The 111,170-nt window shown below is 65.3% G+C and carries 106 protein-coding genes, 1 tRNA gene and 1 pseudogene (1 of these 108 running past the window's edge); 46 read left to right on the forward strand and 62 right to left on the reverse strand.

Translation table 11 applies throughout. The features are described 5' to 3' along the window. Together ACJRPG_RS19740 and ACJRPG_RS19745 are read left to right on the forward strand one after the other, a co-directional pair. On the forward strand, positions 1-3,084 hold a 3,084-nt coding region (locus ACJRPG_RS19740), incomplete at its 5' end, for a response regulator (RefSeq protein WP_408001824.1). Beyond that, complete coding sequence (locus ACJRPG_RS19745; RefSeq protein ID WP_408001825.1) at positions 3,084-3,950, forward strand: CheR family methyltransferase; 867 nt, start codon at positions 3,084-3,086, stop codon at positions 3,948-3,950. The genes ACJRPG_RS19740 and ACJRPG_RS19745, both read left to right, overlap by 1 nt. A gap of 132 nt (positions 3,951-4,082) precedes the next feature. Here the strand turns inward: ACJRPG_RS19745 and ACJRPG_RS19750 are convergent, their stop codons facing one another. Beyond that, positions 4,083-4,706, reverse strand: a complete 624-nt coding sequence (locus ACJRPG_RS19750; protein WP_408001826.1) for a glutathione S-transferase family protein — start codon at positions 4,704-4,706, stop codon at positions 4,083-4,085. Positions 4,707-4,717: 11 nt separating this feature from the next. Next, positions 4,718-5,419 carry a glutathione S-transferase family protein gene (locus tag ACJRPG_RS19755; protein WP_408001827.1) on the reverse strand — a complete coding sequence of 234 codons (702 nt, stop codon included), beginning with the start codon at positions 5,417-5,419 and terminating at the stop codon, positions 4,718-4,720. 243 nt (positions 5,420-5,662) lie between these two features. Between ACJRPG_RS19755 and ACJRPG_RS19760 the strand changes: the two genes are divergently transcribed. Together ACJRPG_RS19760 and ACJRPG_RS19765 are read left to right on the forward strand one after the other, a co-directional pair. Then, positions 5,663-7,723 (forward strand): methyl-accepting chemotaxis protein, encoded by a 2,061-nt coding sequence (locus ACJRPG_RS19760; RefSeq protein ID WP_408001828.1) that lies wholly within the window; start codon positions 5,663-5,665, stop codon positions 7,721-7,723. An 84-nt stretch (positions 7,724-7,807) separates the two neighbouring features. Further along, positions 7,808-8,500 carry a YceI family protein gene (locus ACJRPG_RS19765; protein ID WP_408001829.1) on the forward strand — a complete coding sequence of 231 codons (693 nt, stop codon included), beginning with the start codon at positions 7,808-7,810 and terminating at the stop codon, positions 8,498-8,500. Here the strand turns inward: ACJRPG_RS19765 and ACJRPG_RS19770 are convergent. Then, entirely contained in the window at positions 8,497-9,126 is a 630-nt protein-coding gene (locus tag ACJRPG_RS19770; protein WP_408001830.1) for a LysE family translocator, read from the reverse strand. The genes ACJRPG_RS19765 and ACJRPG_RS19770 overlap by 4 nt on opposite strands. A gap of 131 nt (positions 9,127-9,257) precedes the next feature. Here ACJRPG_RS19770 and ACJRPG_RS19775 point away from each other — a divergent pair, with 131 nt between their 5' ends. The 6 genes from ACJRPG_RS19775 (at position 9,258) to ACJRPG_RS19800 (ending at position 14,009) form a co-directional block, all read left to right on the forward strand. Beyond that, positions 9,258-10,658: a hypothetical protein gene (locus ACJRPG_RS19775; RefSeq protein ID WP_408001831.1), complete on the forward strand. Its 1,401-nt coding sequence runs from the start codon at positions 9,258-9,260 to the stop codon at positions 10,656-10,658. A gap of 72 nt (positions 10,659-10,730) precedes the next feature. Beyond that, the gene (locus ACJRPG_RS19780) at positions 10,731-11,408 is read left to right on the forward strand and encodes a phosphohydrolase (protein ID WP_408001832.1); all 678 of its coding nucleotides are present in this window, start codon (positions 10,731-10,733) and stop codon (positions 11,406-11,408) included. 332 nt (positions 11,409-11,740) lie between these two features. Next, a complete protein-coding gene (locus tag ACJRPG_RS19785) occupies positions 11,741-12,319 on the forward strand; it encodes a response regulator (protein WP_408001833.1) in 579 nt (192 codons plus the stop codon). A 347-nt stretch (positions 12,320-12,666) separates the two neighbouring features. Further along, entirely contained in the window at positions 12,667-12,849 is a 183-nt protein-coding gene (locus ACJRPG_RS19790) for a hypothetical protein (protein ID WP_408001834.1), read from the forward strand. A 15-nt stretch (positions 12,850-12,864) separates the two neighbouring features. Next, on the forward strand, positions 12,865-13,434 hold the full coding sequence (locus tag ACJRPG_RS19795; RefSeq protein ID WP_408001835.1) for a chromate transporter: 570 nt from the start codon (positions 12,865-12,867) through the stop codon (positions 13,432-13,434). Next, positions 13,431-14,009 carry a chromate transporter gene (locus tag ACJRPG_RS19800; RefSeq protein ID WP_408001836.1) on the forward strand — a complete coding sequence of 193 codons (579 nt, stop codon included), beginning with the start codon at positions 13,431-13,433 and terminating at the stop codon, positions 14,007-14,009. Before ACJRPG_RS19795 ends, ACJRPG_RS19800 begins: the two co-directional genes overlap by 4 nt. Here ACJRPG_RS19800 and ACJRPG_RS19805 read toward each other — a convergent pair. From ACJRPG_RS19805 to ssuE, 8 genes are all read right to left on the reverse strand, one after another. Then, the gene (locus ACJRPG_RS19805) at positions 13,993-14,397 is read right to left on the reverse strand and encodes a DoxX family protein (RefSeq protein WP_408001837.1); all 405 of its coding nucleotides are present in this window, start codon (positions 14,395-14,397) and stop codon (positions 13,993-13,995) included. The two genes, ACJRPG_RS19800 and ACJRPG_RS19805, sit on opposite strands and share 17 nt — an antisense overlap. Then, the gene (locus tag ACJRPG_RS19810) at positions 14,394-16,154 is read right to left on the reverse strand and encodes an amidohydrolase (RefSeq protein WP_408001838.1); all 1,761 of its coding nucleotides are present in this window, start codon (positions 16,152-16,154) and stop codon (positions 14,394-14,396) included. The genes ACJRPG_RS19805 and ACJRPG_RS19810 overlap by 4 nt, the downstream gene beginning before the upstream one ends. A gap of 45 nt (positions 16,155-16,199) precedes the next feature. Further along, positions 16,200-16,766, reverse strand: a complete 567-nt coding sequence (locus ACJRPG_RS19815) for a YceI family protein (protein ID WP_408001839.1) — start codon at positions 16,764-16,766, stop codon at positions 16,200-16,202. A 311-nt stretch (positions 16,767-17,077) separates the two neighbouring features. Further along, positions 17,078-17,875 carry an ATP-binding cassette domain-containing protein gene (locus ACJRPG_RS19820; protein WP_408001840.1) on the reverse strand — a complete coding sequence of 266 codons (798 nt, stop codon included), beginning with the start codon at positions 17,873-17,875 and terminating at the stop codon, positions 17,078-17,080. Between the two features lie 9 nt (positions 17,876-17,884). Then, positions 17,885-18,652 carry an aliphatic sulfonate ABC transporter permease SsuC gene (ssuC, locus tag ACJRPG_RS19825; protein ID WP_408001841.1) on the reverse strand — a complete coding sequence of 256 codons (768 nt, stop codon included), beginning with the start codon at positions 18,650-18,652 and terminating at the stop codon, positions 17,885-17,887. A gap of 1 nt (position 18,653) precedes the next feature. Next, positions 18,654-19,805: an FMNH2-dependent alkanesulfonate monooxygenase gene (gene ssuD, locus ACJRPG_RS19830; protein WP_408001842.1), complete on the reverse strand. Its 1,152-nt coding sequence runs from the start codon at positions 19,803-19,805 to the stop codon at positions 18,654-18,656. 9 nt (positions 19,806-19,814) lie between these two features. Continuing rightward, positions 19,815-20,780 carry a sulfonate ABC transporter substrate-binding protein gene (locus ACJRPG_RS19835; RefSeq protein WP_408001843.1) on the reverse strand — a complete coding sequence of 322 codons (966 nt, stop codon included), beginning with the start codon at positions 20,778-20,780 and terminating at the stop codon, positions 19,815-19,817. Positions 20,781-20,790: 10 nt separating this feature from the next. Continuing rightward, on the reverse strand, positions 20,791-21,345 hold the full coding sequence (ssuE, locus tag ACJRPG_RS19840; RefSeq protein WP_408001844.1) for an NADPH-dependent FMN reductase: 555 nt from the start codon (positions 21,343-21,345) through the stop codon (positions 20,791-20,793). Between the two features lie 205 nt (positions 21,346-21,550). Here ssuE and ACJRPG_RS19845 point away from each other — a divergent pair, with 205 nt between their 5' ends. Next, positions 21,551-22,717: an ATP-binding protein gene (locus tag ACJRPG_RS19845; protein ID WP_408001845.1), complete on the forward strand. Its 1,167-nt coding sequence runs from the start codon at positions 21,551-21,553 to the stop codon at positions 22,715-22,717. Positions 22,718-22,860: 143 nt separating this feature from the next. Continuing rightward, the gene (locus ACJRPG_RS19850; RefSeq protein ID WP_408001846.1) at positions 22,861-23,985 is read left to right on the forward strand and encodes an extracellular catalytic domain type 1 short-chain-length polyhydroxyalkanoate depolymerase; all 1,125 of its coding nucleotides are present in this window, start codon (positions 22,861-22,863) and stop codon (positions 23,983-23,985) included. A gap of 3 nt (positions 23,986-23,988) precedes the next feature. Here ACJRPG_RS19850 and ACJRPG_RS19855 read toward each other — a convergent pair whose 3' ends face one another. Then, positions 23,989-24,474, reverse strand: coding sequence for a hypothetical protein (locus ACJRPG_RS19855; protein ID WP_408001847.1), 486 nt, complete (start codon positions 24,472-24,474; stop codon positions 23,989-23,991). Positions 24,475-24,617: 143 nt separating this feature from the next. On the opposite strand from ACJRPG_RS19855, the gene ACJRPG_RS19860 reads away from it, so the two are divergent. The 3 genes and pseudogenes from ACJRPG_RS19860 (at position 24,618) to ACJRPG_RS19870 (ending at position 27,614) form a co-directional block, all read left to right on the forward strand. Then, a complete protein-coding gene (locus tag ACJRPG_RS19860) occupies positions 24,618-25,898 on the forward strand; it encodes a cation:proton antiporter (RefSeq protein ID WP_408001848.1) in 1,281 nt (426 codons plus the stop codon). A gap of 225 nt (positions 25,899-26,123) precedes the next feature. Next, positions 26,124-26,883, forward strand: a pseudogene (locus tag ACJRPG_RS19865) (ABC transporter permease). Next, positions 26,880-27,614, forward strand: a complete 735-nt coding sequence (locus ACJRPG_RS19870; RefSeq protein ID WP_408001849.1) for an ABC transporter ATP-binding protein — start codon at positions 26,880-26,882, stop codon at positions 27,612-27,614. The pseudogene ACJRPG_RS19865 and the gene ACJRPG_RS19870 overlap by 4 nt, the downstream one beginning before the upstream one ends. 4 nt (positions 27,615-27,618) lie before the next feature. Here ACJRPG_RS19870 and epsC read toward each other — a convergent pair whose 3' ends face one another. Then, positions 27,619-28,542, reverse strand: coding sequence for a serine O-acetyltransferase EpsC (epsC, locus tag ACJRPG_RS19875; protein WP_408001850.1), 924 nt, complete (start codon positions 28,540-28,542; stop codon positions 27,619-27,621). Between the two features lie 138 nt (positions 28,543-28,680). Here epsC and ACJRPG_RS19880 point away from each other — a divergent pair, with 138 nt between their 5' ends. Beyond that, on the forward strand, positions 28,681-29,862 hold the full coding sequence (locus ACJRPG_RS19880) for a multidrug effflux MFS transporter (protein ID WP_408001851.1): 1,182 nt from the start codon (positions 28,681-28,683) through the stop codon (positions 29,860-29,862). On the opposite strand, the gene ACJRPG_RS19885 is transcribed toward ACJRPG_RS19880, so the two are convergent. The 13 genes from ACJRPG_RS19885 to ACJRPG_RS19945 form a co-directional block, all read right to left on the reverse strand. Then, the gene (locus ACJRPG_RS19885) at positions 29,863-30,120 is read right to left on the reverse strand and encodes a hypothetical protein (protein ID WP_408001852.1); all 258 of its coding nucleotides are present in this window, start codon (positions 30,118-30,120) and stop codon (positions 29,863-29,865) included. It lies immediately after the preceding gene. A gap of 22 nt (positions 30,121-30,142) precedes the next feature. After that, complete coding sequence (locus ACJRPG_RS19890; protein ID WP_408001853.1) at positions 30,143-30,781, reverse strand: helix-turn-helix transcriptional regulator; 639 nt, start codon at positions 30,779-30,781, stop codon at positions 30,143-30,145. Next, complete coding sequence (locus ACJRPG_RS19895; protein WP_408001854.1) at positions 30,778-32,001, reverse strand: MFS transporter; 1,224 nt, start codon at positions 31,999-32,001, stop codon at positions 30,778-30,780. Before ACJRPG_RS19895 ends, ACJRPG_RS19890 begins: the two co-directional genes overlap by 4 nt. Positions 32,002-32,049: 48 nt before the next feature. Next, entirely contained in the window at positions 32,050-32,487 is a 438-nt protein-coding gene (trxC, locus tag ACJRPG_RS19900) for a thioredoxin TrxC (protein ID WP_408001855.1), read from the reverse strand. After that, on the reverse strand, positions 32,484-32,732 hold the full coding sequence (locus ACJRPG_RS19905; RefSeq protein ID WP_408001856.1) for a hypothetical protein: 249 nt from the start codon (positions 32,730-32,732) through the stop codon (positions 32,484-32,486). Before ACJRPG_RS19905 ends, trxC begins: the two co-directional genes overlap by 4 nt. Positions 32,733-32,802: 70 nt before the next feature. Next, on the reverse strand, positions 32,803-33,396 hold the full coding sequence (locus ACJRPG_RS19910; RefSeq protein ID WP_408001857.1) for a phasin family protein: 594 nt from the start codon (positions 33,394-33,396) through the stop codon (positions 32,803-32,805). Between the two features lie 109 nt (positions 33,397-33,505). Beyond that, on the reverse strand, positions 33,506-34,306 hold the full coding sequence (locus ACJRPG_RS19915; protein WP_408001858.1) for an ABC transporter substrate-binding protein: 801 nt from the start codon (positions 34,304-34,306) through the stop codon (positions 33,506-33,508). Positions 34,307-34,320: 14 nt separating this feature from the next. Next, entirely contained in the window at positions 34,321-34,971 is a 651-nt protein-coding gene (locus ACJRPG_RS19920) for an ABC transporter ATP-binding protein (RefSeq protein ID WP_408001859.1), read from the reverse strand. Then, a complete protein-coding gene (locus tag ACJRPG_RS19925) occupies positions 34,968-35,675 on the reverse strand; it encodes an ABC transporter permease (protein ID WP_408001860.1) in 708 nt (235 codons plus the stop codon). Before ACJRPG_RS19925 ends, ACJRPG_RS19920 begins: the two co-directional genes overlap by 4 nt. A 178-nt stretch (positions 35,676-35,853) precedes the next feature. Beyond that, positions 35,854-38,643 (reverse strand): formate dehydrogenase subunit alpha, encoded by a 2,790-nt coding sequence (gene fdhF, locus ACJRPG_RS19930; protein WP_408001861.1) that lies wholly within the window; start codon positions 38,641-38,643, stop codon positions 35,854-35,856. After that, positions 38,640-40,322, reverse strand: coding sequence for an NAD(P)H-dependent oxidoreductase subunit E (locus ACJRPG_RS19935; protein WP_408001862.1), 1,683 nt, complete (start codon positions 40,320-40,322; stop codon positions 38,640-38,642). The genes fdhF and ACJRPG_RS19935 overlap by 4 nt, the downstream gene beginning before the upstream one ends. Before the next feature lie 39 nt (positions 40,323-40,361). Then, positions 40,362-42,920, reverse strand: a complete 2,559-nt coding sequence (gene uvrA / locus ACJRPG_RS19940; protein ID WP_408001863.1) for an excinuclease ABC subunit UvrA — start codon at positions 42,918-42,920, stop codon at positions 40,362-40,364. Between the two features lie 12 nt (positions 42,921-42,932). Then, a complete protein-coding gene (locus ACJRPG_RS19945) occupies positions 42,933-44,138 on the reverse strand; it encodes a dienelactone hydrolase family protein (RefSeq protein ID WP_408001864.1) in 1,206 nt (401 codons plus the stop codon). Between the two features lie 123 nt (positions 44,139-44,261). Between ACJRPG_RS19945 and ACJRPG_RS19950 the strand changes: the two genes are divergently transcribed. Then, positions 44,262-44,594 (forward strand): flagellar basal body protein, encoded by a 333-nt coding sequence (locus ACJRPG_RS19950; protein WP_408001865.1) that lies wholly within the window; start codon positions 44,262-44,264, stop codon positions 44,592-44,594. Here ACJRPG_RS19950 and ACJRPG_RS19955 read toward each other — a convergent pair. The 3 genes from ACJRPG_RS19955 to ACJRPG_RS19965 all read right to left on the reverse strand — a co-directional run bounded on the left by ACJRPG_RS19955 (position 44,584) and on the right by ACJRPG_RS19965 (position 46,602). Then, positions 44,584-45,399 carry a phytanoyl-CoA dioxygenase family protein gene (locus ACJRPG_RS19955; RefSeq protein ID WP_408001866.1) on the reverse strand — a complete coding sequence of 272 codons (816 nt, stop codon included), beginning with the start codon at positions 45,397-45,399 and terminating at the stop codon, positions 44,584-44,586. The genes ACJRPG_RS19950 and ACJRPG_RS19955 overlap by 11 nt on opposite strands. Positions 45,400-45,446: 47 nt before the next feature. Further along, positions 45,447-46,082 (reverse strand): PEP-CTERM sorting domain-containing protein, encoded by a 636-nt coding sequence (locus ACJRPG_RS19960; protein ID WP_408001867.1) that lies wholly within the window; start codon positions 46,080-46,082, stop codon positions 45,447-45,449. 97 nt (positions 46,083-46,179) lie between these two features. Next, on the reverse strand, positions 46,180-46,602 hold the full coding sequence (locus ACJRPG_RS19965; RefSeq protein ID WP_408001868.1) for a response regulator transcription factor: 423 nt from the start codon (positions 46,600-46,602) through the stop codon (positions 46,180-46,182). A gap of 117 nt (positions 46,603-46,719) precedes the next feature. Here ACJRPG_RS19965 and ACJRPG_RS19970 point away from each other — a divergent pair, with 117 nt between their 5' ends. Beyond that, entirely contained in the window at positions 46,720-47,355 is a 636-nt protein-coding gene (locus tag ACJRPG_RS19970; RefSeq protein WP_408001869.1) for a phosphoribosyltransferase, read from the forward strand. Here the strand turns inward: ACJRPG_RS19970 and ACJRPG_RS19975 are convergent. From ACJRPG_RS19975 to ACJRPG_RS19990, 4 genes are all read right to left on the reverse strand, one after another. After that, the gene (locus tag ACJRPG_RS19975; protein ID WP_408001870.1) at positions 47,352-48,236 is read right to left on the reverse strand and encodes a ZIP family metal transporter; all 885 of its coding nucleotides are present in this window, start codon (positions 48,234-48,236) and stop codon (positions 47,352-47,354) included. The two genes, ACJRPG_RS19970 and ACJRPG_RS19975, sit on opposite strands and share 4 nt — an antisense overlap. 3 nt (positions 48,237-48,239) lie before the next feature. Continuing rightward, positions 48,240-49,181, reverse strand: coding sequence for a manganese catalase family protein (locus tag ACJRPG_RS19980; protein WP_408001991.1), 942 nt, complete (start codon positions 49,179-49,181; stop codon positions 48,240-48,242). A gap of 120 nt (positions 49,182-49,301) precedes the next feature. Next, on the reverse strand, positions 49,302-49,550 hold the full coding sequence (locus ACJRPG_RS19985) for a hypothetical protein (protein WP_408001871.1): 249 nt from the start codon (positions 49,548-49,550) through the stop codon (positions 49,302-49,304). Between the two features lie 84 nt (positions 49,551-49,634). Further along, entirely contained in the window at positions 49,635-50,900 is a 1,266-nt protein-coding gene (locus tag ACJRPG_RS19990) for a hybrid sensor histidine kinase/response regulator (RefSeq protein ID WP_408001872.1), read from the reverse strand. Between the two features lie 93 nt (positions 50,901-50,993). On the opposite strand from ACJRPG_RS19990, the gene ACJRPG_RS19995 reads away from it, so the two are divergent. From ACJRPG_RS19995 to ACJRPG_RS20030, 8 genes are all read left to right on the forward strand, one after another. After that, a complete protein-coding gene (locus ACJRPG_RS19995) occupies positions 50,994-52,148 on the forward strand; it encodes an acyl-CoA dehydrogenase family protein (protein WP_408001873.1) in 1,155 nt (384 codons plus the stop codon). After that, entirely contained in the window at positions 52,148-53,704 is a 1,557-nt protein-coding gene (locus tag ACJRPG_RS20000) for a class I adenylate-forming enzyme family protein (protein ID WP_408001874.1), read from the forward strand. Before ACJRPG_RS19995 ends, ACJRPG_RS20000 begins: the two co-directional genes overlap by 1 nt. 15 nt (positions 53,705-53,719) lie before the next feature. After that, the gene (locus tag ACJRPG_RS20005; RefSeq protein ID WP_408001875.1) at positions 53,720-54,883 is read left to right on the forward strand and encodes an ABC transporter substrate-binding protein; all 1,164 of its coding nucleotides are present in this window, start codon (positions 53,720-53,722) and stop codon (positions 54,881-54,883) included. A gap of 15 nt (positions 54,884-54,898) precedes the next feature. Continuing rightward, positions 54,899-55,771, forward strand: coding sequence for a branched-chain amino acid ABC transporter permease (locus ACJRPG_RS20010; protein ID WP_408001876.1), 873 nt, complete (start codon positions 54,899-54,901; stop codon positions 55,769-55,771). After that, positions 55,768-56,697 (forward strand): branched-chain amino acid ABC transporter permease, encoded by a 930-nt coding sequence (locus ACJRPG_RS20015; protein WP_408001877.1) that lies wholly within the window; start codon positions 55,768-55,770, stop codon positions 56,695-56,697. Before ACJRPG_RS20010 ends, ACJRPG_RS20015 begins: the two co-directional genes overlap by 4 nt. Beyond that, positions 56,690-57,403, forward strand: coding sequence for an ABC transporter ATP-binding protein (locus ACJRPG_RS20020; protein ID WP_408001878.1), 714 nt, complete (start codon positions 56,690-56,692; stop codon positions 57,401-57,403). The genes ACJRPG_RS20015 and ACJRPG_RS20020 overlap by 8 nt, the downstream gene beginning before the upstream one ends. Beyond that, on the forward strand, positions 57,396-58,097 hold the full coding sequence (locus ACJRPG_RS20025; RefSeq protein ID WP_408001879.1) for an ABC transporter ATP-binding protein: 702 nt from the start codon (positions 57,396-57,398) through the stop codon (positions 58,095-58,097). Before ACJRPG_RS20020 ends, ACJRPG_RS20025 begins: the two co-directional genes overlap by 8 nt. Positions 58,098-58,327: 230 nt before the next feature. Next, positions 58,328-59,119, forward strand: a complete 792-nt coding sequence (locus ACJRPG_RS20030) for a hypothetical protein (protein WP_408001880.1) — start codon at positions 58,328-58,330, stop codon at positions 59,117-59,119. An 81-nt stretch (positions 59,120-59,200) separates the two neighbouring features. Here the strand turns inward: ACJRPG_RS20030 and ACJRPG_RS20035 are convergent, their stop codons facing one another. Further along, on the reverse strand, positions 59,201-60,025 hold the full coding sequence (locus ACJRPG_RS20035; protein ID WP_408001881.1) for a DUF6597 domain-containing transcriptional factor: 825 nt from the start codon (positions 60,023-60,025) through the stop codon (positions 59,201-59,203). 57 nt (positions 60,026-60,082) lie between these two features. Here ACJRPG_RS20035 and ACJRPG_RS20040 point away from each other — a divergent pair, with 57 nt between their 5' ends. After that, entirely contained in the window at positions 60,083-60,529 is a 447-nt protein-coding gene (locus tag ACJRPG_RS20040) for a DUF3224 domain-containing protein (RefSeq protein WP_408001882.1), read from the forward strand. Positions 60,530-60,603: 74 nt separating this feature from the next. Beyond that, positions 60,604-61,563, forward strand: a complete 960-nt coding sequence (locus ACJRPG_RS20045) for a gamma-glutamyl-gamma-aminobutyrate hydrolase family protein (protein WP_408001883.1) — start codon at positions 60,604-60,606, stop codon at positions 61,561-61,563. A 79-nt stretch (positions 61,564-61,642) separates the two neighbouring features. Here the strand turns inward: ACJRPG_RS20045 and ACJRPG_RS20050 are convergent, their stop codons facing one another. Both ACJRPG_RS20050 and ACJRPG_RS20055 read right to left on the reverse strand, forming a co-directional pair. Then, positions 61,643-62,761 (reverse strand): YbdK family carboxylate-amine ligase, encoded by a 1,119-nt coding sequence (locus ACJRPG_RS20050; RefSeq protein ID WP_408001884.1) that lies wholly within the window; start codon positions 62,759-62,761, stop codon positions 61,643-61,645. Then, entirely contained in the window at positions 62,761-63,945 is a 1,185-nt protein-coding gene (locus ACJRPG_RS20055; protein ID WP_408001885.1) for a cation:proton antiporter, read from the reverse strand. The genes ACJRPG_RS20050 and ACJRPG_RS20055 overlap by 1 nt, the downstream gene beginning before the upstream one ends. A 150-nt stretch (positions 63,946-64,095) precedes the next feature. Between ACJRPG_RS20055 and fghA the strand changes: the two genes are divergently transcribed. Further along, positions 64,096-64,941, forward strand: coding sequence for an S-formylglutathione hydrolase (gene fghA / locus ACJRPG_RS20060; protein ID WP_408001886.1), 846 nt, complete (start codon positions 64,096-64,098; stop codon positions 64,939-64,941). On the opposite strand, the gene ACJRPG_RS20065 is transcribed toward fghA, so the two are convergent. The 4 genes from ACJRPG_RS20065 to ACJRPG_RS20080 form a co-directional block, all read right to left on the reverse strand. Next, on the reverse strand, positions 64,942-65,898 hold the full coding sequence (locus ACJRPG_RS20065) for a chemotaxis protein (RefSeq protein ID WP_408001887.1): 957 nt from the start codon (positions 65,896-65,898) through the stop codon (positions 64,942-64,944). It abuts the gene before it with no gap. 117 nt (positions 65,899-66,015) lie between these two features. Further along, positions 66,016-66,606, reverse strand: a complete 591-nt coding sequence (locus ACJRPG_RS20070; RefSeq protein ID WP_408001888.1) for an FMN-dependent NADH-azoreductase — start codon at positions 66,604-66,606, stop codon at positions 66,016-66,018. Next, positions 66,603-67,031 (reverse strand): carboxymuconolactone decarboxylase family protein, encoded by a 429-nt coding sequence (locus ACJRPG_RS20075; RefSeq protein ID WP_408001889.1) that lies wholly within the window; start codon positions 67,029-67,031, stop codon positions 66,603-66,605. Before ACJRPG_RS20075 ends, ACJRPG_RS20070 begins: the two co-directional genes overlap by 4 nt. Before the next feature lie 22 nt (positions 67,032-67,053). Then, a complete protein-coding gene (locus ACJRPG_RS20080; RefSeq protein ID WP_408001890.1) occupies positions 67,054-67,482 on the reverse strand; it encodes a GNAT family N-acetyltransferase in 429 nt (142 codons plus the stop codon). A 91-nt stretch (positions 67,483-67,573) separates the two neighbouring features. Between ACJRPG_RS20080 and pdxR the strand changes: the two genes are divergently transcribed. Next, the gene (gene pdxR, locus ACJRPG_RS20085; protein ID WP_408001891.1) at positions 67,574-68,995 is read left to right on the forward strand and encodes a MocR-like pyridoxine biosynthesis transcription factor PdxR; all 1,422 of its coding nucleotides are present in this window, start codon (positions 67,574-67,576) and stop codon (positions 68,993-68,995) included. 31 nt (positions 68,996-69,026) lie between these two features. On the opposite strand, the gene ACJRPG_RS20090 is transcribed toward pdxR, so the two are convergent. Continuing rightward, positions 69,027-69,102: transfer RNA gene (locus ACJRPG_RS20090), tRNA-Gly, on the reverse strand. Positions 69,103-69,192: 90 nt separating this feature from the next. On the opposite strand from ACJRPG_RS20090, the gene ACJRPG_RS20095 reads away from it, so the two are divergent. From ACJRPG_RS20095 to ACJRPG_RS20110, 4 genes are all read left to right on the forward strand, one after another. Beyond that, positions 69,193-70,830, forward strand: a complete 1,638-nt coding sequence (locus ACJRPG_RS20095) for a Na+/H+ antiporter (protein WP_408001892.1) — start codon at positions 69,193-69,195, stop codon at positions 70,828-70,830. Further along, entirely contained in the window at positions 70,830-71,885 is a 1,056-nt protein-coding gene (locus ACJRPG_RS20100; protein ID WP_408001893.1) for a sensor histidine kinase, read from the forward strand. The genes ACJRPG_RS20095 and ACJRPG_RS20100 overlap by 1 nt, the downstream gene beginning before the upstream one ends. Then, entirely contained in the window at positions 71,873-72,583 is a 711-nt protein-coding gene (locus tag ACJRPG_RS20105) for a LytR/AlgR family response regulator transcription factor (protein WP_408001894.1), read from the forward strand. Before ACJRPG_RS20100 ends, ACJRPG_RS20105 begins: the two co-directional genes overlap by 13 nt. An 88-nt stretch (positions 72,584-72,671) precedes the next feature. Continuing rightward, positions 72,672-73,853 (forward strand): acyltransferase family protein, encoded by a 1,182-nt coding sequence (locus ACJRPG_RS20110; protein ID WP_408001895.1) that lies wholly within the window; start codon positions 72,672-72,674, stop codon positions 73,851-73,853. Here ACJRPG_RS20110 and ACJRPG_RS20115 read toward each other — a convergent pair. After that, complete coding sequence (locus ACJRPG_RS20115; protein ID WP_408001896.1) at positions 73,850-74,779, reverse strand: sensor domain-containing diguanylate cyclase; 930 nt, start codon at positions 74,777-74,779, stop codon at positions 73,850-73,852. The two genes, ACJRPG_RS20110 and ACJRPG_RS20115, sit on opposite strands and share 4 nt — an antisense overlap. A gap of 68 nt (positions 74,780-74,847) precedes the next feature. After that, entirely contained in the window at positions 74,848-77,223 is a 2,376-nt protein-coding gene (locus ACJRPG_RS20120) for a penicillin acylase family protein (RefSeq protein ID WP_408001897.1), read from the reverse strand. 88 nt (positions 77,224-77,311) lie between these two features. On the opposite strand from ACJRPG_RS20120, the gene ACJRPG_RS20125 reads away from it, so the two are divergent. Both ACJRPG_RS20125 and ACJRPG_RS20130 read left to right on the forward strand, forming a co-directional pair. Then, a complete protein-coding gene (locus ACJRPG_RS20125) occupies positions 77,312-77,815 on the forward strand; it encodes a GAF domain-containing protein (protein WP_408001898.1) in 504 nt (167 codons plus the stop codon). After that, entirely contained in the window at positions 77,808-78,227 is a 420-nt protein-coding gene (locus tag ACJRPG_RS20130; RefSeq protein WP_408001899.1) for a DNA-binding transcriptional response regulator, read from the forward strand. Before ACJRPG_RS20125 ends, ACJRPG_RS20130 begins: the two co-directional genes overlap by 8 nt. On the opposite strand, the gene ACJRPG_RS20135 is transcribed toward ACJRPG_RS20130, so the two are convergent. The 4 genes from ACJRPG_RS20135 to ACJRPG_RS20150 all read right to left on the reverse strand — a co-directional run bounded on the left by ACJRPG_RS20135 (position 78,224) and on the right by ACJRPG_RS20150 (position 82,079). Next, on the reverse strand, positions 78,224-79,084 hold the full coding sequence (locus ACJRPG_RS20135; RefSeq protein WP_408001900.1) for a pyridoxamine 5'-phosphate oxidase family protein: 861 nt from the start codon (positions 79,082-79,084) through the stop codon (positions 78,224-78,226). The two genes, ACJRPG_RS20130 and ACJRPG_RS20135, sit on opposite strands and share 4 nt — an antisense overlap. Before the next feature lie 2 nt (positions 79,085-79,086). Beyond that, positions 79,087-79,695 (reverse strand): glutathione S-transferase family protein, encoded by a 609-nt coding sequence (locus ACJRPG_RS20140; RefSeq protein WP_408001901.1) that lies wholly within the window; start codon positions 79,693-79,695, stop codon positions 79,087-79,089. A 102-nt stretch (positions 79,696-79,797) separates the two neighbouring features. Beyond that, on the reverse strand, positions 79,798-80,943 hold the full coding sequence (locus ACJRPG_RS20145) for an esterase-like activity of phytase family protein (RefSeq protein ID WP_408001902.1): 1,146 nt from the start codon (positions 80,941-80,943) through the stop codon (positions 79,798-79,800). Positions 80,944-81,017: 74 nt separating this feature from the next. Continuing rightward, the gene (locus tag ACJRPG_RS20150; protein WP_408001903.1) at positions 81,018-82,079 is read right to left on the reverse strand and encodes an aldose epimerase family protein; all 1,062 of its coding nucleotides are present in this window, start codon (positions 82,077-82,079) and stop codon (positions 81,018-81,020) included. A gap of 237 nt (positions 82,080-82,316) precedes the next feature. Here ACJRPG_RS20150 and ACJRPG_RS20155 point away from each other — a divergent pair, with 237 nt between their 5' ends. Further along, complete coding sequence (locus tag ACJRPG_RS20155) at positions 82,317-83,435, forward strand: tetratricopeptide repeat protein (RefSeq protein WP_408001904.1); 1,119 nt, start codon at positions 82,317-82,319, stop codon at positions 83,433-83,435. Positions 83,436-83,714: 279 nt separating this feature from the next. Here the strand turns inward: ACJRPG_RS20155 and ACJRPG_RS20160 are convergent, their stop codons facing one another. Continuing rightward, entirely contained in the window at positions 83,715-85,082 is a 1,368-nt protein-coding gene (locus ACJRPG_RS20160; RefSeq protein WP_408001905.1) for an ATP-binding protein, read from the reverse strand. A gap of 142 nt (positions 85,083-85,224) precedes the next feature. On the opposite strand from ACJRPG_RS20160, the gene ACJRPG_RS20165 reads away from it, so the two are divergent. The 4 genes from ACJRPG_RS20165 (at position 85,225) to ACJRPG_RS20180 (ending at position 91,560) form a co-directional block, all read left to right on the forward strand. Beyond that, positions 85,225-88,293, forward strand: coding sequence for a sensor histidine kinase (locus tag ACJRPG_RS20165; RefSeq protein WP_408001906.1), 3,069 nt, complete (start codon positions 85,225-85,227; stop codon positions 88,291-88,293). Beyond that, positions 88,290-88,931, forward strand: a complete 642-nt coding sequence (locus ACJRPG_RS20170; protein WP_408001907.1) for a response regulator — start codon at positions 88,290-88,292, stop codon at positions 88,929-88,931. Before ACJRPG_RS20165 ends, ACJRPG_RS20170 begins: the two co-directional genes overlap by 4 nt. 73 nt (positions 88,932-89,004) lie before the next feature. Beyond that, entirely contained in the window at positions 89,005-90,327 is a 1,323-nt protein-coding gene (locus ACJRPG_RS20175; protein WP_408001908.1) for a nuclear transport factor 2 family protein, read from the forward strand. 3 nt (positions 90,328-90,330) lie between these two features. After that, on the forward strand, positions 90,331-91,560 hold the full coding sequence (locus tag ACJRPG_RS20180) for a L,D-transpeptidase family protein (RefSeq protein WP_408001909.1): 1,230 nt from the start codon (positions 90,331-90,333) through the stop codon (positions 91,558-91,560). Positions 91,561-91,609: 49 nt separating this feature from the next. Here ACJRPG_RS20180 and ACJRPG_RS20185 read toward each other — a convergent pair whose 3' ends face one another. After that, positions 91,610-93,109 (reverse strand): AMP nucleosidase, encoded by a 1,500-nt coding sequence (locus ACJRPG_RS20185; protein WP_408001910.1) that lies wholly within the window; start codon positions 93,107-93,109, stop codon positions 91,610-91,612. A 124-nt stretch (positions 93,110-93,233) separates the two neighbouring features. On the opposite strand from ACJRPG_RS20185, the gene ACJRPG_RS20190 reads away from it, so the two are divergent. Beyond that, complete coding sequence (locus ACJRPG_RS20190) at positions 93,234-95,585, forward strand: sensor histidine kinase (protein ID WP_408001911.1); 2,352 nt, start codon at positions 93,234-93,236, stop codon at positions 95,583-95,585. A 10-nt stretch (positions 95,586-95,595) separates the two neighbouring features. Here ACJRPG_RS20190 and ACJRPG_RS20195 read toward each other — a convergent pair whose 3' ends face one another. Both ACJRPG_RS20195 and ACJRPG_RS20200 read right to left on the reverse strand, forming a co-directional pair. Continuing rightward, positions 95,596-96,954: an MATE family efflux transporter gene (locus ACJRPG_RS20195; RefSeq protein ID WP_408001912.1), complete on the reverse strand. Its 1,359-nt coding sequence runs from the start codon at positions 96,952-96,954 to the stop codon at positions 95,596-95,598. A gap of 2 nt (positions 96,955-96,956) precedes the next feature. After that, positions 96,957-97,445, reverse strand: a complete 489-nt coding sequence (locus tag ACJRPG_RS20200) for a YbaK/EbsC family protein (RefSeq protein ID WP_408001913.1) — start codon at positions 97,443-97,445, stop codon at positions 96,957-96,959. A 141-nt stretch (positions 97,446-97,586) separates the two neighbouring features. Between ACJRPG_RS20200 and ACJRPG_RS20205 the strand changes: the two genes are divergently transcribed. Next, complete coding sequence (locus ACJRPG_RS20205) at positions 97,587-98,540, forward strand: choice-of-anchor A family protein (RefSeq protein ID WP_408001914.1); 954 nt, start codon at positions 97,587-97,589, stop codon at positions 98,538-98,540. On the opposite strand, the gene ACJRPG_RS20210 is transcribed toward ACJRPG_RS20205, so the two are convergent. Then, positions 98,521-99,705: an MFS transporter gene (locus tag ACJRPG_RS20210; RefSeq protein ID WP_408001915.1), complete on the reverse strand. Its 1,185-nt coding sequence runs from the start codon at positions 99,703-99,705 to the stop codon at positions 98,521-98,523. The two genes, ACJRPG_RS20205 and ACJRPG_RS20210, sit on opposite strands and share 20 nt — an antisense overlap. A gap of 39 nt (positions 99,706-99,744) precedes the next feature. Between ACJRPG_RS20210 and ACJRPG_RS20215 the strand changes: the two genes are divergently transcribed. After that, entirely contained in the window at positions 99,745-101,073 is a 1,329-nt protein-coding gene (locus ACJRPG_RS20215) for an aminotransferase-like domain-containing protein (protein WP_408001916.1), read from the forward strand. Between the two features lie 158 nt (positions 101,074-101,231). Here the strand turns inward: ACJRPG_RS20215 and ACJRPG_RS20220 are convergent, their stop codons facing one another. The 5 genes from ACJRPG_RS20220 to ACJRPG_RS20240 form a co-directional block, all read right to left on the reverse strand. Then, positions 101,232-101,501 (reverse strand): DUF5985 family protein, encoded by a 270-nt coding sequence (locus ACJRPG_RS20220; protein ID WP_408001917.1) that lies wholly within the window; start codon positions 101,499-101,501, stop codon positions 101,232-101,234. Next, positions 101,501-101,758 carry a DUF5985 family protein gene (locus ACJRPG_RS20225; RefSeq protein ID WP_408001918.1) on the reverse strand — a complete coding sequence of 86 codons (258 nt, stop codon included), beginning with the start codon at positions 101,756-101,758 and terminating at the stop codon, positions 101,501-101,503. The genes ACJRPG_RS20220 and ACJRPG_RS20225 overlap by 1 nt, the downstream gene beginning before the upstream one ends. A gap of 4 nt (positions 101,759-101,762) precedes the next feature. Continuing rightward, positions 101,763-102,065, reverse strand: a complete 303-nt coding sequence (locus ACJRPG_RS20230) for a hypothetical protein (protein ID WP_408001919.1) — start codon at positions 102,063-102,065, stop codon at positions 101,763-101,765. 171 nt (positions 102,066-102,236) lie between these two features. Next, on the reverse strand, positions 102,237-102,596 hold the full coding sequence (locus ACJRPG_RS20235; protein WP_408001920.1) for a response regulator: 360 nt from the start codon (positions 102,594-102,596) through the stop codon (positions 102,237-102,239). Between the two features lie 88 nt (positions 102,597-102,684). Then, on the reverse strand, positions 102,685-102,903 hold the full coding sequence (locus ACJRPG_RS20240) for a hypothetical protein (protein WP_408001921.1): 219 nt from the start codon (positions 102,901-102,903) through the stop codon (positions 102,685-102,687). A gap of 174 nt (positions 102,904-103,077) precedes the next feature. Here ACJRPG_RS20240 and ACJRPG_RS20245 point away from each other — a divergent pair, with 174 nt between their 5' ends. Next, positions 103,078-103,662 carry a TetR/AcrR family transcriptional regulator gene (locus tag ACJRPG_RS20245; protein WP_408001922.1) on the forward strand — a complete coding sequence of 195 codons (585 nt, stop codon included), beginning with the start codon at positions 103,078-103,080 and terminating at the stop codon, positions 103,660-103,662. Here ACJRPG_RS20245 and ACJRPG_RS20250 read toward each other — a convergent pair. Next, positions 103,659-104,537, reverse strand: coding sequence for an NmrA family NAD(P)-binding protein (locus tag ACJRPG_RS20250; RefSeq protein WP_408001923.1), 879 nt, complete (start codon positions 104,535-104,537; stop codon positions 103,659-103,661). The two genes, ACJRPG_RS20245 and ACJRPG_RS20250, sit on opposite strands and share 4 nt — an antisense overlap. Before the next feature lie 115 nt (positions 104,538-104,652). Here ACJRPG_RS20250 and ACJRPG_RS20255 point away from each other — a divergent pair, with 115 nt between their 5' ends. Next, complete coding sequence (locus ACJRPG_RS20255; RefSeq protein WP_408001924.1) at positions 104,653-105,222, forward strand: TetR/AcrR family transcriptional regulator; 570 nt, start codon at positions 104,653-104,655, stop codon at positions 105,220-105,222. A gap of 5 nt (positions 105,223-105,227) precedes the next feature. Here ACJRPG_RS20255 and ACJRPG_RS20260 read toward each other — a convergent pair whose 3' ends face one another. From ACJRPG_RS20260 to ACJRPG_RS20275, 4 genes are all read right to left on the reverse strand, one after another. Next, positions 105,228-105,914 (reverse strand): glutathione S-transferase, encoded by a 687-nt coding sequence (locus ACJRPG_RS20260; protein WP_408001925.1) that lies wholly within the window; start codon positions 105,912-105,914, stop codon positions 105,228-105,230. 75 nt (positions 105,915-105,989) lie between these two features. Next, positions 105,990-106,601, reverse strand: coding sequence for a TetR/AcrR family transcriptional regulator (locus ACJRPG_RS20265; RefSeq protein WP_408001926.1), 612 nt, complete (start codon positions 106,599-106,601; stop codon positions 105,990-105,992). Positions 106,602-106,676: 75 nt separating this feature from the next. Beyond that, positions 106,677-108,089, reverse strand: a complete 1,413-nt coding sequence (locus ACJRPG_RS20270; protein WP_408001927.1) for an efflux transporter outer membrane subunit — start codon at positions 108,087-108,089, stop codon at positions 106,677-106,679. Beyond that, positions 108,089-111,170 carry the 3' portion of an efflux RND transporter permease subunit gene (locus tag ACJRPG_RS20275; protein WP_408001928.1) on the reverse strand. 53 nt of this gene lie beyond the right edge of the window, so the window shows 3,082 of its 3,135 coding nt (coding positions 54-3,135); its start codon lies off the right edge, out of view — the gene reads right to left on this strand; it ends in the stop codon at positions 108,089-108,091. The genes ACJRPG_RS20270 and ACJRPG_RS20275 overlap by 1 nt, the downstream gene beginning before the upstream one ends.

A 111,170-nucleotide genomic window follows, 5' to 3' on the forward strand; every position in this document is an offset into this window, starting at 1 on the left:
ACCATCAACGTGATGGTGGACCAGCTGTCCTCCTTCGCATCGGAAGTGACCCGTGTGGCGCGTGAGGTGGGTACCGAAGGTAAGCTGGGCGGCCAGGCAAACGTGCCGGGTGTTGCAGGTACGTGGAAAGACCTTACCGAGAACGTAAACCAGCTGGCAGCAAACCTGACCAACCAGATGCGGGCGATCGGCGAGGTGGCGACGGCGGTGACGCGCGGTGACTTGTCCCGTTCCATCCAGGTGGAGGCGCGCGGCGAGGTGTCCTACCTGAAGGACAACATCAACGAGATGATCCGAAACCTGAAGGAAACCACGCAGAAGAACGCGCAGCAGGACTGGCTGAAAACCAACCTGGCGCGCTTCACGCGCCTGCTGCAGGGCCAGCGCGACCTGCAGGCGGTGACGAAGCTGATCCTGTCCGAACTGGCGCCGCTGGTGTCCGCGCACCACGGCGTGTTCTACATGATGGACTCGCAGCTGGACGACGCGCGCCTGCGCATGATCGCCAGCTACGGCTACCGGTCCAGCCGCAAGCTGCCGACCTCCTTCCTGCCGGGTGAAGGACTGGTTGGCCAGTGCGCGCTGGAGAAAGTACGTATCTGGCTGACCGACGTGCCGCGCGACTACATCGTGGTGTCCTCCGGCCTGGGCGCGGCGCCGCCGACCAATATCGTGGTGCTGCCTATCCTGTTCGAACAGCAGGTGAAGGCGGTGATCGAGATTGCCTCGCTGGACCGCTTTACGGAAACCCACCTGTCCTTCCTCGACCAGCTGATGGAATCGATCGGCGTGGTGCTGAACACCATCGAGGCGAACAGCCGTACCGAATCGCTGCTGACCCAGTCGCAGTCGCTGGCGCAGGAACTGCAGCAGACCAACCAGGAATTGGCGGAGAAAGCGCGCCTGCTGTCCGAGCAGAACATCGAGGTGGAACGGAAGAACCGCGAGGTGGAACAGGCGAAACTGGCGCTGGAAGACAAGGCCACCCAGCTGGCCCTGTCCTCCAAGTACAAGTCCGAGTTCCTCGCGAACATGTCGCACGAGCTGCGTACCCCGCTGAACTCCCTGCTGATCCTTGCGCAGCAGCTGGGTGACAACCCCGAGGGCAACCTGTCCAACAAGCAGGTGGAGTTCGCGAAGACCATCCACGGCTCCGGCTCCGACCTGCTGACGCTGATTAACGACATTCTTGACCTGTCGAAGATCGAATCCGGTACCGTGACGCTGGACGTGTCCGAGTACCGCTTCGCCAACCTGCGCAACTACGTAGACCGCACCTTCCGCCACATGGCCGAAGCGAAGCACCTCGGCTTCTCCGTGGAGCTGGCGGACAACCTGCCGACCGCGCTGATGACCGACACCACGCGCCTGCAGCAGGTGCTGAAAAACCTGCTGTCGAACGCCTTCAAGTTCACCTCGCACGGCCAGGTGGCGCTGGACATCGGCATCGCCAAGGGCGGCTGGAGCACGGACAACCCGAATCTCGCCAACGCCGATGCGGTGCTGGCCTTCTCCGTCACCGACACCGGCGTGGGTATCGCCAGCGACAAGCTGCAGCTGATCTTCGAAGCCTTCCAGCAGGCCGACGGCTCCACCGCCCGTAAATACGGCGGCACGGGCCTGGGCCTGTCCATTTCGCGCGAACTGGCCCGCCTGCTGGGCGGCGAGATCCGCGTGGAATCGACGGTGGGCGCAGGCTCCACCTTCACCCTCTTCCTGCCGTACAACCGCGCAGGCTTCGTCAACTACGACCTGCCGCGCCCGCAAGGCCAGCGTCCGCAGGTGCAGCCGGCCAAGGTGCAGTACAACCCGCCGGCGCTGGAGCACGACCCGCACGTGCATGTGCAGGACATGGACAACGAGCCCGAAGTCTACGGCTCCACCATCGACGACCGCGGCCTCACTTCGCCGGGCGATCCTTCGGTGCTGATCATCGAGGACGATGAGCGCTTCGCCAAGATCGTGCTCGATTTCGCCCGCGAGAAGAACTTCAAGGGCATCGTCACGCACCAGGGCGACTCGGCGCTGAGCCTGTCGCGCGACTACCTGCCGTCCGCCATCCTGCTCGACCTGGATCTGCCGGACATCGACGGCTTCACTGTGCTGGACCGCCTGAAGCGCGACCCGAGCACACGCCATATTCCGGTGCATGTGATGTCGGCCTCGCGCGAACGCGAGCGCGCCCTGCGTTCGGGCGCCATCTCCTACCTGAACAAGCCGGTCAGCAAGGAATCGCTGACCGAGGAGTTCAGCCGCATCCAGAAATTCCTGATGGGCGGCAAACGCAGCCTGCTGGTGGTGGATGACGAGGAAGCGCAGCGCGACGCGATCAAGGCCCTGATCGGCGAGAGCGACGTGGATATCCAGGCCGTGGGCACCGGCGAGGAAGCGCTGGCCGCCCTGCGCGCGGCACACTTCGACTGCATGGTGCTGGACCTGACGCTGCCGGACATCAGCGGCTTCGACCTGCTGGACATTATCGGCAAGGACCTCAAGCTGCGCGACCTGCCGGTGGTGATCAACACGGCGAAAGAGCTGAACCGCAAGGAAGTGGCAAAGCTCAAGCGCTATGCGAAAACCATCGTCATCAAGGATGCGCGTTCGCCTGAACGCCTGCTGGACGAAACCGCCCTCTTCCTGCACCGCGCCCAGGCCAGCCTGCCGGAAGCGCAGCGCCGCATGCTGGAACAGGTGCACGCGGCCGATTCCGGCCTGGCGGGACGCAAGGTGCTGATCGTCGACGATGACCTGCGCAACATCTTCGCCCTGTCTTCGCTGCTGGAACGCCAGCAGATGCAGGTGTCCTTCGCGGAGAACGGGCGCGATGGCATCGAGGTGCTGGAACGCGACCCGAGCATCGAGATCGTGCTGATGGACATCATGATGCCGGAGATGGACGGTTACGACACGATGCGCGCCATCCGCCGCATTCCGAAGTTCCGTTCGCTGCCGATCATCACGCTGACGGCGAAGGCGATGAAGGGCGACCGCGACAAATGTATTGCGGCCGGTGCTTCCGACTACATTACCAAGCCGGTGGATGTGGCGCAGCTGCTGTCGCTGATGCGTGTGTGGCTGCATTGATGAAGCACGAGCAAAACCAGGTGGCGCAGATGGCCGATCTGCGGCGCGATTCGTCGCCGGAGGTGGAGGCGCTGGAGCTGGAGCTGCTGCTGGAAGCGGTGGTGCAGCGCTTCGGCTTCGACTTCCGTTCGCATGAGCGCATGATCCTGAAGCGCAAGCTGTTCGCCCTGATGCAGCGGCGCGGCCTGCGCACGCTGTCGCAGCTGCAGGACCGGGTGCTGCATGACCTGAACACCTGCAGCGCAATGCTGCGCGCGCTCAGCGTGCCGCCGGCCGCCATGTTCGACGACGCGCAGGAGGCGGCCCAGCTGCGGGCAGTGGCGGCGCAATGCCTGCCCGGCGCCCCGCTGCCCAAGGTATGGCTGCCCGATTGCGCAGGCGCCGAGCAGGCGTGGACGGTGGCCGTGCTGCTGGCAGAGCAGCAGCTGCTGTGGCGCACGGAGATCTACGCGACGGTGTCGAGCGACGACCTGCTGGAAGAGGCGGCGCAGGCTGCGATACCGGTGGAGAAGATGGCGCAGTACCAGCGCCAGTACGAAATGGCGGGCGGCATGGGCAAGCTGGCCGACTACTTCCAGGCCGACGGCCAGTTCCTGCAGCCGGTGCCGCAGCTGCGCAGCCGCATCACCTGGGCGCAGTACAACCTCGTTACCGACTCTTCCTTCAACGAGTTCCAGCTGATCGTCTGCCGCCGCGCCCTGCCCGACTTCGGCCCGCTGCTGCGCCAGCGCGTGCTGCACCTGTTCCACGACAGCCTGGCCGTGCTGGGCGTGCTGGGCGTGGACCGCCTGCTGGAAAGCAGCGAGCTGCCGGACGGCTACGTGCCCGCGATTCCCCAACACCCCTGGTACAAGCGCACAACGTGACCGTCACCCCCGCGCAGGCGGGGGCCCAGGAGTGCAGTGGCATGCTCCTGGATCCCCGCCTCCGCGGGGATGACGTGTTTGCGCTGGGATGACGTGCTTGCGCAGGGATGATGTGCCTGCGCGGTGATGACGTCAATTCCCCGCCTTGGCGCTAGGCCGCTCCGCAATGCGGTCACGCCATGCCTGCACATGCGCGAAGCCTTCCTGCCCTGGCCGGAAGCGTATCAGGCCCTTGGCAAACTCCAGCGCGCAGAAGGCCGTGATGTCGGCAATGGTGAAGCGCCCGCCCGCCACATAAGGCTGCCTGGCCAGCACCTCGTCCAGCCAGGCCACGGCTTCGCGCACGCGCGCCGACTGCACGGCGCCGAATTCGGCGATCTGCGGCGACTCCAGCACCGCCAGCGCCGGATGCGTATGGCGCGCCGCGTTGGCGACCGGCGCGAACAGATGCAGCTCCATGCGGCGGTCCGCCATTTCGATGAAGGCGCGCTCTTCGAAATCCGTCCCCATCAGGTTGGGTTCGGGCTGCAGGCCTTCCAGATAGGTGCAGATGGCGCGCGTTTCGCACAGCACGCGGCCGTCATCCAGCTCCAGCGCAGGCACGCGCGCCAGCGGGTTCTTGGCGCGGTAGCTGTCGCTGCGCTGCTCGCCGCTCATGATATCGATCATCTGTTCGGGAATCTGCAGGCCTTTTTCGGCGGCGAACATCGCCACGCGGCGCGGGTTCGGCGCCCGCGCGCTCATGTAAAGCTTCATGCGGGGTCTCCTTATTGTTTGGACTGCCCCGTCTCCAGCATCTTGCGCGCCTCGGCGGCGAATTGTTCTGCCTTGTCCTGGTCATCGGCGCGGTCCAACACATTAGACGGCGGCAACATGATACCGCGCTGCACCGCCGGGCGGGCGCGGATCTGCTCGATCCAGCGCTGCAGGTGTGGCAGCCCTTCGGTTGACACGCCCGACCACTTGTAGGTGCGCACCCAGGCCCAGTTGGCGATATCGGCGATGGAGTAGTCGCCGGCCAGGAATTCATTGTCCTTGAGCTGGCCGTCGAGCACCGTAAACAGGCGGCGGCTTTCACCTTGATAGCGGTCGATGGCGGGCTGCAGCTTCTCGGGGAAGTAGCGGTAGAACACATTGGCCTGCCCCATCATCGGGCCGATGCCGCCCATCTGGAACATCAGCCATTGCAGCACCTTCGAGCGCCCGTCGGCATCGGCGGGCATCAGGCGCCCCGTTTTCTCGGCCAGATAGATCAGGATGGCGCCGGACTCGAACACGGCAAAGTTATTGTGGGCACGGTCAACGATGGCCGGGATGCGGCCGTTGGGATTAATCGCCAGGAACCACGGCTCCTTTTGCTCATTGGCTGACAAGTCGAGCTGGTGCAAGGTATATTGCAGCCCAAGCTCTTCCAGGGCGATCGAAATCTTGTGGCCGTTTGGCGTCGCCGCCGTGTACAGATCAATCATCACATCCTCATTTCGCGAGAAACCAAAAGGCCATCATAGCGAAAAAAAAGGCCGGCTGCTTTTGGAGGAAAAGCACCGGCCAAAACGCTTATTGGAGAAAGCGCGGGGATGTTCAGCGATACAGAAATCGTGCCGGATTGAGGAATCCGGCAACCCGGCGCGCAATGTTTGCGCGCTACGGGTTACACTTTGCCAAAGATCGGCGCACGCAGGCTTAGGACTTCATTAAAAGAAGGAAAAACCATGCAACAACTCAAACAGCGGGTAAAAGGCCTGAGCGTCGGCGGGCGAATCACACTGTTCACTTTCGCGCTGGTAAGCGCAATTCTCGCAGCGCTGATCCTCACCATCAGCGCCAGCACCACCCGCCTGCTGGAGCAGCGTTCGGTGGCCAGCGTGCAGCAGGAGCTGGCCGGCGTGCGCGACCTGGTGGACGTCTTCAATACCACCGTGACCAGCGAAGCGAACAGCTTCGCGCGCGTGCTGGCGGCCAGCTTCGAGGCGCCGTTCACGCTCGATGCCTCCGCCGTGGTGCCGGTGGGCGGCAGGGATGCCCCCACGCTGAAGAACGGCGACAAGGTGCTGAACAACGACTTCACCATTCCGGACCGCTTCACGGCGCAAAGCGGCGGCTCCGCCACCATCTTCGCCGCCAGCGGCGAAGACTTTATCCGTATCAGCACCTCGGTCAAGAAGGAAGACGGCTCGCGCGCCGTGGGCACCACGCTGGACCGCGCCCACCCCGGCTACGCGCTGCTGCGCGCGGGACAGAGCTATACCGGCATCGTCACGCTGTTTGGCAAGCAGGTCATCACGCGCTACGACCCGATCCGCGATGCCGAGGGCAAGGTGATCGGCATCCTGTATGTGGGCGTGGACGTGACGGCCGACCTGGCCAAGGTGAAGGAACGCATCAAGGCCATCAAGGTCGGCGAGACTGGCTACTTCTACGTGCTGAACGCGGCGCCCGGCAAGGATCTGGGCAAGCTGCTGGTGCACCCCGCACGCGAAGGCGAGAACATACTCGGCTCCAAAGATTCCGACGGCCGCGAGTTCATCAGGGAGATGCTGGAGAAGAAGGAAGGCATCATCCGCTACCCGTGGCTGAACCCCGGCGAGTCGTCGCCGCGGGAAAAGGTGGTGGCCTACACCTGGTTCAAGGACTGGAACTGGGTCATCGCGGGCGGCGCCTATACCGACGAAATCACGCGGGAAGCGCGCGCCCTGCGCAACCGCTACGTGATGTTCGGCTTCGTGGCGCTGCTGGTGTTTGCCGCCCTGCTCTACCTGCTGGTGCGTTCGCAGGTGACGCGGCCACTGGCCCGCGTGGAAGACGCGGCCAGCCATATCGCAGGCGGCGACCTCACCGTCAAGCTGGACGTGCACGGCCAGGATGAAATCGCACGCATGACGGAAGCGATGAACGGCATCAGCCGCAACCTCGCCTCCGTAGTGGGCCAGGTGCGCGACGGCGCCGAGCATATTGCGGCGGCATCGAGCCAGATCGCCAGCGGCAACCAGGACCTGTGTTCGCGCACCGAGCAGCAGGCCGGCGAGCTGGAAAACACGGCCAGTTCGATGGAGGAGCTGACCGCCACCGTGCGCCAGAACGCAGACAACGCGCGGCAGGCCAACCAGCTGGCGCAAAGCGCCACCGATGTGGCGGCGCGCGGCGGCGCGGTCGTGGCGCAGGTGGTCGATACGATGGGCTCCATCAACGCCTCCTCGCGCAAGATTGCGGACATTACGAGCGTGATCGACGGCATCGCCTTCCAGACCAATATCCTCGCGCTGAATGCCGCTGTGGAAGCGGCACGCGCGGGCGAACAGGGCCGCGGCTTTGCCGTGGTGGCGGGCGAAGTGCGCACGCTGGCGCAGCGCTCGGCGGCGGCGGCAAAGGAGATCAAGGAGCTCATCGCCAACTCCGTGGCGCAGGTGGAAAACGGCAGCAAGCTGGTTGAACAGGCCGGCGCCACCATGGGCGAAGTGGTGGGCAGCGTGCGCCAGGTGGCGGACATCATGGGCGAGATCCGCGCCGCCAGCGAGGAGCAGTCGGCCGGCATCGAACAGGTGAACCAGGCCATTACGCATATGGACGAAGTCACCCAGCAGAACGCGGCGCTGGTGGAACAGGCAGCCGCCGCTGCTGCGGCGATGCAGGACCAGGCAGCCAGCCTGGCGCAGGTGGTGCGCATCTTCACGCTGGATGCGCAGCAGGCAAAAAAAACCCGCGCAAGCGCGGGCGAAGGGATTCAAATCGGGAGAGATTTGAAAGAGCAGAGACATCTTCTCACGTCAAAATGACGCGCCGATGACACCTCGAATACTTCCATCCGCCTGTAAGATAGTACAAACCAGGATGGAAGATACTCTCCAATAATCACAAGTATGAAAATTATTCCTGCACGCGGCGGCTGCGCGGCCGCTGCAGCGTTGATACTGGCGGCCTGTGGCACCGTGCCGCCCGCGCCGCCAGCCGTCCCTGCGGCCGTATCAGCGCCTGGCGCGGCCCTGCCGGCGCCGCCGCTGCTGCGCGATACGGCGCCGCACCAGGGTTTGCTGCGCATTGCAGCGGAACGCTCGCTGATCACCATCGTCGCCCGCCGCGCGGGACGGCTGGCGGGGCTGGGCCATGACCATTTGCTGGCCGCGCACGGCATCGAGGGCGATATCGCACCCGCCGAAGGCCGTGCCATGCTGCGTTTCCGCCTCGACGCGCTGGCCATCGACGAAGCGCCGCTGCGCGCGGCCGCAGGCCTGCAGCGCCAGCCGGGCGAAGCCGCGATCGCGGGCACGCGCACCAATATGCTCAAGGCGCTGGATGCTGAACACTACCCCTGGGTGGCGGTAACGGTGCAGGCCATGGAACGCGGCATCGCGCAAGCGGATATCACCCTGCACGGCCACACACGGCGCTACGCGGTGCCGGTGGCAAGCCGGCGCGAGGGCGGCACGCTGCACGCCCGTGGCAGCCTGCGCATCCGGCAAACGCATTTCGGCATCGCGCCCTATTCCGTGCTGAACGGCGCCCTGTCGGTGGATGACGAACTGGAACTCAGCTTCGAGCTGCTGGCCGGCTAGCGCGCCAGCAGCATGCGCAGGCCGAGGCCGACAAAGATGGCGCCGGCGATGCGGTCCAGCCATAGCCCGGCACGCGGCTTGCGGTTGATCCATGCCCCTACTGCGCCGGAGAAATAGCCCAGCAGGCCAAACAGCAGGCAGCCCTGCAGTGTGAACAGCAGGCCAAGCTGCGCGGTCTGCCACGCCACATCGCCGCGCGCCGCCACCACGAACTGCGGCAGGAAGGACAGGAAGAACAGGATCACTTTCGGGTTGATGGCATTCGCCAGCAGGCCTTTGCCGAACAGGCGCAGCAGCGATTCATCCGGCCCGGAGGCAGCGCCGACCTTTGCGCCGCCACGGCTGCGCAAGGCGCCGATGCCGAGCCAGATCAGGTACAAGCCGCCCGCTGCCTTGAGCAGGGTAAAGGCCAGCGGCGAGGCGGCGATCAGGGCGCCAACGCCCAGTGCGGCCAGCAGGGTGTGGCTCAGGCAGCCCAGCGCGCAGCCCAGGCCGAAGGCCATGCCCTGCTTGCGTCCGCGCGACATGCCCACGCTCAGCACCATCAGATTGTCGGGACCGGGCGAGGCCGTGACGGCCACGGCGACGGCGAGAAAACCGATACATTGTTCGGGTGAAATCAGCACAGCAAGCTCCTTAATTGTCTGGCAGCATGATAACCGAGGCGCGCACCCGGAAACTTTTAGGACATTTTCCGGACAATTCAGGACGCATCCTGCTCCTATACTTTTCTGAATAGCCATTTCCGGGATATTCCATGCATAAGCTGCGCACACTCGCCGCCATACTGACTTCCACCATTGTCCTGGGCGCCTGCGGCGGTGGCGGCGGCAGTGGCGGCAGTGGCGGCGGCATCCCCGGCGGCGGCAACGTCATGGGCGGCAATCACGAGCCGCAGCGGCTGAACGTGGCGGTCAAGGACAGTGCCGTGCTTAAGGCCCGCGTGTCCGGGGCCGGCTGGATCGCCCTGCTGGAAAAGCCGCACCGCATATTCGACGGCTACAACGCGCCCGAACGCAGCCTGCTGTTCAGCGGCGGCGCTCGCTACCTGCCGCCAGCCGGCTGGCACCTGATCGATTTCGATGTGCACCCCTCCGGCCAGGTATCGGCGGTGCTGGTCGGTGAACGGGACGTGCAGCTCGTGCGGCTTGATGCCGGAGGGACCGTGCTGCACAGCGCTCCGCTGGACGATCCGCAGCACCTGGCCGACGCCTACTACGGCTCGCCGGAGGGACTGGCCGATCCCGGCGCGATGCATCCCTTCCCCACGCTCGATACCGCGCGGCTGGCTGCCACCGGCGAGGAGATCGTGCTGCTGCTGCGCACCGGACGCAATGCGCTGGTGGCCTACCGCCTGGCGCAGGCAGCGGGCGCTGTGCAAATGCGCTGGCGCACGCTGGTCGAACCGGGCACCTCCATCGTCAACGTGTGGCTCACCGGCACCCACGACCCCTACGGCGACCTGCAGCACCAGTGGCGCGCGTATATGGATGTGGACGCCCAGGGACGGGTGGCCATTGCGGCGCCGGTCAACCTCACCTACCTGAACGCCGACCACGCACGGCATTTCAACGAGCCGCTGCTGGCAGGCCCATGGTATGGCAGCCTGCTGACCATCCTCGATGCCAATGGCGCGCGCCAGCGCAGCACCATCGTCAATACCCGCGCCGAATCGCAGCTGACCACCGTGCGCTGGACCGGCCCCGATGCGGTGGCCCTGGCCGGACGCATCCGCACCGCACGCGACAATCCGGCCGGCTGGGACGGGTATGTGGCGCGGGTCCAGCCGTCCTCCCGCACGGTGCAGAGCATGCAGGCGGTGGACTTCGAAGGCGGTGACGTGATCCTCGAGCTGGCGCCCTTGCCGGGCGGCCGGCTGCTGGCGGGCGGCGCCAGCAACTACACGCAGAACACTGCGGGCGCGAGCATCTCGGAAACGGCAGCGCCCTTGCTGGCCATTCTGGACCAGGACGGGAAGCTGGTGCGGCGCCTGCCCGTGGAAGGCGGGCCGCGGCAGAACCAGGTGCGCGCGCTGGCGCCGTTCGGCAAAGGCTGGCTGGCGGGCGGCATGCGCAACGGACCGGGCACCCACAGCGCCGATGGGGCCGAGAACCTGATCCTGGCCGATGGCTGGCTGCGCGAGGTAGCCGTAGACTGAGCTGCATGCCGCACCGCAAGGGGCATCGCCCCTGCCTGTCTCGCAGACAAGGTAGGATAGCGGCATGACTCAATGCAAAGAATTCCCCTGATGGGCGCCGATGTACGCGCCTGGGTCCGTATGCCCTCCGGCAAGCGGCTGGACCTGCTCGATCCCACACCCTTCGATTGGGAGGATGCCGACCTTGCGCTCGGCCTCGCCCGCACCTACCGCTGGGGCGGCCATTCGGCCTGGCCGCTGCCCCTGTCGGTGGCCCAGCATTCGATTACGGTGATGCAACTGCGCCGCATGTGGGCCACTGAGAAAGACGAGCGGCTCGATCCCCTGATCGAGCTGCGCGAGCTGCTGCACGACGCGGAGGAAGGCCTGCTCGGCTTCGACTGCATCAGCGTGCTGAAGCCTTTCCTGGGCGAGCGCTTCCGCGAGCTCAGCAGACGGCTGGAGCAGGCCGTGTTCCGCCGCTACGGGCTGCCGGACTGGACCACGCGCGAGCACAGCATCCACAAGCGCGCCGACCGGGTGGCGGCAGCCAGCGAAGCGGTGCACGTGGTGGGCTGGTCGCGTGAGGAAGTGCGCAGCACGCTGAAGATCCGGTACGAGCCGCTGCCTGACGATCCGCTGAAGCCTTTGTACGGCGGCGAGGCCTGGGAACCGTGGCCGCCGGGCCTCGCCTGCGAGCGCTTCCTGGCCGAACTGGAGCGGCTGGGCACGCTCGTGCAGCGCCCGGAAACCAGGCAAAGCGATTTCTGATGTTAACGCCGTAAACGGACGTTTACAAAGCCAATTTTTCACTTATCCACTTCTGCTGTGGATAAGGATGTGGAAAAGCGGGGCTTGACAGGCCGCAAAGCCTGTAACGGCGCGGCTTTTAACAAAATGCCCGTTCAGAAGGCAAAATTTATGTCTTTATAAATCAATGACTTGGCGAGCCCAACTGTGCGTTAGTTAACATAAGGACCACGCTTGTAAAATATTTTTCCGGGCCCAGATTAGAGTGGATAATCGGAACGGAAAGCTTTGACAAAAGTTCCGGTGAGGAATAGTGTCATCACAAAGCGCAGCATTTACCGATTGGAGCCCTGATGGACGTTAAAGTTCCTGACGAAGATTCCAGCGACAACTGGATGATTGACGACGATGCGACCGCTTCCGCTGAGCAACAGTCCGCCCAGAGCGGACCGCCGCCCTGGCGTGTCCTGATTGTCGACGACGACGTGGACGTCCACGTGGTCACAAAATTCTCCCTGAGCAACGCCTGCTTCATGGGCCGCCGCCTGAGCTTCCTGCACGCCTATAGCGGAGAGGAAGCGCTGAACATCCTGCGCACCGAAGACGATATCGCCCTGGTGTTGCTGGATGTGATCATGGAAACCACGGACGCCGGCCTCAAGGTGGCCACCCGCATCCGCGACGAGCTGCATAACAAGCTGGTGCGCATTGTGCTGCGTACCGGCCAGCCCGGCCAGGCGCTGGAGCACAGCATCATCCTCGATTACGACATCAACGACTTCTGGTGCAAGACCGACCTCACCACCCGCAAGCTGTTCACGACGGTAATCGCTTCCCTGCGCGGCTACCAGAGCCTGCTCGATTGCGACCAGAAACTGCACTTGCTGCAGCAGGAACTGGACGATGCGCGGGCGCGGCTCGCCGCAGCATAATACTGTATGCACGTACAGCATTTATCTCTGCACTAACTGCTGCCAATTCTCCCTTATCAAGCGCGCATCGTGTTAGTGCGCGCTCTGCTAGACTGCCTAAGTCGCGGATTTAAAACCCTTTTTTGCGATATCCACACAGCTTGTGGATATCTTTGTTGATAAGGGCTTCTTGACAACCCAAAAAGCCCGTAACGACGCCATTTCCTACAAAGTGCCCGTTCAGAAGGCAAAATAAAGACCCAATAAAATCAATCACTTACAATCTAACGCATTCTCACAAACGGGTATTTACAAAAATTCAGCGACAATTTCTTTTTCGCAATTTTTGTGCATAAGTATCGGGAGCAATGATGAATGAACAGCAGCCAAAAGCGCCCCTGAATCCGGGCGACGAAGCCCGTCCCGGCACGCCCGGCAGCGGTGAGGATGTGTGCCCTGTATGCGCGGGCAAAGGCAAGAACGCAGTCGCCCAGCCCTGTCCGAATTGCGGCGGCAGCGGCAAGATTATCGAGGGCATCGGCGGCGGCTGAGCCTATAATGGCGGCATGAATCTCCCGCCTGACCGCCCCCGCCCCAAGTCCCTGTCCGATCTTTTCGTTTCCTTCACCGTGCTGGCCCTGCAGGGCTTCGGCGGCGTGCTGCCCGTGGTGCAGCGCGAAGTGGTGGAACGCAAGCGCTGGATGACGCAGGAAGAATTCATCGAGGAGTGGGCGGTCGCGCAGACCATGCCGGGGCCCAATGTGGTGAACCTGGCGCTGGTAATCGGCAACCGCTACTTCGGCCTGCGCGGCGCGCTGGCCGCGCTGATGGGCATGCTGACCTTGCCGATGTTCGTAGTACTTACGCTGGCCTCGATTTACCACCAGTTCTCCGATATTCCGGCGGTGGCGGGCGCGCTGCGCGGCATGGCTGCGGTGGCGGCCGGCATGATCGCGGCCACCGGCATCAAGCTGGCGGTGACGCTGAACCGTCATCCCCTGCCCATGCCGCTCACCATCGGCATTTCGGTGCTGTCCGTCGTGTGCCTGATCGGCCTGCGCCTGCCGATGCTGACGGTGCTGGCCACGCTCGGCACACTCGGCTGCGTGCTGACCTGGCGGGCCCTCAAGCCATGAGCGCCGCCATCGTGCTCAGCTGGCAGGACTGGCTCGACCTGTTCGCCCATTTCATGCTGCTGTCCTTCATGTCCATCGGCGGCGCCATTTCCACCACGGCGGAAATCCACCGCTACCTGGTTGAGACGCATGGCTGGCTGACCCAGGCCCAGTTCAACGACTCCATCGCCATTGCGCAGGCGGCGCCGGGGCCGAATGTGCTCTTCGTTGCGCTGATGGGCTGGAATGTGGGCATGAACGCGGGCAGCTATGTGGCTGCCGTGGCGGGCGTGCTGGTGACGATGACCGGCATCATGCTGCCCAGCAGCGCGCTGGTGCTGATTACGACCAGCTGGGCCCACCGCAACCGCGAGCTGCGCGGCGTGCGCGCCTTCAAGCAGGGCATGGCGCCGCTGGTGATCGGCATGCTGGTATCGACCGGCATTATCCTCGGCAGCGCCAACCGCAATATCGCCACCGACTGGCCGCTGTGGACCCTGTCCATCGTGAGCTGCCTGCTGATCTGGCGCACCCGCATCCACCTGCTCTGGGTGCTGGCGGGCGGCGCGCTGCTGGGTGCTATCGGGCTGGTGTGAGTGTGCTGTCGATGGAATAGCGCCCCGCGCCGGACAGGGCGATGGTGCCGAACACAATCAGCAGCAGCCAGCCGAACTGCCCTTCCGCGATGCTCCATTCCGGATGCACCAGCAGCATCGACACCAGCAGCAGGAACAGCACCGGCAGCGTTGCCAGCCGCGTGAACAGCCCCACCGCCACCAGCAGCGGACACACGATCTCCGCGAACAGCGCGCAGGCCAGCGTCAGGCCGCGCCCCATGCCCAGCGGGTCGTCGATGTGGGCCAGTTCCTCCTGCCAGTGCAGCAGCTTGGGCAGGCCGTGCACCCACAGCAGCAGCGCCGCGCCCGCGATGCGGGCAAACAGCAGGCCCGCATCCGGCGTGAAAGGACCGATCAGCTTCCTCATTTGTTCTGGTAGCCGCCGTAGTATTTGACGGGGCTCCATTCAGGCTGCACCGGCGGCAACGGCTGGGCATACTGGCCGAAGTCGGCACCGGCGTACACCACCTTGCCGTTCACGATGGTCAGCGCGCTTTCCAGGTTGCGGATCTGCTCCACCGGCATTGAGAAGTAATCCTGCGGCAGGATCACGAGATCGGCGTATTGGCCTTTCGCGATCGTGCCTTTCAGCTTCTCTTCACCGCTCATCCAGGCGCTGCCCTGGGTCATCAGCTTGAGCGCCTCATAGCGGCTCAGCACATCCTTCTTCTGCCAGATCTGCAGGCCGCCCGCGGTCTTGCCGCTCACGGCCCAGTAGACCGATGGCCAGGGGCCATAGCTGCTGACGCGGGTGCCGTCGGTGCCCAGGCCGACCGGAATCTTCATGTCCAGCATCTTGCGGATCGGCGGCATCTGGCGCGTCTGTTCGCCGTAGCGCTTCCAGTAGGACTCGCCCTGGAAGTACATGCGGTTCTGCACCGCGATGCCGCCGCCCAGCTTCTTCACGCGCAGCAGCTGCGCGTCGCTGATGGTTTCCGCATGGTCGAAGAACCAGCGCAGGCCATTGAAAGGCAGCTCCTTGTTGACCTTTTCGATCACGGCCAGGTCGCGCTCGATCGACTCGCCGTAGGTGGCGTGGATGCGGAAAGGCCAACGGTTCTTCACCAGCAGGCGCAGCACGGCTTCCAGCTCGCCTTCCATTTCATGCGGCATGTCCGGGCGCGGCTCGAGGAAGTTCTCGAAGTCGGCCGCGCTCCACACCAGGTTTTCGCCGCCGCCTTCGGTGTTGTAGCCGTTGGCGTAGAACAGGTGGTCGTTCCTGTCCGGCTTCGTCATGGTCAGCCAGCGCTGGTAGTCTTCCAGCTCCTTGCCCGGCTTCTGCGCAAACAGGTAGTAGGAGGTGCGCACGGTCAGCTTGCCGTTCTTCGCCAGCTCCAGGCTCACCGCGTAGTCGTCGGCATAGGCCTGGCCGCCGCCGCCCGCGTCGATGGCGCTCGTCACGCCAAGACGGTTCAGCTCACGGTAGTAGTGTTCCGTCGAGTTGACCTGCTGCTCGCGGCTCAGGGCGCCGGTTTTCGCCAGCGTGGTGTAGAGGATCATCGCATTCGGTTTCGCTATCAGCAGGCCGGTAGGCTTGCCGTCGGCGCCCAGTTCCACCACGCCATCCTTGTATTTGGTGTTGCTGTCGTACTTCAGGACTTCGATGCCCTTCTTGTTCAGGAAACCCAGGCCATACAGGTAGAGCAGGAAGACCGGCTTGTCCGGCACCGCTTCATTGATCTCTTCCAGCGTCGGCAGGCGCTTTTCCTCGAACTGGTATTCGTTCCAGCCGCCGACTACCTTGATCCACTGGCCGTCCGGCGTGCGCGCCGCCTGCTCCTTCAGCATGGCCAGCGCCTTCTTCAACGAGGTCACGCCGTCCCAGCGCAGTTCTGCGTTGTAGTTCAGGCCCTCGCGGATCACGTGCAGATGGGAGTCGTTCAGGCCGGGAATCACGGTGCGGCCGCCGGCGTCGATCACCTGGGTGGCGGCAGTTTTCGATTTCAGCACCTGGGCGTTGCTGCCCACGGCAGTGATCTTGCCGTCCTTGATGGCGACGGCCTGCGCAAAGCTGCCCTCCTTCGTCATGGTGGCAACCTTGGCGTTGGTGACAATCAGGTCGGTTGCCTGCGCAGCCGAGAGTCCTGCCGCCAGCAGGGCGGCCGATAACATCAGTCGTTTCATGTTCATTCTCCTTTTGTTGATACCGGCGCCTGCTGGCAGCGCGGATTATTCTTTAACGGCTTCGATAGCGAAGGTCAGGGTCACTTCGTCGCCCACGTAAGGCGCGTATTTGCCCGCATTGAATTCGGTGCGCTTGATCTTGGCCACTGCATCGGCGCCGCAGGCTTCCTTCTTCAGCATAGGATGTTCCATGCACTGGAAGGAGGTCACTTCCAGCGTCACCGGCTTGGTCACGCCCTTGATGGTCAGGTTGCCTTCCACGGAAGCCAGCTTGTCGCCCTTGAAGTTGAACTTCGTGGACTTGTAGCTGATGGTCGGGTACTTGGCGGTGTCGAAGAAGTCTTCGGCCTGGATGTGGTTGTTGAAGACCGGGGCGCCGGTGTTGACCGATTTCGCGTCGATGGTCACGTCAACGGAGCCGGTCTTCGCGGCGCGGTCCAGCACGATCTTGCCGGTGGTGCTGTCGAAACGGCTGGACTGGGTGGAGTAGCCGAAGTGGCTGTACGAGAAGCGCGAGAAGGTGTGGGTGCTGTCGATGACGAAGGTGTCCGGCGCGGCGAATGCGGACAGGGAGAAGCCGGCGGCCAGGGCCAGTGCGATCAGTTTTTTCATGGTGTTTGCTCCAAAGGGTTGTCGATGGAGCGGATTATGCTTGGCAGCTGTCCAGATGAAAAACGGAAAATTTACCGGTTTATCATCGAAATTCTCGATAGTCCCTATGATACGGAGCTGCCGTACGGGGCGGAATCTGCCAAAAGATGTGACAACGGCCACCCCGCAAGGGGGCAGGCGCTGGTTTGATTCGAAAAGCTCGAAGGGTTGCCCCCGCCCAGGCGGGGGGCCAGCGGCGTCCCGTTACCTCCCCTGGATCCCCGCCTGCGCGGGGATGACTGGGCGTTCTGCCGGGGGGGGACGACCTGGAGTCAGGCGGCCTTGCGCTGGTTCAGGAGATGGTCCAGCAGCTGCTGTTCAAGGGCCGCAAATCCGGCGCTGCCGCGCTGGCGGGGACGCGGCAGGTCCACCGCCACATCGAGCGCGATGCCGCCGTCCTCGATCAGCAGCACGCGGTCGGCCAGGGCCAGCGCCTCCTGCACATCATGCGTCACCAGCACCGCCGTGAAGCCGCGCTGACGCCATAGCGACTCGATCAGCTGCTGCATCTCGATGCGGGTCAGCGCGTCGAGGGCGCCCAGCGGCTCGTCCAGCAGGAGCAGCTGCGGCTCGTGCACCAGCGCGCGCGCGAGCGCCACGCGCTGCCGCTGGCCACCGGAGAGCTCCGATGGCCAGTCGTCGGCCCGGCCGCCCAGGCCCACCGTGGCCAGCGCGGCTGCCGCCGCATTCAGGCCATGCGGCAGGCCGAGGGCCACGTTTTCAAGCACCGTCTTCCATGGCAGCAGGCGCGCATCCTGGAACATCAGGCGCATGTCCGCATCCACATGGCCGCTGCCGATGCGCGCCTCGCCCGCGTCGGCGGGCTCCAGGTGCGCAATGGCGCGCAGCAGTGTGCTCTTGCCGCAGCCGCTGCGGCCAACGACGGCCACGAATTCGCCGGCCCGCAGGTGCAGGCCCACGCCATCGAGCACGCGGCGGCCCGCATAGCCCTTGCTCAGGCCCTCCAACGTGACGCTCACGCCCTGGCGGCGCAGCACAGTTCCTTGTGCCGGCGGTTCGGGCGCGAAGGCAAACAGTTCGGTATCGACCGGAATCGAAGCGGGATACATGGTTTCTCCTTAGCGGTAGGCTGGATTCCAGCGCAGGAAATGGCGTTCGAGCCCGCGCGCGAACAGGTCGGCGAACTTGCCCAGCAAGGCGTACAGCAGAATGCCCACCAGCACCACATCCGTCTGCAGGAACTCGCGGGCATTCATCGTCATGTAACCGATGCCCGCCTGCGCCGAAATGGTTTCGGCAACGATCAGCAGCACCCACACGAGGCCCAGCGAGAAACGCACGCCGACGAGGATGGACGGCAGCGCGGCCGGCAGGATGACGTCGCGGTACAGCGGCCAGCCTTTCAGGCCATAGCTGCGCGCCATCTCGATCAGGCCCTGGTCGGCGGAGCGGATGCCGTGGAAGGTGTTCAGGTAGACCGGGAAGAACACGCCCACCGCCAGCAGGAACAGCTTGGCCGTTTCATCGATGCCGAACCACAGGATCACCAGCGGAATCAGGGCCAGCGCCGGAATATTGCGGATCATCTGCAAGGTGGTGTCGAGCAGCGTTTCGGCGCTGCGGAAGCTGCCCGTCAGCAGGCCGAGCGCCAGCCCTGCCCCGCCGCCGATGGCGAAGCCGCTCAGCGCGCGCCACAGGCTGGTGCGCAGGTGCGCCCACAGCTCGCCCGATTCAGTCAGCGTATAGAACGCCTGCGCCACAGCCCATGGCTCCGGCAGGATGCGGCTGGACAGCCAGCCGGTGCGCGCTGCGAGTTCCCACCCCAGCAGCAGCGCAGCCGGCAGCAGCCATGGCGCAAGCGATCTTTGCCAGCGTCGGGCCGCCATCTCAGGCAGCCTTCTTCTTCGGCACGATGTCGGACGCCATCATCTCGCCGAAAGGCCCGGTCAGCGACTGCTCGCCGGCCTGCGCGCCCTTGCCCAGCAGCGGGAAAACCAGCTCCGCAAAGCGGTAGGATTCCTCCAGGTGCGGGTAGCCGGAGAAGATGAAGGTCTCGATCCCCAGTTCCTGGTATTCGCGGATGCGGGCCGCTACCGTTTCCGGGTCGCCCACCAGCGCCGTGCCGGCGCCGCCACGCACCAGGCCCACGCCTGCCCACAGGTTGGGCGCCACTTCCAGCTTGTCGCGCCGTCCGCCGTGCAGGGCCGCCATACGGCGCTGGCCTTCGGAATCCATGCGCGCGAAAGCCGCCTGCGCTTTCGCGATCACCTCGTCGTCCAGATGGCTGATCAGCTCATCGGCCGCGCGCCATGCTTCTTCGTTCGTTTCGCGCACGATCACGTGCAGGCGGATGCCGAACTTCACCTTGCGGCCGCGCTTCGCCGCGCGTTCGCGGATATCGGCCAGTTTCTCCGCCACCGCAGCCGGCGGCTCGCCCCAGGTCAGGTACACGTCCATCTGCTCGGCGGCCAGTTCATGCGCCGCTTCGGAGGAGCCGCCGAAGTACAGCGGCGGATACGGCTTCTGCACCGGCGGGTACAGCGTCCTGGCGCCTTTCACGCGCACATGCTTGCCCTCGAAGTCGAAGCCGGCCTCGCCGCCCTCGCCCGACAGCGCAGCGCGCCACACGCGGATGAATTCATCCGAGACTTCATAGCGCTTGGCATGGTCGGCGAAAAAACCGTCCGCCTCGATCTCCTGCTGGTCGCCACCGGTGACCACATTGATCAGCAGGCGGCCGTTGGACAGGCGATCGAAGGTCGACGCCATGCGCACCGCCAGGCCGGGCGTGGAGAGGCCGGGACGCACCGCGACCAGGAACTTGAGCTTCTTCGTGACGTTGATCAGCGAGGAAGCGACCACCCACGCATCTTCGCAGGAACGGCCGGTGGGCAGCAGCACGCCGTCGTAGCCCAGCGTATCGGCGGCGACCGCCACCTGCTGCAGGTAGTTGGAATCGACAGGCCGCGCGCCTTTGGACGTGCCAAGGTAGCGGCTATCGCCGTGGGTCGGGATGAACCAGAACAGATTGAGTGACATGGCGCCTCCTCATTTCGACGCCAGCACGGCATCTTTCACCGAGATCGGCTTCGGAATCAGCTTCAGGCCGGAGAAGGCATCGGCAATCTTCTGCTGTTCGCGAATCACATCGGCGCTGACCGGCTGCACTCCGTAGGAGTAGCGGCTGGCGGCCAATTCCACGACGCCGGTATCGAGGCCGGTTTGCACCGACAGGATGGCCGCTACGTCCTTGAGGTTCTTGCTGCCCCAGTCATCCACTTTCGCCAGCTCTTCGATGACGATACGGACCAGTTCAGGATTTTTCTGCGCATAGCTGCGCGAGGCCACGTAGAACTGGTGGTTGGCTACGAGGCCTTTGCCGTCGGCCAGCACGCGCGCGCCCAGCTGCTTCTCGGCGGCGGCCAGGAACGGGTCCCAGATTGCCCATGCATCGACCGAACCCCGCTCGAAAGCGGCGCGCGCATCGGCCGGCGGCAGGAAGACCGGCTGGATATCCTTGTAGGCGACGCCCGCCTTCTTCAGTGCCTTGAGCAGCAGGAAGTGGACATTGGAGCCCTTGTTCAGTGCAACCTTCTTGCCCTTCAGCTCAGCCACGCTGCGCAGCGCCGAATCTTTCGGCACCACGATGGCTTCGCTGGCCGGCGATGGCGGCTCATGGCCAACATAGACCAGGTCTGCGCCAGCAGCCTGCGCGAAGATCGGCGGCGCTTCGCCCACCGTGCCGAAGTCGATGCTGCCCACGTTCAGGCCTTCCAGCAGCACCGGGCCGGCAGGGAATTCAATCCATTGCACACCAACGCCCTTTTCCGCCAGCCGCTTTTCCAGCGTGCCGCGGCCCTTGAGCAGGGTCAGTGTGCCGTATTTCTGGAAGCCGATGCGGATCGCCGGCTTGTTCTGCGCCTGCGCGGCGGCAGGCAAGGCACCGGCCACGGCGCCGGCAAAAAGAAGTCCCAGCGTGCGGCGGCGGGCCGCACGGTCGATAACTGATGTCATAGATATCCTCTTAAGCTGCTTTGTTGTTATATCGGTGATGGTCCTGCAGGGCTTCCGACAGGTGCGAAATGCCCGATGCGACACGGGAAGCGATCGGCGGCGCAAGCGTCAGGCCGTCGTCTTCATTCCAGTGCAGCTGGTGCGACGTTGCAAAGATGCTCGGCAATACCTGGCGTGCTTCCAGCGCATGCAGCACGGGACGCAAGGCGTAATCGAGCGCCAATAAATGGGATTGGCTGCCACCGGTGGCGATCGGAAGGACAACCTTCCCCGACAGGCCGTTTTGCGGCAAGAGGTCGAGGAATGTCTTGAGGGCGCCCGAATAGGCCGCCTTGTAGACCGGCGTTGCGATGACTACCGCACGCGCCGCCGCCACTGCTGCAATCGCTCGCTGGAGCTCCACGTCCTCAGCATCCGCCAGCAGCAAGGCCTGTGCAGGCAGCTCGCGCACCCGGAGATGGGAGGTGCGGTGGCCGTGCCCTGCAAGGCGGTCGCCGATATGCTGCAGCAGCCGGTCGGAACTGGAGGGGGATGCCGGGCTGCCGCTGATAAGGAGAATGCTCATGACGTGTTGTTCCTGATTTGGCTTGCAATGAACGCAGAGTAAAGCGCTCCGTTTGAAAGCAGAACGAATTGTTTCGCACAACCTTATGTGAATTTGTTCACATGAGTTTTCTGCATATGCATACGCGCCGCCGCGCCTGTCGCGCAGGTGCTATGATCGGTTCCCTCCACCGTGCATCCGCACCACGAGGCTATAGGTGACTCCCATGACACAAAGCCTGCTTGCCGATTTCATCCTCGAAAACATTGAGCCGATTCTCGTGGCGTGGGAAGAGTTCGCCCGTACCATCGAACCACCCGCGCTCACCATGGATGACGCGGAGCTGCGCGACCACGCCCACCAGATGCTGCTGGTCTTCGCAGCCGACATCAGGACCCTGCAATCGGAGCAGGAGCGCGCCGAAAAATCGAAGGGCCTGGGCAAGCGCGAACGCGGCGACACGGCGGCCGAAGTGCATGCGGCCGCGCGCCTGCAGTCGGGCTACACCGTGGTGCAACTGGTGTCGGAATACCGCGCGCTGCGCTCCAGCGTCCTGTCGCTGTGGGGCAAGCAGGCGATCGCTGATCCGGCGCGGCATATCGCCGATATCGCACGCTTCAATGAGGCGGTGGACCAGGCGCTGGCCGAATCGGTGGCCCGCTATGAGCGCCTGGTGAAGCAGTCGCAGAACATGTTCCTGGCGATCCTGGGCCATGACCTGCGCAATCCGCTCGGCACGGTGGTGGCCGGCGCGAGCTTCCTGATGCAGGCCGCGGATATCCCGGCCCGGTACGTACTCATCGCGGCCCGCATGTTCAGCAGCGGCAAGCGGATGAACAAGCTGGTCGGCGACCTGATCGACTTCACCCGCACGCACCTCGGGCCGGGCATTCCAATCCGCCGCATGTCCGGCGACCTGGTGACCGTGGCCGAACAGGTCGTCAACGAGTTGCGCACCTTCCATCCCGAGCGCCAGATTGAGCTCTGCACGCCGTCCAAGCTGAAGGCGACGTTTGACGAGGGACGGATTGCCCAGGTGCTGTCCAATCTCATCGGCAACGCCCTGCAATACGGCACGCCCGAACTGCCGGTCAGGGTCAAGCTGGAACACGGCGTGGAGGATGCCACCATTGTGGTGCAAAACCAGGGGCCGGAGATTCCCGCAGACAAGATCTCGGCCATTTTCGACCCGCTGGTGCGTATTGCCGCCACCCTGAACACCAGCCATGCCGAACGCACCAGCCTTGGCATCGGGCTGTTCATCGCGCGCGAAATCGTGCAGACGCACGGCGGCAATATCACCGTGACCTCGGACGCGCAAGGCACCAGCTTCACCTTTTCCATACCGCTGCGGCCGAAAGAATTGCGTTCCGCATGCGCAGCACAAAACTAAGGCGACACGCAATCCGCACCTGCTGTATATTGACTGCTGCACTGCACCATTCAGCAGTCATTGCTGGCATCCCTCCCGTCTTGCCGTATGGCAGTCCTGTCTGATTCCCGATGCTGACTCTTCAACGAACACAGGAAGCCCACATGAAATTTGATAAGGACACGGTCGCCGGCATACAGCTGGCGGCCAGGAAGATTATGGCCGAGGGACCGCTCGAGGCCACCAAAGCGATCCAGCGGGCCCTGGCCGGCGCGGTCGACGAAGCACCGGCGCCGCCGATGAAGGACCTCAACCCGCCCCCGCCGGGCTCAAGGAAAGTGCGCAAGCCTCCGTTCAGTATGCCCGGCGTCGAACTGCCGGGCGGGCTGATGCCCGAGCCGGCGCGGCGCAAGCCGCCGCGGACGCCTGCCGCGCCCTTGCCTGCCGGCGCGCGCTTCCTTGCCGCAGCCTATCGCGGCGCGGAAGGCAGCCGCAGCTACAAGCTCTACGTCCCGGCCAGCTATCAGGGCCAGGCCATGCCGCTGGTCGTCATGCTGCACGGCTGCACCCAGGACCCCGACGATTTCGCAGCCGGCACGCGCATGAACCAGCTGGCCGAGCGCGACGGCTTCCTCGTGCTCTATCCGGCTCAGTCGCGTAAAGCCAACCATTCGCTATGCTGGAACTGGTTCCAGCCGGACGCGCTGCAGACCGGCCGTGGCGAAGCCGCCATCATCGCCGGCATGGTCGCCAGCGTCATGGACGACTATGCGGTGCAGGCCGATCACATAAGCATTGCGGGCCTGTCGGCTGGCGGCGCGATGGCGCTCGCGGTGGCAACGCTGCATCCGGAAACCTTCCGCTGCGTCGGTGTCCACTCCGGCCTGCCCTTCGGCGCCGCGCACGACTTGCCGAGTGCGCTGCAGGCCATGCAGTCCGGCAGCGCCACCGGCACCAGGCCGCTTACCCTGCCCCGCCTGATTGTCTTCCATGGCGACAAGGACAAGACCGTGCACCCCGCCAACTCGGCGCATATCCTGGACAGCAGGACCGCCTCGGAACCGCACGCCAAAGCCGAGATCACGAAAGGCAAAGCGCAAGGCGGACGCCGCTACACCTGCACCACGCACCGCCGCCTGAACGGCGAGGTATTCGCCGAACAGTGGGAGATTCACGGCGCCGGCCACGCATGGGCGGGCGGCAATCCGCAAGGCAGCTTTACCGACGTGACCGGTCCGGATGCCAGCAGTGAAATGCTGCGCTTCTTCGGCATCGCTGCCGCCGGATAGCGCTCAGTCGGCGCTTGCGCTGTGCTGGCGGCGCCGCAGCTTCGGGTCATACAGGACCCGCATGATCGTCACCGTTTTCAGGTTATACATGCGGAGCAGGCTTTCGGCGTATTCGCGGCTGTCGGTGTGCATTCTCTGCAGCGCCCGTTCGCAGATGATGGCGGCGACCTGGTTGATACGCCGCCGGGGCGCGAAGCCGGCGCTGGCGTCCTGCGCCACCTGCAGGCTACGCTGCTCGGCCCCGGCGGAATTGGTGCCGGGTAGGGTGAAGGCTTTGTCGTCCGGCCTCGCATCGGCGTTTCGGCGCGGCCCGTGCGTGGACAACACGCGCAGTGCAATCTGGGCTGGAACGAGGCAGCGGCGCAGGTAGTGCCAGGCCTGGACACGGCCCTTGGCGTTACTGAGTCGCAGCGCGGAGGCCACAGTGCCGGCAATGCGGCGGTTACCGCGCCGGTCGGCGCGCAGGGTTTCCAACAAGGTTGAGGACATGGGGTGCTTCCAGGTGTCCCGCGCTGAAGGGCCAGGATTGAAAGTCTTCGCGCGGTTGCATGCACTATACGCGCCTGCCGTGCCTGCACGATTGCGGGAACAGGATAAGATGCCTTTTCAGCGCGCGCAGCGGGAGACAAGGTTTGAACAGCTATCAATGGTTCGTGCTGATCGGGGCCCTGATGGTGGCGCGCGGCCTGTGGGGGCAAACTGTGGCGCGCATGCCGCTCACCTCGGCGACGATTTACCTGGTCATTGGGCTGCTGCTCGGGCCCCTCGTGCTGAACGTGTTCAGCTTCGACCCGCTGGCCGAATCGGGCTTCCTGGAGCCCGTTGCCGAAGTCGCCGTACTGATCTCGCTGTTCTCGGCCGGTATCAAGATGCCCGTACCGTTCACGTTCGCCCGCTGGCTGCCCGCGCTGCGGCTGGCCTGGCTGGCGATGGCCGTGTCCGTCATGCTCATTGCCGCCGCCGGATGGCTGCTTGGCTTGCCCGCCGGCGCGGCGATCCTGCTGGGCGCCATCCTCGCGCCCACCGACCCGGTTCTGGCAACGGACGTACAACTGCGCCACGCCGGCGACCACGATCCGCTGCGCTTCACACTCACCTGCGAAGCGGGCCTGAATGACGGCAGCGCCTTTCCTTTCGTGATGCTGGGCCTCGGCCTGCTGGGTTTGCACGAACTGGGGCCGTATGGCACGTCGTGGCTCATGGTCGATGTGATCTGGGCCAGCACGGGCGGCCTGGCGATTGGCGTGGCCTGCGGCGCGCTGCTGGCCTGGGCCAGCGGCTCACTGCGCAAGCGCATCGCAAAACATGAAGTGCTGGACGACCTGCTCGGCCTTGGCCTGATCGGGCTCAGTTACGGCCTTGCAGTGTGGCTGCACACCTACGGCTTTCTGGCAGTGTTCGCGGCCGGTGTGGCGCTGCGGCAGACGGAACTGCGGCTGATTCATGCGCCGACCAACCGCCAGGGACTGTTGGAACCGGAAACCGACCGGGCGATGGCGCCTGCGGTGGTGCCGGCCGAACCTACCGTCAGCGGGGGCGCCCTGGTTTTCAAGGAGCACCTGGAACGGCTGTCCGAACTGACGCTGGTTTTGTTGCTGGGTGGCGCGGCAACACTCTACCTTGCGGACTGGCGGCCATGGGTGCTGGCTGCCTTCGTGCTCTTCGCCGCACGCCCGCTCAGCGTGCTGGTCAGCCTGGCCGGCTCCGGCATCGGCCGGCGGGCGACCGCCATCGCCGCCTGGTTCGGCGTACGCGGCATTGGCTCCATCTACTACCTGACCTATGCCATCAACCATGGGCTGCCCTTCAGCATGGCGCGCGACCTGCTCAACATCGCGCTCGCGGTGATCATTTCCTCGATCGTCCTGCACGGCATCAGCGTTTCGCCACTGCTCAACCGCTTCTGGCGCTGAGCTGCGCATCGCGCACAAGCTTATGCGAATTGCCGCAGGCCGACGTGGCCGGCGCCGCCTTTGCGGCGGCAGCGGCGGATCCCATCGGCTCGGGGATCGGCCTCGGTGCGGCGGGCGTTGCGGCGCAAGCCGCAGCACGAAGGCCGCTGCTTCGAAGCGCCGACGGCTGCACGGAAAACAGCACGAAGGCCGAAGTAGCACAAGGCACCGCCAGGCCCGGAGCTCGTGCGAGCCGCTGGTGGGCCTGCTGCTCCGCTGGCAGCACTGGCGGCAGCGGAACTGGCGGTACGCAGCGGTGCACTGCCGTCGAGCCAATTGCCGCCGCCAAGCGCTGTGGCGGAAACCCTCGCAGACCTGGCCGCAACGGCCTCGCGCAGCACATCGCCGCCAGCACCCTGCGTGTGCTCACCGGATTCGCTGCCGGCGCAGTGCTGGCCATCGCGCTGGGCGCGGCGGTCGGCCTGAGCCAGCGCCTGTCCGCCCTGCTCGACCCGGCCTTTCAGGCGCTGCGCGCGATACCGTCACTGGCCTGGGTGCCCCTGCTCCTGCTCTGGCTGGGCATCGACGAAGCGCCAAAGATCGTGCTGATCGCCATCGACGCCTTCTTCCCGGTCTATATGGGCGTGGCCTCCGGCATCCGCGACGTGGACCGCAAGCTGATCGAGGTGGGACGGCTGTACCGCCTGGACGGCGTCCAGCTCGCACGCCGCGTGCTGCTGCCGGCCGCGCTGCCGGCCATCCTCACCGGCCTGCGTAATGGCCTGAGCCTCGCATGGATGTTCATGGTGGCGGCCGAACTGATCGCCGCCAGCAAAGGCTTGGCTACCTGCTCAGTGACGGCCGCGAAACCAGCCGCGCCGACATCGTCATCGCCGCCATCGTGCTGCTGGCCATCCTCGGCAAAATCAGCGACGGCATCATGCACAGCGCCGAAACCCGTTTGCTGCACTGGCGCGACAACTTCGGCGCTGGAGCCGCGCGATGAGCAAGCTGCTGCAAATCCGGGTGGATGAAAAGCGCTACGGCGAGCGCGCCGTGCTGCGCGGCCTGGAACTGGAGCTGAACGAAGGCGAAATCGTATCCCTGATCGGCGCCAGCGGCTGTGGCAAGAGCAGCCTGCTGGCCATCCTCGCTGGCCTTGACCGGCACTGGCGCGGCGAGATCAAGCTGGATGGAAGCACGCTGCATGGCGTGAGCAGCCAGATCGGAATCATCTTCCAGGAGCCCCGCCTCTTCCCCTGGCTCAGCGTGGCGCGCAATATTGCCTTCGGCTGCCCGGAGGGCGGCGAGAACGCACTGCAAGTGGAGCTGCTGCTGGAGGAAGTGGGACTGGCTGGCCTGAGCAGCCGCCTGCCGAAACAACTGTCCGGCGGCCAGGCCCAGCGAGCGGCGATTGCACGCGGTCTCTTCACCCGCCCGCGCATCCTGTTGCTGGACGAGCCCTTCTCCGCCGTGGATGCCTTCACGCGCATGAAGCTGCAGGACCTGCTGTCCCGCATCGCCCGCCAGCACGGCCTGACGGTACTGCTGGTGACGCACGATATCGACGAAGCGCTCTACCTGAGCGACCGCATTCTCATGCTGGACAACAGCGCGGGCCCGCTACGCGCCGAATACCAGGTGCGTGCCGGCCATCCTCGCAGCCGCAGCGATGCGCGGCTGGCCGAACTGCGCGCCGATATCCTCGACGCGCTGCACGCCGCCCACGCCATCTGAAAACTCAGTCGTTGCGCATCTGGGCCTGCGACACGCTGCAGCCCGGCGGCACGCTCTGCGTGAGCCACACATTGCCGCCGACGGTAGACCCGGCGCCGATGGTGATGCGGCCCAGGATGGTGGCGCCCGCATAGATCACCACATCATCTTCCACGATCGGATGGCGCGGCGTGCCCTTGATCAGCGCGCCCGAAGCATCGGCCGGGAAGCGCTTGGCGCCCAGCGTGACATGCTGGTACAGGCGCACCCGCTCGCCGATGATGGCCGTTTCGCCGATCACCACGCCGGTGCCATGGTCGATGAAGAAGCTGCCGCCGATCTGCGCGGCCGGATGGATGTCGATGCCGGTCAGCGTATGGCTGATATCGCAGATCATGCGCGCGATGAAGGGCGAACCCAGTTTATGCAGCTGGTGCGCCAGGCGGTAATGCAGGATGGCGATGGTGCCCGGATAGCACAGCATGATCTCGGCAATCGAGGTAGCCGCCGGATCGCCCGCATACGCCGCCTGCACGTCCGACACGAGCAGCGCCCGCACGTCCGGCAGGCTGGCTGCGAAGTTGCGCGTGATGTCGTGCGCGCGCTGCGTCAGCGCGGCTTCATCGGGCACTTCGTCCGTATCCGCAAACTGCAGGCCGCGCCGCACCTGCTCCGTCAGGCGGTTCAGCGTGGTGGTCAGCGTATCGCCCACGAAGTAGTCGATGCTCTCGTCGGTGAGATTGGGCCGCCCGTAATGCGTGGGGAACAGCACGGCGGACAGGCCGTTGACGATGGTGGTCAGCGCTTCGCGCGACGGCAGCTCGCGAATGCGGCGCTGATGCCGGATGTTGTGGGTGGCCTCGCGCGAAATGCGCAGCTGGCGCACCACATTGTCCAGATCCCAGTGGGCGGGCTTCACGCTGGTGCCGTCAAAGGTGTCGATGGTCATGGTGTTAGTGGAAAAAGCAATTTTTCAGCTTACTGAAACGGTCCGTCAAAGCGAAGAACATTTTTCGCCGAAGCTTATGCGTTTTATGCATATGGAAAGCTTGGCGTACAATATCGGGCCCACAACGATAAACCATCCATGAATATTTTGCTGACCGTGCTCCTGGCCGGACTGACGATGGTCGGGCCGCTGGCCATCGACACCTACCTGCCGTCCTTCCCCGCCATCGCACAGACCTTCGACGCAACGCCGCTGGCCATCCAGCAGACGCTGAGCCTCTTCCTGTTCACCTTCGCCTTCATGATGCTGTTTTACGGCACGCTGTCCGATACTTTCGGCCGCCGCCCCGTCATCCTGTGGTCGCTGGTGCTGTATATCATTGCCTCGATCGGCGGCGCGCTGGCCGGTTCGCTCGGCATGCTGATCGTATGCCGCGTGCTGCAGGGCCTCGCATCGGGTGCGGGCTCGGTGGTGGGACGCGCTATCGTGCAGGACCGCTTCAGCGGCGCAGAAGCGCAGAAGATCCTGGCCCACATCATGATGGTGTTCGGCCTGGCGCCCGCGCTGGCGCCGATTCTCGGCGGCTGGCTGCAGGTGTCGCTGGGCTGGCGCTCGATCTTCTGGTTCCTCACCCTGTTCGCGGTGCTGATGTTCGTGGCGGTGTACCGCTGGCTGCCGGAAAGCCTGCCGGCCAAAGACCGCCATCCCTTCGAGTTCAGGACCATCGCGGCCAACTACCTGCGCGTGCTGCGCCACAAGCAGTTCCTGCTGCTGGCGGCGGCGCTCGGCATGGCCTTTGGCGGATTTGCGCTGTACATCGGTTCGGCGGCCTACTTCATCATGAATATCCTGCACCTGCCGGAGACCTCGTTCGCCTGGCTGTTCATTCCGCTGGTGTCGGGCATGGTGGTGGGCTCGGCGCTGTCGGGCAAGCTGGCGCACCGCTATTCGCAGGTCAAGCTGGTGTGGATCAGCTATGTGGGCATGGCGGTATCGGCGGCGGTGAACGTGGCCTATACCTGGTTCTTCGTGGCCGAGATCCCGTGGGCGGTGCTGCCGCTGTTCTTCTATTCGCTGTCGCTGGCGATTGCCATGCCGCCGCTGTCGCTGCTGGCGATGCGCCATTTCCCGAACCACAGCGGGCTGGCGGCCTCGCTGCAGTCCTTCATTCAGATGACGCTCTTCGCGTTGGTATCGGGACTGGTGGCGCCGCTGCTGTTCGACAGCGCCTTCAAGCTGGCCTGCGGCGTGGCGGGCTGCCTGGTGGCCAGCCTGCTGGCATGGGTGTTCGCCCAGTCGGGCGAACATCAGGCGGCGTAATCAGGGCCAGGGAGCGGGCGTTACGTCTTCGTACTGCGGGCCGCCCTGCTCCGGTTCCGGGGCGGGCTCCGGCTCCTGCCTGAGCTTTTGCGAAGGCGGCAGGCCGAGGCCGAGAATCTCCTTGCGGCCCTCGACGAAATCGGAAGTCGTCAGCGGATGTTCCTTGTCCGGCCAGTTGGCAATGGCCCAGTTCTGCACTTCTTCAAAGCGGCGCCATACCTCGGCGACGAACTGGCGGCGGTCCTCGTCGTTCTGCATACATCCTCCCTTGCTGTTTTTGCTACTTTACACCAGCCTTTTGCAGGGGGACGATCCGATAGGCACAGCGGCGCGCACCCGCCAGCAGGTGTTCGGTGCGCTCGACCGTGCATTCCGGCCCGAGCACGCGCTTGAACACATCCAGCTCCGAGCGGCAGAACTTCTGGCACTCGCGCGCGGCGGCGCAGATGGGGCAATGGTTTTCGACCAGCAGCAGGCTGCCGTCGTCCTGCGCTTCCACCTCCGCCATATAGCCTTCCACTTCGCGCGCCATGGCCAGCGACTGAACCCGCTCGCCGAGCGGCGCGGCCTGGCCAACGGTATTCCGGTAGAACTCCTCGCTGGCCTGCTCGCGCGCCACGATCAGCTTTTCCATGCCCTCCTCGCCGAACAGGCTGCGGATCTGCGTGATGAGCTGCAGCGTGAGGTCGGCGTGGCGGTCGGGGAAGCGGGCGTGGCCCGCATCGGTCAGCAGCCAGCGCCGCGATGGGCGGCCCACTTTCTCGGCCACGTCCTCGAAGCGCACCAGCCCTTTTTCTTCCGCCGCTTCCAGGTGGCGGCGCGCGCCCATGGACGTGAGGCCCAGCATGGCGGCCAGCTGCTGCGCCGTTTTGGCGCCGCGCGTTTTGAGAAGGAAAAGTATCTGGTCTGCTGTATTCAAGTTGTCGCTCCGTTTGCGGAAAGGCGTGCCGCGGCCAGCTCGCTGCGCCATGCCCCGATGCGCCACCCGGCCCAGGCGCACAGGGCGGCGCCCAGCCCCAGCACCAGCCGCGTATCCAGCAGCGACAGCAATGCACCCGCCAGCGCCGTCACAATGCTGGCGAGGCAGAAGGTGGTGGACAGCAGGCCCATGATGGCTCCCTGGCCGTGGGCGCTGAAACGCTCGGCAGCCCAGCCTTGCATCACGGTATTGTAAAACGCATTCGGAATGCCGAACAGGGAGATCGCCACCAGCCCGATCCACAGGTTGCCGAGGGCGACGCCGCCCACCGTGGCCGCCACACCCCAGGCATACCAGGCCGCCCGGCGCAGCGGCGGCACGGCGCTTTCCCGGCCGGCGAACAGCGAGGCCGCCGTCATGATGCCGCACATCACCATATTGGCCGTGGCAATGGCCGCCGTATCGTAATTGCCGACTTCCACCAGCCACAGCGGATAGTAGGAATAAAAGGCTGTCACACCGCAGGCCACCGCCAGCGAGATGCTGAACAGCGTGCGCAACTCGGGGAAGCGCAGCAGGTTCAGGGCGTGCCGTTCGCGCGCCACCTGCCAGATCGAGCTGGTGTCGGCCGATGGCGCCTCCCGCGGCAGTGCCGCCATCACGAGCAGCGAGGCCAGCACCAGCGCTGCCACCGCCACCATGAAGGGCACGGTAATGCCGAAGCCCAGTGTAGCGCCGGCCAGCAAGGGCCCCACCAGCCAGCCAGCATGGAAGGCGCCGTTCAGCCAGGACAGCGCACGCAGGCGCAGCGCCCCTTCCAGCCGTTCGGCCAGCAGCGCACGGGCCACCGAGCCGTTCCCTTCCGCCAGGCCGGTGACGAAACGGGCGATGATGAAGGCCGGATAGTTTTCCAGGACCAGGGCCAGGGCCGTGACCGCATGGCCGATGGCGCCGCCGAAGCCGGTCACCAGCAGCACCCGCCTGCGCCCGTAGCGGTCGGACAGCGACCCCATCAGCGTCGCGCCGAGCAGCAGGCCCAGCGGGTTGATCGTCAGCGCAATGCCGAACAGCAGCTTGGGCGGCAGGCCGAGGAAGTTGTTCAGGCTGTTTGGCGCGTCGGACGCGAACAGCGGCGGGAGGATGGGATATGGCAGCGAGGCGCCTACCGTGGACAGCAAGGCCATCAGGCAGGCGGCGGCAATCAGTAATGGCGTTTTCATACCGCCATCTTAAGCCTGCCTCGACAATAAGTAAACTTATTTGTTTATTTATTTAGAATGCTGCTGCACCCAGCCGAGGATGTTGTTGGTATCCATGGCGCCCGGCTGCCGTGCGACCTCGCGCCCGTTGCGGAACAGGGCCAGCGTGGGAATGCTGCGGATGTTGTAGCGCGCGCCGATGTCCTGCGCATCCTCGGTATTCACCTTTACCACGCGGTACTGCGGCTCCAGGCGCTGCGCCGCCTGTTCATAGAAAGGCGCCATGGTGCGGCAAGGCCCGCACCATGGCGCCCAGAAATCGACCAGCACGGGAATATCGCTGCGTTCGATATGTTTGAGGAAGCGCTGGCTCGACAGGTCCACGGGATGGCCGGTGAACAGCTGCTTCGTGCATTTGCCGCAGGTAGGTGCGTCGTCCAGCCGTGGCGCGGGAACGCGGTTCACGGCGTCGCAATGCGGGCAGACAATATGGAGGGAATCGCTCATGGGGTATCCGGCTGCTTGTTCTCGTTTTTGACGATGCCGCGAATATTCGTCGCGGCCAGACAGCAGTTTAATACGATCAGCGCCCAGGCGTCGTCCTGCCAGCCCCAGATGACCCACAGCACGTTACTGACAAGGAATACGACAAAGCCCGCGAGACGCCGGTGCGCGCTGCGCGAGCCCACCAGCCATGCCGCCAGCAGCGAGGCGGCCATGGCCGGCCATTGCAGCAAATCGATGAAATCCATGCTCTCCCCTTATATCGAGCGGCCAGTCTAGCAAGGCCAATCGTGCGGGAGCGCATGGCTAGCAGAGCGTTCAGCCGGGCTGGGCCTCCTTGCGCTGGGCCGGGCGCGCAACGCTTGCCGCGGCGGCCGCTGCGGCGCCGGGCTGGGCAGCCGCAAAGTCCAGCCCATCGCCCATTGCCGCGCGTGCATGGCGGGCGGCACTGTCCATGATGCCGTCCAGCGGGTTGGCCAGCTGGCGCATCGCGTCCTGCTGGTTGCGCAGGGTGCGTTCGGTTTCTTCGGAGGTAATGCGCGTGACCTCATCCGTAAATTCGCGCGCCGCACGGGTGGTTTCTTCCGCATGGTCGCCCGCTACCCGGATCAGGCTGGCCTGGCCATCCGCCGTGATGCGCGAGAGCTGCTGCTGGTAGGCGCGCAGGCGCATGGCGGCCGGCTCCGCACGGGCCGCCGCGAGGCTGAACAGCTCGGTGGGCTTGCCGATGCCGATGAAGGCCTGGCCCGTGGCCGCACCGTCTTCGATGACGGATTGCGTGAACTGCAATTGCAGCTCTCTGAATTGCTGCGCGCTTTGCATCAGCGAGCGCGACATATCGTTGAAGAACGCCACCTGTGCCTGGATATGATTCTGGGCGGCGGGGGTAACAGCCTGGGTAAATGGATACATGGATTGGCCTCTGCTAGGTTTGGACAGCCCGGCGCAGAATCGCGGCGGGACAGCCAAGACTAAAGATTCCTCAACATGCGGGCATGATCTAAATCAAACGTGCGGCGGTCTATTTTGCAGATGGGAAAAAAAGCTGCTGGCCGGCCGGCTTGAAGGCAGCGATCCTGGCCTGGCCCTCGGGCGAGGTGATCCATTCGATCAGCTGCTTTGCGCCCTGGTAGTTGATGCCGGGGTGTTTGGCCGGGTTCACTGCAATGATGCCGTAGGGGTTGAACATTTTCGGATCGCCTTGCACCAGCACCGCCAGCCCGGTCCTGGCCCGGTAGGCGCCGTAGGTAGCGCGGTCGGTCAGCGTGTAGCCTTCCAGCTCGGCCGCCATGTTCAGCACCTCTCCCATGCCCAAACCCGCCGAAATATATCGCGCCGGTGCCGGATTCGTCCCGGCCTGCTTCCAGTAGCCTTTCTCCATGATGTCGGTGCCCGAGTTATCGCCGCGCGAGACGAATTTCGCGCCAGTAGCCGCGATCTTGCGGAAGGACGCGACCACATCGCGGCTGCCCTTCAGGGCGGATGGATCGCTGGCCGGACCGACGACGATGAAGTCGTTGTACATCACATCGCGCCGGTCCACACCCCAGCCTTCGGCCACGAACTTGTCTTCAGCGGAGCGCGCGTGCACCAGGGTCACGTCCACGTCGCCGTTTTTCGCCAGCTCCAGCGCCTTGCCGGTACCGACCGAAATCACCTGCACCTTCGCATTCGCCTTCGCTTCGAACATCGGCAGCAGGTAGGCCAGCAGGCCCGAATTCTCGGTGCTGGTGGTGGTGGACAATTTGATGATCTGCTGTGCCGAAGCGAAACCGCACAGCGCCATCGCGGCAGCGGCAACGAGCAAGAGGCGGCGTTTCATGCGATCTCCTTTGTTCAGCGGTACTCGAGGCGCCCGTCGCGCAGCTTCATGCGCCGCACTCCGGGCAGGTTGATCAGGTCGCGGTCGTGGCAGGCAATGATAACGCTTGCCCCGGAGCGTATCAGGTCGGGGATCAGTGCTATCACCTGCTCGCGCGCTTCGCCATCGAGGCTGGCGGTGGGCTCGTCGAGCAGCATCAGGCGCGGCTTCAGCACGCGCGCGCGCGCCAGCGCCACACGCTGCTTCTCGCCGCCGGACAGGGTCAGCGGATTGCTGCCGCGCAGATGCGCCACACCGGCCCATTCCACGGCTTCCGCCACGGCGGCGCGGATCACCGCAGCGGGCGCGCGGCGGACTTTGAGGCCGTAGGCGATATTGTCCTCAACGCTGGTGGAAAACATGACCGGGTGCTGGTGCACGTAGACGATGGCATCGCGCATCGCTTGCGGATAGGGTTTCAGCTGCACCGCCTCGCCATCGAAGCGCACATCGCTCGCCTCGGCCGGCGCCAGGCCCGCCAGCGCGCGCAGCAAGGTGCTCTTGCCCGCGCCATTCACGCCGGTGAGGACGTAGGCGCTGGCGTTGTCGACCTGCAGGCCTTCGAGATCAAACAGGGTTTGTGCGCCGAAGCGCTTGTGCAGGCGGCCGAAGGAAAGCAATGTCATGCCCGGCCCCGCGCCGCATGTGCATCGCCCTGCAGCAGCATCATGGCGCCGTTCATCGCCAGCGCTATCGTCACCAGCACGATGCCGAGCGCAATGCCCTGCGCGAATTCGCCCTTGCTGGTTTCAAGCGCGATGGCCGTGGTGATGGTGCGCGTATAGCCTGCGATATTCCCGCCCACCATCATGGCGCAGCCCACTTCCGAGATCACGCGGCCAAAGCCGCTGATCACCGCCGCCATCACGCCGTAGCGCACCTCATAGAGCAGCGTGGCCATCACGCGCAAGGGCGAGGCGCCGTGGGCGATGGCGGTTTCGGCGTAACGCGGATCGGCCGCCTGCACGGCGGACAGCGTGAAGGCCAGCAGCACCGGCATGGCGATCAGCACCTGCCCGGCGATGATGCCGGACTGGCTGAACAGCCATTGCAGGCCGCCCAGCGCACCATGGCGCGACAGCAGCAGGTAAAGCAGAAGGCCGATCAGTACCGTCGGCAGCGACAGCGCGGCCTGGGCGAGCCAGATCACCAGCCGGCGGCCAGGGAACTGGTGCATGGCGATCGCGTAGCCGCCCGCCACGGCGAAAGGCGTGGCGATCAGCAGGCCGGCAATGCTGGTGCTGAGCGAGACCCAGACGATATTCCAGAGCACCGGATCACCCGTGAAAAGGAGGCGGAAGGCGGTCTGCACCGCATCCAGCAACGACATCAGCGCGCCTTCTGCGCGGTGCGCGCGCAGCCAGCCAGTCCGGACGCCATCAACTCTGTTTTCCCAGCCACCTTGCCTCCTCAACACTGACACCATGGGGTCAGGCACCGCCTGTCATGTGACACCATGGTGCCTGACCCCATGGTGTCATGTTGCGGACTCATCCGCTGGGGACATCTTACCCGGAATGGGCCGATGGCTCCAGCAACTGGCCGCCGCCGTAGCTGCCCTGCTGCGCTACCTCGCCGCCCGGCGTGACGCGGATGGCGCAGTATTTGAATTCGGGGATCTTGCCGAAGGGGTCCAGCGCAGGATTGGTCAGCTTGTTGACGGCCGCTTCGTAATAGCAGAACGGGACGAAGATGGCGCCCCGTGGCGAGCTGTCGTCGGCCCGCGCGTACAAGGCCACTTCGCCACGGCGCGAGGCAATGGTGATCGTGGCGCCCGGCTCCACGCCCATCTCCGCCAGGTCGAGCGGATGGACCAGCGCTACCGGATCGGGTTCGATGGCGTCCAGCACCGAGGCGCGGCGCGTCATGCTGCCGGTGTGCCAGTGCTCCAGCTGGCGGCCCGTAATCAGCACCATCGGGTAATCCGCATCCGGCCTTTCGTTGGCGGGAATGATATCGGCGGGCACAAAGCGCGCCTTGCCCGATTCGCGCGGGAACTGCTCGGTGAAGACGACCGGCGTGCCCGGATGGTCTTCGGCCGGACATGGATAGGTGACGGCGTGCTCGCGCTCCAGCCGCTGCCAGCTGATGCCGGCAATGCTCGGCATCACGCCGCGCATTTCCTCGAATACCTCGGAGACGCGGCCGTACTGCCAGTCCAGGCCCATTTCGCGGGCGATCTGCTGGATGATCCACAGGTCCTGTTTCGCCTGCCCCGGCGGATCGATGGCCTGGCGGCCGATCTGCACCGTGCGGTCGGTGTTCGTGAAGCTGCCGGTCTTTTCCGGGAAGGCGCTGGCGGGCAGGATCACATCGGCAAGATAGGCCGTTTCGGTAAGGAAGATGTCCTGTACCACCAGATGGTCCAGCGCCGCCAGCGCTTCGCGGGCGTGGTTTGCATCGGGATCGGACATCGCCGGATTCTCGCCCATGATGTACATGCCGCGCACCTTGCCTTCGAGGATGGCGTCCATCACTTCCACCACCGTGAGGCCAGGCTTGTCGTCCAGCGCTTCTGCCGGCACCTGCCAGGCGGCGGCGAAGCGCTCGCGCACACCGGGCTCGCTTACGCGCTGGTAGTCGGGGAACATCATCGGTATCAGGCCCGCATCGGAGGCGCCCTGCACATTGTTCTGGCCACGCAGCGGATGCAAGCCGGTGCCGGGACGGCCGATCTGGCCCGTCATCAGCGCCAGCGCAATCAGGCAGCGGGCATTGTCGGTGCCGTGCACGTGCTGCGAAACGCCCATGCCCCACAGGATCATGGAGCCCTTCGACTTTGCATAAAGGCGAGCCGTGTAGCGGATGGTTTCGGCATCGATGCCGCAGATCGGGGCCATCAGCTCGGGGCTGTAGCCTTCCACGTTACTGCGCAGCTCATCGTAGCCGATGGTGCGGCTGGCGATGAAACCTTCATCCACCAGCCCTTCATGCACGATCACGTGCATCATGGCGTTCAGCAGCGCGACGTCGGTGTCCGGCTTGAACTGCAGGAAGCGGTGCGCCTGGCGCGCCAGTTCCGAGCGGCGCGGATCGCAGACCACCAGCTTTGCGCCCTTGCGCACGGCGTTCTTGATCCAGGTCGCCGCTACCGGATGGTTCACGGTCGGATTCGCGCCGATCAGCACAATGACCTCGGACTGCATCACGTCCATCACCGGGTTCGAGACGGCGCCCGATCCTATCCCCTCCAGCAGCGCGGCCACCGAAGACGCATGGCACAGCCGCGTGCAGTGGTCGACGTTATTGCTGCCGAAGCCCGTGCGCACCAGCTTCTGGAACAGGTAGGCTTCCTCGTTGCTGCCTTTGGCCGAGCCGAATCCCGCCAGCGCTTTCGCGCCATGCGTATCACGCAGCTGGGCCAGTTTGCCGCCGGCCAGCGCCAGCGCTTCTTCCCAGCTGGCTTCGCGGAACACATCGAGCACATGGTCCGGGTCCATGGTGAAGTCGCCGCGCTTGGGCGCATCCTGGCGGCGGATCAGCGGTGTCGTCAGGCGCTGCGGATGGTGCGCGTAGTCGAAGCCATAGCGGCCCTTCACGCAGAGCCTTCCATGATTGGCCGGACCGTCGCGGCCTTCCACATACTGGATCCGGTTGCCGCTGACGTTGTAGGTCAGCTGGCAGCCGACGCCGCAATAAGGGCAAACCGACTCCACGCGCTTCTCCGGCACAGGCAGGGCCGCGCCGCGCGCGGGCATCAGCGCGCCGGTGGGACAGGCCTGCACGCACTCGCCGCAGGCCACGCAGGTGGAGGCGCCCATCGGGTCGGCCATGTCGAAAACGATGCCGGCATGGTCGCCACGGAAGGCGAGGCCGATCACGTCATTGGCCTGTTCATCGCGGCAGGCGCGTACGCAGCGGGTGCACTGGATGCAGGCGTCCAGGTTGACCGCAATGGCGGCATGCGACAGGTCGGCCTGCGGCTGCGCGCGCGGTGCGAAGCGCGGCTTGCCGACGCCCAGCCTGAGCGCCCATTGATCGACTTCGTTGTCGCGCGTGTAAGCTGTTTCCGGCATATCGGAGAGCAGCAGCTCCAGCACCATCTTCTGCGCGCTGAGCGCACGCGGGCTGGCGGTGGCGACCTTCATGCCCTCGGAGGGATAGCGGCAGCAGCTTGGTGCAAGCACACGCTCGCCATCGATCTCCACCACACATGCGCGGCAATTGCCTGCGGCCTCCATGCCATCCTTGTAGCACAGCGTGGGAATCCCGATGCCCGCGCGCCGCGCGGCCTGGAAGACCGTTTCGCCGGCAATCGCTTCAACGGCCCTGCCGTTCAGTTCAAACTTCACGCTCATGCGCCCACCTCATGCGGGAAATAGCGCAGCACACAGTCAACGGGATTCGGCGCCGCCTGCCCCAGTCCGCAGATTGAGGCATCGCGCATCACCTGCGACAGTTCGCCCAGCAGGCCCGCATCCCACACAGGCTGCGCGAGCAGGTCCACCGCCTTGGCGGTGCCCACGCGGCACGGCGTGCACTGGCCGCAGGATTCGTCGCGGAAGAAGGCCATCATATTGCGTGCGGCGGCAGCGGCGGTATCGTGATTCGACAGCACGATGATGGCGGCCGAGCCGACAAAGCAGCCGTAGGGCTGCAGCGTGTCGAAATCGAGCGGAATGTCGTCCATGCCGGCGGGGAGAATGCCGCCCGAAGCGCCGCCCGGCAGATAGGCATACAGCTCGTGGCCATCCAGCATGCCGCCGCAGTATTCGGCGATCAGTTCACGGATCGTGATGCCGGCAGGCGCCAGCTTCACGCCCGGCTCCTTCACGCGGCCGGATACGGAAAAGGAACGCAGCCCCTTGCGGCCGTTCCTGCCTTCCGACGCGAACCAGTCCGCGCCTTTTTCCAGGATATCGCGCACCCAGTACAGGGTTTCGAAATTATGTTCCAGCGTGGGCCTTCCGAACAGGCCGACCTGCGCCACATATGGCGGCCGCAGCCGCGGCATGCCGCGTTTGCCCTCGATGGATTCGATCATTGCCGATTCCTCGCCGCAGATATAGGCGCCCGCGCCGCGCCGCAGGTGGATCTTCGGCAGCTGGGGCACTGGCGGATCTGCTTGCAGCTTTTTCAGCTCGGCTGCGAGCAGCTGGCGGCAGTCGTGGTATTCGTCGCGCAGGTAGATGTAGATTTCGTCGATGCCCACGGCCCAGGCGGCGATCAGCATGCCTTCGATGAAGCGCTGCGGGTCACGTTCGAGATAGAAGCGGTCTTTAAAGGTGCCCGGTTCGCCCTCGTCGATATTCACCGCCATCAATCGCGGCCCCGGCTCATTGCGCACGATGCGCCATTTGCGCCCGGTCGGGAACCCCGCGCCGCCCAGGCCGCGCAGCCCGGAATGCTCCATCTCCGCAATCACGGCCTCCACCTCACGTTCGCCGCCATGACAAGCGCGCAGCACCCGATAGTCATGCACAGCCGAGCCCGTGTCCACCTCGGTGCCTGACCCCATGGTGGACACGGACTGGGCAATGGCGGCGGGGGTGGCGTGGGGGATGGCTTGCTGGGCGACCAGGGCGGCGGGGGCCTGGTCGCAGCGGCCGATGCAGGGCGCGGACAGGAGGCGGACCTCGCGGCCGAGCAGCGCGGGGAGCCGTGCAAGCAGCTCGCGGCTGCCGGCCAGCTCGCAGGACAGGCCGCCGCAGACGCGCACCGTCAGCGCCGCAGGCGCTTCCTCGCCTTCGCGCACGATGTCGAAGTGGTGGTAGAAGCTCGCCACTTCGAATACTTCAGCCTGCGAAAGCCGCATCTCGGCCGCCAGCGCCGCCAGGTGCGCGGTGGACAGGCAGCCGTAGCGGTCCTGGATCAGGTGCAGGTGCTCGATCAGCAGGTCGCGCCGCCGTTCGGATGCGCCCAGCAAAGCCTGCACTTCGGCCAGCGCCACAGGATCCACGCGGCGGCCTTTCGGCGCCTGCCGCTTGCGCTCGCGGCTGGCGCCCTGCACTGCTATCGGTATCACAGCTCGGTTCACTGTCTGCCCACTCTTCTGATGCACGAGAAAGCAGTATTATCACCGTATAGCAGCGTGCTGGCTACCTCCCTCCATGAATCGCTTCAGGTAGGGCGCGGTGCGGCTTTCATGGTGCTTCGCCACCACCGCCGGCGGCCCCGCAACGACCACCGTGCCGCCCTCTTCGCCCGCGCCGGGCCCGATATCGATCACCCAGTCGCTGGCCGCCACCACCCGCATGTCGTGCTCGACGAGGATCACCGTATTGCCCGCATCGACCAGCGTTTGCAGCTGCACGACCAGCTTTTCCACGTCCGCCGGATGCAGCCCGGTCGTGGGTTCATCGAGCACATACAGCATGCGTCCCCGCGCCGCGCGCTGCAGTTCGGTGGCGAGCTTGATGCGTTGCGCCTCGCCGCCGGACAGTTCGGTGGCAGGCTGGCCGAGCCGCAGATAGCCAAGGCCTACTTCGCGCAGCACATCGAGCGACCGATGCAGCGCCGGCTCGTCCGCGAAGAACGCCCAGGCCGCATCCACCGTCATGTCCAGCACCTGCGCCACATTGCGCTCGCGGTACGTCACTTCCAGCGTTTTTGCGTTGTAGCGCGCGCCCTGGCAAACCGGGCACGGCGCATACACGCTGGGCAGGAACAGCAGCTCCACCATCACCGATCCCTCGCCTTCGCAGTTCTCGCAGCGGCCCTTGGCCACATTGAAGGAGAAGCGGCCTGCATCGTATTTGCGCGAGCGGGCCAGTTTGGTGGCCGCGAACAGCTTGCGCACATGGTCGAACAGGCCAGTGTAGGTGGCAAGGTTGGAGCGCGGCGTGCGGCCGATCGGCTTCTGGTCCACGCGCACCAGGCGGCGCATGCCTTCCAGCCCGCCCGTAATGCGGCCTTCCAGCGTGGATGGCTCGCTTTGTTCGAGTTCTTCGCCCTCTTCCGCTTCGTCCGGCGCCTCGTGTCCCAGCGCCTGCGATACCAGTTCCACCAGCACTTGGCTGACGAGGCTCGACTTGCCGGAGCCGGACACGCCGGTCACGCTGGTCAGCACCCCCAGCGGGAAATCGGCGTCCAGCTTGCTGAGGTTATTGCGGGTGATGCCGCGCAGCGTCAGCCAGCCTTGCGGCGCACGCGGTTCGCGCGGCGCGGGCGGCGAGTCGGCGTACAGGTAGCGCCGCGTTACCGATGGCTTCACCGACTTCAGGCCCGCAGGCTCGCCGCTGTACAGCACCTGCCCGCCCATCTCGCCCGCCGCCGGGCCCACATCCACGATCCAGTCCGCATGCCGCACCACGTCCAGCGAATGCTCCACCACGAACAGGGAATTGCCCGATGCCTTGAGCCGGTCCATCGCCCGCAGCAGCGCCACCGTATCTGCCGGATGCAGGCCCGCCGACGGCTCATCCAGCACGTACACCACGCCGAACAGGTTGGAGCGCACCTGCGTCGCCAGCCGCAAACGCTGCAGCTCTCCGGGCGACAGCGTGGGCGTGCTGCGGTCCAGCGTCAGGTAGCCAAGCCCCAGGTCGAGCAGCACTTCCAGCCGCCCGCACACGTCCTGCGCGATGCGCTGGGTGACGATCAGCTTTTCCGGATGCGCCGCGGCCTCCTTCGCGTTGCGCTTCGCCGTGCCGGCCGCGAAGGGCTGCATCAGCTGCGCCAGCCGCTTGAGCGGCAGGCGCGACAGCTCGGTGATGTCCATGCCCGCAAAGCGCACCGACAGCGATTCCGCGCGCAGCCGCTTGCCGCGGCACACCGGGCATTCCGTGCTCACCATATATTTCGACACACGCTTCTTCATCGACGCGCTTTCGGTGGCCGAGAAAGTCTGCAGCACGTATTTGCGCGCGCCGGTGAAGGTGCCCTGGTAGCTCGGCGTTTCCTTGCGCTTCAGCGCGCGCCGCGTTTCCTCCGGCGTAAAGCCGGCATACACCGGCACCGTGGGCTGCTCGTCGGTGAACAGGATCCAGTCGCGGTCTTTCTTCGGCAGCTCGCGCCACGGCGTATCCACGTCGTAGCCCAGCGTGACGAGAATGTCGCGCAGGTTCTGGCCATGCCATGCGGTGGGCCAGGCGGCGACCGCGCGTTCGCGGATGGTCAGGCTGTCATCCGGCACCATCGAACGCTCAGTCACCTCATAGACGCGGCCCAGGCCGTGGCATTCGGTGCAGGCGCCTTCCGGCGTATTGGGCGAAAAGGATTCGGCATACAGCAGCTCCTGGCCGCGCGGATAATCGCCGGCCCGCGAATACAGCATGCGCAGGGAATTGGACAAGGTGGTGACGCTGCCGACCGAAGAACGCGTGGTGGGCGTGCCACGCTGCTGCTGCAGCGCCACGGCGGGCGGCAGGCCGTCGATTTCGTCCACCTGCGGCACCGGCATCTGGTGGAACAGGCGCCGCGCGTACGGCGACACCGATTCGAGATAGCGCCGCTGCGCCTCCGCATACAAGGTGCCGAAAGCCAGCGAGGATTTGCCGGAACCGGAAACGCCGGTGAAGACCACCAGCGCATCGCGCGGGATCTCCAGGTCCACGTTCTTGAGATTGTGTTCGCGCGCGCCCCGAACCCGGACCTTGCCGCTTGCCTGCCTGTCATGATCATGTCGTCCGCGCATGGGACGATGATATCAGCGGCCTCCCGTCGCGAGCGCACCGCTGTCCGGCCACACCACGTTGTTGTCCACCGTATAGAGCTTGCATGGCGCCTTGCTCGCCGCCTGGCAGGCCGCCAGCGCGCGCATATCGGGCGATTCGCCCTCTTCCGCCCAGCCCCAGGAGCCGCTGGCGGACACGGCGAAGGCGCGCGGCGTTTCGCGTTTCAGGAAGTCGCGGTACTGCTCGCGGCCCTGCTCCGGCAGATAAGGCACGGCCGCCACGTCATCCAGCCGCGCGTAGTTGCTCGGCGGCTGGGCTGGAGGATCGGCCAGCGCCACCGTTTCGCGGATGGGCATGCCGAGCTTGAACAGGAAGCGCTCCACTTCAGGCACCCATACCTGCTGGCCGTCGCGGCTGCCCAGCATGGTGTGCGCGTCGTTCTTGAACGGGCCGTAGGCCACCAGCTCGGCCTTGCCGCCGTTGGCGCTGAAGGCGCCGTACATGCGGCTCACCAGTTCGGGGCCGAAGTAGCTGTCGTTGGCGCCGTACATCCACAGGGTGGCGATCCTGTTCTTGCGGCCATATTCGCCGAAGGCTTCCACCAGCGCGGACTGCCAGTCGCAGCTGCCGCCGTGCATTTTCAGGCCGCCCGCAAAATTCATCACGCCGCGCACGCCCGGCAGCTCGCGCGTGCTCAATGCCATGCTGGCAAGGCCGCCGTAGGACTGGCCTGCGATCACGATGCGTTCGCCGTCGATCCACTTCTGCCGGCGCGCGAATTGCACCACGTCGGCGATGTCGCTGGCCTGGGTATAGCCGTTGGCCGTCATATTGCAGCCGTAATCGATGTACTTGCCGGAAGACTGGGCGAAACCGGTGCGCATCGGCACCAGCACCGCATAGCCGCGCCGAACGAACTGCGTGGCCATATAGACAAAACGGTCGCGCTGCTGCAGCTTGGGATTGCCTGGCGCCTTGCCGTGGTTAATGATGAGCAGCGGGAAGGGTCCGTCGCCATCCGGCTTGTACAGGGTGGTTTCCAGCGAAATGGTCTGGCTGGCGCCGGCGGGAATGGTGATGACCTGTTCGTTCAGCCGCGCGTCCAGCGGCAGCGCCTGCGCCTGGGCGGCGCAAGCCAGCGCTGCGGCAACGGCGAACTGGCGGAGTCGGCGGGAGAAGGTATTGATGATACACCTCGGAACTATTTGCGACAGGCAACGTTCCGATTCTGGTGTCAATCATCAAGTATTGCAATCCCAAAATATTAATGCTGATAAATATCTAACGGATGAGCTGTTGCGTCCGCGCACATCGCACAGGCAGCGCGTGCATGCCGGACGGCAACGCGCTACACTAGCCCCATGACTCTCTCTGCCCTTTCCAGCGGCCTGTCCGCATTGCAGTCCAACCAGCAGGCGCTGGGCGTGGAAGCGCATAATGTTGCCAACCTGAATACGCAGGGATTCTCGCCGCAGCAGGCGAACTTCCAGGAAGCCAGCCCGGCCGGTTCGGGAGTCACGCTGTCCGTGGAGGGCCGTGCCGCCGCAGCGGCCGACAGCAGCACGCCGTCCGGCACAGACCTGGCGTCGTCAACCACCAATGCGCTGGTCTACAAGGCAGGCTTCAATCTGGCGGCCGAAGTGGTGCAGGCGGCCGACGAACGCATCGGCACCCTGCTCGACATCAAGGCTTGACGCCCATCAGCAGGCCTTCGATGGCGTGGCCCTGCTCTACCGTTTCCAGTTTGTCCACGACGCGGCAGGCCAGATGCCGCCGCACTTCTTCGTCCAGCGCTTCGTAATAGGCCCGGCTCAGCTGCAGGTCGTGCTTATCCGCATTGGTGCCGTCCGGCGCGTCCACGCCCAGCACGAACACGGGCCGCGATTTCATCGACAGGTTCGCCGTGCCGCGGTGGATGGTGAGCGCCGAACGGGCCGAGATGTCGCCCATGCGTGCGAGCTTGCGCTGGCGCAGCCCTTCGTAGCGCGGGTGCAGCTCCGGCGGCGGGAACATGGGATGGGCGCCCTCCCAGGTATCCCACTGGGTGCCGGGCGCAATCTCGAACGGGCCCATGTCCTCGGTCACATCGACGGTGGTGATATTGAAGGCCAGCGAATTGAGGCGGCGGCCGGTCACGGTCTGCGGCGGCGCGGCGAAATCGCGGTGCCAGGGCTGCATCATGGCGCCCGGTCCGGGCACGTCAAAGCCTGCTTCCACGATCTTGTAGTCAGGGCCGAGAATCGCCGCACACACGGCGCATACCCAGGGATGGGTGATGATGTCGCGGAAGCCGCGCAGGCGTTCCGGATGAATTTCCACGTAGTATCGGTTCGGTCCCCGCTCCAGCGCACCGCCGGGCGTGCGCCGCGCTTCATCGAACAGCGTGCCGATGTCGGCGCCCAGCGCTTCCACCCACTCGCGCGAAAACGCTCCCTTGCAGGCGATGAAGCCATCGCCATACAGCCCGCCCATGATGGCGGCCGTATCGAACTGATCCATACTTCCTCCACGCCGGGCCGCAGAAAGGCGGCCCGGCGCTTACTCTATCAGGACTTCTTTTGGCGGCGCGCCGCGAAGCCCAGCATGCCGAGACCGGCCAGCAGCATGCCGTAGGTCTCGGGTTCCGGTACCGGCACGACATTCACGTCGCGGCCGAACACGGTGAGGTTGGAGAAGCCTGGATTGTTTCCGTTATTGCCTGTGAACCAGTCGATTTTCCAGGTGCCGTTCACGGTGGCGCCCGCGCCGATGATCTCGTCATCGAAGAGGAAGGCGCCGGCGCCGTTGCCCGCATGCACAGCGAACACGAGGTCCAGCTTCAGGCCTTGCGAACCGGTATTCGTCACCGACCACACGCCATCGGTGTCCGAACCGGCAGTACGCGCGAAGCTGAACTCCAGCCCGTTGCTGCCGGAGAAGCCGGAACCGTTGTCCAGCTTGCCGACCAGGGACCAGGCGCCGCTGCCGTAGGCATCGAAGGCGGTGCCGAAGCCATCGGTATTGCCTTGCGGCCCTGCGTGCGGATTCCAGGCCGATGCGAAGACGAAGGCATCGGAGTTCTCTCCATTCAGCGTCACGTCGTCAACGGAGGTGTTGCCGATATCGGTGCCGCCAGCTGCTTGCGCGCTTGCTGCCAGGATAAGGGTGGCTGCGGTCAATGCTGCTTTGTATGCGAACTTCACTGTGCATCTCCTTGAGAGTAGTAGTGGTTGTGGGAACTGCAGAGTCAATATATGACTACTGTCGAGTCCGTACGCGCACGCTACCTTCAGGAAATCTTCAGTGGAGGGCGGGACAGAGATGCAGGTTGGGACGGGGCCGCGTGACCGGGCTGCACGCGTATTGCTGGTAGCGCCGCAGCGGTTCGCGCAGCACGTAGTCGAAGCAGCGCTGGCGGTCCAGCAGCTCGACGCCCCAGGCCAGCAGGGCCATGGTCCGCGTACCGGTGCAGCCGGGAAGATGGCGCACCGAACGCGCGACCTGGAAGCCGTTCAGGTAGGCCAGGTCGAGGCTCACCACAATCACGGAAGGTTCGAAGCGGCGCGCCTTCTGCAAGGCCGTCAGGCCGTCGCCGGCGCATTCCACTTCGAAGCCCGATGCGCTGAACAGGCCCGCCAGATCGCTGCCCGTACGCGCATTGCTGCAGGCGACAAGGATGCGCTTGCCGGGGAAGACGAAGGTATTGTTCGGTGCATCATTCATCGCTGTTCTCCTGGGCGGTCATTTCATTCTTGCACGCGCCCGGCGGGACGTCGTAGGAGAAGCGCTTGTGCCGCAGTCGGAAAACCGCGTGGCGCGGACTTGCGCTATGCTCGTTCAATGAACGCGATCGAGCTTCCCTTCCACGACCGGCTGCAGGCTGCAGAGCTGCTGGCTGAACGACTGCTGCACCTGCGCGCCACGCACCCGCTGGTGCTGGCGATACCGCGCGGCGCCGTGCCGATGGCGGCGCTGATTGCCGAGCGCCTGCAAGGCGAACTCGACGTGGTTCTGGTGCGGAAAATTCCTTCGGCCATCGACCCCGAACTGGCGGTGGGCGCAGTGGACGAGCACGGCAACCGCGAGCTCGCATCCTACTTCCACCGCACGCGGACCAGCATGGAATGGGTGGAAGCGCAGACACGGGAACAGCTTGAACTGATGCGCCGCCGCCGCGCGGCATATGGCCGGCCGCAAGCCGCGCATGCCGCCGGACGCACCGTGATCGTGGTCGATGACGGGCTGGCGACCGGCTCCACCATGGCGGCGGCCCTGCGCATGCTGCGTGCCCAGCAGCCGCAGCGGCTGGTGGCCGCCGTGCCGGTGGCCTCGCATGATGCACTGGAGCTGATAGCGCCGCTGGCCGATGAGGTGCAGTGCCTCGCCACGCCGATGCATTTCGTATCGGTGAGCCGGCACTACGAGCAGTTCCCGCAGGTGGAAGAAAGCGAAGTGATTGCGCTGCTGGCGCGTTAGGCCAGCGCCGTATCGAGCACCATCATCACGATGAAGCCGGCCACCACGGCGCAGGAAGCGCTGGTGCAGTTGCCCTTGCGGTGCGCTTCCGGAATCACGTCGTGGCTGATGACGAACAGCATGGCCCCCGCTGCCAGTGCAAGGCCCCAGGGCAGCAGTTCCCGCACATATTCGATCAGCACGGCGCCCGCCACTGCGGCCACCGGCTCGATCAGGCCGGACGCCACGCCCAGCAGGCAGGCAAACACGCGGCCATAGCCCACGGTGCGCAGCGCCAGCGCCACCACCAGCCCCTCCGGCACGTCCTGCACGGAAATGCCGGTGGCCAGGCTGTGGGCCTTGGCCAGGTCCACGCCCGCATAGGCCACGCCGATGGCCAGCCCTTCCGGCAGGTTGTGGATGGCGACCGCGGCCACGAACAGCCAGGCGCGCTTGATGGAATCGCTGCGTTCGGAATCGATATTGGCCAGCACCGCCTCGTGCCGCGCCACGCGGTCGAGCAGCAGCACCAGTCCCATGCCGAGCAGAATGCCTGCCCCCACGGTAGCACTGGCTTCAAAGGGCCCCGCGCCCCCGCCCTTGCTGGCCGCGATGGCAGGCAAAACCAGGGAGAACGCAGTCGCCGCCAGCATCACGCCTGCCCCGAAGCCGAGGAAGGCGTCATAGGTGCGCTGCGAAAAATTCTGGGAAAGCAGCACGGGCAAGGTGCCCAGCGCCGTAGCGAGGGCGGCCGTTGCGCCGCCCAGCAAGGCCCCATGTACCCGTGCATCGAAGGCTGCCACGCCGCTCGCGACATCGTGCATCAGCGCCAGTGCGCCGCCGAGGCAGATGGCCGCGCCCAGTGCATAACGCCATGAAGGGAGCGAACGCAGCAACTGCATGCTTTAATGCACCGTACCTGGTTGTGGCGGCTGCTTGCCGGTGGCCGAAGCACCCGGCGTCATGGCCGCCGTTTCCGCCGACATACCCAGCTCGGCGCCAGTCATCGGATCGACGGATGGATCGGACATGGTGCGCGCCGCCATCGCGTTCAGCAGTTCAGCATCGTCGGCATCCAGCTGCACCGAGGCTTCGCCGCTGCCGCCATCCACGCCCATCTGCTGGTCGCGGTCGCTGACCGTCTGCCACTTGTCGCCGCTGTTCCAGGAACCGTTGAGCTCCGGACCGCCTTGCGACATATTGAAGTAGACGCTGGCGAATTCCGGACGGCCCGCCAGTTTGCCCGGAGGGAAGTTCGGCGCGATGGAATACAGCGCCTTCTCGAAGGACTTCTGGTGCGCGATTTCCCGCGTCATCAGGAAGCCCAGCGCTTCCTTCACGCCCGGATCGTCGGTCAGGTTGATCAGGCGTTCATAGACGATCTTGGCGCGCGCTTCGGCCGCGATGTTCGAGCGCAGGTCGGCAGTGGGTTCGCCTATGGTGTCGATATAGGCGGCGGTCCATGGCACACCGGCCGAGTTGGTCAGCGGCGAGCCCGCGCCATACAGCACCTGGGTGATATGGCTGTCGTTGCCGGCGCCGGTAATGGCGCGGTACATCTCGCCTTCCTGGTCCACGCCTTCCGCCAGGCGGCCCTTGGCGCCCTTGTTCAGCATGACGACGATATTGCCGATCACCTCCAGGTGGCTCAGCTCTTCCGTAGCGATATCGAACAGCATATCGCGGCGGCCTGGATCATCTTCGCTGACGGCCTGGGTAAAGTAGCGCATGGCGGCAGCCAATTCGCCTTGCGGCCCCCCGAACTGCTCCAGCATCAGGTTCGCCAGTCCCGGATTGGGCTCGCTGACGCGGACCGTGTATTGCAATCGCTTATTGTGTGCAAACATCATTCCCCTCCTTCACGTTTAATGAAAGTGAGCGTCCATGATGGCTCGTGCAGCAAGCTGCGCCTATAGGATGGACGGCGCGGCCCGTGTAGGAATTGGCCAGCACCGTTTGCAACACACTCAGAAGGCGCGCGCTTCGCGCAGGCGGTGGCAGAGCTCGCGGTGTTCGAGCATTACCGAATCCTCATAGTCAGGCTTCACGGCCAGCGCGATGGCGCCGTCGCCGCACAGGTAGGCTTTGTATTTTTCGAGGTCGAAGGGCCGGCCGGGCGGCGCGGCCTGCAGCTTCTGCACGTCCTCGTCCGAGAACGTGCCGTAGAACTCAGCGTCCACGTCGCAGCGCTTCATTGTCACCAGATAATTCAGCATGTCCGCCTCCCGATATTCGTGAAATATCAGTTTGGCGAAAAGTCACAATTCGAACTGTGAGCTGACGCACACAAACGGCAGCGATTACGCTTGGACCAGCCGCTTGATGCGCGCACACAGCACGTCGATGTCAATCGGTTTCACGATATAGTCGGAAAAACCGGCATCAAGCGCCAGGCGTATGTCCGTCTCACGCCCCAGGCCGCTCGCCGCGATCGCGGGAATACCGGCAAGCGCGGGATTGGCGCGCATGGCGCGCATGAATTCATAGCCATTCATCCGGGGCATGGATATATCCGAGATCACGATGTCCACGGGGCCCGAGGCGAGCATGGCGAGCGCCTCGTCCGCCCCTGCAGCCCACCTTACTATTGCACCTTCCAGTTCCAGCAAGGTGCGGAACATGTCAGCCGAATCCTCCATATCGTCTACCAGGAGAATGCGGCATCCGGACAAGGTAGCGCCGCCGATTGCTTCGAGCTTTTCTTTCCCGGCCTCATCGCATTGCACCAAAGGCAGCCAAAGGCTGAATCGGCTGCCCTGCCCGATGCCCTCCGAGAATGCCTCCACCCGGCCACCGTGCAAGGTGATGATATGCCGCGCCAGCGCGAGCCCTATTCCGAGCCCGCTCTTGCTGCGCACGGCGGTGGCGCCGCCCTGGCCGAACATGTCAAAGATCGTCGGCAGAAAACGCGGATCAATCCCGGCGCCGGTGTCGCAGACATCGAGCCGGGCCTGGCCGGCTTCCGCGCTGAGCGTTAGCGCAATCGTACCGCCGGCGGGTGTGAATTTCACCGCATTGCTGAGCAGATTCAGGAGAACCTGCTCGACGCGCTGTGCATCGGCGTTCACCATTACAGGAACGGCTGGTTGCACGAACTGCAGGCGCAGCGAATCGACCAGCGGGTCCGCTTTGAGCACATCAAGCAGTTGCGCCGCAATCGTTCCCAGGTCAACATCGGCGCGCACCAGGGTCAGTTTCCCCGTGCTGAGGCGCGACATGTCCAGCAGGTCCTCAATAATCTTGGCTTGGCACGCCACCGCGCGGGTGATGACCGATGCCGCGCGCCCGGCCGCCGGGGACTGCCGTACCTCAGGCAGGCGCGATAGCAAGCCGGCATTGATGGCGATCAGGTTCAGCGGGTGGCGAAGCTCATGCGACATGATGGCGAGGAATTCCTCCCTCATCACGCCCAACGGTTCCGGGTGGCCGCCCAGATCTTCCGCAGCTGCGTCCGATACTGCGTGGCTTGCGCTGTCGTGCTCGTTAGTCATGTCCGAAGCCCACAAGATCATCAAAGACAGTGTAGCTGTTTGCGGCGCGACCTCAATATTGTTTGGTGCGGCCATTCCACACAGCCATTGACAGGCGAATACCGCTGCAGCCACACTGAGCACCCGGCGCGTCAGATTCGCCCTTGGGCCAAGTTAAAAAGGACAACTATGATTCGGGACGAAGAAACCCTCACTCTGCTGCTGGACAGCATCCGCCGCTTTGTGCGCGAAGTGCTGGTGCCGCAGGAGGAGGTGGTGGCCGAGACCGACCAGATTCCACCCGCCGTGGTGGCGCAGATGCGGGAGCTGGGCCTGTTCGGCTTATCCATTCCGGAAGCGTATGGCGGCCTGGCGCTGACCATGGAGGAGGAAGTGCGGGTGGCGTTCGAGATCGCGCGCACCTCGCCGGCCTTCCGCTCGCTGATCGGCACCAATAACGGCATCGGTTCGCAAGGCATCGTTATCGACGGCACGGAGGAACAGAAACAGCGCTGGCTGCCGCGACTGGCGTCAGGCGAGATCATCGGATCCTTCGCGCTGACCGAGCCCGAATCCGGCTCGGACGCCGCCTCGCTGCGCACCACGGCCATGCGCGACGGCGGCCACTACCTCCTGAACGGTACCAAGCGCTTCATCACCAACGCCCCGGAGGCCAGCATCTTCACCGTGATGGCGCGCACCGATATGCAGGGCAAAGGCGCGGGTGCGATTTCCGCCTTCATCGTGGAGCGCGATGCGCCCGGCCTTTCGCTGGGCAAGATCGACAGGAAGATGGGCCAGCGCGGCGCACATACCTGCGACGTGATCTTCGAGAACTGCCGCGTGCCGGCCGAAAACCTGATCGGCGGCGTGGAAGGCGTGGGCTTCAAGACCGCCATGAAAGTGCTGGACAAAGGCCGCCTGCACATCGCGGCGGTGTGCGTGGGCGTGGCTGAACGCATGCTGGAAGACGCCTTGCGTTATGCAATGGACCGCCAGCAGTTCAGCCAGTCCATTGTCGACTTCCAGCTGATCCAGGCCATGCTGGCCGACAGCAAGACCGAAATCTATGCCGCGAAATGCATGGTGCTGGACGCCGCACGGCGCCGCGACAACGGCGAGGACGTGAGCACCGAAGCATCCTGCTGCAAACTGTTCGCCTCCGAAATGTGCGGCCGCGTGGCCGACCGCTCGGTGCAGATCCATGGCGGCGCGGGCTATGTGGCCGACTACCCCGCCGAACGCTTCTACCGCGACGTGCGCCTGTTCCGCATTTACGAAGGCACCAGCCAGATCCAGCAGCTGGTCATCGCGCGCAATATGATACGGGCGGCGCAGCAGTGATGGACGTGGCAGTCCTGCTGGGCGCCCTGCCCGCGCGCATCAGCGACATTCCGCGCCGCTGGGCGGATGCGGCGCCGCACGCACCGGCACTGTGCGAAGCAGGCCGCAGCTGGTCTTATGGCGAGCTGTGGACGGCGGTGCAGGCTGCTGCGGAGCGCCTGCGCGTGCTCGGCCTGCGGCCGGGCGACCGCCTGATGGTGGTCGGCGAAAACTGCGTGCTGCAGGCAGGCCTGATCTTTGCGGCCGCGCTGTGCGATGCCTGGATTGTGAACGTCAACGCACGGCTGTCGGCGCGCGAGATCGACCAGATCAGCAGCCATTCGGGCGCGCGCTTTACCGTCTACACCTGCGGCGTGTCGCCGGAGGCCTTCGGCCACGGCGGGCGGCATGCGGCAAAGCTGGAGGAATCGCCGTTCGGCGCCAGCTGGATGGTGGGCCCGCTGAACGAGGACTGCGCACCGGAACCGGTGCACGTGGACAGCGCGCAACAGCCCGCCGCCCTGATCTACACCACCGGCACCACCGGCCAGCCCAAGGGCGTGATGCTCTCGCACCGCAACCTGCTGTTCATTGCCGCCGTGTCGAGCCGCCTGCGCGGCCTTACGCCGGACGACCGCGCCTACGGCGTGCTGCCGATCTCGCATGTCTACGGACTGGCCTCCGTGATGCTGGGCACCCTGTATGCGGGCGCCGCGCTGCACCTCGTGCCGCGCTTCTCGGCCGAAGCGCTGCTTGCCGCGCTGCGCCATGACGGGCTGACGATCATGCAGGGCGTGCCGGCCATGTATGCGCGCCTTCTGGAACTGCTGGGCGGCCCGTCGCAGCCGCTGGCGACCCGGCTGCGTTTTATCTATGCGGGCGGCTCGCCGCTGTCACCCACGCTGAAGGCGGACGTGGAAAAGCTAATTGGCCTGCCGCTGCACAATGGCTACGGCATGACTGAAAGCTCGCCCACCATCAGCCAGACCCCGCTCGATGCGCCGCGCAGCGATACCTCGGTAGGCTTCGCGATTCCCGGCGTGGAAACCCGCATCGTGGACGAGGCGGGAGACGATGCCGCCACCGGCCAGCCGGGAGAACTGTGGGTGCGCGGACCGAACGTCATGCTGGGCTATTACCGCGAACCGGCACTGACGGCAGCGGCCATGCGGCCTGGCGGCTGGCTGAATACCGGCGATATGGCGCGGCAGGATGCGGACGGCGCCCTGTTCATCGTGGGCCGCACCAAGGAACTGATTATCCGTTCCGGCTTCAATGTCTATCCGCTGGAGGTGGAAACCGTGCTGAATGCGCACCCCGCCGTGACCCAGTCCGCCGTGATCGGCCGGCCGGCGGAGGACGGCAATGAAGACGTGATCGCCTTCGTGGAACTTGACCCGCGCCACACAGTGCGCGACGATGAGCTCCGTGCCTGGCTGGCGCGCTCGCTGTCGGCCTATAAATGCCCCAGCGAGATCGTGGTGCTGCCTGCCCTGCCCGCCGCGGCTACCGGAAAGATTTTGAAAGGCCAGCTGCGGCAGCTGGCGCAGACGATGCGGCGTTCGTCCCATAATTAGCAAGGAGACAAAGCAATGAAGAGCACTTTCCAGAAGCTTGCGCTGGCGGCAGCGCTGGCCGCCGGTCTTGCCGGTGCAACCCATGCGGAAGAATTCCTTGTGGGCGCAGAACTGCCGCTCACCGGCTCGCTGGCGCGCGTGGGCGCCGGCATGCAGGAAGGGATCATGGTAGCGGCGGAAGTCTTCAACCGCAACAGCAAGCACAAGATCAGGATCGCAACCGTGGATGACGAGTCGGCGCCCGCCAAGGCCATTGCCGCCGTCGAAAAGCTGGCCAGCCAGGGCGTGGTCGCGATCACGGGCGGCTACGGCTCGAACAATATCGCGCCCGCTTCCGATGCGGCGAACAAGCTGGGCCTCGTTTACATCACGTCCGGCGGCGTGGACGACAGCCTCGTTTCCAGCGGCCGCAAGCACTTCTTCCGCATCAATAACACGGCGGGCTACGAGAAGGCGGTGCTGGGCGTGTTCGGCGACATGGCCGTGAAAAAAGTCTCCATCGTCTATTCGACCAAGGACGCAACCTCCGACCTCGCGAAGTCGGTACAGAAGGCGCTTGCTGCGAAAGGCGTGGCGGCGGCTGAGCACTCCTTCGATCCGGCCATCACCGACTTTAAACCCATCATCAACAAGATCCGCCTGCAGGACAAGCCGGACGTGATCTTCATGGTCGGCTACGAGAACGACTATGTCGGCATCCTGCGCGCCGCGCGCGTGCTGAAGCCTCAGGTCAAGGCCATGGTCGGCGTGTGGTCGCTGGCCACACCGAAGATGGCGAACGAATTCCCCGATCTGATGCCGAATGTGTACGGCACCGCGCTGCTGCCCTTCCCTGCCAACTTCACCACCGAAGACGGCAAAAATTTCGCCGACACCTACAAGAAGATGTACAACAAGGAGCCGGACTATCTCGGCCAGTTCGGCTACGTGCAGTCCATGCTGCTGTTCGAGGCGATTGCGCGCGCGGCGGACAATGGCACCATCAAGAAAGGCGGCATTGCCGAAGAAATGCGCAAGACCGATCGCGAAACGCTGATCGGCCGCGTGCAGTTCGGCGGCAATGGCGACAACCTGAACTTCAGCCACCGCATGGGCCAGCACCAGGGAAAGAACATCGTCATCGTCTGGCCGAAGGAAAACGCCACCGGCAAAATGGCCTATCCTGCCGTGCCCTGGTAAGGCGAGGTTCCATTCATGACGGAACTGATCGCGCAGGCCCTGTACTCGGGCCTGTTGCAAGGCGGCTCGTATGCCCTCATCGCGCTGGGACTGGCGCTCGTTTTCGGCACCATGCGCATCATTAACCTCGCGCACGGGGAGCTGGTGCTGCTGTCGGCCTATATCGCCTATACGGTGGAATCGAAGCTGGGGCTCGGCCCGGTGGCGGCGATTCCGATTGCGCTGGTGGTCGTGTGCGCTGCTTCCTCCGCCGTCTATTTCACTGTCAGCCGCATCAAGGCTGACCGCGAGATCAATTCGCTGATCCTCACCTTCGGCATCGGCGTGATCGTTACCAACCTGGTCCTGCTGGTGTGGTCGGCGGACGTGCGCTCCACCACTTCCAGCTGGCTGCAGGAAGCCTTCGTGGTGGGACCACTGTACAGCATGCGCAGCGAGCTGCTGTTCTTCGGCGTGAGCGTGCTGCTGATGGGCGGGCTGTGGTGGTGGCTGTCGCGCAGCTGGTATGGCCGTGCCGTGCGCGCCGTCTCCAGCAACCGCGACGCGGCCAAGCTGATGGGCATCGATCCCGGCCGCACGGAGCTGGTGTCCTTCATCGTGGCAGGCATCCTCGCGGCCTTCGCCGGGGTTGCCCTGTTCAGCTACGGCGTGATCCAGCCCGCCTACGGCGCGGCGCTGACGGTGAAAGCCTTCATCATCACCGTGCTGGCCGGCGTGGGCTCGATTCCGGGCGTGCTGCTCGGCGCCGTGCTGCTTGGCGTGGCCGAGGCACTGACGGTCACGCTGGCCAGCTCCGCGCTGCAGGAGCTGGCAGGCATGGCGCTGTTCCTGCTCGTGCTGTTCGTTCTGCCGAACGGCCTGCTTGGCGCGGCGCGGAGGCGCGGATGAGGGCTTCCATCGCTGCGCTGCTCGCAGCCTACATCGTGGTGCCGCTGCTGCTGGGTGCCAACAACTATGTCATGAGCCTGATCGTTGCGGCGCTGGTCATCGGCGGCATTGCGCTGGCCTGGGCCCTGCTCGGCAACCTGGGCGGCATGGTGAGCTTCGGCCATTCGGCCTTCGTCGGCGTTGGCGCCTATACCTCGGCCCTGCTCACGCTCAAGGCTGGCATGCCGGTGCTGGCAGGTCTCGTCTTCGGCGGCCTTGGCGCCGCTGCGGCGGCACTGGTGATGATGCCGGTGCTGCGCCTGCGCGGCCCCTATTTTGCGCTGGCCATTCTCGCCTACGCGCATATCTTTAAGATCATCGCGACGGAATGGAGTTCGCTCACGGGCGGTGCGGGCGGGCTGGCCAATGTGCCGGTCTTTCCGGTGCTGTTCGGCTACGATTTCGGCAGCAAGACGGGCGCCTACTTCATCGGCATCACGCTGGTAACGCTGTTCGCCTTCGCCTACCACCGCATCCGCCGCAGCCATTACGGCATCGCTCTGCGCGCCATGCACGACAGCGAAGACGCCACCCGCGTGCTGGGCGTGAACAGCACCCTGCTGAAAGCCGCGATGTTGCTGGTATCGGCCTTCATGGCCGGCGTGATGGGCGCCTTCAATGTCCACTACATCAACTTCCTCGAACCGGATTACGCCTTTGCGGGGCTATGGGTCACGCTGCCCATCGTGGCGGCCATCTTCGGCGGCTACCGCACCATTGCCGGGCCACTGGCCGGCGCACTCGTGGTCTACCTGGTGGACCAACTGGTGTTCAAATCGCTGATCCCCACCGGCCACCAGCTGGTGCTCGGCGCGCTGCTGGTGGCGATGGTCATTTTCAGCCCGCACGGCCTGATGCCGCTGCTGCGGAGGAAAAAGCATGCTTGAACTGGAAAACCTCACCGTACGCTTCGGCGGGCTGACGGCCGTTAACGCGGTATCGCTCAAGGTGGGCAGCGAAGATGTAATGGGCCTTGTCGGCCCCAACGGCGCGGGCAAGACCACACTGTTCAACGCCATCTCCGGGCTGGCGCGGCCCACAGCGGGCGCCATCCGCTTCGGCGGCAGCAGCATCCTCCGCCTGCCGATCCATCAGCGTGCACGGCTCGGCATCGGCCGCACCTTCCAGATTCCCCAGCCCCTGCATGAGCTGACGGTGCGCGAAAACCTGATCGTAGCGCAACGCTTCGGCACCGGCAGTGTGGACCAGCGCCGCATCGACGAGGTGCTGGATTTCACCAGCCTGGCCGACAAGGCCGAACGCAATGCGGCGAACGAACTGGCGCTGACCGAGCTGAAAGCACTGGAAGTGGCAAAGGCGCTGGCTACCAATCCTTCGCTGCTGCTGCTCGACGAAGTGCTGGCCGGCCTGGAAACAAAAGGCAAACGGCGCTTCATAGGCATGCTGAAGGAGCTGCACGCCCGCTTTCGCGTCGGCATCCTGATCATCGAGCACGATATCGAAACCATCAGCAGCCTTTGCCAGCGCGTGGCCGTGCTGAATTTCGGCCAGCTGATTGCGGACGGCACGCCGGATGCCGTGTTCCGCGATCCCGAAGTGGTGCGCAGCTACACGGGGGCCAGCCATGCTTGAAGTGCGCAATCTCCGCGCGGGCTACGGCGCCATCAATGTGCTGTGGGACGTGTCGCTGCAGATGGCGGAAGGCGGCCTTACCACCATCATCGGCCCGAACGGCGCGGGCAAAACCACGCTGCTGCGCGCCATCATGGGCCTGGTACCGGTGATGCAGGGCGAGATTCTGCTTGGCGGACGGCGCATCGACGGCACGCCCGCCTGGCATATGGCCGATGCCAGCGTGGCCATGATTCCCGAAGGCCGCATGGTGTTCCGCGACATGAGCGTGGAAGAGAATCTCATCATGGGCGCCTTCCCCAAAGCGCAGCGCGCGCATGTGAAGCAGCGGCTGGAAGCCTCATACGACATGTTCCCCCGCCTGCGCGAGCGCCGATCGCAGCTGGCTGGTTCACTGTCCGGCGGCGAGGCGCAGATGCTGGCCATGGCGCGCGGGCTGATGTCCGATCCACGCGTGCTGATCGTCGACGAGCCCTCGCTCGGCCTGGCGCCGCTGGTGGTCAACGAGCTGTTCGAAATCCTCTCGCGCCTGAAGCAGGAGGGCCGTACCATCGTGTTGGTGGAGCAGAACACCGAGCGCGCGGTCGCCATCGCGGACCATGTCTACCTGATGCAGGGCGGCAAAGTGCTGCTGTCGCAAGCTGCATCAGACATCAAGCTGGATCAATTACACGACCTGTACTTCGCCCGATAGGTGTTGGGACGTTCCTACATGTACCCTTGTAAGGGGGGGTGTTTTTTTGTGGCTCTAAAATCTTTCCTCAGGTGCACGAGCGAATCCCATGTCGCAAGCTGACGCGGCAGGACAACGCTTCAATCGTGCGTGAGACCATCGTGATGAACCATTTGTTATGCTGGCAGAAGAGAGGAAAACTTAATACATGTGCTCGCTGGTCCCATCCATATGCTGAAAGGAGCTTGCCGATGAAACACTGTTCCCGCCTCGCCGCTGCCGCCTTAGCACTATTCTGTATGAGCACCGCTGCACTGGCGGACATGCGCGCGACCGCCACCTTCAGCAATTTCCAGTACACAGTCAGCGACCTGCGCCCAGATGACGGTCACGATGCCGCGCTGCAGGTGTTCGGCTGGAGCGGTATGACTAGTGCCTATTATGTTCCCCCTGGAAAAAGCAACGCCGAAGTACAGAAGGTCATGCCCTTTACCCTGAACGATCCTTTTCCGGCTGCATCAGCGATCGCGCCCGGCACCATGACGGCCGGTTCCGCGAGCACGGGCCCCGGTTTGCTGTCCGCCTATGTGAGCGGCGATGGCGCGGCCTTGCCAGCTGCGGGTCCGGGCAAGACCAGTCCCGGTATCATTGGGCAAAGCGGGGGCGGTTTCCGGTTCCGCCTCGCGCCATATTCATCGGCCACCTTGACGCTCCTTGGCACTATTACCGTGGAGCGCAATGGGTTCGATCCGGACAACCTCATGATCTACCCGATACTGGGCGGCAGTGTCTCCACAAATTACACCGATAGACAAGAACTGACCACGCAGCGTTGGGGCGGCGGACCGTTTTACGAAGAGCTTGTGCAACCCTTCAGTTTCACGGTCATGAATAACAGCCGGGACAGCCTCGATGCTACCCTCAGCCTTGGCGCTACGGCCATTCTCGCTGCTGGCTTTGCGCGTCCGGTGCCCGAACCTGCCTCCGCAGCACTACTGCTGTGCGGGCTATGCTTACTCTTACCGTTCGCGCGGCGCAAATAGCGAGCTTCGACCGTCTACCGGAAGGTTGACGTGTGGTTGGGTCAGATAACGTAAATATACTGTCAAGGTTGCCCTTGTCGGTCATTTAAGATCATGAGGCTGCGCGCGCTGGGTCTTCCAGTATTCCAGCGGCGAGGTGCCGACTAGGGCGCTGAAGTGGCGCGTGAGGTGGGCCTGGTCGAAGAAGCCCAGTTCCGCCGCCAGGCCGGCGATATCGGGCATGGCGGGCGCCGCCAGGCGCCACATGGCTTCCTGCAGGCGGAAACGCTGCACTACCCACTTTGGCGGCACGCCGACATAGTCGCTGAACAGCCTTTGCAAAGCGCGCTCGCTCAGCCCCACAGCCTCGCACAATGCGGCCACCGATACCGGCCCGTTCTCCGCTGCCGCTGCCTGCACGGCGGCTTCGGCCTGCGCGGCGCGAGGATCGGGCGCGAGACCGGCCGCCAGCGGCGAGAGCAGTTCTTCAGCCGCCGCGATCATGCCATCCACATCGGGCTGCGCCAGCACCTGGCGCTCCGCGCGCTGGCCGTCGATGCCAAGCGCTTCATCCAGCGTGACGGTACGGCCGGTGAGCGCCGCCACAGGCTGGGACAGCAGCGGACGCAGTCCGCCGGGACGAAAGCGCGCCCCCAGCACGCGGCCCTGTTCTTCCAGCAGCTGGTCGAAAGGGCCCTGCACCACGCCGTAGACCAGCGTTTTGTCCTTCTCGAAGGCGACGTGGGTGTTCGGATATGGCAGCACGCGCTGGTGCTGCGGCGGCTTGCCGCGCAGGTCCCACTCCACGATCCAGAAAAACTCGACATAGGGCGCGAGCACGGCGGACGGCAGGCGGCGCTGCACGGTAAAGCGCTGCCGGGCGCCTGCCGGGTCCACGATGCCTTTCGCGATGTCGGTTTTTTCCAATCCTTGCCATCCTGCCGTTCTTACACTGGAAAGCATTATCGCTGAGAGGAGAACAATATGAAACACGCAGCAATTGCAGCACTGGCATTTGCCTCGCTGGCCGGCGGCGCAGCGGCAAATGAAGTGAGCGGCAGTTTCGAGGTGCGCGTGAAGCCGGTACCAGACGAGGAGCGCCCGAACGATTCGCGCGGCCGCATGGTGTTCGACAAGACCTTCAGCGGCCCGCTGTCCGGCAAAAGCGAGGGCGAAATGCTGACGGCGGGTTCGCCGAAAACGGGCAGCGGCGGCTATGTGGCGCTGGAGCGCTTCGAGGGCAAGCTGGAAGGCCGCGAAGGCAGCTTCGTGATGCAGCACTCGGGCATCATGGAGTCCGGCAAATACGAGCTGGATATCAAGATCGTGCCGGATTCCGGCACCGGGCAGTTGAGCGGCATCCGGGGCAGCGCGAAGATCACCATCACCGGCGGCAAGCATTTCTACACGCTGAACTACACCCTGCCCTGAAGCCGCGCGCCCTTCCCTATTGTGATATGGTAAAACCGTAATCACATGACAGATGAGGCAAGGAAGGGATTTACATGAGCAGCGGCGAGCACGATCAACGCCAGAAAGACAGGCGCGAAAGCGCCCGGGAACAGCACCGGCGCAATGAAGACACGCCGCGCTATCTCGATCCCGGCGATACCGTGTTTTCGCTGTGGGGCCGCGTGATCAAGGCGCGCTACCAGCGCATTGCGGCGGCGGCCACCCGGCATATCATGCAGCGGCCGCTGCGCATCGGCATCTCGGCGCGCATTTTCCATCCGGAGCCCGGCGCCACGGGGCTGCGCAGCAAGAACCTGCAGTATCTGGAGGAATCCATTGCGCAGTGGGTGATGTCACGCGACGTGCTGGTGTTCATGATACCGACCGTGAATACGGACGGCCTGCTGCACCCTTCCAATATCCGCCTGCGCGACTATGCGCGCCACCTCGACGGCCTGGTGCTGCAAGGCGGCGCCGACGTGTCGCCGCAAAGCTATTCCGAGCTGCCGACCAAACCCGAATGGAGCGGCGACCGCGCGCGCGACATGTATGAGCTGGAGCTGCTGCACGAATTCGTGGAAGCGGGCAAGCCGGTGCTGGGTATCTGCCGCGGCTGCCAGCTGATCAATGTGGCTTTCGGCGGCACGCTGTACCAGGATATCGCCACCGATGTGCCGGAGGCGCTGGCCCACGTGCACGATGACTACGACCGGCACCGCCACGAAATCGTGCTGCCGGAAGGTTCATCGTTGGGCCGCATGCTGAAAGGCGCGAAACGGGGGCTGGTGAATTCCATCCACCACCAGGCGGTGAAGACGCTGGGGCGCGATATGGTGGCCGAGGCGCTGTCCTATCCGGACCAGATGGTGGAAGCCATCCGCTACCGCAAGGCGCCCTTCGTGATGGGCCTGCAGTGGCATCCCGAGTTCCACCGTGCAGGCGGCGAAGAGCTGCTGGACTGCACGGGGATACTCGACAACTTCCTGCGCGTGGCGCGCGAAACGCGCTTCTGAGGTCATCCCCACGCAGGTGGGGATCCAGGGTTGCGCCCCGGCGCTCCTGGGCCCCCGCCTGCGCGGGGGGCGACGATATCTAGTCGCCGCGGAAGCGGCGGATGGCGGCGTCCACTACGCCTTCCACGCTGCCGCTGGCGGCGAACTGGTCGCGCAGGTATTGCGCGTCGCTGCCCACGTGCGTCACCTGCATCAGGTGGTTCAGCGCGGCCGAGCCGCCCAGCGCTTCCGCATACGGGTCCATGCGGCGCAGCGTGGTGAGGATGTCCTCGCGCAGCGACAGGCTCTCGTAGGTCTTGGGATGCACCACCGTGCCGTCCAGTCCGAAGCGGCAGGCCTGGAAGCGGTTGTAGTTATACACGAGGTAGTCGTCTTCTTCCGGCGCGGCTTCGCGCCGCTCCAGCAGGTAGGCGCACAGCGCCTGCAGGTAGCAGGCCAGCGCCGCCGCCCGTTCCACCGTCAGCGGCGTGTCGCACACGCGCAGCTCGATGGTGCCGTATTCCGGCTTGGGACGGATATCCCAGTAGAAGTCCTTCATGCTCTTGATAACGCCGGTGTGCTCCATCTTCGCAAAGTAGCTGTGCTCGAACTCGTCCCAGCTCTGCACGAAGGGCGCCCGCCCGCTCATCGGGAAGGCGAACACCGAATTCAGGCGCGCGGAATTGAACAGCGTGTCGCCGCCCTGCACGAAAGGCGATGACGCCGACAGCGCGATGAAGTGCGGCACATAGCGGCTCAGCGCATGCAGCAGGAACAGCGCGTCGTCGCCGCTGGCGCAGCCGATGTGCACGTGCTGGCCGAAGATGGTGAACTGCTTGGCCAGGTAGCCGTACAGCGCCGACACTTCCTTGAAACGCGGCTTCGAGAAAATGCGCTGGTCAGCCCACCTCTGGAAAGGATGGGTGCCGCCGCCCGCAAGGCCCACATTCAGCTTCTCGCCGGCCTGCACCAGCGTGTCGCGGATCAGCTGCAGCTGGGCCAGCAGTTCCGAGTGCTTCGTGTGCACGTCGGTGTTAATCTCGATCATGCTCTCGGTGATTTCCGGCGTCACGTTGCCGGGGAAAGGCTTGCGGCCCAGCAGGTGCAGCAGATCCGGGCTGGAGGCCGTGAGATCGTAGTTGGAGAAGCTGACAAGCTGCAGCTCCAGCTCCACGCCCATGGTCAATGGCGTGGACGCCTTGAATTCTTCCAGTGCCATCAGTGTTCCTCCTTGTGCGTTTCGCGGGCCCAGATCAGTGCGCGCTGCGTGATGATCGGTCCGATCACTTCCATGAACAGCGTCATGGCCGCCAGCGCCGCCAGTTCATCGACCAGCACAATGCCCATGTACCTGGTCTGCTCCAGCAGCAGGATCACGAACACCGACATCGGCGACAGCGCAATCCCGGTGGCAAAGCCCTTCTTCCACGGCACCCCGCTCACATGCGCAAAGGCGCCGGTGGCCAGCAGCTTCACGACGAAGCGGGCCAGCAGCAGGATCATGCCGAGCCAGGCGCCGCTGACCACGCGGTCCCAGTCCAGCGTGGAGACGGCGAACACGAACAGCAGCACCGTCAGCAGCTCGCCGATGGCGCCGAAATTGCGCTGCGTGCGCGTGAAGGCCACCCGGCTGTGGCGCGCGGTGAGGCCAAAGGTCAGCGTGGCCAGCACCGGCGACAGGTCGGCCGCGTGCGTGATGGCTACCAGCAGCACCACCGTCAGCGCAAACGCCGCGGACCCGTCGCGCGCCAGCGTGCCAAGGCGGCGCAGGATGGCGGGCATCAGTGCGCCCAGCGCAACGCCCAGCAGTGCGGAGGCAATGATTTCGATGAAGCTGTGCGACACGGCCTGCGTGAGGCTGCCCGAGGTCTCGAACACCCAGAAGCCGACAACAACCTTGTAGACGAATACCGCCAGCACGCAGTTGATGGCCACGATGTGCAGCACGCGCTCCGTTACCTGGCCGGAGCTGCGCTGCTCGTCGATCACGCGCAGCACGCCGGCCGGCGAGGTGGACATGGCCAGGGAAGCCAGCAGCAGCGATGTCAGCGGCGGCATGCCCGTCATATTGGCAATGAAATAGACGGCGGCAAAGGTGGCGATCGATTCCACCAGCCCTGTCACCGCAATCCAGGGATTGATGCGCAGCCAGTTGAGGTTAACGCGGTAGCCGAATTCGAACAGGATCAGGCCGAAGGCCACATTGGCCAGCAGGGTCACGGGGCTGCCGCTGTCCGTTGTGAACAGGTCGGGGAAACCCTGGGCCAGAAGAAAACCTACCAGGCCGTAGACACTGATGCGTGGGATGCCGGACCAGCGGTGGATGAATTCGCCGGCGAGCCAGGCCAGCAGGATGGCGAGCGGCCAGGCCACCTCCGCCGAAATTACCAGGATATCTGGCATGTAGTACCTCCAGTTTTTTTGAAGCGGGTGTAACCTTACAGCAATATCATGATCTGCGTCGCACTGCTCCGGGGCAGACGTTACAATGCAGGCCCCAATCGTCGCTCCCGCGAAGGCGGCGGCGACCAACACCAACACGAGGATCAAGCCATGCTGGAACTGGTCAGCGAACATGCGTGTTTCGGCGGCACGCAGCGCTTCTATCAACATGAGTCGCAGGCCATCGGCCTGGCTATGCGTTTCGCCGTATTCATCCCGCAGCATGCGGAGACAGCGAAACTCCCGGCCCTATTCTATCTTGCGGGACTGACCTGCACGGAAGAGACCTTCATGATCAAGGCTGGCGCCCAGCGCTACGCGGCTGAGCATGGGCTGATGCTGATTGCGCCGGACACCAGCCCGCGCGGCGCTAACCTGCCGGGCGACAGCGATGCGTGGGACTTCGGCGTGGGCGCAGGCTTCTACCTGGACGCGACGGAACAGCCGTGGGCAAAGCACTACCGCATGGAGAGCTACCTGGGCGAGCTGCGCGAACTGCTGCTGCGCGAACTGCCGGTGGATGAAAAGCGTGTGGGCATCTTCGGCCACTCGATGGGCGGCCACGGCGCGCTGACGATGGCCTTGCGCCATCCGGACTGGTTCCGTTCCGTCTCGGCCTTCGCGCCGATTGCCGCGCCCATGCGCTGCCCCTGGGGCCAGAAAGCCTTCAAGGGTTATCTGGGCGAGGACCGCGCGCGCTGGGCGGAACATGATGCGAGCGCGCTGATGGCAAAACAGGACAAGGCGCCCTTCCCTGCCGGCATCCTGATCGACCAGGGCCTGGCCGACAAGTTCCTGGCGGAGCAGCTATATCCGGAAGCCTTCGAGGAAGCCTGCGCCAGGGCGGGCCAGCCGCTGACGCTGCGCCGCCACCTGGGCTACGACCACGGCTACTACTTCATCAGCAGCTTCATGGCGGACCACATTGCATTCCATGCGGAGCGCCTGAAAGCCTGATCAGCGGTTGAGGACTTTGCGGATGGTGGAGGCCAGGTCTTCCGCCACGAACTTGGCCACGTAGGCATCGGCGCCCACGCCGCGCACGTGGTCTTCGTTGGTCTTGCCGGTCAGCGAAGAGTGGATCACCACCGGAATCTTGCTGAAGCGCTGGTCCTGCTTGATCAGGCGGGTCAGCGTGAAGCCGTCCATCTCCGGCATTTCGAGGTCGGTCAGCACCAGGGCCACGCGGTCTTCGATGGCAATGCCTTCGGCTTTGCAGCCATCGGCAATGGCCTGCAGCCTCTCCCAAGCTTCCTTGCCGGTCTTGGTCATCACGTAGTGCGCGCCCATGGCCACCAGGCCCTGTTCGATCAGGTTGCGCGCCACCACCGAGTCGTCGGCCGCCAGGATCATGGTGCCCGGCTTGAGCACCAGCTGCGGGCCGATGGTGTCGGGGTCCACATCCTTGCCGTCGCCCGGCACCATCTTGCGCAGGATGGTTTCCACGTCCAGCACCTGCGCCAGGCGGGTGCTGCTGGTGTCGCTGTCGAGGCGCGCGATACTCGTTACCATGCCGCCGGCATTGCTGCCCTCGGCGCTCAGCACCTGGCCCCAGTCCAGGCGCACGATTTCATCCACCGATTCCACGGCAAAGGCCTGCGTGGTGCGTGCGAACTCCGTCACCAGCATGATATTCAGGCCGGTCTTCGGAATCACGCCGACAATGGACGGCAGGTCCATCACGGGAATGATCTGGCCGCGCAGGTTCACCACACCCAGCATATGCGGCTGCGAGCCGGCAACCGCCGTCACTTCCGGCATGGCCACGATCTCGCGGATCTTGAACACATTGATGCCATAGAGCTCGGAATGCTCGCCATTGGCATCGCCGCCAAGACGGAACAGCAGCAGCTCGAACTTGTTCGAGTTGGTCAGGTTGCTGCGTTCATCGATTTCCTGTTGCACCGTTTTCATCTCAAAAATCCCTGTTGGTTTTGGTATCTCGCCAGTATAGCCATTTTGTTTCAGGGAACCGTGGAAGTGGCTAATAAGATACGTGAAATCCGTGGGGAAAATGCAAATGGGATGGCGTCAGGCCAGGTTGAGGTTCGCCAGCAAAATGTCCCGCTGCTCGGCCAGCTGCGCCTGGTCGCGGAAAGCAGTGGCCTGCAGCGGCAGGAAATGCAGGGTTTTCAGGCCCACGCAGGCAAATGCGGCCGTCACCAGCGGCGTGAGGAAGTCCGGCTGGTTGGCGCGTTCGCCCGTGTAGATGCCGCCCGACGCCACCGCGATATAGACCGGCCGGTCGCGCAGCGAACCCACCTTGCCTTCCGGCGTCGAAACAAAGGTGCGGCCGATGCGCAGGATCTGGTCGATCCAGGCTTTCAGCACGGAAGGCACTGTGAAATTATTCATCGGCGTGCCGATCACCAGCACGTCCGCAGCCTCCACTTCCTGGATCAATTCTTCGGACAGCCGGACCGCATCCTCGTCCTGTGCGGCGCGCGAAGCCAGCGCCTGTGCGTAGCCCGCGTCGGCATGCGGAATGGGCTGCAGGCCCAAGTCGCGCCGCGTCACGCTTGCCCCGGCGCGGGCCGCGAGCAGCTTCGCCACAATCGCGGCGGACAGTCCGCGGCTATGGGACTCCAGCCTTGGGCTGCAATCGATATGCAGGATATTCATTGGCGCATTCCAATCGCGAGGCGGTTGAAGGCGCTCATCAGGGCGATGGCGAAGCTCAGGTCCGAGATTTCGGTGTCGCTGAAATGGGCCTTGAGCGGCTCGAAATCGGCGTCCGGCGCGTGGCTGCGGTCGATGTGCGTCAGGGATTCGGTCCAGGCCAGCGCGGCGCGTTCGCGCTCGCTGAAATGCCCGCTCACGCGCCAGCCGGCCAGGCTGTCCAGCTTTGCATCCGGCATGCCGCCGCTGCGCAGCGCTTTCGCGTGCATCTCCAGGCAGAAGGCGCAGCCGTTGATCTGCGACATGCGCAGCCAAGCCAGTTCGATGAGCTGTTTGCCAAGGCTGCTCTTTTCAAGCGCTTTCTTGGTGGCCGCAAAGCCGGCATAGGCTTCCGGCGAAAGGGTCCAGTAGGATAAACGAAGGGTCATGCAAACTCCGGTAGAAAAAGGGCTAAAGCGGCTGGGCGAAATGCATGCCCCGGGCCAGCAAGCCCTGTCGGTAATAAAAACGTTGTGCCAGGGCGTTGCCAAGGCCGGTATCGAGCACCAACTGCGCGCAGTCCTCGCGCTGCGCCATTTCGCGCAGCGCCGCAATCAGCCTTGCGCCCACGCCGTGGCCGCGTGCGCCCTGCGCCGTCACCAGGTCGTCGACATAGAGAAAACGGCCGTAGATCAGGTTTTCCTGCAGGCGGTAGCCGGCCAGGCCTTTCACCTCATTGTCCTGCCACGCGGCCAGCAGGCGGTAGCCCTGCGCCCCCAGGCGCCGGGCCTGGGCCATGAATGTCGCGGCATCAGGCAGATGCGGGCGCAGCTCGCGCATCACGCCGAAACAGGCCAGGTAGTGTTCATCGCTTTCGATATGGCTTAGCTGGTGGCTCATGGCGCTTCCCTGTTGTGCAAGGCTCCACTGTAAGGGGATAATGGCCTAGCGCACAGGTGCAAGAATTGACTACTTTAATAGGACATGAACCATGGATCTGCAGCTGCTGAAACCGAGCCGGGGGCAGGAAGCGCCGATCTACCTGCAGCTGTACCGGCGCTACCGCGAGGCCATCGCCTCCGGCAAGCTGCGTCCCGGCGACCGGGTGCCATCGGTGCGCAGCCTGGCCAGCGAACTGGGTCTGGCGCGCGGCACGGTGGAAACGGCCTACCAGATGCTGGTCAGCGAAGGCTATTTCGTCACGCGCGGGCCGGCGGGAACGGCCGTTTCCGGGCGGCTGGCGAAGCTGCCCGGAAACGGCCATGCCGAAGTGCCGGCGCCGGCGGAACCCGCCGCGCCGCTGCCGCCGGGCGGCTCACTGCCCTTCCAGCTCGGCGTGCCCGCGCTGGATGCTTTCCCGCGCAAGACCTGGGCGCGGCTGGCGGCGCGCAGCCTGCGCACGCTGGAGATGGCCGCCATGGTTGCGCCGGATCCGGCGGGATACGCGCCGTTGCGGCATGCCATCGCGGCCTACCTTGGCATCTCCCGCGGCATCATCTGCTCCCATGAACAGGTGTTCGTGACGGCGGGCTACCGCGGCGCGCTGGACCTGGTGCGCCATACCCTGCTGCACAGCGGCGACACCGGCTGGCATGAAGACCCGGGATATCTCTTCGCGCGGCACTTCCTGCAACGGGCAGGCCTGCGCCTGGAGCCGGTTCCGGTCGACGAGGAAGGACTGAACGTGGCCGAAGGCCTGCGGCGGGCCGCGCAGGCGCGTTTCGCCGTGGTCACGCCTACCCATCAAAGCCCGACGGGCGTGGCCATGTCCCTGCCGCGGCGGCTGGAACTGCTGGAATGGGCCGCGAGCCGCCGCGCCTGGATCATCGAGGACGATTACGACAGCGAATTCCGCTACCAGGGCAGGCCGCTGCCGGCCCTGAAAAGCCTGGACCGCGACGGCCGCGTGCTCTACACCGGCACCTTCAGCAAGGTGCTGCTGCCCGGCCTGCGGCTGGCCTACCTGGTGGTGCCCGCGGCGGTGGCGGGCAAGTTCAGGGAGGCCGCCGCACACCTTCCCGGCCCCGGCTCCATCCTGCCGCAGGCCATGGTGGCAGACTTCATGGAACAGGGCCACTTCGCGCGCCACCTGCGCAGGATGCGCAGCCTGTACGCGGCGCGGCACGGCTACCTGCTGGATGCGCTCGGCCAGCATCTCGGCAAGGAAGTACAGGTGCGGCCACAGGCCGGCGGCATCCATGTGCTGGCCATGCTGACGGGGCGGCGCAGCGACAAGGCGGTGGCGGCGGCAGCGGCGGCACGCGGGCTGGCCGTGCTGGCATTGAGCGACTGGCGCATGCGCAAGTCATCGCAGGGAGGGCTGTTGATGGGCTTCGCCAATTTTGCGGCGCCCGGAGATGCGGTAGCGGCAGTGCGGCGCCTGAAGGCCGTGCTGGCGGCGGCGCCCAAATGAAAAAAGGGACCGAAGTCCCTTTTTGAAATCCTGGAGCGGGAGAAGAGTCTCGAACTCTCGACCTCAACCTTGGCAAGGTTGCGCTCTACCAACTGAGCTACTCCCGCAGAAGAGGCACGATTATGCCAGAAGAATTTCATTTGTGCCAGCCCTGCCGGGGACTTCTATAATGGGGCCATCTTTTTGCAAAGGGAACCATGGATTCGATTGAAATCGTCTTGGCCATGCTGCTGGCGGTCGTCACCAGCGCCTACCTGGTGCGCATGCTGCCCGTTTCGCTGCCGCTGCCGCTGGTGCAGATCGGCCTGGGCGCGCTCATCGCCGCCTACACGGGCCATGGTGTGGACCTCGATCCCCAGTTCTTCTTCCTGCTGTTTTTGCCGCCCCTGCTCTTTCTCGATGGCTGGCGCATTCCCAAGAGCGGCCTGCTGCGCGACCGCGTGGTGATTCTCGAACTGGCGCTGGGCCTCGTCATCTTCACCGTGCTGGGTGCGGGCTTCCTGATCCACTGGCTGATTCCCGCCATGCCGCTGCCGGTGGCCTTCGCACTGGCGGCCATCGTGTCGCCCACCGATCCGGTAGCCGTATCCTCCATTGCTTCGCGCGTGCCTATCCCCAAGCGCCTGATGCACATCCTGGAAGGCGAATCGCTGCTGAACGACGCCAGTGGCCTGGTGTGCTTCCGCTTTGCCGTGGCGGCCGCCGTCACCGGCGCCTTCTCCCTCACTTCGGCCGCCCTCACCTTCCTGTGGCTGGCCGCCGGCGGCATCGCGGCCGGCATCGCGATTACGCTGCTGGTCACATGGATCCAGCGCTGGCTGTGGCGGCGCTTCGGCGAACCGGCCGGCTCGCCCATCCTCGTCAACCTGCTGATTCCTTTCGGCGCCTACCTCGTGGCGGAACACCTGCATGCTTCCGGCATTCTCGCCGCCGTAGCGGCGGGCGTGACCATGAGCTATGTGGAACTGAGCGGCCACGCGCTGGCGGCGACCCGCATCCAGCGTTCGGCCGTATGGGACACCGTGCAGTTCGCGCTGAACGGCGTGATGTTCGTGCTGCTGGGCGAACAGCTGCCCGATATCCTGCGCGGCGCGCGCCATTCGCTGGAACAGAGCGGCCACGTGAATCCATGGTGGCTGGTGCTGTATGCGGCGTCGATCAGCCTGGGGCTCATGCTGCTGCGTTTCATCTGGGTCTGGACCACGCTGCGCATCACCATCTATAAGAAGGGCCAGCGCGGCGAAGAAGTGAAACGGCCGCACTGGCGCCTGCTGCTGGCATCCTCGCTGGCCGGCGTGCGCGGCGCCATCACGCTGGCGGGCGTGATGACCCTGCCGCTTGCGCTGCCGAACGGCGAGCCCTTCCCCGCACGCGACCTGACCATTTTCCTGGCCAGCACCGTGATCCTGATTTCACTGGTGGCAGCCAGCCTCGGCCTGCCCCGCCTGCTGTGCGGCATGCACTTCCCCGAGGAGCCGATCGAGCAGCAGGAAGAAGACCTGGCGCGGCGCGAAGCGGCAACGGCCGCCATTGCCGCCATTGAAAAGGCGCAGCTGGAGCTGATGCCTTCCTCCGCCGATCCGGAAGTCTACCCGCAGGCAGCGGCGCGCGTGATTGCGCTGTACCAGCACCGGCTGGACATGGCGGGCGGCGGCGACGATGACGAAGTGGTCCAGTTCCGCAAGCTCGACATGGCGGAGCGCGCGCTGCGCATGGCCGCGCTGCAGGCCGAACGCACCACCATCTTCCAGATGGCGCGCCATGACGAGATCTCCGACGCCACTTCGCGCAAGCTGGTGCGCGAGATCGACCTGGTCGAAGCAAGGCACCGCTGATGCTGCGCACCCGCGTCAGCCGCGTCGTCCTTACCGCCTGGCTCCTGTTCTGGGCACTGATGGTGACGACCGCCATCCAGGACTTCCTGCGCAACGATGATGGCCCGCTGTGGCACCCGGTGCTGTGGGAAAGTTCATCGGCGGCGGTGGCCAGCGTTTTCATGCTGATACAGCGCCACTACACGCGCCGCTACGATGCGCTGGTGGCGCAGCCCGCAAAATGGTTCCTCATCCAGCTGCGCTGGCTGCCCATGTACTGGATACTCTTCGTGCCTTTCGCCTTCGGCATCCGGCATGCCGTGTATGCGCTGGCCGGGGACACGTATCCGCACGCGCCCTGGCTGCAGGTCTACATCTATGAAGACGTGAAGATGACGATCTTTGTCAGCATCTTCGCCGTCATCAACTTCGGCATCCTGTCCTACCAGGCCATGCAGGAAGAGAAGCTGCGCGCCGAGCAGGCATCCGGCCTGCTGCGCAGCACCCAGTTACAGCAACTCACGCAGCAGATGCAGCCGCACTTCCTGTTCAACGCGCTCAATACAATTTCCTCGCTGATGCATACCGATGTGGCGCGCGCCGATGCCACGCTGATGCGCCTGGCCGAGCTGCTGCGCGGGACACTGGATGCGGGCCGCCAGCAGCAGGTGCCGCTGTCCACCGAACTGCGCCTGCTGCGCGCCTATGCGGAGCTGATGGGTGAACGCTTTGCCGGCCGGGTGGACATCAACTGGCAGGTGGACGAGGCGCCGGGCGATTGCCTGGTGCCGGTGCTGAGCCTCCAGCCGCTGCTGGAGAATGTATTCAAGCACACGGTGGAGCGCCGCCGCGGCGCGGTGAACATCACCGTCAGCGCGCATTGCGAGGGCGGTCGGCTCAACGTCATCATCGAAGACGACGCAGGCCGGCTGGAGAACACGGCACCGGGCGGCATCGGTCTGCGCAACCTGCGCGAACGGCTGGCCGTGCTCCATAGCGATGCCGCCGCGTTCACGCTGGAACAGCGCTCACCGGCGGGCGTGCGCGCAAAGCTGGAGCTGCCATGCACCTGCTGATCGTGGACGACGAAAAACCGGCGCGCGACAAGCTGCGCCGACTGCTGGCGCAGATCCCGGCCATTACCGCCATCGATGAAGCGGCGGACGGCGTGGAGGCGCTGGAACGGATCGCGGCCCTGAATCCGGACGCAGTCTTCCTCGACATCCAGATGCCCGAAGTCAGCGGCCTTGATGTCGCCGCCTCCCTGCCTTCGCCCGCGCCACTGCTGGTATTTGCCACTGCCTACGACGAATACGCGATCCGCGCCTTCGATGCCAACGCCGTCGACTACCTGCTCAAGCCTTACGACGAGGAGCGCCTGCGCCGCGCCGTGGAGCGCCTCCAGGCCCGCCTCGCCAGCCGCACGCCTGCGCCGCCCACCGGCCTGCCCGCGCGCCAGCTGCTGGTGAACGAGCGCGGCGCCACGCGCATCGTGCGCAGCGAAGATATCCTGTGGCTGGAAACGGCCGACAACTATGTGGTGCTGCACACGATGCAGGGCAGCCCCATGCTGCGCCAGACCCTGAGCGCCCTGCTCGACACCCTGGGCCCGGACTTCATCCGCGTGCACCGGCGCGCCGCCGTACGGCGCGGCGCGGTGGAGCGGGTGGAGGCGGATGCCAAGGGCGACGGCACGGTACAGCTGTGCGGGGGCGCCGGCGCGCGCCTCAGCCGCCAGTTCCGCGCCGCGCTGATGGCAGCCCTGTCCGGCTGACCACGGCGGCACCCCGGCTCGCCCCATTTCGCTGGCCGCCGCCCGCCCGCGGCCTTAGGCTTGGCAGCATCATAAAAAGGGGAATTCCATGAACCAAAGCAGCCAACGCCTGTATTTTCTCGACTGGATCCGCATCTGCGCCTTCTTCCTGCTGATCCTCTACCACACCGGCATGTACTACGTGACCTGGGACTGGCATGTGAAGAGTCCCTTTGCCAGCGACGCCATCGAGCCGCTGATGATGCTGTCCTCGCCGTGGCGTCTCAGCCTGCTGTTCCTGGTGGGCGGCGTGGCCTCGGCCTTCCTGATGAAGAAACTGGCCGGCGGCGCCTTCCTGCGCGAGCGCAGCAAGCGCCTGCTGCTGCCGCTGCTGTTCGGCATGGCCTTCATCGTGCCGCCCCAGCCCTACTACGAAGTGGTGGAAAAGCTGAACTATGCGGGCAGCTATGGCGATTTCATGGGCCTCTACTTCAAGGCCTACCATGGCTTCTGCAAGGACGGCAAATGCCTGGACCTGCCGACCTGGAACCACCTGTGGTTCGTGGCCTACCTGTGGGTCTATACCATGGTGCTGGGGTTCATCGCGGCCGTGTTCGGCGCCCAGCGCCTGGCGCGCGCCTCGGAATGGCTGGACCGCCGGCTGCGCGGCTGGAAGATGATCGTGCTGCCGGTGCTGTTCCTGGCCGCCGTCCGCATCACACTGAAGGACGTGTCGTCCAATAACGGCGGCCTGGTACACGACTGGTTCAACCACCTCAGCTACTTCAGCATCTTCCTGTGCGGCGTGCTGATGGCGTCCCGCCAGCGCTTCTGGGAAGAGGCGGAAGCGCGCCGCTTCGCCACGCTGGGCATTGCGCTCAGCTGCTGGGCCACCATCGTGATCGTCAACTCCACGCCTGGCATTCCGGATGCATGGTTCCCCCTCTTCCGCACGGTGTATGTCAGCTGCCAGTGGTGCGCCATCCTCGCCGTCTGCGGCTTCGGCCGCCGCCACCTGAATTTCGACAGCGCCAAGCGCCGCTACCTGACGCAGGCCGTGTTCCCCGTCTACATCGCGCACCAGACGCTGATCGTGGTCATTGCGCACAACATCAAGCCGGCAGGCCTGGCGCCGGCAGTCGAAGGTTTAATCCTGGTGGTGCTGACGCTGACTCTGAGCTTCGGCATCTTCGAGGCGGTGCGCCGGGTACCGCTGCTGCGTCCCTTCTTCGGCCTCGGCAAGGAAAGCGCGGCACAGGCGGCGCCTGCACCGTTGCAGAATGCCGCCTAGTTGAGCACCTTGCGGCTGCGCTTGGCGCGGTACATCTCGGCGTCGGCCATGGCAAAGGCCTCTTCGAGATCGTAGCCCGCCTTGCGCATCGCCATGCCGAGCGAGGCCCGCACATCATGGGCAACCAGGGTTTCCTGAACGCGCAGCAGCAGGGCCTGGGCGTCGAAATAATCGCATTCCACCATCAGCATTGCGAATTCGTCGCCGCCGAGGCGCGCCACCACGTCGGAGGCGCGGGTAACAGCCTGCAGCGCCTTGCCGGCCCGCAGCAGCAGCGCGTCGCCGGCGGCGTGGCCTTGCGTATCGTTGATGAATTTCAGGTCGTCCAGGTCGATCGACACCATGCAAGCCGAATGGCCGTAGCGCCGGCAGCGCTCTTCCTCGCGTTGCAGCAGCATGTCCCAGCCGCGGCGGTTATACAGGCCGGTAAGGCTGTCGCGGGTGGCGTCCAGCTCGGCGCGTTCGGCACGGCGCACGGCGTCGGCCGCATTCAGTTCCGTATTCAGCAGGCTGCTGAGCAGTTCGGCCAGCAGCGTCACCATCTCCAGGTTTTCGCGGATATCGCCGGATTGCGGCTTGGGGTCGATGCCGCACAGGGTGCCGAACAGGGAGCCGTCGGTGCGGCGCAGCGGAATGCCGACATAGGCGCCGATGCCCACTTTTTCCCTGATCGGCGCGCCGGCATACGCGGCAACGGCATTCACATCGGGCGCAATATTCGGCCCCTGCCCCAGCACCATGCGCGAGCACATGGAATCGGACCAGCGGAATACCTGGCCGGCATGCACGCCATAGCCTGCATCGTCGGCAAACAGCACGATCCAGTTCTCGCCTTCGGTGCGTGTCACCATCCAGAGTTTGAAGCCCAGACGGTGCCGCAGGAAAGCCATGGTGGCCTGTGACGCGGCGGCGAAATCATTGATCATGCTTGCCTCATCAGTTCAGTTCAGGGTGCGTGCGCTGAGTTCACATTATGCACCCAAAGCGGGCCTGTTCAGTTGGAAAAAACCAGCGTGTGCTGCGCTGGTCCCGGCAGCAGCGGCAAAGGCGTGCCGCGCACCCATTCGGCATGGCCGGCCAGGAAATAAGGGGAAAGCGGATGGCCGCTCTGGCCGCCCGGCATATTGAACAGGCCCTGCTCCTCATGCCCCGGCGCCACGGCCAGGCGCTCGGACTGGCCGAAAGCGCGGCCCGCCACGCGCGGCATATGCGAATCGCCCGCCAGCTGGTCCGGCGGAGCGCTCAGCCATTGGCGCAGGGCCGGTACGGCCGCCGCAATCGGATGCGCGATGGCAGCCGTGTTGCGCTCGCCCCAGGTGGCGGCGGCCAGCGCCTTGCCGCCCGGCGCCAGGTCGCTGATGGTCTGGTCGATGGCAGCCAGCTGCAGTTCCTGCCAGCTGGCGTATTGCGAAGGCAGCCAGCCGGCAGGCTGTTCGTCCAGCAGGCGTTCAATCACCGGCTGCCAGCGCGGATTCGCCGCGGCCACCGTGGCGCCGGCTGCCTGCTTGCCCATTTCCGCATTGGCTGAAGCAAACAGCAGTTCATGGACGGACCACATGAAGCCGCGCGTAAAGCGGTAAGCCGCGGAATCCACGCCGGCATGGCCGTTCCACTGCTCGCGCAGCAGCTTCGCGGCTTCGGCGCGCTGCGGCTTGCCTTGCAGCGCCTGCGCATCCAGCGCTTTCAGGGCACGTTCGCGCCAGCCTGCGAGGAAGATGGCGCGGTCGTCCAGCATCACGCCGAACACGCCTTTCTCATCCGTTTTGGGGCCGAGCGCCGCCAGCGCGTCGCGCGCCTGGCGCGTGCGCGCACCCACATCGTAGCCGCCGTCGCCCAGCAGCGCCGCGCCGCTGCCGGCGAGCTGGCGGCTGTTGGCCGTATTGAGCTGGCCGCCGGGCGGGTTGCGCAGCAGCGGCGCGTGCGCGGGCGGCATCGTGCCCTGCCAGCCCTCAGCCGCGTCCTGCAAGGGGAAAGTGGATGCGGCGCCGGGCCGCGCGCGCTGCGGCAGCGGGCCCGCAATGGTCCAGCCGATATTGCCGCTGCTGTCGCCCGCCACGAAATTCTGCGCCGGGATGCCCGCACGCTGCACCACCGCCAGCAGCTCATCCAGGGTATTGGCCGTTTCGGTGGCGCGCAGGTTCAGGTTGAGCAGCGCGGGCTCGTGGGCGATCCAGTGCACGGCGAAGCGCCCCGCCGGCGTATCGCGCACCGGTCCCAGCGAGGTTTCGCTCACCTGCAGCGTTTCCGCCGCCGCGCCCTTCACCAGGATGGTTTCGCTATGGACGGCCGGCTTTTCCCATTTGCCGAACAGCCCCACCTCGCCCGGCCTGGCAGGATCGGTGGCGATCGGCACCAGGTCCAGGTAGTCGCCGTAGCTGTTGGTGGAACCCCAGGCCACATGGCCGTTGCTGCCGACGACGACCACCGGTGCGCCCGGCAGCATCACGCCGGCGATGCGGCGCATTCCGCCTGCGGCATCCGGCCATTGCAGCACCGCGCGGTACCAGGTGTTGGGCAGCTTGATGCCGAGATGCATATCGTTCGACACGATGGCGGCGCCGGAGCCGGTCCGGCTGCCCGCCAGCGCGGCGTTGTTACTGCCGACCGCACTGGCGAATTCACTGGCCGCCATGATCGAGGCATCGCGCACGGCCGGCTGGCCGAACCAGTCCGGCGCGGAAGCGGGCAACGGCGCACCGGCCTGCGCAATGGCTTCCGCATCGAGCGGGGCATCCCAGCGCGAGGAGTCGGGCAGCAGGAAGGCCAGCTGCTCCGGCGTGCTGTGCTCGCGCAGCCAGCCGCGCGCCAGCTCGCGGCCTTCCATATTGCCCTGCAGGTCGATATACATGGCCCAGACCACCAGCAGGGAATCGTCCGGTGCCCAGGGGCGTGGCGCCATGCCCACCAGTGCATATTCAAAAGGCCGCGCGCCCAGCGCTCGCACGCCGTCGTTTACCCCGGCCACATACCGTTCCAGCAGCGCGCGGTCGGCGGCATTCATCTGCGCCAGCGCCTGGGCGGCACGGGCGCGGAACCGGTGAAGGCGGCGCGCGCGGTCCAGCGGCAGCGCCTTGGGTCCGAACAGTTCGGCCAGTTCACCCGCCGCCACGCGGCGCAGCAGGTCCATCTGGAAGAAGCGGTCCTGGGCGTGGATGAAGCCCGTGGCATAGGCCACGTCGAGCCGGTTTTCGCCCGCAATAGTGGGCACGCCCATCGCGTCGCGCGTGACTGTTACCTTGCCCGCCAGTCCGGGCGCACTCACTTTGCCATCCAGCTGGGGAAGGCTGCCGCGCAGGAAGAACCACACTGCCAGGCACGCGAGCAAAACCAGCGCCAGCGCGCCCAGTGCAAGCCGTTTCATCCAGCGCATCCGCATCTCCCCCCCTAGTGATCAGCCGAGACGCAATCTTGCCAGAACTTTAAGCGGAACGGCAGCAAAATAATGATAGAGTTAAGCCATGATTCCAGCACCCACGCCTCCCAATGAAGCTGAGCGCATCGCCGCGCTTTATTCCCTGCTGATTCTCGACACGCCGCCCGAGCAGCGCTTCGATAGCATCGTGGAATTCGCGTCACGCGAATTCGATGCGCCAATCGCCCTGATCTCGCTGCTCGATCATGAACGGCAATGGTTCAAGTCGGCCGTAGGCCTGGGCTCCGTGTGCGAAACCTCGCGCGATGTCTCCTTCTGCGGCCATGCCATCATGCGCGGCGACATCATGGTGGTGCCCGATGCGCTGCAGGATGCGCGCTTTGCCGACAATCCATTGGTGACAGGTTCGCCGGGTATCCGTTTTTATGCCGGCGCGCCGCTGCTGCTGCCGAATGGCTATGCACTGGGGACGCTGTGCGTTATCGATACGCAGCCGCGCGATTTCGACGCGACGGACATGGCCATCCTGTCCACACTGCGCCAGCTGGTGGTGCAGCAATTGACCGGCACGGAGGCGGCCGGTGAATAACAAGCCCACGCCAAAGGCCCCACCGATACCACCGCGCCCGATGCTGCTGATGGAGCCGGAAGATATGCTGCGCCGTACCGTGTCGCTGACCGCGCGCTCGCTCGGCATGGCGGAAATCCACGAAGCGGCCAGTCCCGCACTGGCGCGCCAGATGCTGAAGGAACAGCGTTTCCAGGGCCTGGTGCTGGCCATCGACTGCGGCGGCATCCACGATTTCAGCCTGCTGGACCAGGTCAGGCAAGGCAAGACCGCCAGCGCGCCGGCGATTCCCATCGCGGTGCTGGCCGAGCGCTGCGATGTGGCGCTGATCGCGGCCCTGCGCGAGCGCGATGTGAGCCGCATCATCCTGAAGCCCTTCCGCGCCCGCGTGGTGCTCGACACATTCGCCGCCCTGCGCGCGGCCGTGGCTTAACGGGCCGTCCAGCGCACCGGCAGCGCCTCCGGCCGCCACACGATTTTCTGCGGGCGGAAGCGCCAGGAGCGCTGCTCGCCGTCGAAGATAAGCTCCGCGCTGCCGCTCAGCTGCAGCAGGCCGCCCGTTTCGAAATCGACGAAGACCAGCCCCGCTTTCCCGTTCAGCAGGATATTGCCCAGCGTGCTGAAAAAGCGGTTGCCTTCGTAGTCCGGCACCACCAGCGCGCCGTCATCTTCCATCTGCACGAAGCCCGGTTCGCCGCCGCGGTGCGACACGTCCACCCGTCGCTCGCCCTCGTCCGAGTAAGTGGCCACGAAGAAGGTGGAGGCGCTCGCGATCAGCCATTGCGCGGCGTCATCCAGCTGCGGCAGCACCTCCGCCAGCGTGCCGGCCGGGCCCGGCTCCGTATCGCGCAGCGTGATGTACTGCGGGCAGTTGCCGAACGATTCCACCACCTTCAGCACCGCCCGCGCCCCGGCGCCGCGCCGCAGCGTGCCATTCAGGCGGTTGCGGCGCCGCGTGTGCAGCTCGATGCCGAGCAGGCCGATTGCATCGCCCTCCTCCATGCCGGCATCGGCCGGGTCCAGCGCTACGCGCGGCAGCTCCATGGCCAGCGAGTGCGGATCGGGCGAGTGCAGGAAACCCGGCTCCCCGGCGCGCAAGGTTGCCCACGGCATGCCCTGCGGGTCGACCGCGCCGGCCACGACGAACGGCAACTGTGCGAAGAAGTCGCGGTGCTGGTCGGGCATATAGGAACGGATCACCTTGCGGCCGATTTCGTCCATGCGTTCTTCCAGGCCAACGCTGCGCTGGAGCAGGCGTTCGCCCTCGTGCCAGGGGGAGGCGGCGTCCATGATTACGCTGCCAGTCCGCAGGGCGTGCGGACAAAAGGCACGAAGCCGGGCAAGGCTTCAGTGCGTGCCAGCCATGCCTGGACCTTGGTGTAGGACGCGAGGTCCACATTGCCTTCGGGAGCGCGGGCGATGTAGCTGTAAAGTGCAATGTCCGCGATCGTGGGGCTGGCGGCGGCAATCCATTCACGGCCTTCGAGCTGGGCTTCGATCAGGGCGAGGATACGGTGGGCGCGCGCGATCATCGGCGCTGTATCGTCGCTGCGCCCGAACAGCTGCACCACGCGGGCTGCGGCGGGGCCGTAGGCGATTTCGCCTGCGGCGACCGACAGCCAACGCTGCACCGCGGCGGCGCCTGCGGGATCTTCCGGCAGCCATTGCGGACCGTAGCGTTTCGCCAGGTACACCAGGATGGCATTGGAATCGGCGATTACCACGCCCTCGTCTTCCAGTGCGGGGATCTGCCCGAAAGGGTTCAGCGCCAGGAATGCGGGGCTTTTATGCTCGGCTTTGGCGAGGTCCACATAGCCCAGCTCATACGGTACGCCCAGCAGGCCGAGGAAGGTGTGGATGCGGTGGGCGTGGCCCGAGATCGGGTGGTAGTACAGCTTCATGGCGGCTCCTTGTTGTAAGAGCCTCCAGTGTGAACTCATCGCCCGGTGATGAGAATCACCGCAAGAAGCAATTAACTATTCCACTCAGCGAAATAGCCTTAATCAGGGTCTGTCCCCAATTTCGAAGAGGAGGAGCTGGGTGGTCTGGGTGGGGCTGAAGTTGTCGTCGGAGATGAGCAGCAGCGAACGCTTGCCATTGGGCAGGCGCGGGCCCCAGCTCATGCCTTCCAGGTTGTCCAGCATGGGCAGCTTCAGGCTCGTAAAGTCGAGCACCAGGCGTTTGCGGGCGGGAACGACGCCGGCGCCGGCCAGGGCAGGAATCGCCGCCGTATCGGTGGCGCCGCGCGCATCGGTTTCGTAGAGGCGGATGTAATTGACGTATTTGCCGTCCGCCCCCTGCACTGCGGCGCGCTCCAGCACCAGCAGCACGTCGCCGTTCACGGCAAGGATTTCGGAAATGCCGTTGTCGCAGGCCTTGCCCGGCCCCGGTTCGGCAGGAATCGCGTCCACCGGATAGGCGAACTGGCGGAGGATCTTGCCATCGCGGCCGAGCTGGGTGATGCGGCTCAGGGCGCCGTTCTTCGGCGTCGGAATCGGCCCGTCCTGGTACAGCGGGGACTCCAGCGCCAGCCACAGGCTGCGGCCGTCCGGCGCGAAGCTCAATCCTTCCAGGGACAGGTTATTGCGCGGCCCCCATTCGCGGCCAGGCTCGCTGTGGAACATGGCCGGCAGCGGCAAGGTGCCGATCAGCTTGCCATCCCGGCTGGCGTGGCGCACGAAGGGATCCATGCCCAGCTTGCGCTCGCCTTCGCTGCTGTACCAGAGGGTGCCGTCCAGCGGGTCGATGCGCAGCGATTCGATATCGGGCAGCACGCCCTTGCCCGCCCTGGCGCCGGCCGAATCCGGATACGGGCTGCCGTCTTCCTGCAGCAGCGTGGTGACGCCGGTGAAGGCCAGGCTGCTGAACTGCTTGTCGTCAAACCCCAGCTGCAGCGTGTAGTAGCGCACCGGCCCCTGGGCCGAACGGTCGTCCGTCACCGCAACCCACTCGTGGCGCGCGGCGTCGTAGTCGATGCCGGAAAAGCCGCCGGCCACCGTGCCGCGCACGTCCTGCTTGAGGGGAATACGCTGTTCGCCGATAAAACGCAGGCTGCCGGTCTCGCCGGTGCGATCACGGTCTGCGGTGGCGCAGCCGCCCAGCAGGCCAAGCAGGCTTAACGCCGCGGCCAGCGTCCTCAAACGGTTCATGGTGCCCTTATCGACGGTACGGTTCGGATGTCAAATGACGTGACATTATGCACGAACAATTGCCACAAGCCAATTTAGGACTGCGCCGCGAAACGGTACAGGCTGCGCGTGGCATAGGTTTCGCCGGGGCGCAAGATGGTGTTGGGGAAGTCCGGACGGTTCGGCGAGTCGGGGAAATGCTGGGGTTCCAGGCACAGCGCGCCACGGTAGCCGTACTGCCAGCCCTTGCCCGTCAGCGAGCCGTCAAGGAAGTTGCCGCTGTAGAACTGGATGCCCGGTTCCTGCGTATACAGTTCCAGCACCCGGCCCGATTCCGGCTCGCGCAGCACGGCCGCCAGGCTCAGCATCGCCGATTCCGGCTTGTTGAGCACATAGCAGTGGTCGTAGCCGCCGCCGTTGGCCAGCTGTTCGTGGCCGTCATCGATGCGCTCGCCCACCGTATGCGGGCTGCGGAAGTCGAAAGGCGTATCTTCCACGCTGGCCAGCGCGCCCAGCGGAATGGCCTCGGCATCGATGGGCACGAAACGGTCGGCATTGATCACCAGCTCGTGGCCCAGCACGCTGCCATGGCCCGCCAGGTTGAAGTAGGCGTGGTGGGTGAGATTGACCGGCGTGGCCTGGTCGGTAACGGCGTGGTAGCGCACCAGCAGTTCGTTGGCGTCGTTCAGCTCATAGTGCACGCTGACTTCCAGGTTGCCCGGATAGCCCTGCTCCCCGTCCTTGCTCAGGTAGCTCAGCTTCAGCCCGATCGACAGGTCGCCCACCACCGGCACCGCCTGCCATACCACGCGGTGGAAGCCCTGTTCGCCGCCGTGCAGATGGTTCGGACCGTTGTTCACGCCGAGCTGGATGCGCTTGCCGTCCAGCTCGAAGCTGCCTTTCGCAATGCGGTTGCCGTAGCGCCCGATCAGGGCGCCGAAATACGGCGAATCCTTGAAATACGGCTCCGGGCTTTCGAAGCCGCAGCACACGTCGGCCAGGTTGCCGTGTTTGTCCGGCACATGCAGCTCGGTGACGATGCCGCCGTAATTGGTAATCCTCACCACCATGCCGCTGCGGTTGCGCAGGGTGTAAAGGCTGAGGGGCGTGCCGTCCGGCGCCTGGCCGAATGGTTCCTGTTCAATAGTCAGTTCCATGCGGGCGAGTATACGGCCTGCGCCGGGAACCCGCTACACGCTTGACCGACACCTCTCTGAGGAATGAACCGCTCGGTGGCCGTAGTTCTCTCCTAGGCTCGCCGATGGGCCTGGGCTACTGGATCTTCAAGTATGTCTGGACAGCCCTTTCATTCGTTCGATAATTGGCTGCAAGGAAGTGGTCAATTCAAATATAATTTCTACAATGAAATATCACCTGTGAAATCGGAGCCACCCTTGTACCTCATCCCAATGATGCGCAGTGCGGGACGATTCCCGGCCATCTTCATGACCCACGTCGGCGTGCTGCTCGCCTCCTCATGTCTGGCTCAGGAAACGGCTACCCCTACCGTCGTGCAGACTCAGCTGCCTGCCGGCGTGACCGTGGTGCAGGCTACCAACGTCGGCCGGCAATGCTCCCCTTGTATTGCAAAGGCTCCGGCCCCGGCACCCACCGCCCCGCCCGCCGTAGCGCCACCGCCTGCGCCGACGCCGGCCATTCCAGCTGGCTTTGTCGTGGTGCAGTCGAACTACCTGGAACAGGTCTCCGCGACAGCGAAGGCTGCAATCGACTCAGCTAAGTCCAATGAGGAGTCTCTGATTGGGATTATGAAGGTCTGCGGATGGGTTCTCGGGGCGATACTGGCAGTGTTGACCTTCTTCGGACTCAAGGAATTTAAGGCGATTCAACAAGTCCAAAAAGACCTTTCTGATACCTTGAAGGTGTCTAATCAGAAGCGCAAAAAAATCGAGGAATTTTCCGACAAAGTCCTGCCTGGACTTATCGATTCCATGAGCGCGTTGCGTGAAATGGAAGCCATCATGATTGATGTCGTATTTCTTCAGATGAGCGTCGCCGAATTGGTGGAACCGGGAGGAAGCGAGGAGAGCGAAATTCGCAGGAAAGCCGAAGCAAGCCTAAAGCGTGGCCGTGCGACGTTGGCGCGCGCGAAGGCGCTCTACGAGCACCGTGTGGGCGCCAAGGATGCGACGGGTCTTCAGGACAACGTAGAGGAGCTCGGCCGGGTTCTGTCGTACATCAGCTCAGGGGTCGGACTCATCGCGATGCGGGCGGGCGCGTTTGATGAGGCCATCGATGCAATCAAAGTATCGGTGGATCATAATCCTCTTGGATACCCGGATAGGCGCTTCAATTTGGCCTGCGCGTATGCGAAGCGATATGAGGCAACCCGCAACGCCAACGATAAAGCGCGCGCGTTAGAGTTGCTGGAAGATGACCTGGCCAACGGAGTGTGGCAGTGGGAGGAAGTGATTGAGGATAACGACCTGGCGTCGATTCGTGAAGACCTTGCGAAGAGCAAATACGCTCCGAAAGATCCTAAAACGGGGGAGTGATGAGGCCGTTCAGCGGCTATTCCTAGCCGCCGAGGACGGAAAACTGCTTTAGATTTTTGGAACTTTGACCATAGCGTTCATGAGTTTCCTCCTTCAAAAACGGACTTGTTCTTCCGTCCGACAGGTAGATAGTACCATGCATTTATACATATTGCGAAAAGGTGCAATATTGCAACTACGCTGCCGAGGCGACTAAAACGCCCGCGGTATTGAGATTGAGCGAGTCCACATGAGAGTCCGGTAGGGCTCGTCGTATCAATGGGATGTCACTAACAGGGTCTACCTGGTCGGCAGATGCCTCGCCCGCTCCATGCCATAGGCGCGGGTGGTGGCGAGCATGCGGTAGCGGCCCGCTTCCGGCACCAGCAGCGAATGGGCGGCGAGGCTGGCCAGGCTGCCCGCCACTTGCGCCGCGTCCAGGCCATGGGGCCGCAGCGCTTCCTGCGCCGCTTCCAGCGTGAAGCAGGCCGGCAATGCGGCCAGGCGGCACAGGACGGCGCGCGCCGTTTCCGGCAGCAGCACATAGCTCCAGTCCAGCGCCGCGCGCAGGGTCTGCTGGCGCGCGGGCGCGGTGCGGCGGCCGCCGCGCAACAGGCGCAGCATGTCGCCCAGCCCCGCCGCCGTCTGGTCCACGCCGAGTGCGGAGACGCGGGCCGCGGCCAGCTCGATCGCCAGCGGAATGCCTTCCAGCCGCCGGCAGATGGCGCCGATCACGGCCAGCGTGCGGGCGTCCGGGGCAAAGGCGGAATCGGCGCCGCGGGCGCGCGCCAGGAACAGCTGCACGGCGCTGCATGCGGCCAGCACGGCGGCCTCCCGCTCGCCCTCCCCCGGCACGGCCAGCGGCGGCACGCGGTAGACGGCTTCGCCGCCAGCCAGCAAGGGTTGGCGGCTGGTGGCAAGCAGCGTGACGCCGGGACAGTGCTGCAGCAGGGCATCCGCCACGCGGCTGCATTCGGCGGCCACATGTTCGCAGTTGTCCAGCACCAGCAGCAGCCGGCGCGCGCCGATCAGGCGCAGCAGCCCGGGCAGCGGCGTGGAGCCGGGCAGCGCCAGTGCGGCGGCGATGGCGCCGGCCACCCCTTGCACCGCGCCTGCGGCATCCAGTTCCACCCAGCGTGCCTCGGCGCCATCGGGCGGCGGCAGGCGGTGCGCCACCGACAGCGCCAGCAGGGTTTTGCCGATGCCGGCGCAGCCGGCCAGCGTCAGCATGCGTTCGGAGGCCAGGCGCTGCAGCACGATGGCCACGTCTTCCTCACGCCCTATCATCGCCGTCACCGGCAGCGGCAGGCCGCAGCGCACGGCCGGCGCGGCCGGCAGCGCCGCGATGCGCACACGCCCCGAAAACAGGTAGCCGCGCCCGGCCACGGTGCGGATCATGTCGCGCGCCCCGGCCAGCGCCTTGCGCAGCGCGGCGATCTGCACGCGCAGGTTGCCTTCATGGATATCCTGCCCCGGCCACACCTGCGCCAGCAGCTCCTGCTGGCTCAGGATGCGGCCGCCCGCCGCGATCAGGGCCTGCAGCACCAGCGTGGCGCGAAAACCCAGCGCAATGCAGCGCCCGTCCTCCGCCAGCAGTTCGCAGCGCTGCGGGATGAAGGTGTAGCCGCCAAAGGCAAGCGCGTGATCGCCGGAGAAGCAGTTTTCCATGCAGCCCAGCATAGAAGCCGGCAGGCTTTCCAGCCACGCCAGATCGGGGCAGGCCCGAACTCCCCTGACGTGGCCTGTCCGGCATCCCCCTAAAGGGGAATAGCGGGGCCGTACGCTGGACAGGGCCGCGCGCCCGTGTAAGATGGCGCCATTTGAACGGCGCCGCACTGTCCCTTTCCCCGTGATCCAGCTCCTGCCTTTCCTGTTGCGGCGCGCGCTGGCGCCATTGCTCCTGCTATGGGCCGCGCTGGCGCATGGCGCCGCCCCGCCGCCGATCGCCATGCACCACACCGCGTGGACCGCGCGCGACGGCGTGCCGCCTTTCGTGATCGCCCTGGCCCAGACCGAGGACGGCTGGCTGTGGCTGGCCAGTTCGGTGGGCCTGTACCGCTTCGACGGCATGCGCTTCGAACGCTATGTGCCGCCGGATGGCCCCCTGCCCTCGATCAATGCCACCGCCCTGCGCACGGCGCCGGACAACGGCCTGTGGGTGGGCTACCGCTTCGGCGGCATCAGCCTGCTGCGCAAAGGCCGCACGGTGCGCCATTACGGCACGGCGGACGGCCTGCCCGCCGTCACGGTATGGGATGTGCTGCAGGACGGCACGGGCACCGCATGGGCTGCCACCGGCATGGGGCTGTACCGCCTGCGCGGCGAGCGCTGGGAAGCGCCGTCCGATGCCTGGGCCGCGCCGAAAGGCAATACCACCGGCATGGTGGCCGACCGCCTCGGCACGCTGTGGGTTCAGACCACCGACGCCACCTACAAGCTGCCGCACGGCGCTCAGCGCTTCGAGAAACTGCCCGGCGATCTGGGACGCGGCCAGCCCGTGATGGGGCCGGACGGCAGCGTCTGGGCCGGCGACCAGAAACGCATGCGGGTGGTGATGCTGAAGCCGCCCGATGGCCAGCAGGCCATCCGCCACCTGCCGGTCGCCATCCCGAACAGCTTCATGGGCGAGATCGCCCGCGACGGCAGCTTCTGGCTGTCTTCGCGCGAGGGTATCGCCCGCATGCGGGCGGACGGCTCGCGTACCGAATTGTCCGGCCGCGGCCAGGGCCTGAGCGGCGGTGTGGTCATCACCACCCTGCAGGACCGCGAAGGCAATATGTGGATCAGCACCACGGGCGGCATCGACCGCTTCCGCCCCAATAAACTGGGCCAGGCCTCACTGCCCGTCTACCTCGGCGAAGCGCGCGCGATCGCCCCCGGCGAAAACGGCGCGGTGCACGTGGACCGCTACACCCTGCCCGCCGGCGCCACCGAAGCGGTGGGCGTGCCGCCCGGCCCGGCGCTGCCGGAAGACCGCAACCTGACCACCCTCTACCGCGATCCCACGGGCGTGCTGTGGGGCGCCGGCCTGCACGAGCTGTGGCGCATGGAGGACGGCAAGCGGGTGGACGTGCCGCGCCCGCCGGATGCGGATGGCGCCACCGTGTACGCGATGACGACGGACCGCAGCGGCGCGCTGTGGGTGGCGTTCCGCAAGATCGGCCTGCAGCGGCTGGCAGACGGCGCCTGGCAGCAGCCGGCACTGGCGTTCGGCATGCAGCCGCCCGGCGTGGTGGCGCTGCATGCGGACGGCGAAGGCCGCATCTGGTTCGGCCATAGCAACAACCGCCTGTCCCTGCTGGAGCAAGGCAAGCTGCGCTCCTGGGGCGCGGCGGACGGCCTGCAGCTGGGCGCCGTGCGGCAGATCGTAGTGAACGGCCAGCAGGTGCTGGCCGGCGGTTCCGGCGGCATTGCCGGCCTGGTTGCAGGCCGCATCGTGCCCATCCTCGGCACTGGCGGCGAAGATTTCGTGGGCACCACCGGCATGCAGCTGCTGCCGAATGGCCAGCTCTGGCTGAACAGCGGCATGGGCATTTTCGCCATACCCGCGGCGGAACTGCGGCGCGCGCTGGCCAATCCGTCCCACCGCGTGGCCTTCGAGCGCTTCGACCACCAGGATGGCCTGCACGGCGGCGCGCCCCAGATGGCGGCGGTGCCTTCGCTGGTCCGCGCCAGCGACGGCAAGCTGTGGTTCACCACCACGGAAGGCGTGTTCTGGATCGACCCCGCGCGCATCGCCCGCAATCCGCTGCCGCCGCCGGTCGAGGTGCTGTCGCTCGAAGTGAACGGCAGGAAGTGGCTGCCGCAAAACGGCCTGGCCCTGCCCGCCCGCGCCGACAACCTGCGCATCGATTACACGGCGCTCAGCCTCACCATGCCGGACCGCGCCCAGTTCCGCTATCGCCTGCTCGGCATCGACGAGGACTGGCAGCCGGCCGGCGTGCGCCGCACCGCCTTCTATAACCACCTGCCGCCCGGCCAGTACCGCTTCCAGCTCACTGCCGCCAATAGCGACGGGCTGTGGAACGAACACGGCACCGAACTTGCCTTCAGCGTGGCGCCTACGCTGACCCAGAGCACCTGGTTCCGCGTGCTGGCCGCCGGCGTGGCCGCGCTGGCCCTGTTCCTCCTGTACCGCCTGCGCCTGCGCCGCATGGCCGGCCGTATCCGCCATCGCCTGGAAGAACGCCTGGCCGAACGCGAACGCATTGCGCGCGAGCTGCACGACACGCTGCTGCAGTCGGTGCATGGCCTGATCCTGTGCTTCCAGGCCGTGGCCATGCGCATGCCGCCGCAGGAGCCGGCGCGGGAGGCGATGGAATCGGCGCTGCAGCGGGCCGACGAAGTGCTGGTGGAAGGCCGCGACCGGGTGCGCGACCTGCGTTCGGCCGCGGGCGATGCGCCGGCGCTGGCGGAAAACCTGTGCGCCCTGGCCGAAAGCCTGGCGCCGGACGGCTCGCCTGCCTTCCGCGTGGAGGTGGAAGGCACGCCGCAAGCCCTGCATCCGCTGGTGGCGGAAGAAGTGTTTGCCATCGCGCGTGAAGCGATGGTCAATGCGGTGCGCCATGCGGGCGCGCGCGACGTGGAAGTAAGCATCACCTACGACAGCGGCTGTTTCCGCCTGCAGGTGCGCGACAACGGCATGGGCATCGAGCGCGCCGTGCTGGATGCGGGCGGCCGCAGCGGGCACTGGGGCCTGGCCGGGATGCAGGAACGGGCCGACAAGATACACGCCCGGCTGCACCTGCGCACGCGCGGCGGGGAAGGCACGGAATGGCTGCTGACCCTGCCGGCGGCGCTGGCTTACCTGCCGCAGCCGCGGCGCCCGCGCTGGCGCTTCTGGCAGGACGGCGACGACAACACGGAGCAGGCGGCATGAATAAAACCGAAACACCGGCCCAGCCGGTCCGCATCATGGTGGTCGATGACCATCCCCTGCTGCGCGAAGGAATCGCTGCAGTGTTGTCTGTTAGCGACAAATATTTGCTGGTGGCCGAGGCCAGCGACGGCCGCGAAGGACTGGAGCAATTTGTCAGGCACCAGCCGGACGTCACGCTGATGGACCTGCAGATGCCGGTAATGGGCGGGCTGGATGCCATCGTCGCCATCCGCGCCCTCGCGCCGCAGGCCCGCATCATCGTGCTCACCACCTATAAAGGCGATGTACAGGTGCTGCGCGCCCTGAAGGCCGGCGCCTCGGGCTACCTGCTGAAAAGCATGCTGCGCACTGAGCTGCTGGACACCATCGCCCGCGTGCATGCGGGCCAGCGCCATATCCCGCCCGAGATCGCGGTGGAGCTGGCGGCCCATATCGATGCCGACGCGCTGTCGGCGCGCGAAACCGAGGTGCTGCGCCTGGTCGCACTGGGCAATTCCAACAAGCGCGTGGCCCATGAACTGGGCATCTCCGAGGAGACTGTGAAGGCCCACATGAGCACAATTCTCGCAAAACTGGGCGCACGTGACCGCACTCATGCTGTCACAATTGCAATGAAACGGGGTATTATCGACCCCTGAGCCGGGAATTGTCCCCTTTGCGGCGGCCCATTTTGATAGAATGTTGAATTATTTCCAGACGGCAAAATAGTCAATGCAGGAATTGCACCATTCTTCGCGTCCGCTGCGGCGCCTCGGCGTAGCGCTCGGCCTGGCGGCCCTGTTGTGCGGTGCCCCAGCCCATGCTGATGAAGTGGCCGATATCGGCAAGCTGATGCGCGCCGGGCAATTGCCTGCCGCGCTGCAGAAGACCGACAAGGCCCTCGCCGCCCAGCCCCGCGACCCGCAGCTGCGCTTCCTCAAGGGCCTGATCCTCGCGGAACAGAACCGCAATAACGAAGCCATTGCGGTATTCCAGAAGCTGACCGAGGACTATCCGCAGTTGCCGGAACCGTATAACAACCTGGCCGTGCTGTACGCGTCGGCCGGACAGTACGACAAGGCGCGCGTGTCGCTGGAGCGGGCCATCCGCACCAATCCTGCCTATGCCACCGCGCACGAAAACCTGGGCGACGTGTACGCCAAGCTGGCCAGCCAGGCCTACGACAAAGCCATGCAGCTGCTTGATTCCAAGGACTATGCGCCGCCGAAGTCGAAACTGGCAATGGTGCGCACGCTGGACACGCGCGATGGCCAGAGTCCTCTCGCTGGCCTGGCTGCGGCGCCTGCCGCCACCTCTCCAGCCGCACAGGCCAAAGCGCCCGCCCCGGCGCCTGCCGCGCCGGTGAAGGTTGCCGCGGCGCCCGTGCCGCCGCCCGCTGCCGCGCCGGCCAAGCCTGCGGCCGTCCCGGCCCAGGCTCCCGCGCCCGTGAAGGTGGCTGCCGCCCCTGCGCCTGCCCCGGCGCCGGTAAAGATCGCCGCCGCCCCGCCGGCTCCTGCCCCGGCCAAGGCCGTGCCGCCTGCGGCGCTGGCAGCGCAGCAGGTCAATGCCTCCGCCAAGCAATTGAATGCCGCCGCACAGCAGGCCAATGCCGCCACCTCGAAGGGCGCAGCCCCGGCTGCCAAACCGCCTGTCGCGGCCCAGCCACCGGCTGCCGCCCCGGCGCCTGTACAATTACCGAAAGCCGACGACAACGCGGAGCGCGATGCCGCCCTGAAGGCCGTGAACAACTGGGCAAAAGCCTGGAGCTCGCAGGACATGAAGGGCTACCTGAACGCCTATTCCGACAATTTCCAGACCCCGGGCGGCGCATCGCGCAAGAACTGGGAAGCGGACCGCCGCGCGCGCATCGAAGGCAAGGAACACATCAAGGTAACGGTGGAAGCGCCGCAGGTCAGCGTGAAAGGCGATACCGCAACAGTCAGGTTCCGCCAGATCTATGTGTCCGACCGGCTCAAGGCAAACAGCCGCAAGACGCTTATCATGGAAAAGAAGAACGGCCAGTGGCGCATCAAGCAGGAACAATCGGGAAGCTAAGACGTGAAGCACAAGACCGCAGCGCTGATCAAAACCGCAGTCACCATGGCGCTGGCCGCCAGTTCGCTGCTGGCTCCCCTCACGCCTGCCAAATCGATCCGCCCTTCTCCCGCTGCGCCGGCCAGGCCCGATCCTGAAACGCTGCTGATCAGCATCTACAAGGACCTGCAGGCCAGCCAGCTGAACGAGGCGCAGGCCAAGGCCGATGCGCTGGTGGAGGCTTACCCTAACTTCCGCGTGGGCCACCTGATCCGGGGCGACCTGCTGATGATGCACGCCCAGCCCGTGACGGCTTTCGGCGGCGGCGCCGGCGCCAACGCGCCCGCCGACAAGCTGAAAGACCTGCGCGACGAAGCGCGCGCCCGCCTGACGGCGCTCACCGCCCGCCCTAATCCGGAACTGGCGCCGCGCTCCGTGCTGCAACTGCGCAGCGACCAGCGCAATGTGCTGGTGGTGGATGCGAAGCAGTCGCGCCTCTACGTCTACGAAAACGACAACGGCCAGCTGAAATTCGTCACCGACTACTACATCTCGCAGGGCAAGCTGGGCATCCACAAGCTGCGTGAGGGCGACCAGAAAACACCGGTCGGCGTGTATTACATTACGGGCCGCGTGTCCGGCGCCCGTCTCCCGGACTTCTACGGCGCCTCGGCGCTGCGCATCAACTATCCGAACGAATGGGACCGCGCCAATGACCGCGGCGGCTCCGGCATCTTCCTGCATGGCACCCCGTCCGACACCTACAGCCGTCCGCCGCTGGCCTCCGACGGCTGCGTGGTGCTGACTAATGCGGACCTGAAGAAGCTGGAAGCGAATGTGGACATCGGCAAGACGCCGGTGGTGATTGCCGAGAAGGTGGAATTCATCAGCCGCAGCCAGTGGGACAGCGAACGCACGACGGCGGCCCGGCTGATGGACGCCTGGCGTGCCGATGTCGAGAGCACGAACCAGGCGCGCGTGCTGAAGCACTACTCCGCGAAATTCAAGTCCGGCCAGGGCGAAGACCTCAGAACCTGGTATGCGAAGGATATGCAGCCGCTGCTCGGCACCGCCGGCATGTCCGCAAAACTGAGCGACGTGACCCTGTTCCGCTATCCCGGCCGCGACGACATGATCGTCAGCTCCTTCACGCTCGAAACCATGATCGGCAAGACGAAGACTTCCACCCGCAAGCGCCAGTACTGGGCGCGCGAAGGCGCGAACTGGAAGATCGTCAACGAAAGCCTGATCTGACAGCGCGTAAATCGGGGACAGCCTTAGGGCCTGTCCCCATTTACTGACGTTACTGGAATGCCACCTCGCTGAAGCTGCGCAGCTTGCGGCTGTGCAACCTGTCCACGCCCAGCGCGCGCAGCAGCTCCAGCGCGCGGATGCCGATGCGCAGGTGCTGGTCCACGCGGTCGCGGTAGAACTGGTTCGCCATGCCGGGCAGCTTGATCTCGCCATGCAGCGGCTTGTCGCTCACGCACAGCAAAGTCCCATATGGCACGCGGAAACGGAAGCCGTTGGCTGCAATCGTCGCGCTCTCCATGTCCAGCGCCACCGCGCGGCTCTGGCTGAAACGCCGCTCCGGCGTGCGCTGCGGCAGCAGCTCCCAGTTGCGGTTGTCGGTACTGGCCACGGTGCCGGTGCGCATCACGCGCTTCAGCTCATGGCCTTCCAGCTGCGTGACCTCGCGCACCGCATCCTGGATCGCAACCTGCACCTCGGCCAGCGCCGGAATCGGCACCCATAGCGGCAGGTCCTCATCCAGCACATGGTCTTCCCGCACATAGCCGTGCGCCAGCACGTAGTCGCCCAGCTGCTGGGTGGTGCGCAGGCCTGCGCAATGCCCCAGCATCAGCCATGCGTGCGGGCGCAGCACGGCCACGTGGTCGGTAATCGTCTTTGCATTGGCCGGGCCGACGCCGATATTGATCATACTGATGCCGCTGCCGTCGGCGCGGATCAGGTGGTAGCCCGGCATCTGCGGCAGGCGCGGCGGCACGGCGCCCAGCGCATCGCCCGGCTGCACCTGCTGGCCCGCACGGCGCGTAACCACATTGCCCGGCTCCACGAAGGCGATATAGCCGTCGTCGCCCGATGCGGGCTGCGACGCCATGATCTCGTGGCCCAGCTTCACGAATTCGTCGATGTAGAACTGGTAGTTCGTGAACAGCACGAATTTCTGGAAGTGTTCCGGCGAGGTGCCCGTGTAATGGCGCAGCCTTTGCAGCGAATAGTCCACGCGCGGGCCGGTGAACAGCGACAGCGGCTGGGCCTCGCCGGGCGGCGCCTCGAAGGTGCCGTTGGCGATGCCGTCGTCCATGGCGGCCAGGTTGGGCAGGTCGAACACATCGCGCATCAGCAGGCGGCGCTCGGCACTCAGGCTGCCTTCGATATGGTCATGCTCCGCAAACGAGAAGTGGATCGGGATCGGCTGCGCGCTCAGGCCCACCTCGATCTGCATATGCTGCTGGCCGTGGTTCTTCAGCAGCTGGCGGAACTGCTCGTGGTAGTAGTTGGCGAACAGGTCGGGCCGGGTCAGCGTGGTCTCATAGGTGCCGGGGCCTTCCACAAAACCGTAGGACAGGCGCGTGTCGGCCCGCGCGAAGGTTTCGGTCTGCACGCGCACGAAGGGATAGCAGGCGCGCACATGTTCAGCGGGAGTTTCACCGTCAACGAAGCGCTGCAGGGCTTCGCGCAGATGGCGGATGCTGCCATCGTAGATCGCCTGCACCTGCGCGAGGGCGGCGGCCGGGTCATCGAATCTTTCCGGCGGGACGAAGGGGCGGGTGGACATGATCGGGCTCCTTTCAGATAGCACCATACTATCAGAAGGCGTCGCTTGATTCCTATACACAATACAGTGCGCCACGCTCCGGGCCGGACGGGTAAGATGCGCCCGTCCCCATACTGGCCATTCCATGACAAACCGGCGCACCGCAACCCTTACCGACATTGTCTTGCTCGGCGCCTCGGCGCGTGCGGAGGCACTGCTGCGGCGCGATCCGCAGATCGCCCTGCACTGCGTTCCGCCGGGCCAGGCCTGGCACGCCACCGACGAGGGCCGCCTGCCGCAGCTGCTGCTGGCCGTCCTGCCCGGCACCGGCATCAATACGCTGGCGCAGCTGCGCGGCGACCCGCTGCTGCAGGACTGCGCGCTGGTGGCCCTGCTCGATAGCGAGGATGCGGCCCAGGAAGCCGAACAGCTGGTGGAATTCGACGACCTGATCCTGATGCCCGCCATTTCCGACGACGCTTTCTACGCGCGCTTCGCCGCGGTGCTGAACGGCGCGCGCGTGCGGGCCCACCGCAATGAACGCTACCGCGTGCTGAACCGGATCGACGAAGCCTTCCGCAAGCTGAGCGACCCGGAGGCCATCACGCTGGCGGCGGCGGAGCTGGTCGGCCGCTACCTGCATGCCAACCGCTGCGCCTATGCCGACGTGGAGCCGGACGGCGACACCTTCAACCTGACCGGCAACTACCACGACGGCGTGGCCAGCATCGTGGGCCGCTACCGCTTTTCGGACTTCGGCCAGGAATGCCTGTCGCTGATGCGCCAGGGCCTGCCCTATGTGGTGGAGGATTCCGAGAGCGATCCGCGCACCCAGGCCGTGCTGGCGTCCTACCGCGCCACCCAGATCCGTTCCGTGGTCTGCGTGCCGCTGATGAAGGACGACCGCTTCGTGGCCGCGATGGCGGTGCACCAGGCGCAAGTGCGCCGCTGGCGCGCCGACGAAGTGGCGCTGCTGCTGACGGTGGCCGACCGCTGCCGCGACTCGATTGAACGCGGCCGCATCGCGCGGGCGCTGGACTTCCGGGAACTGCGCTACCGCACGCTGGTGGAGACGGTATCGTCCATCCTGTGGCACACCGACGCGCACGGCAGCCTGACGGAAGACAATGCGGCCTGGGCCTCCTTCACCGGCCAGACCGTACAGGAATTGCGCGGCAGCGGCTGGCTGGAAGCGCTGCATCCGGACGACCGCGCGGCCACCGCGCAGAACTGGGACGAAGCGGCGCGCACCCTGCAGCCCTTCCGCGACAGCTACCGCCTGCGGCGGCGCGACGGCCAGTACCGCTATATGCTGGTGCAGGGCGCGCCCGTGATGGTCGAGGGCGTGCCGCTCGAATGGGTGGGCAGCTGCATGGACGTGACCGACATGCGGCAGGCGCAGGAAGCCGAACGCATGGCCAACGCCCGCCTGCAGTTCACGCTCGATTCCGCCCGGATTGCGGACTGGGACTACGACCCGGCCACGCGCAGGCTGGCCAGCTCGCCCCGCCTTGCGCGCCTGTTCGGCTACGAGGCGGCGCAGGACCACTGGAACCTGGACCATGTATTCGCCCACGTGCACCCGGCCGATATCGGCGCCGTGCGCAGCGGTTTCGACGAAGCGCTGCGCACCGGGGCGACCTGGCGCACCGAATGCCGCATCCACTGGCCGGACAACTCGGTGCACTGGATCGCCATCCACGGCAATATGTACCGCGATGAGCATTCCGTGGGCCGCCGCATGCTGGGCATCGTGTACGACATTTCGGCGCACAAGCAGTCCGAGCTCGCGCTGCAGGAGATGGACCGGCGCAAGGACGAATTCCTGGCCATGCTGGCCCACGAGCTGCGCAACCCGCTGGCGCCGATCGGCGCGGCGGCCGAGATCATGTCACTGGCCAGCAACGATCCCGGCAAGCTGGCCACCGCCTCCACCGTCATCACGCGCCAGGTGCGGCATATGACGGGCCTGATCGACGACCTGCTCGACGTGTCGCGCGTGAAGCGCGGCCTGGTGCGGCTGGACACGCAGCGCTGCGAGATGGGCGGCATCGTCAGCACGGCGCTGGAACAGGTGCGGCCGCTGATGGACCGCCGCGGCCATCAGGTCGTGCTGCAGCTGCCGGCCTTCCCGCATGCCGACGTGACCGGCGATGAAAAGCGGCTGGTGCAGGTGGTGGCCAACCTGCTGAACAACGCCGCCAAGTACACACCGGACGGCGGCCGCATCGATATTGAACTGGCGATGGACGAGGCCAGCGTGAGGCTGGAGGTGCGCGATACCGGCATCGGCATGAGCCCGCAGTTCCTGGACCGCGCCTTCGATGTGTTTGCGCAGGCCGACCAGAGCATCGCCCGTTCCCAGGGCGGGCTGGGACTCGGCCTGGCGTTGGCGCGCAGCCTGGTGAACGCCCATAACGGCAGCATCAGCGCGCACAGCGAAGGGCCGGGCACGGGCGCCACCTTCACCGTCATCCTGCCGCGCGCGCCGGATTAGCGGGCGCCCCTTACATGCCTTTGGGCCGCAGCCGGCGCCGCGCGGCGCGGGCATGCGGCACCCAGGCCTGCACCGACCAGCGGCGCCACATGATGAGGCCACGGATCCATTCATCGGCCGCGTAGGCGAGGTAAAGGCCTTTCAGCCCCAGCCCGCACCAGATGCCGAGCACCCAGCTGCCGCCCGCCAGCACGATGGCCATCGAAGCGGCGCCCGCCATTACCGGGAAACGCACGTCGCCGGTGGCGCGCAGCGCATTGATGACAACCAGGTTGAAGGTGCGCCCCAGCTCCACCAGCACGCCCAGCCACAGCAGCACCACGCCATGCGCGATGATGTCCGGGTCCGAGGTGAAGCCCGCCAGCAGGTAGCTGCCCGCCAGCGCCACCAGCGAGGACACCACGCCCGAAATCAGCAGGCCGCGCGCCAGCGAGCTGCGCACCAGGCGGTGGGCCGCGCCCAGCTCTCCTGCCCCCACCATATGGCCGACCATGATCTCCACCGCAAAGGCCGTGGCAAGGCTGAACACCACCACCACATTGCCGATCTGCTGCACATAGGCCTGGGTGGCCAGCGCCTGCGCGCCCAGCAGCCCGGCCACCGCCATGCTGGCCATGAAAGACAGGCGCCATGCGATATTCTCGGCCGCCGCCGGCACGCCGATATGCAGCACCTGCGCCAGTTCGCGGCGCGGCAACTGCCACCAGTCCGGCCACGCAGCGCGGATGTCCAGGTGCCTGCGCCACAGCACCAGGTGCAGCGCCAGTCCGAGGGCGCGGCTCAGGGTCAGCGCCAGCGCATAGCCGGGCAGGCCCAGGGCCGGCAGCGGACCGAAACCGAACATCAGCGGCAGCGCCATGGCCAGGTGGCTGACGTGCATGGCCACGAGCACCAGCAGCGTATCGCGCGTGCGCAGGTGGGCGCGCATCACGGCCGCCATCGAGGCGTTCCAGGCGTCGAACAGGATGGAAGGCGCCAGCGCCATCAGGAAAGGCACGGCCAGCACCATCACGTCGGCGGGCGTCTGCAGCAATGACAGCAGCTGACGTGCGCCGAGCAGCGCGGCCAGCGCGCCAAAGGCGCCGATCCAGCTGCTGGCGCCCAGCGAGGCCAGCGCCACGCGCCGGGCGGCGGACCGCTGCCCTGCCCCCAGGCTCTGCGTGATCACAACGCCGATGCCGGAGCCCACGATGCGGAACAGCAGGAACAACGTGACCGAAATCTGCATGGCGATCGCAAAGCCTGCGCCCGCCACGTCGGACATATGCGCCGCCAGCGAAGTGCCAGCCACGCCCACCGCCACGGTGAGCACCAGCTCCACCAGCAGCGGCCAGGCCAGCGTGAAGATATGGGGACGGGAAGCGGCCATGGTCAGGATGCAGGGCGCAAAGCGACGTCGGCCAGCGGCGCGCCCGTCATCGCCAGCAGCTGCTGCGGCGTCATGCGGAACACGGCGTGCGGGTGTCCTGCCGCAGCCCAAACCTGCGGCAGCTGCATCAGGTCCTCGTCGATCAGCATCAGCGACGGCTGCGCATGCCCGACCGGGCTCACGCCGCCGATGGCAAAGCCGGTCTGCTCGCGCACGAAAGCGGCATCGGCCTTGCCCAGCTCGCCCAGCAGGGCCGCCACCTTGCGCTCATCCACACGGTTCACGCCGCTCGCTACCACCACCACGGCGCGGTTGTCGGCCAGGCGCCGGAACACGATGGACTTCGCAATCTCGGCCACGGTGCAGCCAAGGCCGGCCGCCGCTTCCGCTGCCGTGCGTGCGCTGTCCGGCAGCATCGTCACCGGCTGGTCGTGGCCCCGTTCCTGGAGCAAGGCGGCAATGCGCTGTACCGAAAGCGGCAGGTCTTCCATCGATCTTCCTTATTAATGAACTTACGCAACATTCTACCCGCTCGACGCAAACCTTACCGAAAACAACATTTTTCATGAATTTATCAAATTTTGTGATTTTGTGAGATAATTCGTTCAATCAATAAAAACCGGAGTCCTGAAATGCGTACCGCCGCTGTCCTCGCCGCTGCCCTGCTCACTGCCCCCGTCCATGCCGACGTGGTGGATTTGGGCATCAGCCGTGCCAATCTGTTCAGCCTGGGTAATTTCAGCGCTTCGGGCTCGGATGTGGAAGGCGCCTTGCTCGTCAGAGGCAATTTCACGGCCAGCAACTATTCGGTGAACAAGAAGGACAAGGACGCCTTCGGCTCCTATTCGCTGGTGGTGGGCGGCAATATGAACTACTCGTCGGCCGCGCTGAATAACGGCTCCTACTATGTGGGCGGCAAGGCCACGCTGGTCTCGGTGGGAACGGACAAGAACACGAAGTCGAGCACCGTCAATCCGGCGAACTTCAACGCCATGGCGGACCATGCCAAAAAGGTGTCCACGGCGCTCAGCAATGCCACGGAAACCGGCCGCAGCAGCGTGCAGTACGGCGGCATGACGCTGACCGGCAGCAACAAGTCGGTGGAAGTGTTCGACATCACGGGCAGCGCGCTGTCGAGCGTGAACTACTTCAACCTGAACAGCCTGAAATCCGGCTCCACCCTGATCTTCAATATCAGCGGCAAAGACGCCATCGGCTTTAACCAGAACGGCGTGGGCCTGAACGGCTTCGACAAGTACAACGTGCTGTTCAACTTCTATGAAGCGACCAATCTGAACCTGCAGAACGTGGGCGTGTACGGCAGCATTCTGGCGCCGCTGGCCACCGTCACCGGCAACGGCGGCGTGGTGAACGGCCAGGTCATCGTGGGCAACTGGCTGTCGAACGTTCAGGTCAATGCCAGCAACTACTTCAGCGCCGTCAATGTGCCGGGTTATTCGCTTGCGCTGGCGCCGGTACCGGAGCTGTCGGTCTGGCCGATGCTGCTGGTCGGCCTCGGCCTGATCGGCCTGTTCAAGGCCCGCCGCCGCGACGACGACATGATGCCTATCGCCTTGCCGGCGTAAGCGGCGTGCGCTGGCGCAGCGTCCATGCCGCCAGCGCAATGCCCGCCGCGCTCAGCATCACCACGGCGCCGTTGCTCGCTTTCCAGCCAATGGCGGCCAGCATCGGCGCCGGAAGGAAGGCGCCCGCCGTGGCGCAGGCCGCAATCAGCGTTTCGTTGATGCCTTGCCAGCGGTGGCGCTGGTCCTCCTGCACTTCCTGCGTCAGCAAGGCGCCGCCGCCCACGTAGGTGAAATTCCATCCCAGCCCCACCAGCACCAGTTCCGCCACGGCCATGCCGTAACTGAGCGCGCCCATCCCGCAGGCCGCGCCGGCCAGCAACAGCAGGAATCCAGCGCACAGCACCTGCCGCACGCCGAAGCGCGCAATCAGCGACCCTGTAAAGAAGGACGGCAGGAACATGGCCAGCACATGCGCCTGGATGGCGCGGGCGCTGGCGCCGAAGGAGCAGATATCCTTCAGCACCAGCGAAGACTGCACCATGAGCAGGTTCATGATCAGGTAGCCGCCCGCCGCGGAAAAGATGGCTGTGGCGATGCCCGGCGTGATGTGCAGCGGGGCGCGCCTGCCCCGTACCTCCGCTGCTTGCGCCGCCGCCCGCCGCGCTTCGCCGAAAACCAGCATCAAGGCAATGGTGCACACACCGAGCACGGAGCAGGCCAGGTAGCACAGGGAAAAGTCGGCGAACCCGGGCACCGTGCGCAGCGCGCTGGCCAGCGCCGGCCCCGCAACGGCGGCCAGCACGCCGCCCGCCACAACGATGGACAGGGCGCGCGGCTTCTGCGCCGCGTCCAGCCCATCCACCGCGGCAAAGCGGTAGAAATTGGCGAAAGCGATATACATGCCGAGCACAGCGTGCGCCGCGACCAGCAGCGCGAAATCGCCGCGTGCCAGCGCGAAGTAGCCGAGCATGCCGCCGCCCACCAGGCATACGCCGCCCAGCAGGAAGGCGAGCTGCCGTCCCAGCTTCTGCATCAGCATGGAGGCCGGATAGGTACAGAGCAGCACGGCGGCGAACTGGGCGCCGTAAGGCACGGTGCCGAGCGCAGGATCGGGCGCAAGGCTGCTGCCCGCGACAGCCGATACCGTGACCGAAATAACGGCGGTGGTGATATTGAGGGTTTGGGCCAGCGTAAGCAGCCAGGTGCGCCAGGGTAGTGTTTTCATGCATGCTAGTATGCATGCATCAAACTGCTGATTGTATGCATGACAAACTGGATTCCCGACCTCAGCACCCTCACCGGCCCGGCCTACCGTTGCATCGCCGAAGCCATTGCCATCGACGTGCGCACGCGCCGGCTGCGGCCCGGCGACAGCCTGCCGCCGCAAAGGCTGCTGGCCGGCCTGCTGGGCCTTAACCTCAGCACTGTTACCCGGGCCTACCGCGAGGCGGAACGGCGCGGCCTGACCGAGGGCCACACGCGGCGCGGGACCGTGATACGGGCGCGCGCGGAAGCGGCCGACCTGTTCGGCATCCGGAGCGCGGCCAGTGCGGCAAGCGTGATCGACCTGTCGGTGAACGTGCCGGCCAGCGACCCGCGCGACCGCTCGGTCGCGGCAACGCTGGCCGAGCTGCAGCAGGAAGGCCGCATCGAAGAGCTGATGCGCTACCAGGCGCCCGCCGACTGGGAGCGCTGGCGCGAACAGGCGGTGAAATGGCTGGCGCCCTGCGGCCTGCACACGCCGCCGGAACGCCTGGTGCTGTGCGCCGGCGGCCAGCATGCGCTCAGCCTCGCGCTGGAAGCCTGCGGTACGGGTGATATCGCGGTGGAGGCCTTTACTTATCCCGGCATGCTCGCGCTGGCGCAGGAACGGGGCTACCGCCTGCATGCGCTGGAGATGGACGAGGAAGGCGTGACCCCGGCGGCCATCCTTAAGGCGGCGCGCAAGGGCATCAAAACCCTGGTGATCAGCTCCGCCCTGCAGAACCCAACGGGCGCCACCATGTCGCTGCGGCGGCGCCAGCAGATCGCCGGGATCGTGCAGGCACGCAAGCTGGCGTTGGTGGAGGAAGACGTTTATGGCGCCATGCTGCCGCAGGCCGATCCGCCCATTTCCGCCTTCGCGCCGGAACATTGCTTCCATGTCAGCGCCCTGTCGAAAACCGTTGCGGCGGGCCTGCGCTTCGGCATGCTGAGCGTGCCCGCCGCGCACCTGCCGCATTTCGCCCGGGGCATCCACTCCACGCACTGGTACCTGAGCCCTCTTGCCGTGGAAATCGCCACGCGCCTGATCAGCTCCGGCCAGGCCGCGCGCCGCCTGGCATGGCAGCAGCGGGAAATCGCCGCGCGCAACCGCATCTTCGATGCCGTCCTGCCCTCCTACGCGCCGCACCGCTGGCTGGCACTGCGCGGCAGCGCGCAGGCCGCCGCTGCCGCACTGGCCGCGCATGGCCTGATTGTGATGACGGGCGCCCAGTTCGGCGTGGGTACGTCTGCACGCGATGACCGCCACCTGCGCCTCTCGCTCGGCGGCGCCAGCCGCGCCGGGCTGAAACGCGCTGCGCAGCTGATGAGGGAACTCGGCATGCTGTAAGCGTGTGGGCGTCCGGCGCGGAATGGCGGCATGCTCCTTCTTTTGAGGAAGGGGATGCCATGCACCAGACCCTTGCCGCAAGCACTGCCGCGTTCCTGCTTTGCGCCGCCGCGGCGCAAGTTCGCCCGCCCCTCGCGCGACATTCCCGGCGTGCAGGATCAGTGACGGCGGAAGTAGTTCTTCTCGACGATGGCGTAGAGGATGAGCAGGTAGGACACCAGCCGCACCACATAATGCACCGGCGTGTCCTCGTTCGCCTGGCGGGTAATGGCCATGGCCATGCGGTTCAGGCCTTCGATGCCGAAGGAGATGGCGAACCAGAGGAAAAATTTATCGCGGCTGCTGCGCCAGAAGCGCAGGAAGAACAGCGCCGCCACCAGCGACAGCGCGGCAATGGCGCCGGAAATCACGTCCGCCAGGTCATTCATTATTCGTCCTCCCACACCAGGCCAAACACCAGCAGCACCACCGCAACCAGTGCCGTGAGCAGGCGCATCGGAATGAAGTCGATATCGGGAAACACCACCCGGTCCAGGATCAGGAAAACATTATTGGCAAACATGAAGCAGAAGCACAGCCCTGTCCACAGCAGGATGCGGGACCGGTTCGAGAAGTAGCTGCGCAGCAGCGCCCATGAACAAATAAAGGATGTCAGCGCGCACAGGCAATAGATGAGGACAACCATTGCGTTAACCTTTCCGCCACTCGAAAGCGTCCACCAGGCGCTGTGCCTTCCTGGAGGTACGGGAATGAATAAGATTGGTAATTTCGACCAGTGACCGGGAGTATGCCCCGGCCAGCTGGCCCAGTACAGCCTCCAGCTCGGGACTGGAGGGGGCAAAGTGATAGTTTTCGCCATCCAGCTGGCGCGCGATGCCGCTGTCGCGCAGTTCCTGCAGCAGCTGCGCCGCCAGCTTGTCGCTGATGTAGAGCCGCTTGGCCAGTCCGAGCGCCGTCCACCGCACTGCCGGATCGGCACGCAGCAACAACATTCCCTCCACAAAGGGAACGGACGGTACCGATGTCAGGACGAAACGCCTGACGTCATCGGCAATGGTCGAGCCTTGCGTCACGTGTCTACCCACTTGCTAATTCATGCGGGCTGCAGTCTAACATTATTGCCAAATTGAAAGCACCGGCCGGATTTCAATCGTGCGCGGGCGTCAGGCCAGGTGGGCCATCACGGTATCCAGGCTTGCCGGTTTGCCAAGATGCACATCGAAACCGGCAGCCCGCACCAGTTCGTGGGTCTGGCGGTCGGTCCAGGCGGTGAGCGCGATCAGGCGCATTTTCGCGCCGTGGGCGGTGCGGCGCAGAGCCCGTGCCACGGCATAGCCATCCATGTCCGGCATGCCGATATCGACGAAAGCCACCTCCGGCTGTACCGTTTCGGCAGCCTCCAGCCCCTGGCGTCCGCCATAGGCCACTACGGCTTCGTGGCCATAGATGCTGACCAGGTCGCGCAGCAGGTCCGCCGCGTCCTTGTTGTCATCGATGATCAGAATTTTCCGTGCCGCCGTCATATGCCCCTCTCACGCTACGGTCACATCTTGCCATTCATCCGGGCTGATGGGCATCGGAAAGGCTCTGGTGTTGCTGTAGGACAGGAACTCATGCGCCCGACTGCAGCACATCGCTGCGCGCCACATCGTCCGAGCGGCGGGCGCCCTTGCCGCCCAGCACACGCTGGATGACGGCGGGCGAAATGCCCTCCTGTGTCAGGTAGCGCGCCGCTTCCTGTGTGCCGGCGACTGCCTGCAGGTAGAGGCCGGACCGCACCACGGTCGCGGTCCAGGTATTGAGGCGGGGGTTGGCGCTTGGCTTGCTCATTTTTTCACTCCTGATTTTGGCCATTTGATCCTAACGCGCCCTGCGGCGCGCGTATGTAGCCGAAGCGCCCGGCATCTTGTAGGAGGGCGGCTCCGGGCACTGGCACCGTGCGCTGGATTTAGAGATCATGTAACATCTAAATTCAATGGCATACCGCCTTCACCCTGGAGCACCATGAGAAAGTCGAGAATTGAAGCTGCGGAAACCCGTGAACGCATTGTGGCCGCGGCATCCGAGGAATTCCGGCAGGCGGGCATCGCCGGTACCGGCCTCACTGCGCTGATGGCGGGCGCTGGACTCACCCACGGCGGCTTTTACAAGCATTTCGATTCGAAGGAACAGGTAGCAGCGGAAGCCTGTGCGCACGCCATCGGGCAAATTGAAAGCGCGATGCGCGATGCCGGCGCCGCCCATCGCGGCACGGTGCCGCTGCACGGCGCCATTGACAGCTACCTGTCCGCGGCACACCGCGATACGCCGCAGCGGGGTTGCCCATTTGCGGCCCTGGGCGCAGAACTCGGCCGCTCGGGTGGGGCATTGCAAGCGACCGCCAGCGAGGGCATCGAACGCATGGTGGCGCTGTTTGCGCAACAGAATCCCGCCAGCGGCCATGCCGAGGCCCGCCGCAGCGCCATGGTGGCCTTGTCCGGCATGGTGGGAGCGTTGATGCTGGCGCGGCTGGCAGCCGGCGAGCAGCTCTCGAATGAGCTGCTCAAGGCAATGCGCCAGCACCTTGGCGCCCAGGTTCCGGGCGATTAATCGAAAGCGGCCCGGTGCGCCTGCACGAACTGCTGCACCGTCATCGGCGGCGTACCGGTCAGCGCTTCGATCACCTGGTCGCTCCCTTCAAACACGCCGTTCTGGCAGTCGATGCCCACCTCGACCAGGTGCTGGATGATATGCGGCCAAAGGCCGCTTTCCGCCAGGCGTTCCCTGTACTCGGAAATTGAAATCGGCTCATAGCGCACTTCCTTTCCCAGCACTTCGCCGACGGCGGCCGCGATCTCATGTTCATTCATCTCCTTCGGGCCGTTCAGCACATAGGTCTTGCCCCGGTGCGGCAGCGGGTCGGCCAAAATGGCTGCAATGGTCCGGCCCTGGTCTTGCGCCGCAATGGGTGCGTGCCTGCCTTCGCCGAACGGCAGTTTGATGACGCCTTGCTCGCGGATCGCCTGCCGCACATGCGGATACAGCAGCCATTCCGCAAAGTAGGTGGGGCGGATATGCGTAACGGGTACGCCGGACCAGTCGAACACGCGTTCGGCAATCCAGTGATTGCGCGCTGCATTGCTCTTTGAAACGCGGCGCGCCGATATCTGCGACATGTTGACCACTGCCTGCACTCCCGCTTCGCCCGCCGCCTGGGCGAAATAGGCGGTCGCTTCGATCAGCTCCGGCCGGATCGGATAAATGAAATAGGCGCCCGTTATGCCTTCCAGCGCGCCGCGCACAAAATCGAGATCGAGCAGATCGCCGACAACAACTTCGGCCCCGGCCGCGCGCAGCTGCGCGGCCCTCTCGTCCTCCCGATGCACCAGTGCCCGTACCGCCTCCCCCTTTTTCAACAGCTCCCTGCAGGTGTAACCGCCGGTGTGGCCGGTGGCGCCGGTGACAAGATATCGCTTACTGCTCATGATGGCCTCATTTAGATGTTGATTGAAATCCAATTAGAGCTCAATCGACATCCAAATGTCAAGCACCTGTCTATCAACCGATAGGTATAATCATGGTTTTCCGCGAGGAGCAGTTTTGAGCACCCCCACCGATACCCGCGAAATGATCATGGCGACTGCGCGCCGCATGGTGCAGGCGCGCGGCTATAACGCGCTGAGCTTCCGCGACCTGGCGGACCTGGTTGGCATCAAGAGCGCAAGCGTGCATTACCACTTTCCGACCAAGGGCAACCTGGCTGCGGCGCTTGCGCGGCGCTATACGGAAGAAGGCGTGGCGCACCTGGACATGCTGGCGGCCGCGGAAGGCAGCATCGAATCGCTCATCGTGGAGTACAGCAAAATCTTCCGCGCGGCGCTGGTGGACGACAACCGCATGTGCCTGTGCGGCATCATGGCCGCCGAAACCGGCGACTTGCCTGAGGAAGTGCGGGTGGAGGTAAAGGGCTTCAACGACGCCAATGTGGCCTGGCTGAGCCGCCTGCTGATGGAACGCCGCCCGGACATGGCAAAGCCGCAGGCGCGTTCGCGCGCTGCGGCCATTTTCGCTGCCATGGAAGGCGCCCAGCTGGTGGCGCGCAGCCGCGGCGACGTCAAGCTGTTCGACAGCATCGTCGAGGCCTACCGGCTGGCAGGCCTGTTCAGCTGATCAGCTCAGAAACCAAGCCGCTTCAGGTCTTCCGCCACGAAGGACTGGCTGCCGCGCTGCGCTACCGCCGGCAGGGCTGACACCCGGTCCTGCCAGGCTTTCAGGGCATCCAGATCGTCAGGCATGGCAAGTCCTGCCGCCCCGGCGAACATCAGGCCGGCGAACACGGTGATGTCCGCCATCGAGAATGTATCGCCCGCCACATACGGCTGCGTGCGCAGCACCGCATCGAAGTAGCGCATGCCTTCGACCGCGCGCCGCCCTTCCCGCTCGCCCCACTCCTTGCGGCCGCCCCATTCCGGACTTTTATGGGCTTGCAGGTCGGCGCCCAGGCCGGACGTCGCATGATGAAAATAATGTCCGACCGCGTCCAGCAGTTCGGATTCCGCGCGGCGCTGCATCATGTGGATCTGGCCTTTTTCCCGCGCGGTACGGCCGGTCAGCAGCGGCTTACCGTCAAGATTGTCCAGGTATTCGGTAATTGCGGTGCATTCTGCCAGCACCGTGCCGTCATCCAGTTCAAGCGCAGGCAGCACAGCAAGTGGATTGCGGCTGCGGTATGCGGGCTGTTTATGCTCAGCGCCGATCAGGTCGACGCTTACATTCTCTACCCGGTCCGCCAGTCCTTTCGCCGCAAGGACGATGTGAATGCGGGCGGGATTGGGGAAGCCAGGGCGTTCATACAATTTCATTTTTCATTCCTTATCTATCTATCGGTAGATAGATAATATAGGACAGACTTCCGGCCTGTCAACAGCTTGAGAAAATCAGCTGTAAAGCAGGCCGCGGATGGCGAAAATATACGAGTCGAGAATGGCGGCTTCGCTGAGGCCGGGATTGTGCAGTGCACGGGCATGCAGGCCCTGGATCAGCGCGATGATCGTCTCGCTGCGGCCCTCGATGGTGGCGTCGTCTACCGCCAGGCCATGCTGCGCGCGGCCTGCACTGAGGATGGTGCGGAAATGGTTGCGCGTGCGGCGGTCGGCATCGGTGACCACGGCCGCAATCGCCGGATTGCGGGTAGCTTCGGCCGAGATCTCGAACTGCAGCGCCCAGGCATCCCGCCCCATATTTTCGCGGATGCTGCGCGGCAGATCCTCCACCATCGCCTGCAGGATGTCAGGCTGCTCGCCCAGGTTGGCCAGCAGTTCAAACACGCGCGCCACATTGTCTTCGACGAAGGCGGCGATGATCGCATCCTTGCTGTCGAAGTAGTTGTAGATATGGCCCGCGCTCATGCCTGCCGCCTTCGAGATTTCGGACATGCTGGCGCCATGGAAGCCGCTGCGGCCGAAACAGGAGGCTGCCGCCTCCAGCACCTGGCGGCGCCGGTCGGCTGCTTTGTCGGGATCCTTGCGGCGTTTTTCCGTGGTGCTCATCGCTCTCTCGTGCCTGGTTCGTGCATGGGGTCAGGCCGTACTTTGGGCAAGCCGGCCCGGTTTGTCAATCCGCGCCTACTGCCAGCCGCCACCCAGGACCTTATACAGCGTGACCTGGTTGCTGGCCTGCGCCAGCCTTGCGCCGATCAGGCCTTGCTGCGCCGTGTACAGTGCGCGCTGCGACACCAGCGCGTTCAGGTAGGACTCGGCGCCCTTCTGGTAGCGCGCCTCGTGGATGCGGTAGCTCTTTTCCGAAGCCTGCGCCAACGCCGCCTGCGAGGCCACGCGTTCGCCCAGCGTGCCGCGCTGCGCCAGCGCGTCGGCCACTTCGCGGAACGCCGACTGGATCGCCTTCTCGTACTGCGCCACGGCGATATCGCGGTCCGCCTGCGCCACGCCGAGCCGCGCCTGGTTGGCACCTGCGGTGAAGATCGGCAGCGTCATCTGCGGCACAAAGCTCCACGCGCCGCTGCCCGCCTTGAACAGGCCTGACAGGGCGCCGCTCGCGCTGCCGGCCGACGCCGTCAGCGAAATGCTGGGGAAGAAGGCCGCGCGCGCCACGCCGATATTGGCCGATGCAGCCTGCAGCGAACGTTCCGCCGCCAGCACGTCCGGACGGCGCACCAGCACGTCGGAAGGCAGCCCTTCCGGCAGTGCCGCCATGCCGGTGACGGAGACCAGCGCGCCTTGCGGCAGCAGCTCCGGCGGCACCTCGACGCCGGCCAGCAAGGTCAGCGCGTTGCGGTCCGCCGCCACCTGCGCGGTGTACAGCGCCATATCGCTGCGCGCCGCTTCCACGCTGGTCTGCGCTTCATACATATCGAGGCCGGAGGTGGCGCCCGCATCGAAACGGCGCTTGCTCAGCTCATAGCTGATCTGCTGGCTTTTCAGCGTGTCCTGGGCGAGGCGCAGGCGTTCCTGGTCGGCCGCCAGCGTGAGCCAGGCGTTCGCCACTTCGGCCACGAGGCTGATCTGCTGCGCGCGCCGCGCTTCCTGCGTGCCGAAATACTGCTGCAGCCCGGCTTCGGACTGGTTGCGCACCTTGCCGAACAAATCCAGCTCGAAGGCGGAGATGCCGAGGCCCGCGCTGTACTGGCGGTTGATGGTGGCCTGGCCGTTCGGCGCCAGCGCATCCGGCACCCGGTTCGCCGTCTGGCTCGCCGTGGCGCCCAACTGCGGCAGCTGCTGGGCGCGCGCCACGCCATATTCGGCGCGGGCGCGTTCGATATTCAGCACCGATACGCGCAGGTCGCGGTTGTTTTCCAGTGCGAGCGCGATCAGCTTGCGCAGGCGCTCATCCTGGATGAAATCGCGCCAGGCGATATCGGCGGCGGCGCTGCTTTCGCGCTTGCCGCCGACGCCGTAAGCATCGCCTTGCGGCCATTGCGCGCTCACGGGCGCGGCGGGCTGCTTGTAGACCGGCGCCAGGTTGCAGCCCGCGAGCAGCATCGGCATCGCCAGTACGGCAGCGAAGAGTGATTTGTTCATCAATGCGTTTCCTTTACGAGTGCGCTGGCAGGCTGCGGCCGCGAGAACCAGCCGCGCACCAGCACGAAGAACACCGGCACGAAGAAGATGCCGAGGAAGGTGGCCGTCAGCATCCCGCCCAGCACGCCTACGCCAATGGCGTTCTGGCTGCCGGAACCGGCTCCGCTGGCAATTGCCAGCGGCAGCACGCCGAGACCGAATGCGATGGAGGTCATCAGGATGGGGCGCAGGCGCAGGCGTACCGCCTGCAGCGTTGCGTCACGCAGCGCCATGCCGGACTCCTGCAGTTCCTTCGCGAATTCCACAATCAGGATGGCGTTCTTGGCCGACAGCCCCACCACGGTCAGCAGGCCGACCTGGAAGTAGACGTCGTTCGCCAGGTGGAAGCCCCAGGTTGCCAGCACCGTACCGATCACGCCCAGCGGCACCACCAGCAGCACCGAGAACGGCACCGACCAGCTTTCATACAGCGCGGCGAGGCAGAGGAAGACGATCAGCAGCGAGATCGCATACAGCGTTGGCGTCTGCGAACCGGATTCGCGTTCTTCCATCGACAGGCCGGTCCACTCGAAGCCGATACCCGGCGGCAGCTGGGCCACCATCTTTTCCACTTCCGCCATGGCGGCGCCCGAGCTCACGCCTGGTGCGGGCACGCCCAGCACCTCCATCGAAGACAGGCCGTTGTAGCGTTCCAGGCGCGGCGACGCGTAGATCCACTGGCCGCTGGCGAAGGCGGAGAACGGCACCATCTCGCCCGCGCTATTCCGCACGAACCACTTGTTCAGGTCTTCCGGCACCATGCGCGAATCGGCCTGTCCTTGCATGAAGACCTTCTTCACGCGGCCACGGTCCACAAAGTCGTTCACATAGGCCGAACCCCAGCCCACGCTCAGCACGCGGTTCACTTCCGCCAGCGACAAGCCCAGCGCAGCAGCACGCTGCTGGTCCACGGTGATCTTGTACTGCGGGGTGTCGTCCTGCCCGTTCGGGCGCACGCCCACCATCAAAGGGTTCTTCGAGGCCATGCCCAGCAGCTGGTTACGTGCCGCCATCAGCGCCTCGTGGCCCACGCCGCCCTGGTCCTGTAGCTGCAAATCGAAGCCGCTGGCATTACCGAGTTCCAGAACGGCCGGCGGCGCAAAGGCGAACACCATGGCATCACGCAGCTGCGAGAAGGCGCCCATGGCGCGGCCCACGATGGCGCTGGCACGGTTCTCCGCGCCGGGACGCTCGGCCCAGTCCTTCAGCTTCACGAAAGCGATACCGGCATTCTGGCCGCTGCCGCCGAAGGAGAAGCCCGCGACGGCAAACACGGAAGCCACGTTCTGCTTCTCCTTCGTCAGGAAGTGCTGCTCCACCTGTTCGATGGTTTTCAGCGTGCGTTCCTGTGTCGCGCCGGTCGGCAGCTGGATCTGCGAGAACAGCACGCCCTGGTCTTCTTCCGGCAGGAAGGAAGTCGGCAGGCGCATGAACACCACCGCCAGCACGGCCAGCAGCACGGCATAAACGATCATCGAACGGCTGCTGCGGCGGATCATATTGCCCACCCAGCCCTGGTACTTGTCGGTGCTGCGCTCGAAATTGCGGTTGAACCAGCCGAAGAAGCCCCGATTACTCAGGTGATGACCCTCCTCCACCGGCTTGAGGAAGGTAGCGCACAGCGCAGGCGTGAACACCATCGCCACCAGCACCGACAGCACCATGGCCGACACGATGGTGATGGAGAACTGGCGGTAGATCACGCCGGTGGAGCCGCCGAAGAAGGCCATCGGCACGAACACGGCGGACAGCACCAGGGCGATACCCACCAGGGCGCCGGAGATCTGGCCCATGGACTTGCGCGTTGCTTCTTTCGGCGAAAGCCCCTCCTCCGTCATCACGCGCTCAACGTTCTCCACCACCACAATGGCATCGTCCACCAGCAGGCCGATGGCGAGCACCATAGCGAACATGGTCAGCGTATTGATCGAGTAGCCCAGTGCGGACAGGATGGCGAAGGTACCGAGCAGCACCACCGGCACCGCCATGGTCGGAATCAGCGTGGCGCGGAAGTTCTGCAGGAACAGGTACATCACGAGGAAGACCAGCACCACGGCTTCGGCCAGCGTCTTCACCACTTCCTCGATCGACAGCTTCACGAAAGGCGTGGTGTCGAAAGCGACGACCGCCTTCATCCCCTGCGGGAACTGTTTGCTCATCTGGTCCACGCGCACCTTCACCGCTTCGGCGGTATCCAGCGCATTGGCGCCGGTGGCCAGCTTGATCGCAAGGCCGGTGGCAGGCTTGCCGTTGAAACGCGCCACCGTGTTGTAGTTCTCACGGCCGAGTTCCATCTTCGCCACGTCGCGCAGGTGCACGGTAGCGCCGCTGCTGGTAGTCTTGAGCAGGATGGCGCCAAACTGTTCTGCGGTTTGCAGGCGGCTCTGTGCGGTCACGGTGGCATTCAGCTGCTGGCCCGGCGCGGCGGGCGCGCCGCCGAGTTCACCGGCCGACACTTCGGCATTCTGTGCCTGCACGGCGGCAATCACATCGCTCGGCGTGAGCTGGTAGCTTTGCAGTTTGGCCGGGTCGAGCCAGATACGCATCGCGTACTGGGAGCCGAACAGGGTCACATCGCCAACGCCTTCCACGCGCGACAGCGGGTCCAGCACATTGGCCGCCACATAGTCGCCCAGGTCGGCGTTGTTCATGCTGCCGTCTTCGGAAACGAAGCCAAGCACCATGAGGAAGTTCTTGGTGGCTTTCGACACCACGAGGCCTTGCTGCGTAACGGCGGAAGGCAGCAGCGGCGTTGCCAGCTGCAGCTTGTTCTGCACCTGTACCTGCGCGATGTCCGGATTGGTGCCGCTGCGGAAGGTCAGCGTGATGTTGATGCCGCCGGTCGAATCGGAGCTGGAGGCCATATAGCGCAGGCCATCGATGCCCTTCATCTTCTGTTCGATCACCTGCGTGACGGCGTCTTCCACCGTCTTCGCCGAGGCGCCGGGATAGGAACCGCTGATCGAAATCGAAGGCGGCGCAATGCTCGGATACTGCGAGATGGGCAGGCCAAGAATCGAAATCACACCCGCGAGCATGATG

This window comes from Pseudoduganella rhizocola, assembly GCF_045984285.3.
Lineage (GTDB): Bacteria > Pseudomonadota > Gammaproteobacteria > Burkholderiales > Burkholderiaceae_D > Rugamonas.

Excerpts from the sequence above, each read along its gene's own strand:
- ACJRPG_RS20185 (WP_408001910.1), bottom strand. The coding sequence starts at position 93,109 with ATGTCCACCCGCCCCTTCGTCCCGCCGGAAAGATTCGATGACCCGGCC.
- epsC (WP_408001850.1), bottom strand. The coding sequence starts at position 28,542 with ATGACCATCGACACCTTTGACGGCACCAGCGTGAAGCCCGCCCACTGG.
- ACJRPG_RS19910 (WP_408001857.1), bottom strand. The coding sequence starts at position 33,396 with ATGTATCCATTTACCCAGGCTGTTACCCCCGCCGCCCAGAATCATATC.
- ACJRPG_RS20020 (WP_408001878.1), top strand. The coding sequence starts at position 56,690 with ATGCTTGAACTGGAAAACCTCACCGTACGCTTCGGCGGGCTGACGGCC.
- ssuD (WP_408001842.1), bottom strand. The coding sequence starts at position 19,805 with ATGTCACTCAATCTGTTCTGGTTCATCCCGACCCACGGCGATAGCCGC.
- ACJRPG_RS20105 (WP_408001894.1), top strand. The coding sequence starts at position 71,873 with ATGCACCTGCTGATCGTGGACGACGAAAAACCGGCGCGCGACAAGCTG.
- ACJRPG_RS19895 (WP_408001854.1), bottom strand. The coding sequence starts at position 32,001 with ATGAAAACGCCATTACTGATTGCCGCCGCCTGCCTGATGGCCTTGCTG.
- ACJRPG_RS19950 (WP_408001865.1), top strand. The coding sequence starts at position 44,262 with ATGACTCTCTCTGCCCTTTCCAGCGGCCTGTCCGCATTGCAGTCCAAC.
- ACJRPG_RS19985 (WP_408001871.1), bottom strand. The coding sequence starts at position 49,550 with ATGCTGAATTATCTGGTGACAATGAAGCGCTGCGACGTGGACGCTGAG.
- ACJRPG_RS20190 (WP_408001911.1), top strand. The coding sequence starts at position 93,234 with ATGACAAACCGGCGCACCGCAACCCTTACCGACATTGTCTTGCTCGGC.
- ACJRPG_RS19790 (WP_408001834.1), top strand. The coding sequence starts at position 12,667 with ATGATGAATGAACAGCAGCCAAAAGCGCCCCTGAATCCGGGCGACGAA.
- ACJRPG_RS19800 (WP_408001836.1), top strand. The coding sequence starts at position 13,431 with ATGAGCGCCGCCATCGTGCTCAGCTGGCAGGACTGGCTCGACCTGTTC.
- ACJRPG_RS20140 (WP_408001901.1), bottom strand. The coding sequence starts at position 79,695 with ATGAAGCTGTACTACCACCCGATCTCGGGCCACGCCCACCGCATCCAC.
- ACJRPG_RS20010 (WP_408001876.1), top strand. The coding sequence starts at position 54,899 with ATGACGGAACTGATCGCGCAGGCCCTGTACTCGGGCCTGTTGCAAGGC.
- ACJRPG_RS19805 (WP_408001837.1), bottom strand. The coding sequence starts at position 14,397 with ATGAGGAAGCTGATCGGTCCTTTCACGCCGGATGCGGGCCTGCTGTTT.
- ACJRPG_RS19955 (WP_408001866.1), bottom strand. The coding sequence starts at position 45,399 with ATGGATCAGTTCGATACGGCCGCCATCATGGGCGGGCTGTATGGCGAT.
- ACJRPG_RS20045 (WP_408001883.1), top strand. The coding sequence starts at position 60,604 with ATGAGCAGCGGCGAGCACGATCAACGCCAGAAAGACAGGCGCGAAAGC.
- ACJRPG_RS19775 (WP_408001831.1), top strand. The coding sequence starts at position 9,258 with ATGCATAAGCTGCGCACACTCGCCGCCATACTGACTTCCACCATTGTC.
- ACJRPG_RS19995 (WP_408001873.1), top strand. The coding sequence starts at position 50,994 with ATGATTCGGGACGAAGAAACCCTCACTCTGCTGCTGGACAGCATCCGC.
- ACJRPG_RS19905 (WP_408001856.1), bottom strand. The coding sequence starts at position 32,732 with ATGGATTTCATCGATTTGCTGCAATGGCCGGCCATGGCCGCCTCGCTG.
- ACJRPG_RS19965 (WP_408001868.1), bottom strand. The coding sequence starts at position 46,602 with ATGAATGATGCACCGAACAATACCTTCGTCTTCCCCGGCAAGCGCATC.
- ACJRPG_RS20210 (WP_408001915.1), bottom strand. The coding sequence starts at position 99,705 with ATGAAAACACTACCCTGGCGCACCTGGCTGCTTACGCTGGCCCAAACC.
- trxC (WP_408001855.1), bottom strand. The coding sequence starts at position 32,487 with ATGAGCGATTCCCTCCATATTGTCTGCCCGCATTGCGACGCCGTGAAC.
- ACJRPG_RS20040 (WP_408001882.1), top strand. The coding sequence starts at position 60,083 with ATGAAACACGCAGCAATTGCAGCACTGGCATTTGCCTCGCTGGCCGGC.
- ACJRPG_RS20120 (WP_408001897.1), bottom strand. The coding sequence starts at position 77,223 with ATGCGCTGGATGAAACGGCTTGCACTGGGCGCGCTGGCGCTGGTTTTG.
- ACJRPG_RS19810 (WP_408001838.1), bottom strand. The coding sequence starts at position 16,154 with ATGAAACGACTGATGTTATCGGCCGCCCTGCTGGCGGCAGGACTCTCG.
- ACJRPG_RS19850 (WP_408001846.1), top strand. The coding sequence starts at position 22,861 with ATGAAATTTGATAAGGACACGGTCGCCGGCATACAGCTGGCGGCCAGG.
- ACJRPG_RS19925 (WP_408001860.1), bottom strand. The coding sequence starts at position 35,675 with ATGTCGTTGCTGGATGCGGTGCAGACCGCCTTCCGCCTCCTTTTCACG.
- ACJRPG_RS20100 (WP_408001893.1), top strand. The coding sequence starts at position 70,830 with ATGCTGCGCACCCGCGTCAGCCGCGTCGTCCTTACCGCCTGGCTCCTG.
- ACJRPG_RS20165 (WP_408001906.1), top strand. The coding sequence starts at position 85,225 with ATGGCGCCATTTGAACGGCGCCGCACTGTCCCTTTCCCCGTGATCCAG.
- ACJRPG_RS19765 (WP_408001829.1), top strand. The coding sequence starts at position 7,808 with ATGAAAATTATTCCTGCACGCGGCGGCTGCGCGGCCGCTGCAGCGTTG.
- ACJRPG_RS20235 (WP_408001920.1), bottom strand. The coding sequence starts at position 102,596 with ATGACGGCGGCACGGAAAATTCTGATCATCGATGACAACAAGGACGCG.
- fghA (WP_408001886.1), top strand. The coding sequence starts at position 64,096 with ATGCTGGAACTGGTCAGCGAACATGCGTGTTTCGGCGGCACGCAGCGC.
- ACJRPG_RS20000 (WP_408001874.1), top strand. The coding sequence starts at position 52,148 with ATGGACGTGGCAGTCCTGCTGGGCGCCCTGCCCGCGCGCATCAGCGAC.
- ACJRPG_RS19745 (WP_408001825.1), top strand. The coding sequence starts at position 3,084 with ATGAAGCACGAGCAAAACCAGGTGGCGCAGATGGCCGATCTGCGGCGC.
- ACJRPG_RS19845 (WP_408001845.1), top strand. The coding sequence starts at position 21,551 with ATGACACAAAGCCTGCTTGCCGATTTCATCCTCGAAAACATTGAGCCG.
- ACJRPG_RS20095 (WP_408001892.1), top strand. The coding sequence starts at position 69,193 with ATGGATTCGATTGAAATCGTCTTGGCCATGCTGCTGGCGGTCGTCACC.
- pdxR (WP_408001891.1), top strand. The coding sequence starts at position 67,574 with ATGGATCTGCAGCTGCTGAAACCGAGCCGGGGGCAGGAAGCGCCGATC.
- ACJRPG_RS20075 (WP_408001889.1), bottom strand. The coding sequence starts at position 67,031 with ATGACCCTTCGTTTATCCTACTGGACCCTTTCGCCGGAAGCCTATGCC.
- ACJRPG_RS20150 (WP_408001903.1), bottom strand. The coding sequence starts at position 82,079 with ATGGAACTGACTATTGAACAGGAACCATTCGGCCAGGCGCCGGACGGC.
- ACJRPG_RS19975 (WP_408001870.1), bottom strand. The coding sequence starts at position 48,236 with ATGCAGTTGCTGCGTTCGCTCCCTTCATGGCGTTATGCACTGGGCGCG.
- ACJRPG_RS20260 (WP_408001925.1), bottom strand. The coding sequence starts at position 105,914 with ATGAAATTGTATGAACGCCCTGGCTTCCCCAATCCCGCCCGCATTCAC.
- ssuE (WP_408001844.1), bottom strand. The coding sequence starts at position 21,345 with ATGAGCATTCTCCTTATCAGCGGCAGCCCGGCATCCCCCTCCAGTTCC.
- ACJRPG_RS20030 (WP_408001880.1), top strand. The coding sequence starts at position 58,328 with ATGAAACACTGTTCCCGCCTCGCCGCTGCCGCCTTAGCACTATTCTGT.
- ACJRPG_RS20125 (WP_408001898.1), top strand. The coding sequence starts at position 77,312 with ATGATTCCAGCACCCACGCCTCCCAATGAAGCTGAGCGCATCGCCGCG.
- ACJRPG_RS19880 (WP_408001851.1), top strand. The coding sequence starts at position 28,681 with ATGAATATTTTGCTGACCGTGCTCCTGGCCGGACTGACGATGGTCGGG.
- ACJRPG_RS20215 (WP_408001916.1), top strand. The coding sequence starts at position 99,745 with ATGACAAACTGGATTCCCGACCTCAGCACCCTCACCGGCCCGGCCTAC.
- ACJRPG_RS20050 (WP_408001884.1), bottom strand. The coding sequence starts at position 62,761 with ATGGCACTGGAAGAATTCAAGGCGTCCACGCCATTGACCATGGGCGTG.
- ACJRPG_RS20270 (WP_408001927.1), bottom strand. The coding sequence starts at position 108,089 with ATGAACAAATCACTCTTCGCTGCCGTACTGGCGATGCCGATGCTGCTC.
- fdhF (WP_408001861.1), bottom strand. The coding sequence starts at position 38,643 with ATGAGCGTGAAGTTTGAACTGAACGGCAGGGCCGTTGAAGCGATTGCC.
- ACJRPG_RS19855 (WP_408001847.1), bottom strand. The coding sequence starts at position 24,474 with ATGTCCTCAACCTTGTTGGAAACCCTGCGCGCCGACCGGCGCGGTAAC.
- ACJRPG_RS20065 (WP_408001887.1), bottom strand. The coding sequence starts at position 65,898 with ATGAAAACGGTGCAACAGGAAATCGATGAACGCAGCAACCTGACCAAC.
- ACJRPG_RS20070 (WP_408001888.1), bottom strand. The coding sequence starts at position 66,606 with ATGAATATCCTGCATATCGATTGCAGCCCAAGGCTGGAGTCCCATAGC.
- ACJRPG_RS19755 (WP_408001827.1), bottom strand. The coding sequence starts at position 5,419 with ATGATTGATCTGTACACGGCGGCGACGCCAAACGGCCACAAGATTTCG.
- ACJRPG_RS20175 (WP_408001908.1), top strand. The coding sequence starts at position 89,005 with ATGCAGGAATTGCACCATTCTTCGCGTCCGCTGCGGCGCCTCGGCGTA.
- ACJRPG_RS20230 (WP_408001919.1), bottom strand. The coding sequence starts at position 102,065 with ATGTTGTTGCTGCGTGCCGATCCGGCAGTGCGGTGGACGGCGCTCGGA.
- ACJRPG_RS20145 (WP_408001902.1), bottom strand. The coding sequence starts at position 80,943 with ATGAACCGTTTGAGGACGCTGGCCGCGGCGTTAAGCCTGCTTGGCCTG.
- ACJRPG_RS20250 (WP_408001923.1), bottom strand. The coding sequence starts at position 104,537 with ATGAGCAGTAAGCGATATCTTGTCACCGGCGCCACCGGCCACACCGGC.
- ACJRPG_RS19920 (WP_408001859.1), bottom strand. The coding sequence starts at position 34,971 with ATGACATTGCTTTCCTTCGGCCGCCTGCACAAGCGCTTCGGCGCACAA.
- ACJRPG_RS20080 (WP_408001890.1), bottom strand. The coding sequence starts at position 67,482 with ATGAGCCACCAGCTAAGCCATATCGAAAGCGATGAACACTACCTGGCC.
- ACJRPG_RS20225 (WP_408001918.1), bottom strand. The coding sequence starts at position 101,758 with ATGGTTGTCCTCATCTATTGCCTGTGCGCGCTGACATCCTTTATTTGT.
- ACJRPG_RS19820 (WP_408001840.1), bottom strand. The coding sequence starts at position 17,875 with ATGTATCCCGCTTCGATTCCGGTCGATACCGAACTGTTTGCCTTCGCG.
- ACJRPG_RS19970 (WP_408001869.1), top strand. The coding sequence starts at position 46,720 with ATGAACGCGATCGAGCTTCCCTTCCACGACCGGCTGCAGGCTGCAGAG.
- ssuC (WP_408001841.1), bottom strand. The coding sequence starts at position 18,652 with ATGGCGGCCCGACGCTGGCAAAGATCGCTTGCGCCATGGCTGCTGCCG.
- uvrA (WP_408001863.1), bottom strand. The coding sequence starts at position 42,920 with ATGCGCGGACGACATGATCATGACAGGCAGGCAAGCGGCAAGGTCCGG.
- ACJRPG_RS19990 (WP_408001872.1), bottom strand. The coding sequence starts at position 50,900 with ATGGCCGCACCAAACAATATTGAGGTCGCGCCGCAAACAGCTACACTG.
- ACJRPG_RS19815 (WP_408001839.1), bottom strand. The coding sequence starts at position 16,766 with ATGAAAAAACTGATCGCACTGGCCCTGGCCGCCGGCTTCTCCCTGTCC.
- ACJRPG_RS19915 (WP_408001858.1), bottom strand. The coding sequence starts at position 34,306 with ATGAAACGCCGCCTCTTGCTCGTTGCCGCTGCCGCGATGGCGCTGTGC.
- ACJRPG_RS20265 (WP_408001926.1), bottom strand. The coding sequence starts at position 106,601 with ATGAGCACCACGGAAAAACGCCGCAAGGATCCCGACAAAGCAGCCGAC.
- ACJRPG_RS19750 (WP_408001826.1), bottom strand. The coding sequence starts at position 4,706 with ATGAAGCTTTACATGAGCGCGCGGGCGCCGAACCCGCGCCGCGTGGCG.
- ACJRPG_RS19885 (WP_408001852.1), bottom strand. The coding sequence starts at position 30,120 with ATGCAGAACGACGAGGACCGCCGCCAGTTCGTCGCCGAGGTATGGCGC.
- ACJRPG_RS20135 (WP_408001900.1), bottom strand. The coding sequence starts at position 79,084 with ATGGACGCCGCCTCCCCCTGGCACGAGGGCGAACGCCTGCTCCAGCGC.
- ACJRPG_RS20245 (WP_408001922.1), top strand. The coding sequence starts at position 103,078 with ATGAGAAAGTCGAGAATTGAAGCTGCGGAAACCCGTGAACGCATTGTG.
- ACJRPG_RS20195 (WP_408001912.1), bottom strand. The coding sequence starts at position 96,954 with ATGGCCGCTTCCCGTCCCCATATCTTCACGCTGGCCTGGCCGCTGCTG.
- ACJRPG_RS20115 (WP_408001896.1), bottom strand. The coding sequence starts at position 74,779 with ATGATCAATGATTTCGCCGCCGCGTCACAGGCCACCATGGCTTTCCTG.
- ACJRPG_RS19760 (WP_408001828.1), top strand. The coding sequence starts at position 5,663 with ATGCAACAACTCAAACAGCGGGTAAAAGGCCTGAGCGTCGGCGGGCGA.
- ACJRPG_RS20005 (WP_408001875.1), top strand. The coding sequence starts at position 53,720 with ATGAAGAGCACTTTCCAGAAGCTTGCGCTGGCGGCAGCGCTGGCCGCC.
- ACJRPG_RS20240 (WP_408001921.1), bottom strand. The coding sequence starts at position 102,903 with ATGAGCAAGCCAAGCGCCAACCCCCGCCTCAATACCTGGACCGCGACC.
- ACJRPG_RS19870 (WP_408001849.1), top strand. The coding sequence starts at position 26,880 with ATGAGCAAGCTGCTGCAAATCCGGGTGGATGAAAAGCGCTACGGCGAG.
- ACJRPG_RS20160 (WP_408001905.1), bottom strand. The coding sequence starts at position 85,082 with ATGGAAAACTGCTTCTCCGGCGATCACGCGCTTGCCTTTGGCGGCTAC.
- ACJRPG_RS19980 (WP_408001991.1), bottom strand. The coding sequence starts at position 49,181 with ATGTTTGCACACAATAAGCGATTGCAATACACGGTCCGCGTCAGCGAG.
- ACJRPG_RS20170 (WP_408001907.1), top strand. The coding sequence starts at position 88,290 with ATGAATAAAACCGAAACACCGGCCCAGCCGGTCCGCATCATGGTGGTC.
- ACJRPG_RS19795 (WP_408001835.1), top strand. The coding sequence starts at position 12,865 with ATGAATCTCCCGCCTGACCGCCCCCGCCCCAAGTCCCTGTCCGATCTT.
- ACJRPG_RS20025 (WP_408001879.1), top strand. The coding sequence starts at position 57,396 with ATGCTTGAAGTGCGCAATCTCCGCGCGGGCTACGGCGCCATCAATGTG.
- ACJRPG_RS20220 (WP_408001917.1), bottom strand. The coding sequence starts at position 101,501 with ATGAATGACCTGGCGGACGTGATTTCCGGCGCCATTGCCGCGCTGTCG.
- ACJRPG_RS19835 (WP_408001843.1), bottom strand. The coding sequence starts at position 20,780 with ATGACATCAGTTATCGACCGTGCGGCCCGCCGCCGCACGCTGGGACTT.
- ACJRPG_RS20110 (WP_408001895.1), top strand. The coding sequence starts at position 72,672 with ATGAACCAAAGCAGCCAACGCCTGTATTTTCTCGACTGGATCCGCATC.
- ACJRPG_RS20205 (WP_408001914.1), top strand. The coding sequence starts at position 97,587 with ATGCGTACCGCCGCTGTCCTCGCCGCTGCCCTGCTCACTGCCCCCGTC.
- ACJRPG_RS19785 (WP_408001833.1), top strand. The coding sequence starts at position 11,741 with ATGGACGTTAAAGTTCCTGACGAAGATTCCAGCGACAACTGGATGATT.
- ACJRPG_RS19780 (WP_408001832.1), top strand. The coding sequence starts at position 10,731 with ATGCAAAGAATTCCCCTGATGGGCGCCGATGTACGCGCCTGGGTCCGT.
- ACJRPG_RS20200 (WP_408001913.1), bottom strand. The coding sequence starts at position 97,445 with ATGGAAGACCTGCCGCTTTCGGTACAGCGCATTGCCGCCTTGCTCCAG.
- ACJRPG_RS20015 (WP_408001877.1), top strand. The coding sequence starts at position 55,768 with ATGAGGGCTTCCATCGCTGCGCTGCTCGCAGCCTACATCGTGGTGCCG.
- ACJRPG_RS20055 (WP_408001885.1), bottom strand. The coding sequence starts at position 63,945 with ATGCCAGATATCCTGGTAATTTCGGCGGAGGTGGCCTGGCCGCTCGCC.